Below are 115,343 nucleotides of genomic sequence, written 5' to 3' on the forward strand. Positions count from 1 at the left end.
AACCGGCTTCACGCGCATCAAATTCACTATTTACAACGTGAGCAAGCGCTGGAGGATATATGTCAGGGCGGCGGCTGGATTTGCCAGGTCGGGGATGATTATGCAGGTTATGGATTGGGGATCTATGCGCCCGAACCGCTAATTGGCGGACTGTTTGTTAAACCTGAATATCAAAAACAGGGCATCGGGACGCACCTGCTGAACGCGATCGTCCAGTGGTTTAGCGATCGGGGCGCAGAGATGATTATGCTGACCACCGATCCCGGCTCGAACGCGGAGGGGTTTTATCAGGCAAATGGCTGGGTCGCAGAAGGCAGTGATGCGTTTGGGCAGCGGGTGATGCGTAAGCGCTTACCGCGTGGCTGATATGACGCAATCCGCCGCCAACGAAACAGCAGCGTTCCCGCCGCGTTGGGGAGAATGCGCACAGGATGCCCTGCTCATCCTGTGCGCGGTCAGCGTTGAAGCCAGAATTAGTGCGACTGTGGTTTAAACAGCTGCTGCACAAACTCCACATACGCAGGTCGCCAGACGTCCATCTCATGTCCCAGCCCCGGATACTGGGTGTAATGGAACTTCACGCCCTGCTTTTCCAGCTCGGTTTTCAGTCCGGCAATGTCTTTGCCTGTCACGATATCTTTATCGCCCACCACCAGCGTAAAGTTTTTCAGCTGTTTATTCACGGTCTGCGGCTGGCTCAGCTGACGCGTCACGACCTCATTAGGCACTGTACTGGTGGTCACGCCGCTAAAACTGGCCAGCCAGGCAAAGTCGTTAAGGTGCGTCATGCCGGACACCAGCGCCTGATAGCCGCCCTGGGATAGCCCGGCTATCGCCCTGTCAGCCGGTTTGCGACTCACGGTAAAGCGTTTTTCCACCAGCGGGATAATGTCCTGCATTAACTCTTTATCCGCAGCAGCGGCATTGAGGGGATAAAAGTCCTTGCGGCGATCGGCTGGCGGGAAGTTTTCGGGAATAGCCTGCACGATGTCGGTTTCGGTATCGGGCACCACCACCAGCATCGGCTTGATTTTCCCCTCTGCCAGCAGGTTATCCATGATCTGCGGCAGGCGGAGCTGAGAGATGGCCGACAGCCCGGTATCGCCAAAGCCATGGTAGAAGTAGAGCACCGGTAGCGGCTTGCTATCGGCCTTGTAACCCGGCGGTGCCCAGACAAACACCTGACGTTCAGACTTCAGGGCGGTGGAGTGATAGGTCAGGGTCAGTACATCGCCGTGCGGCACGTTGCGCTCATCCAGAATACTGCCCGGCACCAGAATCATACTGGTGTTCACCTGGCGCTGCGGTTTCGGGAAACGGCTGCCGGTATCCGGCGTGCGGAAACCGTCTACGTCAAAATAGTACTCATACAGGTTGGGCTTCATCGGCTCGCTGGTCCATGACCAGATCCCCGTGTTGTCCTTTTTCATGTCATGCGAATGCTGGCTCAGCGGCGTGGCGCCGGTTACGACGGCAACCTGCTTCGCGGCAGGGGCAAAAAGACGAAAGGTAATGGAGTGATCCGGATTCAGCGCCGTAATGTAGCGGCTTACCGGGATGCTCGTGTCTGGCGTTAACGGCAAAGGGGCGGCAATCAGTGCTGGTGCATATCCCGTGAGCAGGCTGCCTGCCAGGAATGAAAAACAGGCTAAAGTTTTTTTCATCGTGGGTTCCGGTTGTATGTATGGCGAGGTAGTTATTGCATCTTTACGTTCAGGAAGAGAGCAAAGGGATACGCAAAAAACGCAGGGTGTGATGGGGTTCAAAAAATTCAGGCCCTCTCTGGCATGAAAAGTCCGTCGCTTTTTCTGCAACAGTCGCGCAACGACTCGCATTTTTTTATCCGCCCGCCTCGCATTCGCGTTATCGTCGCAGCATGAACACTTTTCCCCCTTGATAAGGACTGAGTATTGATGCGTAAACTTCCCTTTCTGCTGGTCACGCTGGGCCTTTTGATGTCGGTTACCTCTCAGGCGCAGGCTGAAGGCTGCCTGAAAGGCGCGCTGGTGGGCGGCGTAGCGGGTCATCTTAAACATCATGCGGTTGCCGGTGCCGTGGCGGGTTGCGCAGCAGGCCATTACCTGGCGAAGAAGCATAAAGAAGAAGACAGCAAACAGAGTCACTAAACAATCAGGGCTGCCCGGTGAGAACGTGGCCAGCCCTTTATGCCAGCCGCCGCAGAGTGGTCGCGCTCAACTCAAACGGCGTCGGCGTACAGACCGCCAGACTCAGGCCGCCCACCTGCAGCGCGCTGACCGACAACGCAGACGGGGCCGTACTGTCAATGCTGGCCATCTGCCAGGCACTCTCACCGCGCTGCTTGATTATCGCCTCTTTTATCGTCCAGATGCGCCAAAAGACCGCTAACTGCTGCACCCCCGGTTGTGCGGCGATCAGGGCCTGTTCACCCGGACTGAACAGCTTTTCTGCCAGGCGCGGCCAGTTTGGTCGCGGTCGCAGGACTTCAATATCACAGCCCACGTCCCTTTCGTCACTGAACAGCAGGGCAATGTCATCCCCGCTGTGGCTCAGACTAAAGCCGCGTTGCACCTCGGGGGGAAACGCGGGCTTGCCATTTACCCCGTACTGCATCGCGGGCACCGGCGCGATAGCAGCAGAGAGCATGACGCGCCCGGCAAGCCAACTGGCACGCCGCGCGCCCGAAGGTGCCCGATCTTTCAACTCGGGTGCTAACGCGCCAGCACTGAGTCGGGAAATCTTTCCCAGAAAGATCTGATACATATCAGTGCCAGCGTTTGATGATGATGGAGGTGTTAATGCCGCCAAACGCGAAGTTATTGCTCTGCAAAAACTCACAATCGATAGGGCGTGCCTGGCCCATGATGTAGTCCAGTTCGCCGCAGTTGGCGTCCGGTTGCGTCAGATTCAGCGTAGGAGCGAACCAGCCCTCGCGCATCATTTGCAGGCTCATCCAGGCTTCCAGCGCGCCGCAGGCCCCTAATGTGTGGCCGAAATAGCTTTTCAGGGACGAAATGGGCACCTGATTGCCGTAAATCGCCGCCGTCGCCTGGCTTTCCGCCAGATCGCCGCGATCGGTGGCGGTGCCGTGCGCCGAAATATAGCCGATGTCCTGCGGGCTTAATCCCGCCATCGTCAATGCCTTCTCCATGCAAATCTGCATCGTTTCCCGCTGCGGCTGAGTGATATGGGCAGCGTCACAGTTGGTGTTGAAGCCGACGATCTCGCCATAGATTGTCGCGCCGCGCGCTTTCGCGTGTTCCAGCTCTTCCAGAATCAGCGTGCCTGCGCCCTCGCCAATCACCAGACCGTCCCGTTTTTCATCAAAGGGCGAAGGCGTGGTGGTCGGCGCATCGTTGCGCTGGCTGGTGGCGAAAAGCGTGTCAAACACCGCCGCTTCCGAGGGACACAGCTCTTCTGCGCCACCGGCCACCATCACCGTCTGATAACCGTGGCGGATCGCCTCCCACGCGTAGCCAATCGCCTGGCTACCCGAGGTACAGGCGCTGGAGGTGGGGATAACCCGACCGCGCAGGCCGAAAAACAGCCCGGTATTCACGGCGGTGGTGTGCGGCATCATCTGTACATAGGTGGTGCCGGTAATATTATTGGTGTGCTTTTCCGTCAGCATGGTCGCGAATTCGCTTACCGGTCCGGTGCTGCCGGTCGAGGAGCCGTAAGCAATGCCGGTTTCACCATTGGTGAGCACAGGATCGCCGATCAATCCCGCGTCGACCAGCGCCAGTTCGCTGGCGCGGGTCGACATTAATGAAACGCGCCCCATGGCGCGAATACGTTTGCGGGTGTAGTGTTCCGGCAAACTGAAATTATCAATCGGGGCGCCCAGTAAGGTATGCAGCCCGTCGTAAACCTGCCACTCCGGCATTCTGCGAACGGCATTTTCATACGCCAGCAGCCTGGCTGAAACGTCCTGCCAGTTTTCGCCAAACGCGGTGACGCCGCCCATACCGGTAATGACCACGCGCCGTGTCATAACATGCCTCCGTTGATGGAAATCACCTGGCGCGTCACATAACCTGCGATATCCGACATCAGGTAACGGGCAAGCCCGGCCACTTCCTCGGTTTGCCCCATGCGTTTCATGGGGATCAGAGACATCGCCTCTTTCAGCGCCGTCTCTTCCATCTCGATCATTCCTGTATCGATCAGCCCTGGCGCAATACAGTTAACGGTAATTTTGCGTTTGGCCAGCTCAATCGCCAGCGCTTTGGTGGCGCCAATAATGCCTGCTTTCGCGGCACTGTAGTTCACCTGACCGCGATTGCCCATCAGGCCAGACACCGAGGAGAGCGTAATAATGCGTCCGCCCTGGCGGGCGCTGATCATTGGCATAATGCAGGGCTGAATCACGTTGTAAAAACTGTCCAGATTGGTATGAATCACCTTATCCCAGTCGTCGTCGCTCAACGCAGGAAAGGCCGCATCGCGGGCAATGCCGGCATTGCTGACCACGCCGTACCAGGCTCCGTGTGCGTCGATATCCTGCTCCAGCACCTCGCGGCACTGCTGACGGTTCGCCACATCAAACTGCAGCAGGCGGCCCGTGCCACCTGCCGCCAGAATGGCATCCAGGGTTTGCTGCGCCCCGGCAGCATCATGGTGATAATGCACGCCAAGGGTGAAGCCGTCTGCCGCCAGCTGGCAGGCGATGGCGCGACCAATGCCTTTGCTGGCACCGGTAACCAATACTGAACGGCTCATGAGGGCGCTCCTTGTTGAAATAATGAATGAAGTTCTTCGGCGGTGGGCTGAAAGGTATTTACCCGGCCGGTTGCCAGCATAGCGCTCCCCGCCTCGATGGCGCACTCAAAGCTGCCAAAGCGTTCATCCTGCATCAGCAGTTTGACCTTGACGATCAGCGTGGCATCCGCCGGTAGAATCCCTGCGCTACACACTAATTCGCGCGCGCCCAGCACCATGCCTAACGAGATACTGGCCTGTCCCTGCTGATGCCGATGCCAGCCCGACCAGACGCCGACCGTCTGCGCCATTAACTCCAGGACATACCAGCCCGGCAGGTTGCCATCGGAATCGAGAAACGGGGCCAGCACGCCCTGCGGCGATACCGTGACGCAGCAGGTCGCGCTGTCGGCCGTCACGTCGCTGACCTTTTCCAGTAACAGCATCGGCGCATCGTGCGGCAGATAGTCCGTGGGGGATAAATAGTGGCTCATAAGATCTTCCCAAGCAGAATACTGGCGTTGTTACCGCCGAAGGCAAACGAGTTTGACAGAATCACCGGGCGCGCCAGCGGCTGAGGCCGGTCAATGATGCCACAGGGCGGCAAATCCGCATCGCGCGGCGACAGGCTAAAATCCTGCGGCGGCAGCGGCAGGTTGCGTTGCAGGATCAGCATGCTGAGCGCCGCTTCGGTAATGCCCGCCGCGCCCAACGTGTGCCCGGTCAGGTGTTTCGTTGAACTGCAGGGCACCTGCTCGCCAAACAGGGCGTTTACCACGCTGGATTCAATCTGATCGTTGAGCGTGGTTGCGGTGCCATGCAGGTTGATATAGCCCACCGCCTCAGGCGCAATACCGGCTTCGTTCAGGGCCTGATGGATGGCGCGAATCGCCCCTTCCCCCTCTGGATGCGGGGCTGAGATATGGTAGGCATCGCTGGATTCGCCCACGCCCAGCAGCGCAATCGGCTGCGGCTCACGGGTTAACAACATCAGCGCGGCACCTTCACCGATGGTAATGCCGCTGCGATCGCGGGCGAACGGCTGACACAGGGTGGGAGAAAGCGACTCCAGGCTGTGAAAGCCGTTGACCGGCATCCGGCTGAGCGTGTCTGCTCCACCAACGATCGCTACATCCGCCAGCCCCGCCTCAATCAGGCGACGTCCGCTTATCATCGCACGGGCGCTGGAGGAGCAGGCGGTGGACAGCGTAAACGCCGGACCGTCAAGTGCCAGCCAGTGGCTGAGAAAGCGCGAGGGATCGCCCAACTCCTGCTGCGGATAGCGCCATGCCGTGCTTGATTGCTGATTCAGCGACAGGCGGACGTGCATATCCCCTTCGTCCAGCCCGGATGTGCTGGTACCCAGCACGATGGCGACACGATCGCGGCCATACTGCGCAATCGCCTGATCCACGTCGGGCTGAATCTGGGCCAGCGCGGCCAGCAGCAGTTGATTATTGCGCGAACGATGCGCGCTGAAGGCGTCAGGGATCGCCGGCAGCGCCCCTTCCACGCCGGCCAGCACGGCGTGCGGATGCGCCTGCAACCAGCCGCTGCGGGCGCGCATACCAGGGGCCACGCCACGCACCAGGTTGAGAGCGACCTCATCGTTATCCTTGCCCAGCGCGTTAATCATGCCAACGGCAGAAACGTAGATCATCTCAGTCATCCAGATATTGAATGGTGATGTGGTATTTAAACGCGTGCTGCTCAATGCTGATGGGTTCGCGCTTACCCTGGCGGTTCAGATAAGTGATTTCCGTCACCAGCTTGCCGCTGGCATTACGCAGCTCGCGCTTATCCCCACGGTCTTTCAGCGTCCAGCCCTCTGGCAACTGGGGCAGCCAGGCGCTGATGGGCCAGTGGCTGAGCATCACGTCGGCCAGCACCTGACTGGCCGGTGGCAGCTGCGGCAGCACAATCGACTGTTCGGTGTGCAATCCCTGGCGATCGTAGGTCACCAGGAACAGACGAATACCCACCGACGACAGCCCTGCCAGAGAGATTTTTTTATCATCTGCGTTGAGCATCACCAGCAGCGACTGGGTCTTGCCGTGAAAACGGCCGGTCAGAAGCTGCTGGGAACGGATTGACGGCGCAATGCCCGGCGCAGGCAGCGTCACGCGTGCGCCCGGTGCCAGCCAGGCCTGCGGACGCTGCTGCGGGCTGTGCGTGGAATGACTGCACCCGGCCAGCATCAGCGTGGCGGCAATAATCAAACAGCCTCCAGCGGACACGCGGCGACCGCGTAGCGGCACCGATCTGGCACGCCATCGCGCCAGGCAATATTTCAGCATGCGTAAAGTCTGGTTGATCATCGTGTTTTTTTCTCTCTTTTCGTCGGCATCGCCAGCGGTGCCAGCAGCCAGGCGGTGAAAATACCGCTGATCAGTACGATACCAAAGCTGCTAATGGCCTGGGTGGTGCTGAAAACCAGCATGCCCAGCGTCAGCAGCGTTGTCATCATTGCCAGTGTGATGGCCAGCATGGAGGTGAGCGGCGTACCGCGTGGATTACTGAAAAACAGCGTGTAGTTGATGCCGATACCGAGCACCAGTACCAGCGCCAGCAGGGAAAACAGGTTGACCGCATGGCCGGTAAAGGCCAGCACCGCCAGGCCGCAGCCCAGAGACAGCACAGATGGCACCAGGCTGAGCGCGCCTTTGCGCCAGCCAAGCCGCATGACGGCACCGCAGGCAATCACGGCCAGAGCAACAAGCAGCAGGCCGGTCAGGATATGGCGATACAAGGCAAACAGCCCGTCAAACGTGGTTTTGCGATCCACCCAGGCGACGCCGGGATAGCCTTTACTTAGCGCATCAAGCGCGGCGCTGTGTGTTACGCCGTCTACCGGCACCAGCACGCCGCTCTCACCGCTCTTCAGCGTCAGCCACAGCAGGCGCCAGCCTTCGCTGGCCGGGCTGGCAAGCCAGGCCGCAACGCTGACCGGCATAGGATTGAGATCCGGCTTCAATGTCGTTACGCCCGCCTCGCTGAGCGCGCGCGTGACGGCAGGCGCGGCATTTTTCAACAGCGCCACATCCTGTGCCTGACGCGCCAGCGAGTTCAGGGGAAGCGTTCGATAACCGCCGATCAGCCCTTGCGCTTTGGCCCGTTCCAGCGCGGGCGTGAAGGCTTCCAGCCGCGTCAGCGTCTGCTGCGCACTGTTGCCGTATACTACAAACCATTTCTGATCGACGCTCTGCCCGGTCAGCGCAGTAATGGCTTTTTCCTGCGCCAGAAGGTGCTGCGGCAGCGCCTGAAGCTGTGAGATATCATCGTCTACGCGCAAGGTGGCGAGGCCCGCCAGCGAGAACAGCGCCAGCGCCACCGGCAGCCCCACCGACAGGGCTTTGTTACGCCGCCATGCGGCAAGCCAGCGCAGCATCAGCACCATGGCGGGGACCGGACGCACAGGCAAGCCGCGGCACAGCCACGGATGCCAGAACACGACCGTCAGGCAGGCGGCGCTCAGGCCCACCGCCGCAAAGAGCGCCATCTGGCGAATGCCCGGAAACGGTGCCAGCATCATGATCAGATAGGCGGCCACCGTGGTCAGCAGGGCCAGCAGCAGCGCATTGCGGACTTTCGCCAGGCTCTGCCAGGGCGAGGTATCGGCGCCATGCACCATGCGCTCGGTGAGGTAATAGAGCGTGTAATCGGCGGAGATGCCGATGATGCTCATGCTCATCACCAGCGTCATCAGGTGCAGCTCGCCAAACACCAGCAACGTCACAACGGTGCCCGCCAGCGCGCCAATGGCAATCGAGAGCAGGCATAACAGGATTGGCCGTACCGAACGGAACACCACCAGAATCAGCAGTAGCACGCCCAGCACGGTTGCCAGCCCCAGCGTGGACACATCATGCTTCGCCTGCTGGCTGGCGTAATCGCTGTAAAACACCGTGCCGCGCGAGAGCAGCCGGACCTGCGGGTACTGCGCCTTGAACGTTTTTTCCAGCGCGCCCAGCGTGGTGACCAGTTTGTGCGTCTGCTGCATATCAAACGACGATCCGGCCAGTTCGCCGTGCAGCAAATACCAGTAATTCCCCTGGCTGTCCTGCGTCACCAGCCAGCCGTCCATCAGGCGCAGCCGCTGACCGTTTTTCGCCATCGCCAGCTGCGATCCGCGCGTCAGCATCAGCGGATCGTTCTGTAATTCTTTGCCACTGACGCCGGAAAAGGCGGAATAGAGCTGAGAGAGGATCCACTGCGCCTGCGCCTCGCCGCCGTTTTGCAGCCGCTGCCGCGTTTCGCTGTCGATCATGCCGTTACGGTGCTGCCAGAAAAACGTGCCCCACGCCTGCTGGCTGCGGGCATCCATCGGCCCTTTTACCTCGGCCAGCGCCCCGGATCGCTGTAACCGTGTCAGCCAGTCGCGCGCCACCAGGGGATCGGCCTGCTTACCGGGGCTCACCAGCCAGACCAGTTGCCGATCGAGCCGCTGCATAAAGCCGTCGTTGAGGGCGGGGGGAATCGCGCCCAGCGCCTGCTTTGGCAGCATCGCCAGCACGCTGCTGTTCAGCCGGGCCTGCGGCAGCAGCGTATGCAGCACCACCAACATGAGCAGGCAGACCAGCCCCCACAGCAGCGCGGGCCGTTTACGGGGCGGCAAAGCGTTGGCGTTCGTCATTAGTCAGTTGTGCTGGCGTCAGTTGATGTTGCGAAAGGGTAATGTCCGTGCGATCGCCCTGCTTATCGTTGAGTTGGATCTGCTCCAGATAGGTTTTGCCCGCCAGATCGATGCTGGAGAAGATCTTATCCAGCGGCGTGGTGATCGGCGTCAGGCGCAGCGTCCAGCGGCCTTCGCCCTTGTCGGCAAAGTCGACGCGAAAATTCTGCTCCAGCACCTTGCGATCCGCCTGAAACAGCGCGCGCAGCAGGTGATTAAACTGGAACATCTGCGGATTGTTTTCGGCGGTAATGGTCTGCGGTGGCTGGCCGTTGATCACCTGCACCATGCGTTTATCATCCAGCAGCAGCTGCATCGGGAACGGACGGGTTTGATCCCACAGCAGGCCCTTGTCGCGGGCGATCAGCATCGTGCCCTGCGATTTTAGCGGCTGCGGCATATCCTTAATGGTGCGCACCTGATCGAAGTGCGCACGGATCACCGGCTGAGCGGTGAAGCGCTGCTGCAGATCGTCGAGCGTCAGCGCGCTGACAAACGGGCTGATCAACAGCGCCAGGAATAGCAGGCCTCTCATGGCGTCACTCCCATACGTTCAAACAGAATGTCCGGGCAGACAAAGCACATCTCGCGACTTTGCTCTTCCACCGCCACCTGAATGGTATAGCCCGTGGTGGTGCGCTGGCCGCTGTCGGCATCGAAAATTTCATACCCAATGCGCAGACGGTTTTCACACTCTTCAATGCGCGCCCGCACGCGAATGCGTTGCTCAAAGGTGAGCGGATGGCGGTACTTTACCCGCGTATCCACTACCGGCCAGACGTAGCCAGAGGCCTTCATCTGCCGGTAGCCATAGTCAAACTGGTTCAGTAACGCCTCGCGGGCGATTTCGAAATAGCGAAAATAGTTACCGTGCCAGACCACGCCCATCACATCGACATCATGAAAGGGAATGGTCAGGTCTACGTCGACCGTAAAACGGGGATCGTTAAGCACCCTTTACTCCTTGTCTTTGCTATCCGGCAGTTGCCAGAAATCGAAAAAGTTAAACCAGTCGAGCGGCGACTGGAGCGCATAGTGCTCAAGGCGTTCAGCATAGCGATCAATTGTCTGCTGCAGGGCTTGCTGACGCTCGGCACGCGGCAACAGCAGCGGATCGGCGAACGGCTCGCAATGAATGTGCAGTTTTCCCTGCTGGCGCAGCGCGAAGATCAGGTGAACCGGGCAGCGCAGGATCGACGCCAGAATAAACGGCCCCTGCGGAAAGGGAGCAGGCTGGCCCATAAAGCGGCTCCAGCAAATACGCCATTCCCCACCGCGCTGCGGATTAACGGCAATGCGATCGCCCACAATCGCGATCCACTCGCCGCGATCCAGCTTTTCTTTCAGCAACATGGCGGTGTCCGGACCGATATCCGTTACCGGCATCAGGTTTAGCCCGGCCTGCGGGGCCATCTCTTCCATAATCTGCTTAAAGCGCTGGGCGTTATCGCTAAACACCAGAGCATTAATGGTTTTACTGCCGCTGCGCTGCACCAGCGCCCGGCAGGCCTCCACATCGCCCAGGTGCGAGGCCAGCAGCAGCCTGCCCTGCGGATGACTGAGGTCCAGCATCGCCTCCGCGCCCGGTGCAAAGACCACGTCGCTGCCGAAATGCAGCTCACCGCGCCAGCTGGCGATTTTGTCCAGCATGACGTTGCCAAAGCGCAGAAAATGCCGGTAGCTGGTCAGGTTATTCGGCACCGGCTGCTGGCGTATCCGCAGCTGCTCACGCACGCGGGTTATCCAGTTCTGCGAGGCTTTTCGTGCCGTTGCGGCTGTCAGCCAGTACGCGCCGACCACCGGATACAGCAAAAGAGAAAAGGCTTTACGGCCCAGCAGGCGCCACACCAGCAGCATCAGGCGCATGCCCCACAGCCCTTTGACCTCTTTCTGCCGCGCCCAGTGCTGGGGCGAGCGGCGAAACAGTAAAGAAGGGATACGCGGCAACATGCCAAAAAACAGCCGCGTGTGCATCAGGGAGATGCGCACGTTGTCTTTGACCGCGTCGAAATGCGAGAGGCCGTCCTGCGGATAGGTTACCCGGGTCGGCACAAAGTAGCTGTTGTTACCCTGCCAGTAGAGCCGCACCATCACTTCGGTATCAAAGTCCATGCGCCTGCCGATGGTGGCACGCTGTGCCAGCTGTAAGGTTGGCGCGATGGGATAGACGCGAAAGCCGCACATGCTGTCTTTCAGCTGCAATGACAGGGTTTCGATCCACACCCAGACGTGGGTGATCCAGCGCCCGTAAAGCCGCGAGCGGGGAATGGAGTCGTCATAAATGGGCTGGCCGGAAATCAGCGCATCGGGATGCTGCTGCGCCAGCGCCAGCAGCGCGGGAATATCTTCAATAGCATGCTGGCCGTCGGCATCGACCTGCACCGCATGGGTAAAACCAGCCTGCGCCGCCACCTGCATACCGCGCAGCACCGCCGCACCTTTTCCGGCGTTTTGCGCCAGCCGCACCAGCGTCAGCGTGCTGTTTTCTGCTGCCAGCCGATCCAGTACCGCCTGGGTAGCGGCATCGCTGCCGTCATCAACGACAATGCACGGCAGACCAAACGGCATCAGGCGCGCCAGCACCGCTGCCATCATGGCACCGTGGTTATAACAGGGGATCAGCACGCAGGGGGAAAAGGCTAGTGACATAACCGAATCTTACCGCTGCTGGCGACATGACGTGCCTCACCGTCGTGGCGCTGGTAGCTAAAGCTCAGCATCTGGCGCGCTTCCTGCCAGTTCAGCGTTAACGTAACGGTAGTGTCCGGCAGCAGCGGAGCCTGAAACTTCACGTTCTGAATGCTGTGAAAACGCCAGCCGGGTGCCAGCAGCGTCGTCGCGTACTGCATCACCCAGTCAAGTTGCGCCACGCCGGGCAGCAGCGGTTGAACGGCAAAATGCCCTTTGAACCAGAACAGCGACGGATCAAGGTGTAAAACCATCTCAGCCTGATCGGGCTGCGACTGATGGCGCTCAATTTCATGGGGTTTCATGAAACCACTCCTGTAACTGCGCATAAACACGCTTGTTCATACTGTTAACCGGGATCGCATCGATCACCCGCCAGTAACGCGGCACGGCGACAGGTTCCAGCCACGGCAACAACGCACGTCGCCAGGCCAGCTCTTGCTGTTTACCGCCGTGTTCCTGCCAGCGTTGCCGTGCTGCATCGTCCAACACCAGCAGAACGCCAATGCTCTGTCGGCCGCGACGTAAAACCGGCACCGCCGCCACCTCGCTGATCCCGTCCAGCGCCAGCAGCCGCTGTTCGACTTCGCTTAACGAAATACGCTTCTCTTCAATTTTAACCACTCTGCCCCGACGGCCCACCAGCCGGAACTGGCCGTTTTCTTCGATATGCAGAATATCGTCGAGCAACAAACCCTCTCTGTCGGCGATCAGCGGTGAAAACACACGCAACGTATCGCTTTCCTGATGAAAACGGACGCCGTCAAAGGGTTGCCAGGTGATATCTTCTTCCTGACGATAGCGCCAGGCGAGGATACCGGTTTCCGTGCTGCCATAAATTTCATCTGGCCAGATATGCATCCAGTCCGCCGCCTGAGAAACATCCTGCCAGGGTAACATGCCGCCGGCGGAAAAGACCATCGCGACCGGCGGTGCGGTGAGCTGGCGATCGAGGCGTTTCAGAAACGCCGGGCTGCTGATAAAAACATACTGATAATCGTGGCTTAAGGCGGCGAGCTGTTCGGCATACCAGAGCATCGCCGCATGCAGCGGTAATCCCAGCGCCATCGGCAGAATAATACGAAAGGTCAGACCGTACTGGTGCTGCGGCACAACAGAGGCCACGACCCGACAACCGGCCAGCCGCCCGGCAAAGCGGTCGGCCAGCAGGGCCGCTTCATGATCCAGGGACTGAACGGCCTTCACCACCCGCTTCGGCTGACCGGTGGAGCCGGAGGTAAACAGTTCGATGCTGGCCTCGTCAGGTATGGCCGGAAAAGACGGAGCAAAGGCGGCGAGGGTCATCGCACTGCTGACCACCAGCAGCGGCCCCTGCCAGCTCAGCGTTTTTTCACTCAGCACGCCGTCAAACAGGGCGTGTTGTTCGTTGAGCAAGGAAACACGACAGTGACCGGGGACAACCGGTGTTTTGCCCGCGTGCAGCGTTGCCAGCAGGGCCACGGTAAACAGGTAGCTGTCCTCAAAGCACAAGGCCCAGCGTTGGCCTGCCTGCTGCTGCAGTAAGGCGATTAAGCAGGCCACATCCTGCCGCAGATGTCCCAGCGTCCAGGTGCGGTCGTCCAGCCAGGCCACAGGCACGTCAGCCGGTCGCGGTGCAGTGAGCCACTGGGTCAGTGTAAGCGTCTGCTTCATCATGAATCTCGTTGTTTTATTTTCCGGCGTACCAGCCACTCGCCCGCCATCAGCGTGCCCATCAGCAGATAGGCAATCATTCCATTCCAGGCGGTCCACAGCGCCATATCGCCATACAGCGCGGTAAAGAGCGCCATGCTGCCGTTGAGGATGAAAAAGACGCACCAGATTTGCGTCACCCGGCGGGTATAACGCACGCCCTTTTCAGGCAGATCCGGCTCACTGACTCTGGCCAGCCGTTCGACAATGGGCATGGCTGACCACAGGGAGCCACCAAACACCGCCAGCATGACGCCATTGACCACGACCGGGTAAAAAAGCAGGAGCTGGTGGGTTTTCAGCAGGTAGCTGGCCGCGCACAGGGCAATGCCGGCCACCGCCACCACCTGAGTGATGACACGCATCGGCCCCGTTTTGCGCCGGGTCTGGCGAAGACGGAGTAAAAGAACAAGCGCCATCAGTGGCAACAGCCAGTGCAGGCTGTTATGCGCCAGGCCGACGCTGATCAAAAAGGGCCACGCCACCAGCAGCAAGCCTGTCAGCAACGTAAGAACGGGCCGCGTGCGTTTGCCGGACATCGCGACTTACGCTTCTTTCAGCAGCCGTTCTACCGCATCGACAACGTCCTGCACGGTACGCACGGCTTTGAACTCTTCCGGCTTGATTTTCTTGCCGGTTTTCTTTTGCAGATGCACGATCATGTCGACCGCATCGATGCTGTCCAGCTCCAGATCCTCATACAGCCGCGCCTGTGGGGAGATATCCTGCGGGTCGATCTCAAACAGCTTAACCAACAGCGCGGTGACCTCTTCATAAATAGCGTTTTGTTCTGTCATGACGGACGCTCCTCAGGCACGTTGCGCGTGGATGAACGCTGCCAGCGTGGCAACGGAGAAAAAGTGCTGGCGCATCTCTTCGCTTTCCGACGAGAGAACCACACCGTAGGCATTTTTTACCGCCAGCCCCAGCTCAAGCGCGTCGATGGAGTCCAGTCCTAAGCCGTCGCCAAACAGCGGCGCATCGCTATCAATATCGTCGGCCGACAGTTCGTCGAGATTCAGCGTCGTTATAATGAGATTTTTGATTTCAAGGTAAAGCGCTTGCATCATTAATTCCTGAAAAAGGTGAAGAACCTGGTTGTAATTGAAGCAAAAGATGCCGGTTCAACTGTCTTGCCGCCAGTGCCGGTTCTTGTATGTCTGCATCGTAAAACTGATCGATAGATATCCGCTCCCGCACCTCAACGCTGAACAGCGGTTTGGCGGGCGGCACGTTATACCATTTGCTCTGCTTGTCCAGCAGATGCTCGCTACAGTGAATGATCACTACGCGTAAATCACTGCCACAGCGCACAGCAATATTGGCCGCACCGCGTTGTAGCGTCATGGGTTCACCGGGCCGGGTTCGGGTGCCTTCCGGAAAAATCAAAATCGTGTCGCCCTGTGCCAGCCGCTGTCGGCAGGCAGGCAGAAGTGCATCGGCCTGGCTGTTAATCAGATAATCGGCTGCCCGGATAACGCCGCTGACGAACGGGTTTTTCAGGAGCGCCCCCTTTACCAGACAGTCGCTTTCCGGCATCACAGAGGCCAACAGCACATAATCGATGAGCGTCGGATGATTGGCGACCACCAGACAGCCGCGATCCTGACGCAGGTGCTCAAGCCCGCGCATCCGGTAATCCAGTACGCCAACGCCTTTTGCCACCCTTAAGAAGAAGCGGAAACTGGCGGCGATACTGCGCCTGGCGATGCGGCGGCGGCGGCCTTTATCCCATACCGCGAGTAACAACAGGTTAAACCACACCATAGATAACAGCAGTCCGCCGATACCGAACAGGGCAAAACAAAAGCCGGTCATCGCGCATCGCCATGCCCGGTTGAGGCGCGAAACTATCCTGCTCATCCGCGGCTCCAGTGCCATTCCACTCTTTCCCCACTTAAGACAAAGGTGGCAGCATCTTGCAGGTAGTGCTGCAAAAAAAGTAGGCTTTGCGGCAGCGCGGGCGCTTTCGCGGTGTGCTGCGACCGGGTTTCACACTGCAAGGCATCACCGGCTTCAATCACCAGCGCGACCGCGAACGGCCACATCGGGGTTTCTGATGTGAGATGCGAGTGATAAAACGCCGGCATCGCCCCGTCAAAATCGACCATTAACACGCGCTGATAGCCCGCCTGGAGCAGACACAACACCTCACACAGCCCCTGCTGAAAGGTGTCTTTACCGGCAGAAAGCGACGAGGAGACGATCGGCTTCTTCGCGGCTATCGTCAGGCTGCCAACGGCGGAGTTGTGCACTGACAGGGCAAAATCGGTTGGTGAAAGCGCCTGGTCTGTCGCCAGCGCCTGCAGAATGCGGAAATTGCGTTCCAGCTCCCCGTGACGGCTGGTGTAAAGCACGGCATCGATTTCATGCTGACGCAGCATCGCCAGCCCGCACTCCACGGCCAGCTTACTGCCGGCGCTGAGGCGGCGCGCGGTCATCATCGGCAGTTCGGTCAGCTTTGCCTGCGGTGCCGCAGGATCGATGGCGTGCGACAGCCGAGCCCATTCCAGCCACTGTGCCGTTTCGCTTAATCCTGGGGCCCTGGCCTGCCAGTCAACAATGTTTAATGCAAATTTCATCAACGCGCGTCCGCGATATTCAGGTGATACTCAGGGCGCTTATCGCCGTGTTGTTATGGTTTCTTCTGGCACTGCAATAATGTATGCCCAACGCCCGGGCCGTCGTGGCGCTCATCGCTCTGGAACCCTGCCTTGTCCAGATAGTGATAAAACGTCTCTATGCTGTAGAAACGGCTGTTGCCGTTGGCCATACAGGTAAAATAAAGCGAAGACGCATTGAGACTAAATGAGGCCGCTTCAATGTTCTGTGCATCCCAGAACGGTTCCATGATGAACAGCTTCGCGCCGGGTTTTATCACGTCGGCAACAGGGTCCAGCATCGTGACGACTTGTTCAGACGAAAAGCCGTCTTGAAACTGACTCATCCAACCGACATCGGCTTCTGCGGGTAAAGGCAGGTCGCCAAGCATATCGACTTCATGGCAGGCGATGCGATGAGAAAAGCCTGCATTTTCGATATTTTCCCGCGTCAGCGCAATCCGGGGCGGCAAATCTGACAGGCCACCGCCATTGCGTGGTCATACTGGCAGCAGCGTATGGCACATTTTCCGGTGTGATGGCTGAGAAAACCGGCTAAGTCATAAGCGGTTTATCGGGCCATCACTGGCCCGACTTTAGGCATAATTACAATTTTGTGCCTGCCGAGAGATTGGCCTGAATATCTTTATCCAGGTTTTCTACCCAGCGGTTGTAGGTTTTATGAATCTGCCCGCCCGATGCCAGCAGATTGGTGCTGTGGTCGTAGACGATATCGTAGCCTGTCGACGAGTAGTTGATTCGCACTTCAGCCATGTGATCACGAACCTGCTGACGCGCTTTAATCTCGCCCGGAGCCACCTGCGTCATCATCCACTGACGCTGAACACCGGCTCTTAAAATGGCATTTTTAACCTGATCCTGGGTATAACCCGCCGCGACGATAGTATGAATTTTCTCAAGCGGGGCGGTACGCGCACAACCTGCCAACGCCCCAACGACCGCAAGGGCGGCAAACCATTTCATAGACTTTTTCATTCAACATACCTGTCTGTGTGAAGTAAATAAGGACAACAATAATTAGCGTGAAAATGATTATTGAGATCATCATGCAGGGCTTATTTGCGTTAATTTAAACGCGGTGCCTCGTCTGTGATGCCATGATAAACGGCCGCAATGTTGTTATATTTTCTCTTTTAGTTCAACAGAATTTAATTAAAACGATTTATTGGCGGGAAGAGGAAAAACGATAATTACGCGCCGGGCAAAGAGGTTAACCCGAATAGAAAGAACGATGACAGACGGAGAAAACGCCCCCGTCTGGATGAATCATTTTCTTTAAGGGCAATCGATGCGCCGATAATCCTGAACCGGCGTTATCCCCCCTGCTCTGCCGATTACCGCGTTAAACCCTTTCGTACTGGTACATCTCACGTCAGCCCTCTTTAACAGAAGGTAAACCCTGTCAGCGATAACCGTCAGCGTGGGCTGCCATTTGGTACAACCCTGGCTGGCCGCCAGGGTTGGGCTTGTTAGCTTGCCTGCAGCGGCTTACGCACAAACAGGCCGTAGCTCAGCGCGCCCAGCATCAGGAGCGCTGCACCAAGCAAAAACACATTGGTGAATTTACCGGTGGTATCCAGAATAATGCCGGTAACGATCGGTGCCATTGCCGCCCCCAGGAAACCGCCAAAGTTCTGAATGGCGCCCAGCGAGGCCACCTGCGACTTCGGTGCGATGTCACTGGCCAGCGTCCAGAGCGCCCCCTGCGGCATCTGCGAGAAGAAATAGCCCAGCGCCAGCAGGCCAATGGCCAGCGGGGTGCTGTTTACAAACGGAATCGGCGCCACGAAGCAGGCCGCCAGGGCCGCACCCGATACGATTGGCACCTTACGCGCGGTGATGGCCCTGACGCCCCGGCGCACCAGGTTGTCTGAAAGCATACCGCCCACCAGTACGCCCAGAATACCGGCCAGAAACGGAATGGAGGCAATCCAGCCGGTGGCTTTGAGGCTAAAGCCCAGCGATTTTTCCAGATAGCCCGGCAGCCAGGTCAGATAGACCCAGATCGTGAACATAATGGAGAAGTTGCCGATCACCATAAACCAGGTGGTGCTGTGTCGGAACAGCGCACGCCAGCGCACCTCGCCCTTCTCTTGCGGCACTGCGACGCTGGGTTGTCCGGCATGCAGCAGCGCATCTTCCCGGGCATTGGGATCGCGATAAAACTTCCACCACGCCAGCAGCAGGGGAAGCCCCATTACGCCGATCGCCACAAACATGCCGCGCCAGCCTAAGGTCAGCAACAGCACGGTCAGAATGGGCGGCGCAATGGCGTTGGCAATTTGCGAACCGGTATTAATAATCGCAGTGGGTAAACCGCGTTCACTGTCGCCAAACCAGCGATGGGTGATTTTAATTCCCGAGGTAAAGAACGGGGATTCGGACACGCCCAGCAGCATACGCAGACCGTAGAAATAGCTGTAGCTGTTGGCAAACGCCGTCAGCACGGTAAAGCCCGACCACAGCCCCAGCGCCCAGGAGAACATCTTTTTGGGGCCTAACTTGTCCACCAGCCAGCCTGCGGGCAGGTTAGCCAGCGCATAGGGCCAGAGAAACGCCGACAACAGCAACCCCATTTCGGTTTGCGAAAAGCCAAATTCCGCCGCAATGGTGGTGTTGGCAATACTCAGGTTGGCGCGGTCCAGGTAATTCACTATCGCCGCCAGCAACAGCAGCGTGACAATGCCCCAGCGCAGCTTCCCTTTCAGCGTGCCCTGCCCGCTCAACGTTGTTTCTGACATCGCCGCAGATGGTTTCATGATGCCTCCCGCCCGGCAAACAGATCGAGATGGATTTTAATCACCGCTTTACGGATAGTCTGCGCCACCGGCGACGCACAGCCAGGGCGATGAATATCGTGAGGGAAAAACAGCGCAAACTGCCCCGGCGTCAGCGCGATGCTGTACTCATCCGTGATGTCCTGATAAAACACCACGTCATTTTCCTCCCGCCGGTCTTCCGCTATCACATGCTGCGGATGGGCACGCGTCACGCCGATCGTTTCGCGTCCGGCCAGCAGGTACTGAATATCGACATAGCGAAAATGGGATTCGGCCCGGCGGGCGCTGGCGGGCTCGGTCTCCATTTCCTGAAGCAGGCAGAACATCTGGTTGTCGGGCATTAAATCGTATTTCCCCGTTTCCATCTGGCTGAAATCGCTGGCCGCTATCCAGCGAATCGCCTGGTCAACGATGGGATGAAACGCGTGACGCTCACGCGCCCAGTCAAGTTGATCGCATACAATCATGGTGTTTTCCCTTGTAGTAAAACGGTGCAGGAACAGACGGTGTCCGGTTTTTTTATGAAAGACGGTGTTGCCACAGCGCACTGCCATCACGAATCTGGTCAAGCAACACGCCAAGCCCCCAGAACTTCTCCAGCACGTTGTCCCGGTTAACGCGGCAGTGCTCGCTGGCGAAGGTGCCGAGGCGCTGGTGATAAATTTTGGCGTTTTTGGGATAGCCAAGGGTTTCGGTGACGGCGCTCAGCGACAGGAACAGCGACAGCTCATGGGCTTTCTCAGGCTGCTGGGCGCCCTGGTGATAAAGCCAGACGTAGAGGTTCGGATGAAAGTTCGTGAACACGCCGCTGAAGCCGCGCGAGCCCGCCTGAATGGCCGGCCACGCAATGGCCGCATTGGCGTTAATCACCGCCAGCGGCGTGCCTTCCGCCAGCCTGACGCGGCGTTGCACCGTGGGCAGATCGCAGCTCACGTCTTTCAGCACCACAAAGCGGCCGCTGTTGGCACAGAAGCTGAACTCGTCGTCGCTCAGCAGACGACGATACGGCGCCGGGCACTCGTAGAGCCCCAACGGCAGCCCGGCAGGTAGCGCGTCCAGAATGTGATTAAGGTGAGCATAAAAAGTCTCGCTTCCCTGATTGTGCGGATCGAGGTGATTGGTCACCAGCACCAGCGCATCGATGCCCGTTCCGGCCATCGCCTGCAATTCCTGAGTCTGCTCGCTTAACTCATCGCTGATGTGGCCGGAGGCAATCACCGGCACCCGGCCCTGCACCTTCTCCACCACAAAACGCGCCAGCGCAACGCGCTCGTCCAGGCTTAGAGACTGCATTTCGCTGGACTGGCACACGGCGAACAGCGCATCCACGCCCTGCGCCAGATACCAGTCGATCAGGCGTGACAGGCCGGGGTAATCGATCTGATTCTCTGCGGTGAATGGGGTCAGCATGACCGGGACAATACCTTCAATCTTTTTCATGGTTTCTCCTGCCAGCGCCAGCGCGCGGCTGTTGCGTTACGTCGGATTATCGTTGGTTAAGTCGGGTGATGACCTGATGCCGCTTGGGCATATTGCTTGCGCCTTCCCGCTCTACGGCCAGGGACGCAAAGGCCGATGCCCATGTGGCGGCCTGCAGTAACGGCTGCCCCTGCGCCAGCGCGGCGGCCAGCGCGCCGTTAAAGGCATCGCCCGCGCCGGTGGTGTCCACACTGAGCGCAGGAAAGGCGGGAATGACGTGACAATGCGGCGCGTCGAACAGCAGCGCGCCGCGCGCGCCCATGGTGATGATCACTCGCTGCGCCCCCTGCGCCACAATCGCCTGCGCCGCCTTACGCGCACTCGCCATGTCACAGATTTCAATGCCCGAGAGCCGCGAGGCCTCGGTTTCGTTGGGCGTCAGCACATCGATCATCGGCAGAACGTTCACGACCTCAGACGAGAACGGCGCCGGGTTCATGATGATGCGGACGCCCAGTGCATGTGCCAGCCGGATAGCGCTGCGCGTGGCCTCGACGTTGTTTTCCAGCTGCAGTAACAACACATCCGCATCGGTGAGTTCATGGGTCAGCTCGGCAATTTCGGCATCCGTCAGGGTTTTATTGGCACCGGGGTAGATGGCAATCATGTTCTCGCCGTTTTCCTGCGAGACATAAATGATGGCGCTGCCTGTGGGTTCGGTATCCGTCTGGTATAAACGGAAAGAGTGAATGTCCGATGACGAAAGGTGATCAAACGCAAACTGGCTGAACCGATCGGTTCCGACCTTGGCAACAAAATGGACGCGCGCTCCGGCCCGGCTGGCGGCCATGGCCTGATTGGCCCCCTTGCCGCCGGGCCCGAGTGTGCTGCCTTGCGCCATCAGCGATTCACCACTTTGCGGAAAACGCGCCACCCTGGCGACGATATCAACATTGAATGCGCCAAGGATGCAGACTTTTCCCTGCCTGCTGGTGGTCTTTACGGTGGTTTTACGCGCCTGCAACCGCTTGAGTAAAACATCAAAATGGCCACTTTCGCTGATGAGCTTTTCCTGTAGATTACGACGTTGCACTATGGCACCGCCGTAGCAGCGCTGAACCAGCCCCTGCTCTGCCAGCGCACGCAGATCGGTGCGAATCGTCTCCCGAGTAACACGCAACTGGCTCGCCAGCCCGTTAACGGTGACGCGTTCATGTTCGTCCAGCCATTGCAAAATTTGATTGCGTCGTTCTTCCAGAAACATCATCCCCCCTCCTGCCTGGCCGTTAAGCGTAAGGGAGCGCACGCAGCGTGAAAGTGATGCAGATCTCAGCACCTGGGGAAAAACGGAAGTAAACGGAAGTGAAGGGTTGTGTCGCTAAAGCGTTATCAAAGCGGGCATTGTGATGGCTGAAAAGCAGAAAATGTGAGTCGTGAAGGGCGCGAAACAAAGGGTCTGTGGACGGTAAACGCGTGTTGAATGCGGATGATCATCTTCAGGAAAGGCCTGGCTTATCGCGCTGAGCATCTGTCGTGCGTCCCCGCCAGGCACCTGAGCGCGGGCTAACGTTTTCGCTTACGGTATCCCCACGAGGCCAGGACAGCCAGCACGAGAGACAGTACGAACTTCACCACGATGAACGTAAACGAATAGCTGTTCATCGCCTCTTCGCCATCGCCTTCAATAGTGATATGGCTCATGAATAACGTGTTGATCCAGCTATCCGGGATCAGCACAAAAGCCGCCAGCAACACAATAATAAATATCGCAATTTTCATCTCACACCACACCGACTAAAATCTGGAATGCCGCGCACATCAAGGCGGCCATAAGCCATCAGATCTTTCCCGCCGGGCACTTTTATCTTAGGTATCCGCAGCAAAGCATCTCTGAGGGTTTGAAAATCCGATGAACTGTACAGCGTTACGCAGCCCCACGAAACCCCGGTGCCGTCGCTGTTCAATGGGTGAAGCCGAAAGCTGCCCCGACGTGTGCCATTGACGTAAGCATGATCACTCATGGTTTCTGCGTTATATAAACCAAACCATTCGGAATGATGATTTCTGTACAAATGATACGCATCAATCACTTCTGCACGCAGTTGATTTAGCACGCTTCCTTTCGGGCGGTCGACTATCCAGTATGTGCCCGGCGGGATCGCGGCCTTTTCTCTATCTGAACAGTCTGGGTTATTGAGATAACGGTCAATTCCTGACAAAACATCAAATGAGCCGATGCCGTAACAGTCAAGCTTGACCCTTTTTCCGTCTGGCGAGAGACGAGCATAGTCCATCGTACAGATTTGCATCTCACATCCTTTGCGGGTGGCACAGGGTGAAAATAATACTGAATCCCTGTTCAACATCAAACGACGACCTTTTAAGATTCCTCTTATAAAGTTGCAACGTCTTACTTCACTCTCGTATTTCCATGAACGATTAACATCGCCATCATTTCTTTTTTTTTAGCAGGAATAAACGCTCCGCACCGGCAGCGTAAACGAACAAAAGAGAAAAGCGTCTGAGTAAAAAATATTTATAAAAGCGCGATCTTATTTACGTTAAAAACGACGGGCTGCCTTATTGACCATCAGGCATCCAACCCGCTGTGGTGATTAACATCACGTCTGAATCAGTCGAAATAAAAATCGCACCTCGCCTCTCAACCTGCAAGGGACATGCCCTTATGCACGCCAGCAAGTGGCTTCAGGCATAAAGATTTGGCTGCAACGTCTTAGTGTTAACCTGATTCCAGGCCATCTTGCCGCTATTTAATCTTTTTACCTGTGTGGGTTACGTTGATCACATTATTTACCAAAAGTGATTTTCACGGCATTAAACAATGCGCCTCATCACACCACGCAATTCCGTGTTTATTGCAAAATCGCTTACCTAATAATAACAAGGTGCAATCACGAGATTTACTAACACTCAATTAATTAACCTGCCTCTAATTTAAAAATCATGTCACCTGTTTAGCAAAGTCATAAGGAAAAGGTAACAATGAGGGAGCAATCATGAAAACAATCAAACATTACCGATGGCACATGATATTACTGGTGTGCTTTATTACGATTATTAATTACCTCGATCGCACTGCGTTGGGCGTTGCCGCCCCGACAATTATGAAGGAGCTGGATATTACCAAGGAGCAATATTCCTGGATCGTCAGCGCCTTTCAGCTGGCTTATACCATCGGCCAGCCCGTGATGGGTTATTTCATTGATACCATTGGCCTGAAGCTGGGCTTTTTTATCTGCGCCATCGTCTGGGGGCTGGCCACCTTAGCGCACTCACTAACGGGTTCCTGGCAGGGCCTGGCGTTTATGCGCGCCATCATGGGCTTTAGTGAAGCCTCGGCGATTCCGGCCGGGGTGAAAACCGCTGCCACCTGGTTTCCGGCGAAGGAGCGCGGCATTGCCACTGGCGTCTTTAATATGGGCACCTCTTTTGGTGCCATGCTGGCACCGCCGCTGATCGCCTGGTGCATACTGTTTCACAGCTGGCAGTTTGCATTTCTGGTTGCCGGTGGACTGGCTATTGTGGCGGCCTTTATCTGGCTCATCTTTTATAAAGATCCCAAAGAGGCCAAACGGCTGTCGGCGGACGAGCGCGCCTATATTGAGGGCGGTCAGGAAAAACACCTTCATACCGAGCAGAAAGAGAAGACCTCTAAATTAGCCATCCTCAAACAGCGTAATTTCTGGGGCATTGGCCTCTCACGTTTTCTGGCCGATCCGGCCTGGGGCACCATCAATTTCTGGGTGCCGATCTTCTTTGTGGAAACCCTGCACTTCAGCCTGAAAGAGATTGCGATGTTTGTCTGGCTGCCGTTCCTGATGGCCGATCTGGGCTGCTTGGCCAGCGGCTTTGTGGCGAAGTTCCTGAACGATCGCGGCATCGGCCTGATCAATTCGCGCCGTATTACCTTTACGCTCGGGGCGGTGCTGATGACCACCATCGGCCTGGTCAGCATTGTTCAAAACCCCTATGTCGCCGTGTTGCTGATCAGCATTGGTGGCTTCTCGCACCAGTTGCTTTCTACCGTAGCTGCCACGCTGGGCGCAGACCTGTTCAGGAAGGATGAGGTCGCGACTGCCGTCGGCATGGCTGGCGCCTGTGCCTGGTCCGGTCAGTTGATCTTTAACCTGTTTATCGGCGCGTTTGTCAGCATCATCGGCTTTGGTCCGTTCTTTGTTGCGCTGGCGGTGTTTGACCTTATCGGTGCGGCGGCACTGTGGATTCTGATCAAAGAACCAAAGGAACCTGGAGAACCGGATGCCGGGTTAGCGGTATCGCAGTAGTGTTGTCGCGGAATGTGTCCCGGGGCACGTGAAGGGACGTGCCTCCTTTTTCAGCTTCAGGCGACCAGTACGACGCGGGAACATTCTCATCGTCGAAAGTGCGGGATTCAGTGCTGAACAGCGTTAATCACGTGGGGTCGAGCATTGCTGTGCACGTCCATCCAATACAAGCCGTTATGTATGTTTTTTAAAATTATGTTAATACATGCTTATGCTTTCTGTCGGGGTTGGATAGATGTGGGATATGTCTTCATTCTTTGCAGCATTACTGGTTTACAGCATAGGGACGGCATCGCCTGGCCCGGGCAATCTTTCCATTGCCAATGCGGCGATGAACTATGGTCGTAAAGCTGGTCTGGTGCTGGCCACCGGTGTGATTTCAGGTTCGATTTGTTGGGGCCTGTTGACCGCCTTTGGCGTGTCCGCGATTTTGGTTTCTTCCAACGGTTTTATCGTCTGGTTAAAACTGCTCGGCGCGGCTTATCTGCTCTGGCTGGCCTCGAAAGCGCTGCGCAGTGCCTTTCGCCCTGGAGAACTTTCGGCACGACCAGCCCAGGCTCACGCGCGTTTACGCGGCTACTATCTGCAAGGGCTGGGATTGCACCTGACCAATCCCAAAGCCGCGTTAACCTGGTTCACCGTGACCAGCGTGGGCCTGACGAACTCTGCGCCACAGTGGCAGATCTATGTTCTGGTTGCTACCTGCGCACTGACCGGCGTGATGATATTTAGCCTGTATGCGCTGATTTTTGCTTCGCAAATAGCGGAGACGTATCTCAATCGGGCACGGCGCAGTTTCGATCTGATCTGTGCGGGGTTTTATGCGTTGGTAGCGGTGGGGTTTTTGCTGTCGCTGAGATAAGTGCGCTCAGAGGACTCACTAATCCTGGCGGACACAGAATCCGCCACATAGCGATAGCAGAAACCGCAAAGTTAACACTGAAGCAAATGCGAGGCGATGCCCCATTTAAGCGCAGTACAGCGCCCATCAATCAACTCAAATATGGAGTAACTCGCGTTGGGTTGAGCATAGCGGGCAAAATTAACAAGGTTTCCCTCTTTAAGCATGGCAAGCGTTCCCTGAATGATGTGCCCATGTGAAACGAGGCAAACAGTCTGGTGTTTTTGCTCGTCCGCAAGACAATGCAAAAACCGCATCATTCTGTGCGTTGACTGCGCCAGCGATTCGCCACCTGGAGGGCAATAATCAGCATGTGATGAAAATAACGCCTCAGCTTTAGCAGGATAGTCAGATGCGAGTGAAGCTATGTTCATTTCCTCAAACATACCAAATGCCTGTTCCTTAAGTGCGGATTCCGCAATCACTGGACAGGCGAAGCGTTGAGCCAGGGTTTGAGCCATTTGCCATGCTCGCCCTAGTGGAGAGGCATAAACACACTCAACGACATGATCTTCTTTTGCCAGCGCGGCCACTAATGCAGCCGTTTCGCGTCTGCCACGTTCGCTCACTGCGCTGTCGCACTGCCCCTGAATAATGCCCTGTACATTCCACTCTGTTTCCGCGTGTCTGACCAGAATGACTTTCATCGTGAGAAGGCCTTGATTGTTGGTTTTGGTTTATCTTCGGTTACAACGAGCACTACATCCTTTTGGTTTCGTTGAATGCTCGTTTGTTTTTCCCTTGAAAAGCCCGGTAACGCATTAGCTCGGCCACGTTGGCACCATGATCAGCCTTTACTCATGCACCATCCTGATCTGCTCGCCGACGCAAAGTCGTGGATGACGCGCCTTTGCCTGGCAGCATTGGCAACGCAAGGCACGTTGGTCCAGTTGCTGGTGGGTTGCCGTTTTCCCTTACAGCGCGTCTATGCGGTTTTTATCGACTGTCTGTGTAAGTGGATGAAGGTGCATTGTTTGTGGCTATCAAGATTCAAATGCTTAAAATCGTCGTGTAATCAAACCAACTATCACCAACGTCACCAGCGGAAGACCGTGAAAGATGATAATAACCAGCGCAGGATCAAGCCATGCATAAAAAGGAGCAACAATTAGCATGCCCACACCAAAGCCCGTCATCTGAAACAAGGTCATCAGGCTAAAGACCGGCAGTCTCAGCATGTCCGGTTCGCGCTGAATACGTGAAATCAGACACACATCCGCAATACCATCGCCGATGCCCGCAAAAATGATGAACACGAGCGCCATGTGCACAGCAGTCTGCTGAAAGGTGGCAATAAAGCCTAAAGACATCAACGCCACACCGATAAAGAACAGCCTCTCGATACCGGGCCCTAGGTTATTACGTAATAAATAGCTGGCAAGGCGCGCACCTAAAAATTTACCGCTTGCCCACACAGCCAGCAGAAGTCCCATTGTCTTGCCCGCAGAATCTGGCGTCATCAGCTTCGACAGAATGGGAAAACCAACATTATGCGCCGCGCTGCCTAAGGTGTCGGTCAGCGTGACGATCAACATTCCAGCCAGTAAGGGTGCTGTTCGTAAACCCGTAATCAGGTTATGCCACTCCTTACGCGGCGCAGCGGTTGGGGTAATAACCGGTGTTTCTAAATAGCGTAAAAACACAATGCACAACCCTGCGACAAGATAAGTCACGATATTCAGGATAAAAACCTGTTGGTAGCCACTCGCGGCAAGCAGAATCCCGGAAATCAAACTCCCCGCAACCGCGCCAACTGATGAAACGGAGGTAAGCCAGGCATTGGTAGAGACACGATGCGATGCCATTACCCACGACGGTAACTGGCTATTCAGGCCAATGGAAAACATGGAATTTCCAAGACCAATGCCAAAAGCGATGGCTGGCAACAGGTAAATCTGCGTATTTACCGGCAATATTAAAAGTAATACGAGCAGTGCTGCACGCAGCACATCGAAAATAATCAGTGAAAAATAGCCGTGAAAACGACGAAAAAAAGGAATGCCTATCACGCTCGCAATGATGCCACCGGCGACACGACTCGCCAGAAAAACGCTTACATGCGCCACACTTTGCGTGATCACATAAACATAGGTCGATAAGACGACCATATTCAGGAATGCGCCAAAGTCAGAGATAAAACGCGCTGCAATAATAAAGCCGGCATTTCTTGATGAAAGAACAGAAGCCTGGGGGGTTATTGGCTCAACGTGCATGGGATAACCTTATGCTGGAATAAATCGACACGACAGGTCATGGAAGCCTGTCATGTTCTGTTGGACCGGCTAACCTGACACGAAAGCCCGGGGCCAGCATTCACTCCCAACTATGTGGCTTTACGTCACTATTTTTCTCTTCTTTTATAAACACGTTAACCAGCCACTTCAATGTGTCAGTAATTTAAAGAAGGAATGGTTATTCTTAACTGGTTAAACTGTCAGCTCTGTTCATTCCCGTTGCCCAGATATACATGTCTGAACGATTTACTCGATTTCGTTATTCACTTGCCCTCTCTTCTTCCATAAAACACTGCTCCAGCGCCGTAATCACCGCCCTGATGCGCGCGACCTTTGCAAATCCGGATGGAGCACCAGCCAGATATCAACCGGGTCGCGTTTGTCGGGAAAGATCGGGATTAATTGAGGATCGCGTTCAGCCAAAAACGTCGAAAGCAAACCAATGCCAATCCCGCGTTTAATGGCCGCTTCCATGAGCAGTTGCGTATTGCATTCCAGCACCACCTGTTGGCTGTTTACGGCAAATCCACACAGGTTTTGTCGATGACGCGGCACAAGCTCTGCCGGAAACATCACCAGTTGATGGTCGATTAATCCGCTATCCTCATTCGGTTCACTGAGTCTGTCGAAATAACGCTGGCTGGCGTAAAGCCCCATCTGAATGGTCGCCAGGCGTTTGACGATCAACTCCTCAGAATCTGGCCGCGCCCCACGAATGGCGATATCTGCGCTGCGGTAGGAGATATCGGCGAATTCCAGTCCGGTCAGCAAGGTTACAGTGATATCCGGATAGTGTTCACGCAGGCGTTCAATGGCAGGCATGACAAACGCCGAGGCGAGCGTGTCGGTGGTGGCAATGCGCACGTTACCTGCAGGGAGGTTCTCGCCGCAGGCCGCTTTGCGACGCATTACCTGCATGGCGCTTTCCATGGCACTGGCTTCTGCCATCACCTGTTCGCCAAACTCACTTAGCGTAAAGGCTCGTGGCGTGCGGATAAATAACCGTGAACCGAGCGCGCTTTCAAACGCAGCGATACGTCGTCCTACCGTCGCCTGATCGACATTTAACGATTTCGACGCTCCGCGCAACGTTTTATGCCTTGCCAGTGCAAGGAAAAAACGGACATCGTCCCAGTTCATCTTATCTTCCTTAACCCGAACGCTTTCTTACTGTGGCAAGTGTCAACGTTACCGAATTGAATATCAATTATTTAACGTCAGAATAGCCTGCTGCGCAGTGAGCATGGCTGTCCAGCCGCCGTCAGGCAGCACATGCGTAACGGGGATTTGCTCTGCAACTTATGCATACTTCGTCCAGCGCAACAAGCTGCATTAGTGAAGCCCTGTGATGCAGTAATGTCGATGTACCTGTACTCTGCCAGACCCTATGATGCCCGCATCTCATTACGATTAAACAGCCTTATGGCGCAGGCCTGCTCGTGAAGCACGTGCTCAGGATAATAACCATGTCAGAAATTAACCTTACGGCAGAAAGCGTAAATCACGCTACGGCAAAGACGCGCGTCTTATGCTTTATTGCACTGGCGCTGGTCGCCGCCTTATTAAACAGCAGTGCGCCAACGCCGCTTTATCCTCTCTATCAACAGCAGTTGGGCTTAACCGCCGTCAGCCTGACGGTTATCTATGGCACCTATGCGGCAGGTGTTTTGATTGCGTTATTTAGCGTGGGAAATCTTTCCGGGAAGGTCGCCGATCTGCGCAGCCTGATGTTGCCCGCACTGCTGGCTGTCTTTGCCGGTGCCCTGCTGTTTTCACTCGCCGATTCGTTTGCCTGTCTGTTTATGGCACGCCTGCTGGCGGGTGTGGGAACGGGGGCATTAACCGGCGCAGCCAATATTGCCCTGGTGCGGTTTGGTCCCAAAGATGGCGGTAAAGTTGCGGCCCTGCTCGCTACGCTCTCTTTCACCACCGGTCTGGCGCTGGGCCCGGTTTTCAGTGGCGTGGCGATTCAGACAGGTTTCCACAGTCAGACGTTACCGTTTCTGCTGATCATGCTGACGGCCGCAATCGCCCTTATCGGGTTACGTTTCAGTTGGCCAGTTGGTCGTCACGACCAACTGGCGGTCGCCACCTCTTCACCTGCCACCTCAGTGGACGCGACACTGAAAGCCGGGCTGAAAGCCACAGGTGTACGGTTTTTTCTCTGCGCCGGCGCGCTGTTTATGAGCTGGGCGTTTGCCGCCAGTATCTTGTCGATTGGTCCGGCGGTGTCCGAGCATCTGCTTGGCATTCATAGCCAGGGCATTTATGGCTGTGTGATTGCGGTTTATTTAGTGGTGGCTGGTATCAGTCAGATTCTGAGCCGCCGGATTCGCGCCCGCACGTCTCTTGCTGCTGGCTGCCTTACGCAGGCCATTTCCATCGTGCTTTTTACCTTGGCAATTGGCCACCACTCTCTGGTCTGGGCATGTACAGGATTGATCGTCGCCGGCTATTCCTATGGCGCGATCTTTGTAGGAAGTGCGACCCTGGTGAATATGATCTCCCCTGCCGCCAGTCACGCAAAACTGATTTCATTGTTTTATGTGATTGCCTATATCGCTAACTGGGTGCCCGTGCTGTTAGGCGCGGTGGTGGATCATGCCAGCCTGAACCTGGCCGTTAATTTGCTGTTCGGCGTTAGTGCGGTTGTTTGTTTGCTACTGAGTATTGCGGTGTTTGGGATAAAGATGGAAAAAGCACGACGAAACGACGTGACGTGATGAGGTTTACTGACTGGTTCTGACCGCGCTTAGGAAACACTTATCCATGCCCAGTGTGACACATGGCTTCAGATGTCACGATTGTCATCTCGCGAATTTTTGCTGCGTAGCTTCACCAGAACCTGGTGAAGCTGTCCAACAGACAGATCTTTAACAACAGAATGCGGTTTCCCCCGCAGCCATTCAAAAAAGTAGCCAATGCCCAATAAATCGAGTCCTTCACTGCTGAACAGATATTCGTTCTCTTTCAAATCAAACAGTGTACGAAAATCGTCATCTTCGGTATCGAAGCTGACGGCAAAAAACGTTTCGGCTGCCGCTAAAAAATCGACGCCATCCATACCGGCAAGATGAAGGTCTCGTTCCAACAATGTCTTTTCATTGACGACTTTAGACTTCCATCCCGCATAGTCACGAACAAATGCAATGACTTCCCCCAGTTCAGGACTCATTTCAGCACCGGCCTCCAAAGGTTTATATACGCCAGATTGTCATTTTTTCTACTTCAGCCTCGGGATTGGCTACCCGAACGGCTGAAAGAAAACCGGCAAAATCCTGATTGAATAGCGAGTAGTTATTCAGAATACTGACTGTTTTTTCTGTCCGCGAGGCCCCCATGAGGTAACGAACCTGCCAGACGCAGCGATTGCCGATCTTCGTTCCGGTCGATCTGACCTGAATGATTTGGCCCAGCGCGATTTTATTAAGCATGTCTTCCTTACGCTTTTGGTAGAGAAAATCTGCGTCGTAGTAGTAATCCTCCGTGTTCATCCCAAGACGGTTAAGCAGCGGTGTATCAATAGAAATTTTCTTCAACTCGCCCTTAGCAGCAAAGAAATCGTCTCGTTTGAACATCGGCAGAAAAAAATACTTTATCAGCAAAATGATAGGCGCCAGCGGTAAGACAAGTGATAGAAAAGTATGCATCTGGTTTTCTGTGCCTTAGCAGTTTGAATAGTGGCTCACGCTGCACGTTAGGGTGATGATTAGGGTTTCTGAGCCACTTAAAGCCTGATTATTTCGCTAAATGGAAAATCGACGAAATTGCCCGGCCCTTCGCGAAATCCATGAAAAGGTATAACGGCCTCACACGTTCACGCCCTTACTTCATGGCAGTGCTATTTCACGCGCCAGCGCCGTTTTTTTGACTTGAACGTAGCTTTTTGTTCGCGGGCACGTGCTTTGAGGATAGCGCTCAAATGACCTCCCCCCTGAAAAAAGTACCAGAATAAACTGAAGTCTCCGGTCTTTCTTCCATCTCAAAAAGGGGCACATCGCCATGAAAAAGACCCGTTATACCGAAGAACAGATTGCCTTTGCCCTGAAGCAGGCCGAACCGGCTAAGTCCGTGCCGGATGTCTGCCGCAGGCTGGGTATTTTCGATTCTACCTTTTACGCCTGGCGTAAGAAATTACGGTTGAGTCCTTCGACGGCAGTTTGCGGCAGGAATGACTGAACGAGTACGGGTTCATGTCTCTGAAGGATGCGCGGAGCAAAATCAAGGCCTGGCGTGTACACGATCATCCGCGTCCCCCATTCTGCACTGAGCTGGATGACGCCTTCCGAATTTGCTGAAAAATCTGCCGGTTGTCAGAATATGCAGCCAGAACGAAGCCGGTTATTCCTGATCATGAATAGATCACATACGGAGAGCAGGTCACTAAAACAATTCACGCGCTATTTTTTATTAGGCTTAATTTAATCTCGGCGCTCTCAGCTCATAATCTGAAAAGCAGAAGCCCACCCTATTCGTTATTATATTGAACGGCTGCCACATTGACGTTTATTACTGCGCGATGAGATTCTTATTTTTACGATTTTTTACGAGGCGTCAGATCACTGTCTGCGCCGGACGTACAGTGTTGAGACTCAATGTCATCCCCTGATTCTGATTCGAACAAAATTCAGGAGGCGATGGACTTTTCCATCACCCTCTGCAATGCATCCAGTACGGCTAATCAATTAATTAGAGCTGAGCAAGTATCGCCTCTACGCTCGCTTTTGCATCACCAAACAGCATGGCGGTGTTTTCTTTGAAGAACAGCGGGTTCTGTACCCCTGCGTAACCCGTATTCATCGAACGTTTGAATACCACCACCTGCTGTGCTTTCCATACCTCCAGTACCGGCATACCCGCGATGGGGCTGCCGGGATCTTCCTGCGCCGCCGGGTTGACGGTGTCGTTGGCGCCGATGACAAGCACCACGTCGGTATCACTGAAGTCGTCATTAATCTCTTCCATCTCCAGCACGATATCGTAGGAGACTTTTGCTTCCGCCAGCAGCACGTTCATATGTCCCGGTAAACGCCCGGCTACTGGATGGATACCGAATCGTACCTGTACGCCTAGCGCAATCAGCCGGCTGGTCAATTCCTGTACCGGATACTGCGCCTGGGCTACCGCCAGGCCGTAGCCGGGAGTAATAATGACTGAACGGGCGTATTTCAGCGCTTCCGCTACCTCCGCAGCGCTGCATTCGCGATGTTCGCCCTGCGGGGCGCTAGCGTCAGATGCCGTACCCTCGCTGCCAAAGCCGCCGGCGATGACGCTGATAAACGCGCGATTCATGGCCTTACACATAATATAAGAAAGGATGGCCCCGGAAGAGCCAACCAGCGCGCCGGTCACGATTAGCAGGTCGTTACTGAGCATAAAACCTGCCGCCGCCGCTGCCCAGCCGGAATAGGAGTTGAGCATTGAGACCACCACCGGCATATCTGCACCGCCGATTGAAGCAACAAGATGCCAGCCAAACGCCAGCGCAATTAGCGTCATCACACTTAATGCCAGACTCTGCCACAACAGGCTATCGCTGCGCACGAATACTATCATTAAGGCCAAAGAAGCCAGCAGAGCCGCAAGGTTCATAACGTGGCGGCCAGGCAACATCAGCGGTTTTGATGCGAAAATTCCGCGTAGCTTACCGAACGCCACCAATGAACCGGTAAAGGTGATGGCTCCGATGAAGATCCCCAGAAAGACCTCTACAAGGTGAATAGCCGTCATGGCCGTATCTTCGAGCGGCGCGTGGCCAAGGTAGCTATTGATCCCAACCAGTACCGCCGCCAGGCCGACAAAGCTGTGCAGAATCGCCACCAGCTCCGGCATTTCGGTCATTTCAACCCGCTGCGCGAGAAAGATACCGATGCCGCCGCCAGCCATCATCGCGACCAGTATCCATGCAAGATTGGCCGCCTGGGGGCCGAGGATGGTCGCCGCCAGCGCAATCGTCATCCCGGCGATGCCGAAAACGATCCCTGCTCGCGACGTTTCGTGCTTCGATAAGCCAGCCAGGCTAAAAATAAACAACAGCGCGGCAATAATGTAAGCCGCAGTAACAAGACCTTCAGACATAACGACTCCTTAGTTTCTGCGGAACATTTTCAGCATGCGGCGGGTGACGTAAAAACCGCCGAAAATATTAATACTGGCGATAAAAACGGCGACGATCGCCAGGGCAAAGATCCAGCCTCCCTGGCTGATTTGCAGGACCGCACCGACAATGATGATCCCTGAAACCGCATTGGTGACCGACATCAACGGCGTGTGCAGGGCGTGATTGACGTTCCACACCACGTAATAGCCCACCACGCAGGAGAGAGCGAAGACGGTAAAATGGGCAAGAAAGTCCGCCGGTGCGCAATGCGCAAGCCAGCCAAAGAGCACAATAACCAGCGCCAGAAAAAGGTATGGACGCCACGGTGAAGCGGGCGCGCTTTTCACCTGCTCGGTTGGTACGGGCTTAGGCTGCTGCGGCTGGGCCGAAACCTGAATCGGCGGCGCGGGCCAGGTGATTTCACCCTCGCGAACCACAGTAACGCCACGGATAACGACATCATCAAAATCGATGACGATATTGCCGTCTTTTTCTTTACACAAAAGCTTCAGCAGATTGACCAGATTGGTGCCGTAAAGCTGGGATGACTGGGCCGCCAGCCGGGCTGGCAGGTCGGTATAGCCGATGATCTTTACGCCATCATCGCTGGTGATGCATTTGCCCTGTACCGTCAGCTCACAGTTGCCGCCGGTCTGGGCCGCCAGGTCGACGATAACGCTGCCGGGTTTCATGCTGGCGACCATCTCGCGGGTAATGAGCCGCGGCGCAGGCTTCCCGGGAATGAGCGCGGTAGTGATAATAATATCGACTTCTCTGGCCTGAGCGGCGAACAGCGCCATTTCCGCCTCAATAAACTCGGCAGACATCTGGCGGGCATAGCCATCTCCGCTGCCGCTCTGTTCATCAAAATTGAGTTCCAGAAACTCCGCGCCCATGCTTTGGATCTGCTCTTTGACTTCCGGGCGGGTGTCGAAGGCGCGCACGATGGCGCCGAGGCTGCTGGCAGCGCCAATTGCCGCCAGCCCGGCAACGCCTGCGCCAATCACCAGCACTTTCGCCGGGGGAACTTTACCGGCCGCGGTGATCTGTCCGGTAAAGAAACGACCAAAATGGTGGGCGGCTTCCACCACCGCCCTGTATCCGGCGATATTAGCCATTGAGCTTAAGGCGTCCAGCGACTGGGCGCGAGAAATGCGCGGCACAGCATCCATTGCCATGACCGTCACGCCGCGGGCGGCGAGTTTCGTCATTAGCTCGGGGTTCTGTGCAGGCCAGATGAAGCTGATTAACGTGCTGCCCGGCTGCAAAAGAGGAATTTCATCCTCAAGAGGCGCATTCACTTTCAGGATAATATCGCTCTGCCAGACCTCATCCTGCGAACACAGCGTTGCACCTGCGGTCTGCCATGCGTCATCAGTAATATTTGCCGCTGCACCCGCGCCGTGGGCGATGGAGACCGTAAAGCCCAGCTTCAGCAGCTGTTCAACGGTAGCGGGCGTGGCGGCGACCCGCGTCTCCCCCGCCAGCTGTTCCTGGGGAATCGAAATGTTCATATAAGGGTTCTCGTTCAGATAGAGATCGAAAGCGATCGCCTGCACATCAAGAGAGGCGATCGGCCTTTAGTAAGCAGGATCGCAATCAGGCGCTAACCGGCTGCTGGCGTATCAGGCCAAGCATGGCGCGGGTTTCATCCGGCGTGGCGATGGTTTTATCCACTTCTGCAGCCAGCCGCTTAACGCGCTCAACGAACCAGGTATTGGACTGCGCCAGTTCACCTTTGCGATAGAGAATGTTGTCTTCCATGCCAACCCGAACGTTGCCCCCCAGCGCCAGCGCGGCGAGAACAACCGGCAGATGACCGCGACCAATGCCCAGAGCCGACCAGGTGAAATTATCGCCCAGATGCTGTTTGCAGGTATCGAGCAAGAACATCAGGTTACGCACTTCCGCCGTCATTCCACCCGGCGCACCGAGGACAAACTGAAAGTGTGGATTCCCCTCGATCAGTCCTTTCTTCATGTAGTACAGGACGTTGTAAATCATCCCGGCGTCGAAGATTTCAAACTCCGGCTTCACCTGGCACTCGTTCATGCTGACGGCGAGTTTCTCCAGAAAGCGCGGGCTATTTTCGAATATGGTTGAGTGGGCCCAGTTCATGGTTCCGGCATCGAAAGAGGCCATTTCGGGCCGCAATAACTGGAATGGCTTCATGCGAATGTCGTCACTTAGTCCAAGTCCGCCGGAGGTCGTCAGATTAATGACGATATCGCAGCGCGCCCTTACCAGGCGCACGGTCTCGGCGAATTGATCGAAATCCATCGACGCCTGACTTTCCTCATCACGCACATGAATGTGGGCAATGGAGGCTCCAGCCTCGCAGCAGCGGACAATTTCATCAGCCTGGTCCTTCGGGGTAAGCGGAATATACGGGGTATCGCTTTTCTGCGGCCAGGCCCCGGTACAGGCGACGGTCAGGATAACGCGGTTTTCTACGGACATAATTAACTCCTTGATCCTTATTCTTTTTCAACCACCATGGCTAATCCCATGCCGCCGCCAATGCACAGCGTAGCGAGACCGTAACGAGCGTGGCGACGCTGCATTTCATGAACCAGCGAGACCAGAATGCGTGCGCCGGAAGCGCCGATCGGGTGACCGAGGGCAATTGCGCCGCCGTTGACGTTGGTTTTTTGTGGGTCCAACCCCAGCCCTTTCATGACGCTCAGGCACTGGGAGGCGAAAGCCTCGTTGGCCTCGATGACGTCGAGGTCACTCACCTGTAAACCCGCGCGGGATAGGGCCCTGCGCGTTGCGGGTACTGGACCGTAGCCCATAATGTTGGGATCGACGCCGCCGCTGCCCCAGGCGCGGATCGTTGCCAGCGGCTGAAGCTGGAGGGCGGCGGCTTTTTCACGGCTCATCAGTACTAGCGCGGCGGCGCCGTCATTAATGCCAGAAGCGTTCCCTGCTGTGACCACACCGTCAGGCCGGAAAGCGGGACGTAGCCGGGCGAGGGTTTCACGCGTGGTGCCGTGGCGGGGGAATTCATCGGCTTTGACGTAACGCTCTTCTTTACGCGTGACGATTTTTATCGGCACAATTTCATTGTCGAAACGACCGTTTTTCTGCGCCCATTCAGTGCGCTGCTGGCTTTCCGCCGCATAGGCGTCCAGCGCTTCCCGGGTGAGCTGGTATTTTTGTGCCAGGTTTTCAGCGGTGATCCCCATATGCTCGCCGGAGAAAGCGTCGGTCAGACCGTCGCTAATCAGGCTGTCAATCAGCGCGCTGTCGCCCATGCGCTTTCCCCAGCGGGCAGCGGCGGATAAGTACATGGCGTTGCTCATGCTTTCCGTCCCGCCGGCCACCACGATGTCCGCATCGCCCAGCGCGATGGCCTGCGCACCGAGAATGGTCGCCTTGAGCCCGGAACCGCATACTTTGCTGACGTTAAAGGCGCTTTTTTCTACCGGGATCCCGGCGGCGATAGCGACCTGACGAGCGACGTTCTGACCCAGCCCGGCCCCCAGTACGTTGCCCATGATGACTTCGTCAACATCGTCCGGTTTGATAGCGGCACGGGCGATAGCGGCGGTGATTGCATATTCACCAAGCTGGATAGCTGAGAGATCCTTGAGCGCGCCGCCAAAGCAGCCGATGGGCGTACGGGCGGCGCTGACAATGACAACATCTTTTGTACTCATGTGGTTGCTCCTCCGATGCAGAGCGGCATTGATATTTAATAATGTAAAAATATCGCTATAAGATTATTATGGCGTAAAAGTGTTATGCGCCCGGAATGAATTAAACTATTATTTCGGGCACAGATTACCTTTCGCTAAATAGCAAATGAGTCAGCTACGTTACTTATTAAAAATTAATTCAGGGGGAATTTTATTAAATGCAACCTCCGTAGCTATAGGTTCTTTCCGGCACATTATTCATATCATCTTCATCAATTTCCGCCACGCAGCGCACCATCGAGCCATCGCCTAAATACCAGCGCAGCGGGAAACAGAAGAAACGAAAACGCTTGCCGGAAACTTTATCCAGATTGCCGCCGAGGTTTTCAACGCCGACAATACCGTGGCCGAGCATCTGCTTATGGCAGGGTTCCCAGGTGCCCCAGCAGCCAATAGCCTCCAGATCGCCGAACTTTTCATCATAGGCGGCCTGGCCGTGAAGTTTGATATACAGCTCTTTATCAAATTCGGCATAGGCTTCTTCACCGAACTGTTGAATATATTCTTCGGTCAGTGGGCGTCCGGATGCGCCGAGTAAATTCATACGTGTGGCACCGTTATTCCCCATCGCAGTATGTAGCGGGTGATCTAATGCCTGCATATCCATGGCGACGCATTTAACTTTATTTTTGACAAACCATTTTCCGGCTTCCACGCCAGTCCCGCAGGAGTAGTGATAATACTCTTTTGAGTCATCAAATTTACGGTGCATCCCGGTATTCAGGCATACCACCATTCCGGCTAACGCTTCCGGTTTGATATTCGCACGGAGACAGGCATCTTCCAGATGATGTGGCTGAATTAATTCCCAGCGTCCGACGTTAATTTCCAGGCATATCGCCTCGCCGGTATAAGCATCGACCGGCATTTCATGCGTATAGCGCGCTCTTTTACCGTCGAACTCTGTTTCCATCACATGACGCGGGGCATCGCAGTGGGTGCCGGTGTGCATGGTGCAGGAAATACGCTGGGTTAACACGCCGCCTTTTGCCATGGTATGCGCGCTGTCGATCAGCGGCTTATCGAAGTAGGGCCAGCGCGGAGTGTCGGCGCTAAATGGATGCGTTAAATCGACAAAAACTTTCTTACCCATAGTGTTACTCCTCAGATTGCTGAGTGACGCGCTGCAGATAGTTCAGGAGGCGCTCACGGCTTTCGTTAATTGATGCGTCGTTCCAGGTCTGAAATCCGCTACCGGATTTGAAGCCCAGCTTGCCTTCGCTCACCAGCTGGCGCAGCAGCGGCGAGGGAGTTGTCGCGTTATTCAGATGCGGGAAAATATATTCATGAATCGCCAGGGTCAGGTCCGTCCCCACCATATCGGCGTTTTCCAGCGGGCCGAGGGTCGGCAGCCGGATACCAAAGCCGTAGCGGATGCCTTCGTCCACGGTGCGCGCGTCAGCGATGCCCTGCTCCACAAGGTAAATCGCTTCGCGCCACAGGGCGTGCTGGAGGCGGTTTACCAGGAAACCTGGCACATCTTTGTTGACCCGTACCGGGCGTTTCCCAACCCAGGCGAGGATGTCGAATGTGCGTTCGAATAGCACATCGTCGGTCCAGCGCGTGCGAATGACCTCCACCAGCGGGATCAGAAAGGCCGGATTCCAGAAATGGGTGCCCAGTACGCGCTGTTTGTGGGTCACATCGCGGGCGATCTCGCTGATGCTGATGACCGACGTATTGGAGGCGAGAATAGTTTCTGGTGGACAAAGCGCGTCCAGCTCGCAAAACAGCCGCTGCTTAAGGGCCAGCTGTTCAGGTACGCATTCAAAGACGATTTGCGCCCCCTTAACGCTCTCCGCCAGCCGGTCGCAAAAAACGACGCGGCTGACAACTTCTTCGATGGTGGCCTCGTCCGCCTGCATACGCTGCAGATTGATGCGAATGGTGTCCGGTGCGGTCCAGGCACCCGCGTCGATATCATAAATCGTGACTTCCACACCGCGGGCGGCAAAGATCTGCGCGATACCGCTGCCCATCAGGCCGCCGCCGAGAACCGTGATGCGTGTGACCGGATTGTTCATCACCCTCTCCTTAGCCCGCCGTACAGCCGCCGTCGATGTAAATGACCTGGCCGGTGATAAAATTTGCGGCAGGTGAGCAGAGGTATACGACAGTGCCGACCATATCTTCCACAACGGCAGCCCGGCCCATCGGGATGCGATCGAGGAAGATCTTTTTCAGCTTTTCGTCTTCCAGTACTTCCTGGGTCAGCGGCGTCCAGAAAATGGTCGGTGCGACGGCGTTAACGTTGATGCTGTATTTCGCCCATTCGGTAGCCAGCTGTTTGGTTAACAGATTGATTGCCCCTTTTGATGTGCCGTAAGCCGCGTAGCCGCCGGGGTGTCCGGCAAAGGCGCGCACCGATGAGGTATTGACGATTTTCCCGAATCCCTGCTGGATAAACAGTTGGCCAAATACTTTGCAGGGAATAAAGGTACCAGTGATGTTGACGTCCATTACTTTGCGGAAATCATTAACGTCAAAGGCCTCCGCTGGATGCCGGATAGCAATGCCGGCAATATTGATCAGAAAGTCGACTTTTCCCCAGACTGCGACCACTTGATCGGCCAGGGCTTTAACCGCCACTTCGTCGGTCATGTCGCCAGCGATAGCGAGGGCCTCGCCGCCCGCTTCCTGCACCTGCTGAACGGTTTTTTCCAGGGTGGCGATGGTACGGCCGGTTACCGCGACTTTAACGCCGTAGTTCGCCAGGCCGCGGGCGACACCTTCACCGAGCGCGCCTGCACCGCCGGTGATAACCGCAACTTTGCCTTCAAGGTTGAACAGCGCTTTGACTTTGTTATCCCATGTTGTGTCCATAATGATCCCTTACAGGTTACGTATTGCTGGCGATGACCAGCATACTGGTCGGATAATTGGTGTGGTTAACCACTTCACGCCCCTCAAACGGCGCGAGGAAAACGGCTTCCCCTTTGCTGACAACACGCGTTTCTTCTTTGGTACGGATGGTGATGGCTCCCTCCAGCACGACGTAGAGCTTCTCCGTGGGCGAGTCGTCATAGGCCCACTCGGCACCGCCGCCGGGTAAGAAGTGTGAAAGTCCACACCAGAATTGTTTTGCCTCACAGAGCGCAGCGTCGCACAACTTCAGCGCCACCATGGCGTGATGCATTGGTGGGTTGTAAGGGCTGGCTTCACTAATCGGTATCACTTTCATTGATGGTGTCCTTTTAGGAAAACTGGATTAATGTTTCAGAGATGCGTAGCGGTGCGGCGGTTTGCGCAACCACTTCCTCCACGCTGGTATCGGCAGCGATTTCGCGCAAAACCAGGCCGTTATTGACTTCAATGACCGCTTTTTCCGTCACGATCAGATTGACCTGGCCGACGGCGGTCAGCGGAAGCTGGCAGCGAGGCAAAATTTTTGACTGGCCTCTTTTATCGCAATGTTCCATGGCGATGATGACGCGGCGGGCACCGTTCACCAGGTCCATAGCGCCCCCCATTCCGGGAACCATTTTGCCGGGGATGATCCAGTTGGCGAGATTGCCCTCCTGATCTACCTCCAGCGCCCCCAGAACGGTCACATCGACGTGGCCACCGCGTATAATGGCGAACGACAGGGCGCTGTCGAAGAACGCAGCACCGGGTACGGCGGTGACCGGTTGACCGCCAGCGTTAGTTAAATCGGCGTCGATACTGTCGCTATCCGGCATGGGGCCGAGCCCCACCAGGCCATTTTCAGACTGGAAGATGACGCCAAGATCGTCGGCGACGTAGTTGGCGACCTGCGTCGGCAGGCCAATCCCCAGATTCACCAGGTCCCCTTTGTGAAGCTCTTTTGCAACCCGGCGCGCAATGCGTTCTCTCATGGCGTTTTTATCCACGGTGATCTTCCCCCTTAACCAGGTAGTCGATAAAAATGCCGGGCGTGTTGTAACGGTCGGCGGCGGTACAGTTCATCGGCACAATGGATTCGCACTCGGCAATCACCAGACGTGCGGCGGTGGCCATCACCGGGTTAAAGTTTTTGGTGGTTTTATTGAACATTGCGTTACCGGCCGTATCGGCAACGGAGCAGTGGATCAGGGCTATGTCAGCCTGCAGCGGCCGTTCCAGCAGCCAGGGCAGGCCGTCAATGATGACCTGCTGCTTGCCATCCTCCACCACCGTGCCCAGCCCGGTGCGGGTCAGTACGCCGCCCAATCCGGCTCCGCCTGCGCGAATACGCTCAACCAGCGTGCCCTGGGGGACCAGTTCCGCTTCCAGCTCGCCGCTGGACATCTGGCGTCCGGTTTCCGGGTTCAGGCCAATATGGGAAGCGATGATCTTGCGAACCTGCTTATTGACGATCAGCTTGCCGATCCCCCGATCGATAAACCCGGTGTCATTCGCGATAATCGTTAAATTACCCACGCCTTTTTCCACCAGCGCATCAATAATTTTTTCTGGCGTCCCAACCGCCATAAATCCGCCAATCATGATAGTCATGCCCTCTTCCACCATGTCGGCTGCGCGTTGCGGCGAAATATTTTCTTTTTTTAGCATGGTATGACTTCCTGAATAAGTGACGTTACTGTTTGCAAACCGATAGTTAACGAAAACAGTTTTCCCTGGTGAGGAACTGTAAAATTGTTATCCGGCGACGACGGAATCTGTTTTGCCTTTGCATTTGTCGTTAATCATGAAAATTAATACGGCGGCAATAATATCCAGCACGATAAATGAAATATAAGCTGCGTCGTAATCGCCGGTATATTTCAGGCTAATAGCCGCCACAGCAAAACAACTGACCCGGAATAAACACGCAATGGTTGAAACCAGACGGTTAGCGGCGGAGAAGTCATAGCGGCCATAAACGGTGCCGACCATCGATGTGCAGAGCTCTTTGATACCGGCGATACTGGCCCCCACCATTAATAGCGTGAAATAGGTAAAGTAATCGCTACCGCGAACCAGCAGGCAGGCGTGAGTGACAGCAAAGAAAAAGGCGTAAGCGATGCTGGCTTTTCGGGTACCGACTTTGACATCCACCCATCCCCAGAAGTAGCTGAACACGGCGCAAATCAACGCGGCGGAGGTAAACATCCAGACGGCGGTTTCTTTCGCATAACCCACTGAAATCAGCCGGGGGATCAGCTGACTGACAACGCCGATATCCACCAACCACAGCAGGCCGAAACCGACGGAAATCAACCACATTTCCCGGTCGCGGAACAGCACGCGGTAGGTAAAGGGGCTTTGGTAATCGGTCTGCGCCGCCAGATTAGCAGCCTGCTGCTCGCGAGAAATCGGCTCGTTATCGGGGTACAAACCCAGCTCTTCCGGCGTATTGCGGATCCAGAATATCGAGATGATACCGAGGGTAATTAACGTTCCTCCGACGACGGCATAAGCACCGGGGACGCCGAAACGATCAAAGAGGAAGAACATGATAGGAATAAGCGTTGCGGTACAGAATGACATCCCCATGGTTGCCCAACCCAGCGCCAGGCCTTTTTTCTTTGGAAACCAGCTATTCAGCAGGGTGGCGGGAACGTTGAAACAGCAGCCGGTGGCCAACAAATTCATCAGCGCCAGACCAATAGCATATTGGGTGTAAGAGGTGACGCGGCCAAACCAGATCATCGTTAATCCCAACGCCAGCAGGCCAAAAATGGCGACGATTTTTGCCCCTCTGCGCTTGATCATTTCGGCGATGACCAGCGCACCGATAACGCCAATCCAGCCCGCGGGCGTTGAGAAAGAGAGAAGCGTGGCGAAATCCCAGCCGTGAAGATCGACAAAGCTCTGGACGATAACGTTCAGGCCGTCTGCGGTCCAGGCGGCGAAGTTGTAATACATCAGCATACTGAAGCCGACCATGCTCCAGCCCCAGCCGCCGAAGTTACTTCGGGTGCTGGAATGGTTTGCCGTTTTGTCGGCAATGTTATTTGTATTTTTCATAATTCTCACCCAGTTAATAAATTTAACCCTCCCCTTAACAACTGGCTCTGAATAATAAGGGGCGATGCGGCGCAAAACATTTGCGAGGGGCAATGTTATTATCGAGAAAACCAACTTACTAAGATCAGATTAACAACAGGTTTTTTGGGTTTGAAGACTATAAATAAAAAGTGCATTTGCAAATATGAAAAGAGGCACCGGCGATTTTTCAGGATTTCTTCTCGCGCATTTTCTGAAAGGTATCGGTGTGTTGTTCAATCAAAAAATGTTTAAAAGAAGATACGCATTCGGTTATTTGGCTGCGGGCCGGATAATAGAGGTTTAATAACCACTTCGATGTTTGCATCTCCTTAAAAAGGCAGGTGAGTTTTTCACTGCGAATATCACGCTGGACAACATACTCCGGCAGGTAGGCAATGCCGGCCCCTGAAAGCACCGATTTTCGTAACAGCGTGCTGTCACAGACCTCAAGCGATTTGGGAATTTTGAAAAAGTGACGTTCGTTATTGATCTCGTAAGCCCAGTCGTTGCTGCCGGTCAGCGAGCTGGCGAACAGACAGCGATGATGCACCAGCTCCGACGGATGCTGCGGCGTGCCGTTCATCAGTAAGTATTGCGGTGAGGCGACGGTCACGAACGGCTCGGCGATCAGATTACGCTTCACCAGCGGAAGCTCCTGATCCTGGGGATGGCTAAAGGCGTTGACGGCGCCGATGATGATATCGTGATCTTTCCAGTTCTGAATACCGAAGGCTGAGACATGAACGGCGATATTCACCTGACGGTTACCGGCCAGATAGTTAGCGACGATGGGCATCAGATATTGTTCGGCATAGACCGGCGTACAGCAGATACGAATCGTTCCCCGACGCTGGGTGGAAAAATGCGTTAGCTCATTTTTGAGCTGACTGACTTTCTCACCGATTAAACAGAAATTGCGATACAGATAATCACCGGCATCGGTCAGCGGCATGGCTTTGTTGTTGCGCCGATAAAGCGGGCAGCCAATTTCTTTTTCCAGATCGGACAGCCAGCGCGATCCAGAGGAAATGGAGATTCCCATTCGCTCTGCCGCCGATGAAATGGAACCGGTAGTAACCAGATTCACGAAGAACATCATTCTGGTCATGATATGCGGATCTGAAAGGGTGACATCCTGCGGCAGGACGGGGGCGGACGCCTCGCTACGATAGTCTTCACTGTACATAGTCGGTTTCTCGCTTCAGATTGGCCTGGATTTATCCTGGCAGCTAACCTGATGAGCAAATGGCAAGCATTCACATTTGCCGCGCGCCACGGTTCACAATTTACACAATCTCTCGGTTGGCAACCTGCCGCAGCCCATCCAGATCCAGCACTTCGATATTGCCGTAGTGAAGCGCCACCATCTGGCGCTGCGCGAAATGTCTGAGTGTTTTGGCAACAAAAGGACGTGACAGGCGCAGGCATTCGGCCATGAACTGCATCGTGAAAGGAATGTGGCGTTCGCGACAGGGGCCGCTTTGTCCCTCTTCACAATCCACCAGAAAAGCCGCCACACAGGCTTCCCTGGAGGCCACTTTATGTGTGTACAGCACCCGATCCAGATCGTGAAGTCGCTCGGTAAGTGAATCAACCACCTGCATTTTGAATTCATCAAACTGGGCCAGCAGCTGCGTGGCGCAGGCGCGCGGAAGAAGCAGTAATTCCACATCGGTCATGGCGATGAAGTTACGATCTAACGGCGTGTGCTTCCAGACGAAGTCAAACAGGATCATGCGGCCGACCGGAACGTGGGTGAGCAGCGTCTGGTTGCCGTTAGCGTGGTGAACATTCGCGAACAGATGGCCTTTTAACGTCCAGGCTATCGCCTCAACGTCGGCGCCCTGATGAAACACGATGCTGCCGGCTTTTTCGCTACGAATACGCGACTGGCGCAGTAAAGCCTGCTGAAGCGCCTGAGGAAAGGCGTTCCAGCCGGGGATCATCATTATGGCTTCTTCGGCGAGCATAAACGCTCCTGTCTGAGGGGGAGAGGAACAATTGTCAGCAAACGGAACGGGGTTTTTAAGCCGGGAATAGACAAGATGTGATAGCTATCAAAGAGAGCCGTCAGGAGCAGGAAGCACTTTTTCTTTCTGCTCCTGACGCGCTGAGGTATCACGCCGGGTGATGACGTGAGGGAGTAACCCCGGCTACAGCGGCATCGACATCCCGATATGGAAAAAGGTCATTCCGGCATCGTTTTCGCTATGCAAATTAAACAACAGTCGGCTGGTAACAGTTACGCCGCTAAAGTCATAACTTATCATTGGACCGGCTTTGATGTGCTCGACGCGCTTACCGGTGGAGTAGATCCCCTCCACGGCCTGTACCGTTCTGCCGTTTACCTTGTCGTCAGTCACCTGCTTCGTCCAGTTGCCGATAAGCCCCGCCGTGAGGTTGTTGCTGATGCGATGGGTGGCGGTAACGTCCATGTACCAGGTACTGCCGGAGCGGTAGTCGGTTTCGCTGTTTCTCGTGTTGAAGTCAAAAATATTATTGAGCGTAATGCCCCAGTCATCGGTCAGATAGCTGATGGCGATATTGGGTTCAAACGACCAGTAATCCCAGGCGACATTATCGCCGGAGGTCTCTTTTTGACCGGTTACCGCATTGCGGGTATAGGCCGTTTTGCCATCCGGTAAATAGATGGCTAACCCGGCGCCGATGTGGAAATTGTTATGGAGATCCCAGGAGAGCGCGAGGGGCGTAATGCTGGTTCCCATCAGGCCATTGGTGTGGTCAGTGGTGTGCTGGCCTGTATTTTTCACCTGAATAAATTTATAGGGCTGTACCACCATCGCCGCATAGCGCGCGCCGAAAAGTTCCCAGCCAGGAACCCATGTGGCAGACATTACCAGCCCGACGTTGGAGAGCTTATTTTTCCCTCCGGCGATTTTCGCCGTATCACCGCTGCCGTTTCGCACAACGCCGGTTTCATAGGTGGATGTCATTGACAGATACAGCCCGTCGGGCGGAAGCGCGCCTGTATGGGTACCGGTGGTGGCGCCGGGCTGTAACGGCGTTAATCCTTCGGCAGCAAAGAGTGGGCAAGGAACAACCAGAGAAGCGGTAAGGGCCAGGGTAAGAGGTAGCGTTCTGATTTTCATTTTAATCGTCCATTTTATGACCAGTGCCGGAACGATTAAAAGCAAAAATCACGCGACCTGGAATAGCATAAATAAGAACGTCTTTTCGGAATTTGCAAAAGCAGTTGGAAATGTTAATCCGTGCTGCTTTTAAGCCTTGATGCCTGCAACGCTGCTGCAAAACCTGTAGGGGCCACGACTGTTTTCACCGCAGGATGTGAGAGGATTTTGGGGGCGAGGTTTGGTGACGCGGAGAAAGTCCCGGAGGCGCTTTAGACTAGGGCAACAGCACAACGGATTAACGCTGAGGACGCGTGAAATGGTCGGATATTTCCCCCTTCTTTTCGCCATTATCAGAATTTAGATCTGCGACGAAAACTGATGGATTCCGTTGAGATTTGCATCGAATTTCTGCGTACGCTTTCGCAGTTTGCTTTTTTCACTCTCGCTGCGTTTTTGCCTGCCTGATTAAATGTTCCGGTCATTTAGCGCGATACGAATGTGTTGCCCCACATCCGCATCGCTGATCACAATCACTATTTACGGAGAATAGTCATCATGACTGCCATCAATTCTATTTCAGGTCAGATTGAAGCTAAAGATCAAACCTATACCCAGCGCTATGCAACCGTGGGTTATGTGACCCGCACTCCAGATTACCGCCGCATTCCGGCGATTACCCTGAAAGGCTGTTGGTTGAAAACAGCGGGTTTTTCCATTGGGGTGCAACTGGATGTGAAAGTGACCTGGGGGCGGATCATCATCAGCGTTAAGCCCCGGGACGTGATCAACGGGACGCGGGTGAGAACGATTGAGGAACTGGCGTCACTGCCTGTGCATATTAGAAAGCGGGTGATGAAGGCGATTGGCTTGACTGACTGGTAGGGGTTGATGGGGCTTGCTCCTGCGGAGGTGGGGGCAGGCTGGGTCTTTAACGTTAAGAGTAAATGCAGAGTTACTATGACCGACGCCGATATAGCGAAAATGGGTAGTGCCCGCGTAAAACGACTTGCGGATGAAGATGGTAAGCCCTGTGCCATTGAGAAAGAGCCGGTAAGTGAGGTGGAATATGCTTTCTATCACAATGCCGCTCCCCTTCTGGCCCAGCTTGGCATTCTGACGCCCGTGGTGAAATCAGCCTGCTACGAACAACGAAAGCTCGTACTCGAATATATTCCTGAACCCATCCAACAAGACGCTGTTATGAGCGATGCGTTCCTGTCCGTGCTTGCGCGATTACACTTAATCGAGCCTGATTCCTCATGGACGTTCAGCACACATCAGTGGGATGAGGCAGCACTTGAAGGCTGCCTCGCTCTGCTTCGCCTGCCTGCTCAGGCGGAACGGCAGTTTCGGGCAATGCAGAAGCACAGCAATGTTCTTTTTGAACCGCATTGCGTGTTCTCCGGTGATACCAATGCAGGTAACTGGGGAAAGAGAGAGAATGGCGAACTGGTGCTGTTCGACTGGGAACGCTTTGGCCTGGGTAACCCAGCGATAGATTTAGCGCCTTTGGTCAAAGGGATGGGCGGAGAAGAAGACTTTCGAGTGTTAGCAAGACGCTATTGTCAGTTGAATAGCAGGTTTAATGCGGATGTGCTGGCGAAAGAGATCGCCCTTGCTAAAACGTGGATTGTGAATGAAGTGGTGCTGATATTGAATGCGCGGAGGAAGCCGGAACTGGCGCAGTATTTGGGATGGTACTGGGAGGTGCTGCCTGAGTGGGTTAAAAATATGTGTTTTATCATTAAGCAATGACTTTATTTTTTGAAATCAAATAAATGAGAGTCCATCCATCTAATAAATGCAACTCTCAAAATAAGAATAATCCTTAGATAAAAATTAGACAATAACTCATTATCAAACCCAAGAGTAAAATGAATAATAATTTTCAAATTAATTTTTAAAAATCATATCCTTGATCTCCTCTGGTGTAAATGGTGGATTTTTACGGTGTAGCATTGCATGACAGTTTGGACAAACGGGAATAAGGTCTTTAATGGGATCAGGAGAATGCTCTTTTTTTATTTTAGAAAGCGGTTTGAGATGATGAACATGGATAAATTCTTTAGCAATATCACCATAGATCTTTGACAAATCAATTTGGCATACTTTGCATTGATGACCATGATAAGCAACGGCGGCGCTGCGGGCTTTTGGATCGCGTTCATATCGATTGACCATTACTTGCATTACAGCACCCTCAACATATTGAGATTCATTGGGTACTTCATCTGGAAAAAGAAAATCCTGAACAGGTAAAACATAATTTTTATCTTGAATGATTTTAAATCCTTGCTTTATCAATAACCTTACGCATTTTGAGTTAATACCACCCGAGAAATCTTGAGGCGTAAAACTCTTGCCGGTCATTAGTGATGCAGCTATTCCAGCAATGGCTTTTGAAGGATAACGACGTCCCTCAAACTCAAGTTCATAAAGTCGAGCTTCTTTGAAGCGATGTAAAAACCCTTCATCATAAGCCTTAATAGCTTTAATAATAAATTCGTATGGTAGATCATCAGGGAATTCGTTCATTTAAAAACATCCTTATAGTCATAGAACAAGCCATCATTTGATGAACGTTAATAATATTGTTCACGATAACATCCTCACCTAATGCTGTTCAGTTAAGTAAGACTGTTTAAAAAGTCTTCATCTACTATTTAATAAAGCAGTCTACTTTAAAATTCATAATTGCAAGGAACCATATAACCTCATAATCTAATCGCGCAAAACACATAAGTTATCATTTAAAAAAAATAACAAAATCAATATCATGGGCAAAAAGAATAGTTATAAATACTACAACAGATAATGCAATATAATTTCACACACACCTAGAAACACTACACCCCCCTCAGAACAACAGGCACATAAAGAAATTTCAATAAGTTATGAGCGCCGTTCTGAAACTGACAGAACGGCAACAGATACAATAATAATAAAAAACATGCCCTACATTTACTCCAGTAAACGTTGCTCCAAATTGGAATAAATGATCTTAATTTCATTTTTTAAAGCATCACCGACATATACCATTGATGTGTCGTAACGTTTGAAGTTCTTATCACGAGATGCACTGAACCAGTTGAATGAACCGACACACAAGAGCTCTTCATCACCAATGACCACTTTACTGTGTATGCGGTCAACAAGTCTGGTTGATATACCGAGTTCTTCTAGCTTTCCAAGAGCTTCATCAAGGCGCTGCCGTTTTTCTATCCGCTGTTCATAACTGGAAGCCTGGGTATTGAAACTCTTGTCCGTCACGACTGTGATATCAATTCCGCGAGAAAGAGCATGTTTCATTGATGCCAGAAATCCGGTTTCTTCCAGCTTATGCCAGATTAACCAAGGAGAAACAATCGTGATGCTCTTCCCAATTGAGTCAAACGTCTGGTTGAGAAAGGCATCATGCTCTTCTGCCCCGTGTAGGGTAGATATCTGTGTTTGAGCAGTGCTCAAATCTGGGCGTTTTTTGAACTCAAACTGCAGCGCATTATTTGCGGACGCAAACAGGTATTTCGCCAGTAATCCTCTGGGCGAAGAGCCCGGCTGGATCTCGAAGAGGTCCATATCCCCGAAGACCAGGAAACTGTCCTTAGCACGGGAAACGGCAACGTTCAACATGCTGCTTTCCTTATCGATAAATTCGCCATCTTCGTGCTTGGAATACACCGGTGAAAAAAGCACGATGGGTCGCTCCGCCCCCTGTAAGGCGTGCACAGTTCCAACCGTCAGGGAATTTTCATCACCACTACAATTAATATCGAGGTCACGTAATGATGACTTTATAGCATTAACCTGTGCAGAAAATGGCGTCACTACACCTACCACTTTATGTAACGGTTTTCCGTAATGCGCCTCGATTTCCACTTTGTGAGCCGAAAGCCAGGCCGCTATCGTTTCAGCCTCAAAGGCGTTATAGCGACTTCCGCCATTTCCCTTTACACCTTTGCCATCGATGTGGAGATAACCCATCGCAGGAAAAATCGTTTCTTCTTCCTCGCCTCGTTTTGGCTGTAACTTACCGTGATAACAAAGAGCGTTACAGTAACCAATAATATTGTTGAAGCAACGGCGATGCTCATACAGGTACATTCCGCGGGCAAAGTCAGGATCGTACTTATAGCGTGAGTTAAACTGAGCCACTTTCATAACACTGCCTGATGCAGCACTTTTTCCTGACTCACTCATCAAGATATAGGCTTCAGTAATCTCCTCTTGCGTACTGCCGTGAAGGATATTCTCCTCCATCATGTTACCTATATCGATGCCTGGTAGGCTGTTCCAGATAGGCGCGATTTGTTCAGTATCACCAATTACCAAGGCTTTTTTCGCCAGTGCGAAAGACGCTGCGGCAACCTCAGGGAGGACCTGCCCCGCTTCATCGACAATCAGCAAATCGGCAAAATTGTATAAATAGTTGTCGTCAAATTTCTTGTTGCCGCCTACAAATTCACTGGTCTTCATATGGCACGGCAACATGTAGCAAGTCATCACTACACAAGGCGTAAGTTTCATTCTACGCTGCCAGCGCGCCTTAACACTTTTTGCCCCAGAACGTTTTTTTTCTTTTTGAAGATTATCAATCCCGTCCATATCCATTAGCCAGCGGCCTTCCCAGTAATGGGTTGCCAGTAAGAACGCAGGGAAACGGATCCCTGTATCCGCTAGCTCATCCGCTTTGGACAAGGTCACTTCATTTGCATCTGAGTGCCCTAATGAATATGTCAGCTCACGCCAGCGCTGAGATGCTTCGCTTTCGCGTCTGGAGATGTCTTGGGCTAGTTCAATCTCCTTTTGGTAACCCGCCTGTTCTTTAGACGCTTGTGAAATTAAACCTTCTATAAATGCATCAATATCTTCAGGCAGTGCTCCCTCAAATGCCATCATCTTTGCGCCAAACGCCTCTTCTAAAAAGAGGTTCATTTGATAGTGACGTTTAGTGCGAACGACAGGCAGCCATGAGAAAAGCGCATATACCACGGACTCATTCGCACGATATTGCTGCCACTGCTTTTTACCTTGGTTCAAAAGCATGATTTCATTCGTGATGTTAAGCAGTAAAGCATTTTTATCTTGAATGTACTGGTCGAGATCTTCGCTGATGGCATCCCGCTCACGGCGAACTGCATTCAGCCTGTTCCATGCCGGCTCGATTTGCTTAAGCTGATGAGACATCTCAGCTAAACGATTATGTAAAAGCTCTATAACCAGCTCTGGAGAGCTACAGTCTTCGTTCGGAAACGCCGCTTTTGCCTTCTCCAGATAAAAAACTCGTGCGTCTTCAACATATTCGAGAGATTCAATACGATTAAAAAAATCTTCCGTCTGGTATTTTTTTACAGCGTCGGCTTTTTGAGTGGAAGACGGATAAAACGCGCCAAAGCTGGCCACGTCGGGTAACCAACGCCCCGTCATTGCCCCGGTACCAGAACAAAAATCTTTACCGAACGCTTCAATGATGTTGGTTACAGCCTGGTTATTGGTTGACGTAGCAATAACTACAGGCGGTTCACTTTTATTAAGCGCAGCCCTGGCCCATTCAGTAGCAATAATGGAAAGCACCAGCGTAGTCTTACCTGTTCCCGGGGGGCCATTCACAGCAAGCATATCGCCCGGTTGCTGAGTCAGGTAATGACTCAAAGCATCACGTTGTGCCACAGCCAGCGGAAATGTATCGCCAGAATGCCCAAGACGCTCGCTAAACATGGCGTTGTCAGGCAGAAGTGATTCTAATGGGGGCATTGCATTAGAGGCAAAGCGCGATAACAACGGCACTTCTTTTTTGCTCAGCAGTAGATGGTCATACATAGGCAGTATATGTATGCTTGCCCCGCCAACCCGGTTAGCTTTGATTACATAGCCATATTCAGCTAGTTCATATTGCTCGTGGGATTCAATCCATTCTTTAGCTACATTTTCAAGAAGTTCTTCTGACTCTTTACGATATTTTTCCCATAGGTTCTTGTATCGTTCATATCGCTTTTCACGCTGCTCATCCGTTTCTGCTTGGTGATCGTGCTTGTCATACCCGCCAAAGGTGGTTGAGTCATGTGTTGTTCTGTATTTGTCATATTGCGCCATCTCACCGATTGAAAATGTACCTTTGGGAAGTGGCTCAAGCAGGTCTCGCGGAATGGTAGTCGGCGCGTTGGGAAACAAAAAACCTTCTCGGTTCAGGAGAGCAGAAGTGACCAGTGGAGTAATAAACTCTGGTGCGCCTGCAGTCCGCTCTTTGCCGTGCTTTAACAAACGGATAAATACCTGAGGACGTAACAGCACCTCTACGATTTTAACGTCTTCAGCTTCATCCTCAAAAAACGCGCGGACTGTCTCATCCTTTAACCTTGCTGAATCAATGTTCGTCCATCTGGTGAATGGCTCTACATCCTTATTCGCAAAAGCACCTTTGCCCGACTCTGCATCAGCCAGAGAGTTACGCCAGTATGAAGTGAATCCTTTGGTGTTACTGTCCATCCCGCATCCCGCAACTTAAGTCAAATTATTGATTTGATAGATATAAACGCACCTTATGATTAAGCATTTTCCACGAAGTGAGCCCGAGTGCAATGATTTGTTTGTGCGACCAACTCCCCATTGTTTTAGACAGACAGTTATTAACTATTATTGCTAAAAGATTCACGAGCTGACTTGTATCCGCTTTGAGCGAACAGCAGGAATTTATGACTAATTACTAACTATTTTCATCATTATAAACAGCCCCTTTGCTGCATCGTAGTAGAGTGCCGCAGTGCTGATTCGTCTCTTATCGGCCAAAATCCGTGTTTTCATTGGTCAAAAAATCGCCAAAATCTAGAATGATAATTTCTTATCGACCAAGTAGCGATGCGCGCGAATAAACAGAAAGGTTTCCTGCCTTCATCTCGAGGCCAACGGCTAGAAGCATCACTTTTATCCTGAGATATTTGATACATGTTTAGTTAAAAAAATTAAAGTTAAGCAGTACTATGCCGTAAGTATTACCATGGGCAACCTCACACAGATTATGGGATTGAAAATGTCAGAAATAGAATTCTACAGAAACGGTAATGTTAGCATTAGTAATTCTCGTTTTATCGTTGGCACAACAACCTATGCCATGAACGGCGTAACTTCTGTTAAAAGGGGGCAAAATGAGCCTCCGAAAGCGGCTCCAATCGTTTTAGGTTTGATTGGGCTTATGATGGTTTTTGTTGCTTCGACCCTATTATTCAAAGGGATTGGGGTGCTTATCGTATTGGGTTGTATAGCTTGGCTTAAATCCTTAAAGACGGAATACCTCGTTTTTCTGAACAGTTCTTCCGGTGAATCTCAGGCTCTAGCTAGCACAGATAAAGAATACATTGACCAGGTTATTCACAATCTTAATGAAGCGATTATTCACCGTGGATAGCTATGTGGCCGGATGTGAACTGCCCCCACGCCTATAGAAAGTCTGTCCTCACGACAAGGCCTGTTTGAAGGCCTTCTGACTGACGCAGCCGGGATGACTCTGGCGACGGGCCCGCTTGTAGAACACTTCAATTTAATCGAAGATATCCGCCCGGGCCATATCCAGGGTTTTATATATGCGTTTCCCGATTCGTTCTTTTTTCAGCGAACTAAACAATGATTCGGCCACTGCATAGTCATGACCTGCGATAAAAGTCAAGGCTAATTTTTTGACAGGTCAAAACTAAGAGGTATAGAGAAGTAGGGAAACGGTCGTTTGTAGGCAGAGATCATCATCTTCCGCATAAAGTGATGGTAATCGCTACTGAAATTAGGGTAATTTTTCTTCACAAGCGAGTTTCAGAAAACTAACATTCATATAGTTACCTGGGGTTACTATAAATGATGCAACGTATTGAGTTTATCAAAGACTACGGAATTTTCAGGAATTATACAAAAATCGATGCAAAGGATTTCGGAAGGCTAAATCTTATATATGGTTGGAATGGTAGTGGAAAATCAACACTAACATCTTTATTTGAACAAATTGAAAACCATCAATTCATCAGATATCCTGAGTCAACATTTTCCATTAAAACAATTGACGGCTCAGTAATAAATAAAGAAAACATAGCTACAAACAACATAAACATTAAGGTGTTCAATCAAAGCTTTGTTAACAAAAACATTGACTGGAATAATTCAGTTAAAAGTATACTATTAATTGCTCAAGAAAAAATTGTTGAAAAGAAAAAACTAGAAGAACTAAAAAAATCCCTTGAAACTAAAAACAAAGAACATATAAAAAATCAAATAGATAATGAAAAACTCACATCTGACATTAAGAAATTTCTAACAGATGCAGCCAGAAGAACCAAGACCAGCCTTCAAGTAATTGACACTAGCGACTCTAGATTTTTGAGTTACAATAGAACAAAATTAGAAGCATTCATCAATTCAAATACAAATGAAATAAACAAAGACGGTGCAATACTTAATATTAATGAAGTTTCGAATTTAACTAAAGCAGCCAACCCTACACAGAAACCACAGATTGATATAATCGCTCCACATATAGAGCAAACATTACTTAAAAAAGCACAAGACAGGTTGAATGAACTTTTTAAGCAATCTATTACAAACAAGATCATTGAACACCTAAAAAACAACCAAACAACCCAGACTTGGGTTTTGCATGGCTTAGAAATAAATAAGGATAGTGAATATTGTGAATTTTGTGGCAGCAAAATATCTCAAGAAAGAATTGATGAACTTAATGCTCATTTCAATGACGAGTATAAGAAATTTTCAGAAACCCTAGATAGAGCTAAGTCATGGCTTCAAGATCAATTTATTGAAGTAATCAATGTTAATAATATAGATATCTATGATGAATATAAGGAAAAAATTAAAGATAGCGCATCCCTTTTAAAAAAAGAAGCTGAAAAAATAAATAATGAAATAAAAGAATGGAGTAAGCTTTTAGATGAGAAAATTAAAAACCCTTTTAATGTAAGCATGATCGCAATTGAGATAAAAGAAGACTTTTTTAAAGAGTTTAATAAGCAATCAGAAGAAATTAATACCTCAATAAAATTACACAATAAAAAAACTAGTGACTTTAAAAAAGAAACAACCAAGGTTAAATCTCAGCTTGAATCACATTATGCAGCATCAGAAGTTAAATCCTTTGACTACTTTAGGAAAATATCTAATCGTGATGATGAAATTAAAAATCTTGATAAATCATCAGAAGAATTAAAAAAGATTCGGGAAGAAATTAGAGTAATTGAAAACTCATTATCGAATGAGACAATTGCAGCAGACATATTCAACAAGCATTTGCATGGTTTTCTAGGTCGCTCTGAACTTAGCCTACAGTTTAATAAATCAAAGAATGGGTATGAAATACTAAGAGATAATAAAATAGGTCATGCGCCTAATCTAAGTGAAGGCGAGAAAACTGCAATTGCTTTGATTTACTTTATAACAAAACTTACTGAAAATGATAACAAAATTTCAGACAGCATACTTGTATTCGATGATCCTGTATCAAGTTTTGACTCTAACCACCTATTTCATTCATATTCCTTCATCAAAACATACTGCCATGAAGCCAAGCAACTCTTTCTTTTAACTCATAACTTTACTTTCTTCAAACTCGCTAGAGACTGGTTTAATACAAATAATAGAAACAGAAAAAATAAAGAAAAACCAGCTAATGCCTTTTTCTACACGATAGAGCCGAGCGCAGTAACGCCCCGTTCATCCTCACTCTGTAATGCAGATGCAAGCCTTATAGATTATAACTCAGAATATCATTATATATTTGAAACACTCTACAAACACAAAGAACACCCTAGATTAACCCGTGAACAAGCATTCTTCACAGCCAACCTTTCACGTAAATTATTAGAATCATTTCTAAATTTCAAATATCCAAAACATAGATCAGATCTATCACAGTTGATGGATGTAGCAGCAAAAGGGTGTGTGGCATTTGATGGACATAAGAAAGAAAAAGTTTATAGATTCATTAACAAATACTCACACAGTGCGGTGATCGAAATTAATGAAGACATTGCCGAGAACTTAATCGGAGAAGGAACGAATGTAATAGGTGATATTTTCTCTTGGATTGAAGAAATTGATAAAGTCCACCATGATGAAATGGTGAGCATTTGCCGCCCACAGGTATAGATTTTAACTTACTTCCTCCACTCACCATTTAATGAGTGGAGGAAGTATTATTAAATTTAGATTTTTATCCTTTTATCAGAATTGCATTATTATTAGCAAAAAAACCATCTTCAGAGTTAAACTTACATATCTGAGGCAACTCAATACGTGACCTGAAGTATCTATAGAAAGGTTTCAATTTACTAATTATCAAGGTGATAGCCAATGGGACATCTTAGCCCGTACAGTAAAGCAGAATTACGTCTCCAGTCCGGTTGTGGGAAAGCAATGGACGGTTATATCACTGCCAAGTGTGGCGACATCCAACCTGATATGGAAAGGCACATGTGCAGCGAGTGCAATAAACGTTGGAATGAAGCTGTTAAAAAGATGCACGAGAAAGAATAGCAGGAACGAATCTGAGGGGCTGAAAAGCCCCAATGCAACCCGCTCACCTAATTATATTGATAGCCAGCTCATAGCCGCCTCGTAAAAATGAGCCTCGCGAGATCTGTAGATTAAAGGATTGACCACATGCAAAAGAAGGTACGCATACCTATACCCGCCGACTTATCAGTATCTATTCTGTTTGAGTCAGATAAAACGTGTTGCGTTTGTAGAGATCCCGGCAAACCCATTCAGATTCATCATATCGACGAAAACCCAAGCAACAATGCCCCGCATAATCTATCGGTGCTTTGCCTCATATGCCATAACGACACCCAAGTGCGGGGCGGCTTTGGCAAACAACTCACAGAGACAGTTGTAAGGCAATACCGTGATGACTGGCTAACTCGCGTTAAAGCGCGGCGAGATAGTGCAGACGAGTAGCAGTGAGCATGATGTCTGGCAACAATCATACTTACCGCACCACCAAGCATTACGAGGAACAAAGCTTACGGGTGCCATCAAACCGAGATGGATTATACGACTATATTGACTTGTTACCGCTGGTTAAAAAAGTACTGCTATCAAACTCTACAGAGGGGTGGGATATAGGTTCAACTGCCTCTATGGTTGAGGCAAACGAGGCGTACATAATTGGCCTACAAGGAATACTAATCGGGCTACTCGACTACTACCAAAATAAGTGCTTCGAGTCGCAAAGCCCACATGAGTTTTTAAGCGATGTAATATCAACTCGCTACCAATGGCACCGCCTAAGGCTAGAGCCTGAGGGGCCAAATACAGGGGGCACAATAGTCCAAACTATACAAGGCGCTGCTGTGGCTAACGATCTTGAGCACATGATTGTAGACCTGGTGATAGCGCTTATCGGTTACGATGATTCATATAATTACAACGACTGGCATGATGAGTGGCTAGGCCAGAACCGTCCGGTGTCGTCTGGCGCAACCAGGGCATAAGTATGGGTAGATTTTGTATAGCCTGTTTTTGGCGCATAGATATCATTAGCGCCGTGATGGGGTATTAACCGATCAGCGACGTAGGCGTCATCTATGTTCTGCTTTCACTCATTCTCTTATCAGGTAGCCGTTATAGTCCGGTGGCTGAAACCGTTGCAGAGCCAGATGCTTTCCCGATCTGGTTAGGATTCCCATCTATCGCCTGTTTATTCCCTGTGCTGTCTCACGACATGGCATTACGGAACACCGCGCTAAGTGTGGAACGAATGAAATTTTTGGGATGATTTAGAGACGTGGGCTAGGCGTCATAGCTTTCAAGTTGAAAACTGTACGTGTTTGAAGCTTGGAACTACACGCCGCTATGAGATAGTATTCCCTAAATCTGCCACTAATAACTACAGCGGCAATTTCTGGTTAAAGGTATATGTCATTTATTACATGCAAAAAAGGTGGAATTTTAACTCTAACTTATTGATAAGTAATAATTTATATGACTTTGTGCGAAGGCCGGACTCGAATTTCACACCCAATAGACTGATATCAATGTTGTTTATAAATAGGAATAAATAGTTATACCCGCACTTGTACCCACAAGTTAAAATCCGTACAAAAAATAAGCATTTCGAGTGGGTGTAAAGCCTTACCAGTAGAACACCGATATGGCTGTCAAAGCAAGATTCACGCAGGCAGGAAAGTTTTCCTCAGAGGTATCAATTCCCATCCACTCAGAACAAAGTCAGACATGGCCGCGAAATGAACGTTAACCCTTACTTTGCTATGCTAGTGCCCATGGCAAATCTCTGCGTCTATTTACTGGTTTTAGAGTACCCTCGTTTCTCAATTGTTGAGCGGCCCAACGAATGTCATATTGCCACGTATACAACATATCGCCGGAAGACCTAAGCTCAGCCTCGTAGCTGTCCCATACATACTTTGAAACTTCACGTGGCCAAGCACTACCACCCCGTTCCTGAAGACACTCGATGATCCATTTTTTCATGCTTTCCCTAGTTACCATCATATATCCTGATCTTCACTCGTTGATCGATACATCGCAATACTAGCATTCACAGCTTCTGGCACAAGGTGGGCAGAACCTAAGCGCTTTTAGTCTGCTATGAGCGAGGAGCGGACTTTAATTTGCAGATTACTTTGCCCCGGGAAACTGAAACCAAATTTTCACAGAAAATGTTATTAGTATGAATTTAATTTAGATAATTATCTGTATTAGAGATAGATGGAAGATATTGTTGAATAATAGGGTTAATTTGATACGATGCTCATACAGAACAAAACTATAATTTGGAATTCCTATGTTTAAAAAATGGATTGAAAAGGCTGTCGGAGCAGTTGTTATAGCTTTAACTAAGGTTGCGATAGATAAGGTTCCGGGTATGTACAAAGGATTAGTTGATTGGTGGAATGGTAAGAGCATTGCTATCATTGGACCAACAGCATCAGGAAAAAATAGCTTTTTCAATAAGTTAAGCGGAGACGTTGTTCCTGCAGAGCACATACAGACAAGAGGTGCTGAAAACGTAAAGACCTTCAACATTTCTTGGCCACTTCCTAATAAAAGCGAAGTGAAATTTAAATGTAAAAATTCGATTAATGTCGGTGGGGAGATTGATGAAAGAGAAAGATTCTGGTTGCAATCTTGCAAAGAGGCAGATGTGATTTTTTATTTAGTTGATTTTGATAAGTTAACTAACGACACTGAAAACACTATGCGCAGAATTAAATCTGATTTTAAATGGATTGCATCAAACATTCCAAAGTTTAAAAAAGAAAGCGCTTTATTTATTATTATAAATAAAATGGATCTAATATTTGATGGAAGCGTTGATCCTTCAACTATCGAGGAAAAATTGACTTCTGCATTAATTGTCCACCGTGAAAATCTCGATGAAGCAACTCAGAAAACCTTAGGTAGTTATACTAGTAGGATTTCTGGTCTAAGTCCTATGAGTATGACTGATTCTCATATATTTAGTATTTGTTTTACCTCTGCATTACAAATGATTTTTGATTCTGAGGGGAAAGTGAAATGAGATGCATATGGTTGCTGCCTGACAGAACACAGACAGGTTGTATCAGAGCCCTCGAAGGTGGGACAATACACAACTTACATGAACATATCGATCTTAGCGTACTACCACCTGAGTTAATACTTGGTATACCTGAAGAATTGTTTCGGACAAAGTTAGAATTGAATTTCTTATTTGGTCAATTTACAATTTTAAATTCAGGGGAAAGGATTTTTTGCATTTCAGCTCCAGCTGGTAGAGATATATCAGGTAGGATTGTATCAATATCCAATTTGCAGATTTTGGGTGAAAAAGAAGAACCAACCCTTAAATTTTCGGTACCATCAAATATTTCAAATGAAGATAGAGAAATAATCACAGAGAATTTTGCGAGTCAAAACGAGAATTATCTCAAGAAGCTTGACCCCATCAAAAAAATGCTTAATGCAGTTATGCTTGAAAAAAAAACACGTTCGTTTTCTAGTGAAACGTTAATTTCCGCTAGTAACAAGCCTGAGTGGATGCCTCAAAAAAAAAAGCCATATCAGGATGGAGTAATTAGTAAAAAAAATATAACTTTGCTTATATTTCTCATTGCTATAGCTGTCCTTTTTTACTTAAGATTCTGACTCCCTCCCCACAGGTAAGGTCAGAGAGGCTGCTTTGAGCGAGAAGCGGACATATGATGTTTAGAAACAGCGCGATTTGCAGTTAAGCAATCTAAGTTACTGAGATACCATAGTTGGAACTGCTGGTGGGTTTGTGTGAAACACAATCATTATCACTATAAGGAAATGAAAATTGAAATGAATACTAAACTTTTAGCCTATTTAAACAATGAGTTACATGGAGTGTGGATAGATAGTGAAAATCGCAATATCCACATAATACTTAAATCAAGCATTCCTATAATTAAATCCGTCTGGTCAGGAGCACCTATCCATCTTTTGGTAGGTTTATCTACTAAAAAAAATATACTAGTGATCGGGATGTTGATTGAAGATAATGTCGATAATCCATTTTTACTGGCCTATCCACCAAGAGAGGAAGATGAAATCAAAGGGCTGGATTTGTTATTGTCAGGTGATTATGATGGTATTCAATTAACATTTTTTGATTCGCATACAATGCGTGTTATGGATCTGAAAATAAAAGTTTCGGGAAATTTACCGGATAAATATTTAAAAAATTTTTGTGCTAATTCCTATTCTCTCAATTCAGGATTTAGGGAAGGCAATGAAGCAATGGATGAATTCTGCAACAATGCTTTGACTGGTAACGAGAAAATATTCAGTCTGCCACTAAGTGTAATCGATAAAAAATCTTACCTTGCAAGTGTTCATGAACCAAACGATACCGAATTAACATATGAATTTAGCGCCAGCAAAAACGGCTCTGAGGGATATGAGCAGGAAGCTCTTATAAATCATGCTTTGCGGCAAATTTTTTCACCTGAAGAAGTGTTTTTTTCTCCCTATGTTATTGAGGGTAATAAAAAAAGAGAACTAGTTGATATTTTTGTTGTAGAAAATGACCACGTATTATCTATACAGTCTAAAGCATCATCATTGATTGAAATGGGATTAAAATCTCATGAAAAGCTTTGTGGCATGTATAAGAAAAAAGCATTGCAAGGTATCGATCAGGTTAAAGGCGTTATCCCAATTCTAAATAATGATGTGGTTATTAGTCATGATGGGATGGAACATTTAATAAAGAGAAGAAGGGGTGTTTATCATTTGGTGATAATCTCAGATCTTGTTTTAGAGAAAGAAGATGCTGAAAAGATTTATGACGAAATTAGCAACCTTAAAGAGTCAAAAGGGGCGAGAGTTTTAGTTATGAGTCTTGATGGTCTTGTGAATTTTATAAAGCTATCAAGATTAAATAAAAGAATGTTTTGGGAAATGCTGGAGACTAAATACAAGTTCAGCATAAAAAACCGTACAATTTTAATTAGAGACATCGACTCTAGCCAAGAGAATAATCTACCATTACTTGCCACTGATCAATACCTATCACTTCTTCGAGGTAAGGGAAAATTAAAATAAATTTTATCAATGATACCGTTGCCACGTACCGAGGCTGGCTTATGAACTGCACAGAATGGTTTTCCAGCAGTTCTGCGACCGCAGCTGCACATCGATGCCGGATTGTGCCTGCAATTATGCAGCTGGCCGCGTACTCAGCTAAGAGAATCTGCTGGCACTGGACTGAATAACCCGAACGTCCAAAGAGCGCGCAGTTTCATGTCAAAAAATAAACAGCTTGTCTGCTTCTGGCACAGGGCTGCTGTTGCAGCCCTGACAACCTTAGACTTCAATCGATTCAGAGATCTCTAACGCATCATCGATTTCAATGCCCAGATAACGAACTGTGCTTTCCAGTTTCTTATGACCCAACAGAAGTTGGATCACCCGGAGATTGTTGGTTTTCTTGTAGATCAGGTAAGGTTTTGTTCTTCTCATGGAATGTGTGCTGTAAAGCGAATCTTAGAGACCAAGCTTTTCTACCCACCCATGAAAGATTCGGTTGTATTGCCGGGTTGAAATGTGCTGGTTAGTTCCGACCCGAGACCGAAACAAGAAGTCTTTACTGTGCAAATTGCTAAGCTTTATCAATGCAGCAACAGCTTCTCTTGCCCCTTTGGTTATCTCGAATTGCACAGGGCTGCCGGTTTTCTGACCTGCTCCCCATTGATTAATACACCGCGATGTTAGTAATGTCTTCATAAGCCACATGAGGACATCCCCATGAAGAAGCGATTTTCCGACGAACAGATCATCAGTATTCTCCGCGAGGCAGAAGCCGGGGTTTCGGCCCGGGAACTCTGCCGTAAGCATGCTATTTCAGACGCCACCTTTTACACCTGGCGCAGGAAGTTTGGCGGCATGGAAGTCCCCGAAGTGAAGCGGCTCAAGTCACTTGAAGAGGAGAACGCCCGCCTTAAGAAGCTGCTCGCTGAAGCCATGCTGGATAAGGAGGCGCTTCAGGTGGCTCTGGGCCGAAAGTTCTGACGACGGACCAGAAGCGGGAAGCCGTGGAAGCCATGTGTGAGACAACGGGCCTGTCGCAACGCCGTGCCTGCAGGCTGGCCGGTCTGTCACTTTCAACCTGCCGTTATTCGGCTCAGCGCCCGGCTGCTGACGCGCAGCTGTCTTTACGTATCACAGAGCTGGCACTTGAACGCCGCCGATTTGGTTACCGCCGCATCTGGCAGTTATTGCGTCGGGAGGGCTTTCACGTCAACCACAAGCGGGTTTACCGCATCTGTCACCTTAACGGTCTGGGTGTAAAACGCAGGCGGCGCCGTAAGGGGCTGGCGACTGAACGGCTTCCGCTTCTTCGCCCGGATGCGCCGAACCTGACATGGTCGATGGATTTTGTCATGGATTCACTTGCCAGCGGCCGCCGGATTAAGTGCCTGACCTGCGTAGATGATTTCACGAAGGAGTGCCTGACGATCACCACGGCATTCGGGATTACAGGCGTTCAGGTGACACGTATTCTGGACAGCATTGCGCAGTTTCGTGGCTATCCTGCAACGATAAGAACCGATCAGGGCACGGAATTTACCTGCCGCGCGCTCGATCAATGGGCCTTTGAACATGGCGTTGAGCTGCGCTTAATCCAGCCGGGCAAGCCAACGCAGAACGGATTTATTGAGAGTTTCAACGGTCGCTTTCGGGATGAATGCCTGAATGAACACTGGTTCAGCGATATTCTTCATGCCCGGAAAATCATTAATGACTGGCGGCAGGACTATAACGAGTCCAGACCTCATTCATCGCTGAATTACCAGACGCCGTGTGAATTTGCAGCATGCTGGCGAAACGGGAAACATGAAGAAAAACCAACCGGCATTACTAACTGAAGGTTGTATCAAATACTGGGGGCAGGTCAATGGCACTTGGCTGCAAACTCATGCTTGGTAAGATAGATCATAAAACAACTCATTGGCTACCTTGTAAGAAATGTGGCATCAAAGGAAAAACTACGATGGATCTTGTTGATAGTATTGAAGCAGGCAAGCTGACGATCAGTGAATTGATTGATGTCCTGGCGAAAGATAAAAATTACTCAGCTTCCAAGTGGGATCAGCGATACCGTGAATTTACGACCTTGCTACAACAAACCTCAACTTTTTCTGCGCCTGAAACGGATGATTTAGTCAAGAGGCTCTGGTATGAACGCGATAACGGTATTGCCAGTATTCGTCAGGGCGTTCCATCATTAGCAGAATATCAGCAAAGCCTCCCATTGCTTAGAGAACTCACCGAACGGATTCGTCAGCAACCGAATGAAGCAACCTACCAATACGTAGGCAATGCGCTACAGCAGGCTAAAGAGACCGGACAGCTTAAGCGCATGTATTGGAGTTTAAGAAATCGTGTCTTTGCCGCGTTCTCGCCAGATAACTTCACCAGTACTGTGGATGAGAATGCTTTTAATAAAGCAGCAGAATTCCTAAATCAACACTTCCATCTCGGTTTGGTACTGACCGGAAATTGGTTACAGAAAAACTATGATTTGAAACAAGCCATACACGCCAAATCTCCTAACAAAGATCCTTATTACGTGAATATGGCCATCTGGCATCTCTATGAATTGCTCCGTGAACGCGATAATGAACAAAAGCAGGAGAAAGTAGCTAGCACGACATCCATAACCAGCAGTGAGCCCGTCGAGAACAAGACCATTCCACATTCACCAACTAACGTGATCTTCTTTGGCCCCCCAGGCACTGGCAAGACCTTCACGTTGCAGCAAAAAATGAAAGAGTACACTTCTCATGCAGTTCCTGCTGATCGTGATGCCTGGCTGGATTCTCGCCTTGAATCGTTGAACTGGATGCAGGTTATAACGCTGGTGCTGCTCGATCTTGGGAAACGAGCCAAAGTTCGCCAAATTATTGAACATATGTGGTTTCAACGTAAGGCATTATTAAACGGTCGTAATGGCAACCTATCGAATACTGCCTGGGCGGCTTTGCAAGCCTATACAGTTCCCGAGTCGTTAACCGTTGATTATAAGAATCGGCGTGAGCCTGCCGTATTTAACAAAACAGATAACAGCGAGTGGTTGATAGTTGATTCACAGCTCGAGCAAGTGGAGGATTTGGTAGAACTCTACGCCGAACTTAAACGTGGTCCAAAATCTGCCGAAGCCATTCAACGATTTTCGGTTGTTACGTTCCACCAATCATACGGCTACGAAGAATTTATTGAGGGTATCCGCGCTCGCTCTGACGAAAGTGGCAACATCTCTTACCCTATTGAGCCGGGTATCTTTATGCGGCTGTGTCAGCGTGCCAATGCTGATCCAGCACATCGCTACGCCATTTTCATTGATGAGATCAATCGCGGAAACATATCCAAGATCTTTGGTGAACTAATCTCACTCATTGAAGTAGACAAGCGTACGGGTATGTCCAATGCAATGAGCCTGCAACTGTCTTATAGCGGTAATCACTTCAGCGTACCCGCCAATGTCGACATCATCGGAGCCATGAATACCGCAGACCGTTCTTTAGCTCTGATGGACACGGCTTTGCGCCGTCGCTTTGACTTTGTCGAGATGATGCCTGATCTCTCTCTACTGAGTGGAACCAAAGTGAAAGGCATAGAACTCGAGCCGTTGTTAGAGAAACTAAATAGCCGCATCGAAGCGCTTTACGATCGAGAACATTCGCTGGGGCATGCGTTCTTTATGCCGGTAAAAAATGCACTCGATGCCGGTGATGAAGAAACTGCGTTTAAACAATTGAAGATCGCATTCCAGAAAAAGATCATTCCGCTTTTACAGGAATACTTTTTCGACGACTGGAACAAGATCAGGTTGGTGCTGGCAGACAACCAGAAACAAGACGACAACCTGCAATTCGTGATTGAGAAAACCGACGATCTCGATACGCTTTTTGGTAACAACCATGGTTTACGACGCCATGATCAGCAATCGACAGCTTACGAGCTCGAAGCATTTGATCAAGAGATCTGGAATATGCCTCAGGCTTATCGTTCAATTTATCAACCCCAGCAGACCACTCCTGATGAGCAGGCCGTAAACCATGGGTGAAGTTATCTCAGTTTTTGAATATGACCTGTTGGGGAGTGGAAAAGCAGCTTCAGTTGGCGCAAAGCTGGTGCCTCAACAGGTCTTTGATTATTTAGAAGCACTTAGCCTAGCAAGTATTCAAGGGGGCCAATTTCTCAAACTCACCTCTCGCTCAGGTTTCAAATTGCTTCAGGTGCAAAACTACGCGGGGATGCTTTCTACACCTCACGGTTTCCAGCTTGAGATACTGCCCAAGGTTGGTAAAAACCTCACGACTGCGAGTGCGCGAGAAACATTATTGACGATGTTAAGCCATCTGCCTGGTTTTCGGCATATTCAAACCCAACAGGCAACTCTGCAGGCTCAGCGCATGCCTTTACTTGAGATTTTTATCAGTCAGTTTTTGCTTAGCGTCAGCCAATTGCTTAAACAAGGATTACGCTCCGACTATGTGAGCGAGCAAGGTAATCTGCCTTTTATGAAGGGCAAGCTGATGCTTTCTGCACAGCTGCGGCATAACGCGGTGAATCGCCATAATTTTTGTGTCGATTATGATGACTATATGCCTAATTGTGCAGCCAATCGGCTACTACACTCCGCACTGGATAAGTTACTTAGTCTGCAGCTATCATCAGAGAATCAACGCTGGCTTTACGAACTGCGCTTTGCGTTTGACGGTATCCCACTTAGCCGGGATATTGAAAGTGATATAAACAGCTTACGCCTCGAGCGTGGTATGGCTCATTACTACGAGCCAATGGCCTGGGCGCAGCTGATTCTGAGAGGAATGAGCCCGAGTGCCTTGCAGGGAAACACCAACGCAATATCACTCTTGTTCCCTATGGAAGCGGTATTTGAGTCTTTTGTTACACAAACCCTCCCCCACGAGCTTCCTCCTCACCTTAAAGTTAAATCACAGGCTGCCACTTATTCTTTGGTAAAGCATGGGCTTAACGATTGCTTTAAGCTTCGTCCTGATTTGTTGATTCAGTCACGCCAACCAGTTCAAACCAAAATGGTGATGGATACTAAATGGAAGCTGGTAGATAACAACTCACAAAAAAAATCACTATATGGATTAGCGCAATCCGACTTCTATCAAATGTTTGCCTACGGCCAAAAATACCTTGGTGGAACAGGCGAGATGTATCTGATTTACCCTGCGCACGATGACTTTAGCCAACCGATACAGCAGCACTTTGCTTTCTCGGACACTTTAAAATTATGGGTTGCGCCATACCGGATTACAGCAAAGCGTGGGGAGAAGATGATGTGGGCGAGTGATGTGTTCAGTATATCGCTTAGGAGCTAAGATGATGAGGAACCAGTCCTATGACAAAATGGGTTTTCTCTAAGTATAGTTTTAGGTGAAAATGAATACAATGTCTAATTACGACTTTCTTACATGGAGATGTTATGAAAATTGCAAAAATTGCAGTTGTTCCAGATTTTGATAAAATAATTAGCGACTACAAAAGTAACCACTCAGACCAAAATATAATGAAAAAAAATGTAAAACCTAAATATGGTGATGCAGCATTTCTAGCGTATTCCCAGAAAATAGTTAAGCATCCAAATTATGCTGGAATGCCAGACCCTTTTGGGGAAAAAGGTGAGATTCAATGGGAAGCCCCATCAAATAGGGCATCAGGAAAATTTAAGCACACTCATCAACGACGCTATGAATGGTGGAAAAATAAAGCAAAAAGCATCGGGATAAATCCCGATACTGAAAATGCTTGGATTAGTAAAACAGCTAAAATAATTCATCCATTTGGAGTTAAACCCTGCAAAAAATGCGGTAAAGAAATGGAATTGTCTTACTCTTATCCCAACGAACATTTCTTTTCTCGGGTTAAAAAACTTAATTATATCGATGAGACTTTTGAGCTATCTCAAAACGAACACATAATCGATCTTTTAACACGCTTGGATGATCGTTTTGGTGAAAAAATATACTCAGACTTATCATATTTATTTTCTACAAAATTTATCACAACGCCTGAACTACCAAACAATCTCGAAGCATGGATTGAGTATCTGAAAGAACAATACATACCTCAAGAATCTCGCATGCTAAGCCCTGGAGCTATGGCAAACCCTCCAGACCGTTTTGATGGATTCCATTCATTTAACCGCTGTTGTCGCTCTACTGCTGATAAAGGAAGAACTAAAGAAAATCTTAAATCCTATGTTACTGATCGAAGAGTTTTCGAATATTGGGTTGACGGTGATTGGGTTGCTGCTGATAGGCTAATGGGCCAAGTTAGAACAAATGATATTTTTATTGAAGAAGAATGCTTGAATACAGGGAATGGAGGGTTACACCCTATGCCTTGCCAAGCAGACCATATTGGCCCGATATCACTAGGATTTTCCCATCGTCCTCAATTTCAACTACTTTGTAAATCATGTAATAGTGCCAAAAATAATCGCATGTATTTAAGCGATATAACCTCTTTATTAGAAGCTGAGAATGAAGGGCATACAGTTATTTCATGGTTCGCAGAGGAGGTATGGAATCGTCTGAAACACTCTGTAGATGATACTGAAAAAGCCTTAAGACTAAGTAAAATACTACGTGATAACAGACATACGTACATGAACCTCCTTAAAAAAATACTTGATGAAGGGTATTATACTTTCCTTGCGAGTCTTTTACATCTTGAAGTAGCTAATTATACTCCAGAATTTGAAGGGTTATATATTTCAAAGCATGTGACTTACTTTAAAGCAATAAAAAGATTAAAACGTGAAACAAAATATACAATTGTGCAAAAAGCAAGAAGAATAAGAATAGCATTTACTTCATTGAATGATTATCATAGAAAAGAAAGTAGGAATGCATTTATAGTATCAAATGAATTGTCTGATAATTACTTTACTGAAGCCTTGAATAACCTACAATCATTAAGCACAGTTACAAACAGCTTAGATGAAAGAATAGCCGGAATAATGTCCGAGAATTCAAATTCAGAAAACGAGTTCAAAGACATCATTTTGGAGCTACAAGAAATAATTACAAAAAATCAACAAAAATTCAATATGATATTAAAAAAACTAATGTCAGGGATGAGTGAAATAGGAAAGGAATTAGAATTATCTTGGACAAGTGATCGTTATGTTCGCTCAAGCCCTGATGAGGTAATAGAATAAAAAAACAGCCCTCTTAAAAAGAGGGCTTTACATTCCTGTTATAATACTCTGAAGCAGTGATATAACCTCTCATGAACAGTTGATAGTCATTTTCAGGTTGATGGATATAGTATTTACCAATTCCATCTTCACCATGCTGTAAAGGAGGGAGGTCAGATAATGCATGTTTAACAGAAACCCAAGAATCCTTTTGCTCAGTTATTTTTTTTGGAGGTTCGATTGAAAATAAAGGATCGTTTGAACCTACTAATATAACTCTTTTTCGGCGTTGAGGAATTGCATAATGTTCAGAGTTTAATACCCACCCATTCATAGTTTTCATGGTTGATGATAGTTCTTCTTTAACCCTTTCAAACACCTTGCCTTTTTCCATATTCAACAGACCAGCAACATTTTCAAAAATAAAACCGTTTGGTTTTATCTGATCCAAGAGGGATTTATAATGCATGAAGAGTGAGTTTCTTGGATCATCCATTGTTCTTGCATTTCCTGCCGTAGAAAATCCTTGACATGGAGGCCCCCCCAGTATCCACAATTGTTTATCAGAATATGTTTTTTTGATTCCTGATAATTTATTTATTATTTTTGAGAAATTTTCATCATCAGAAATACTTCCGCAAATAACTTCTTCATGAACATTTCTTGAATATGTTTGTAGATATTTTTCCTCAATATCATTAGCTAATAATGGAGTCCATCCAGCCCATTTGAACCCTAACCCAAGCCCCCCTGCCCCAGAAAACAAATCGACATAGTAACCAGTATTACCTATGGCTCTCTCTATTTCTTTCGCAATCAAAAAAGCCAAAAATGGAGGTACGGCATTACCAATTTGGGTATTAACTGCTGTTTGCCCTCCACAGAAAATAAAATCATCTGGGAATGATTGCAATCTTGCTGCTTCTCTCTGGGATAGGACACGATTTTGCTCATAGTGGATATGACAACCATTTCCAGGCCGGTTAAAATAAGTATTAATAGTATATGCAGGCATATCTGGAAGTAATCTACCGTAGTAGGTTGAACGGCTTCCTTTTCCTTGTGCATAGCTTTCCCGAATTTGTTCTATTCTTTTAGATGGTACATCTAAAGGAATGTTTTTCCAGTTACCGCCTGGCGGTACCGAATTAACAATCATCATATCCAGTTCACTTAGCTTTGCAGCCTTATGATTGGGAATCATTAATGCTTCACTTTTAGCCATAATGTTGAAACATCCTCAGTAAATTTTCTTTTTCTGCTAACTCAATCTTATCAAATGAAGACAAAAGTTTATCAAATTCATTCAAATTCAATTTGTAAATTTTTTTGGCTATATAAGCCTCAATTTTCAGTTCAGCATCACAGCACCCATTCATGCAAGAGATTACCAGCTGTTTTAACTCAGTATGTTGCGATAATATTTTTTCAGACGGTATCGCAGTCTTTCTTAAAGCTGATAATGAAACATGGCCAGTGGCTAAAAAGCTTCTTAATTGAAATTCAAAACAAAGGGAGTTTATTATTCCCAATAAACTAAAAAGTGAATCCTGTGATCCATTTTGATAATAGACCACCCCCAGTGAATTCCCTGCTAATGAATCAGGAGGAATTACTGCTGCGATTACTCTTCTCTTTTGACTTGGACGAGAAATATCACGCCATGCAATTCTTTTAAAATTAGAACTGGATGGAACCTTATCAATTCTTTTAGTTATCTTTAAATTATAACTAATGTCAAAGTTGTATCTTCCGATCATTTTCCCTTTAACGAATAGGTATCCATCCCCATTTTTTTTTGTCCAATTGCTACTCCCCGTCTCATCGATTTCTCTTCCCGCCCATATTTCTCCATTTTTTTCTAAGCTATTCCAAGTTGAGTATTCCTCTTGCAGCTTCTTTAATAAATGGATTGCATGAACACCTTGAGATATTGGAATGCTAAGATGTTGAGTATCTATACTAGATAAATCAAAACACCCGAATGAATTAATATTTAATTTTTTATCATATACACTAAGCTGCATGTCCTTATTAAAAGAATCGCCTTTAATTAAAATAAAAGAACATGAAGACACATCAGCGCCATTGAATAACTTTGCTTCCGCTGGATAATAGTTTATGAAATCAAGCCTTCCAGTGTTAAAGAACTTTTGACGCAAAGTAAAAGACTGTTCATCAGCAAAAAAAGATGCAGGCATAACAATAGCTAATATACCATTTTTGTTACATATTTCTAAGCTAAGCTCTGCACCAACACGTGAAAGATTAGTCCCCCAACCAGCAAATTTGCGCTTCGGTTGTGAATATGGTAAAACTTTTGACAAATAATCATCAAACTCTCGAAGCGAGTCGATATATTTCGATTTAATAGATGGCTCAAATAGATTGAGTTCCCTGGAGTCTGGTTTTATATTCTCCCAAGGTGGGTTAGTAATAACACAATCAAAGTAATCGATATAGTTTTCAAACTCATAAAAAACATCAATATTTTTTACAGTAACTTTAATATTTGCACCAGCTAATTCAAGTTCAGCTAACTCACTTTGAGCATGAACAAGGCCAGCATGTTCTATATCAAATAGATAAACATTCCATTCCACATCAGGAAAGCCATTTAATATCCATTGTTTAATAAGCAATGTGATAAGTCGTCCGTCTCCTGAAAATGGATCCGCAATATTATAATTTTTTTTACCAGTTGCATTTATTAATGGCAATAATTTCTCTATCATCAAAAATGCAATTTTTTCATCAGTATAGTACTTGCCTGTCGCTTTCTCAGCGAACTTTTCAGCATTATTTAAAGACAGTGAATTAATTAAATGGATATGTTTCATGTTATATATTTCTTCCATCATCAGGATAAGATTGTATCATTTTGAGTGTGAATACTCAACAACAACTGTACATAAATACAGCTTTTTTTTGAGCAAACCTAGGTTGAACACACGTAGATAAAATAAAAGTCACGGAAATAACTTCCCTTGACTTTTATTTAGTTTTGAAAGGGTTTAACTTTCATTTAGTTAAGAACTAAAAAAGCATATACCCTAGATACTAATAATATATGTCTTAATATTGTTGCTACTTTCCAAATTCAAACGGACTTACAATCTTCTCCCGATTAGCATCCAGATAATCCGCCCACCACTGCACCATCAATCTACGCTCTCCCAAATGCTCAGCCTTATGAATGTAGGCCGCACGTACAGAGTTACGTTCCTGATGGCTCATCTGCCTCTCTACCGCATCCTTCGACCACAATCCCGATTCAATCAACGAACTACAAGCCATCGTCCTAAAACCATGCCCGCAGACTTCAACTTTCGTATCGTACCCCATAACCCGCAGTGCCTTGTTCACCGTGTTTTCACTCATCGGTTTACGTGGATCGTGATCGCCAACGAAAATCAGCTCTCGATTCCCGTTCATGCATTTGATCTTTTCCAGAATAGCTAAGGCCTGACGCGATAAGGGAACAAGATGTGGAGTCCGCATCTTCGAACCACGCTGAGAATGCTTAACGCCTTCAAGTGGTTCACGCTCACCAGGGATAGTCCACATCGCCGTTTCAAAATCTACTTCTGCCCAGCGAGCAAAACGCAGCTCGCTTGAACGGATGAAAACTAACAACGTGAGTTCAACCGCCAGTCGAGTTAACGGCCTACCAGAATAGTGATCAATGCGGTGAAGTAATTCAGGAATGCGGTTAAGCTCTAATGCAGCACGATGCTGTCTTTTCGCCGTAGCAACCGCACCAGCAATCTCCTGCGCGGGGTTGTAGTCGATTAAGCCGCTCTGTACGGCAAAGCGCATAATCGCGGTAGTCCGCTGCTGTAAACGGGCGGCGACTTCAAGACGTCCGGATGATTCCACAGCCTTAATGGGTACAAGCAAATCTCGTGTCTTCAGTTCCGCAATGTTCCGCTTACCGATAGCAGCAAAGAGATTATCTTCAAGGCTTTTCAAAACACGGGCACTGTGCGATGTAGACCACTTCTGATTGCTGGCATGCCAGTCTCTGGCAACCACTTCAAAAGTTATCGCCTCTTGCTCCTGCTCTACCTTAACGGCTTTCTTGTTCTCACTGGGATCAACGCCATTAGCTAACAGCTTACGGGCTTCATCCCGGCGAGCCCGGGCATCTGCCAGCGAGACTTCAGGGTATTTCCCCAGTGCCAGCATCTTCTCTTTGCCGCTGAAGCGATAACGAAGTCGCCAGTATTTAGAACCGTTAGGGTGAACCAGCAATACCATACCGTCACCATCAGTGAGCTTATAGGCTTTTGCTTCAGGCTTAGCCGAACGAACTTTCACATCACTCAGAGCCATGATGAGTATCCTTTCAAGGGTTCTGTGTGGGTACAAACATTATCGAACCGGGATATACCCGCAGATGTACCCGCATCAGTAAGTTGATGTAGATTGAATCAGGTTGACTTAGGTTGAGTGAAAAAGCGAGGAAAGCCTTGCGGATACTGGATTTCAGGCACAAAAAAAGACGTCCGTTGACGTCTATTGATGTTCCGATGGTGCCGAAGGCCGGACTCGAACCGGCACATCTTTCGATGGTTGATTTTGAATCAACTGCGTCTACCGATTTCGCCACTTCGGCACTGAAGAGGATGCGGAAAACGTTGGGGATTATACCGTTACGTGCCCAGCAAGCAACCCAATTCCGCTGTGATGTGCGCTAAGCGGCGAAAAAACACACGGAACCCGGTAAACCCGCGCTGTCCCGCTGCCAGAATCCTCCCAAACCGCCTTCTCCTTACGATCTCGTCGGAACTTTCTCATCCGCACCGCCTCTTAACAGCACGAAGCATAAAACCCAACCGAGGTCGAAATGAAAAAGCGCCATATCGCCTGCGCCCTGGCAGCCCTGCTGCTGGCGGGTAATGCGTCAGCTGCAAGCTGGCAGGATCAACTGAGCAGCGCCGCCAACCAGCTGAGTCAGCAAAACAACGGTGCAACAGGTCAGCAGAACGGCGGGCTGTCGATGTCCTCCATTACCAGCCTGCTGAACAGCAACGACAAAGCCATGAGCGCCAACAGCATGACCAATGCCGCCGGCGTAATGCAGTACTGTGTGGAGCACAACGTGGTGAAAAACAACGTGCAGTCGGTAAAAGATCAGGTGCTGAGCAAGCTGGGCCTGAATACCACGGCGGCACAGGAGCAGAAACCGGATTACACCCAGGGTGTGGCCGGGCTGCTGAACACCGGCAATGGCCAGCAGCTAAACCTGCAAAGCCTCAGCAACTCGCCGATGGGCGAGAAGCTGAAAACTAAAGCCTGTGACGTGGTGTTGAAACAGGGTAAAAACTTTATCTCCTGACAGCCGCCTGCCAGCCCCGCGCTGGCAGGTTTATCGCCTCTTCTTACCCGCTTTTTTACCGCCAGTCAGTCCCCCGCCCGCTGTCTGCATCACCTTGTATCGCAACACGTTAAGTCATAAGTTTTCCTTCCTAATGCGTTGGGCGCTATAGTGATGTTTTGGATTTGAACAGGACAGCACGCATGAAAGGTATCAACATCGCAATTTACTTCGATCCAGACCTGATCACAGCCTGCGTAAATGCGTCAGAAGGGAGCTATGTAAACAAAAAGTTCGAGTACGACGATGGGGTGATCGAAGAGATCTACCAGTGGCTCGAAGAGTACGATCCCAACCGCACGCATATCTGTCTGATTGAAAACGAAAGCGCCGAGCTGCTGGCCGACGAGCTGGTGGATAACGGTTATCACGTCCATCAGGTCACCATCCACCAGCTGCTGACCTGGTTCGCCGCCGAACCGCCCAAGTCCCCCGATGGCACGCCGATGCGCCTGATGCTGCGCTATATGGCAGAAGAGCATCCGCGCGAATATGAATCCCGCACGCCGCAGACCGAAGCGTTGATGGAGATGTTCGACGAGCTGGACGCGCTGGAGATGGTGGAAGATAACGAAGACGAAGATAACCTGCCCGCCGACCTGCTGCGCAGCATGAAGAAGCACAAAATCAGCGCCAGCGATGCGGCACAGCGCCTGATCCCGGACGTAAACGAACGTATCCGCGAGCACCTGATGCAGTACCCGGAGCTGATGACGCCGGAGATCCTGCAAGACTTCTTCCCGGAGCTGCTGGAAGCGCTGGAACGTCCTAAACACTAAGCGGGATAAGGCATGCTGGAGTTAATCAAAGCAATTGGGTTAGGGCTGGTGGTGATCCTGCCGCTCGCCAACCCGCTCACCACCGTGGCGCTGTTTTTGGGCCTGGCCGGTGAGATGAATTTTCAGGAGCGCAACCGCCAGGCGCTGCAGGCGAGCATCTATGTGTTCGCCATCATGATGGTGGCCTGGTACGCAGGCAGCGCGGTGCTGCACACTTTCGGTATCTCCATTCCGGGGCTGCGCATCGCGGGCGGGCTGATCGTGGCGTTTATTGGTTTTCGGATGCTGTTTCCGGCGAAGCCGGTGGGCCATTCGGTTGAAGCTAAGCACAAGCACGATGAGCTGGAAACCGCGCAGGAACCGGTGAACATCGCCTTTGTGCCGCTGGCGATGCCGAGCACGGCCGGGCCAGGGACGATCGCGATGATCATCTCCTCGGCCTCTACCGTGCGCAGCGGGGTGGATTTCCCTGCCTGGGTACTGAACGTCGCGCCGGTGCTGACGTTCCTGGTGGTGAGCGTGATTTTATGGATTTCCCTGCGCAGTTCAGGGGCGATCATGCGCCTGGTGGGCAAAGGCGGCATCGAGGCGATCTCCCGCCTGATGGGCTTTTTGCTGGTCTGCATGGGCGTCCAGTTCATTATTAACGGCGTGCTGGAAGTCATTCATAACTTCCACTGACGGCCTGAGCCGCCCGCATCATGGCGGCCTGTCACCTAAGACAAATCGGCTAAGACAAATCGGCTAAGACGAAACTGGCATAGCTCAGAACAAACCGGCATTTTGACCTGCTCTGGCGCGGGTTACAGTAGGGTTATCAATCATTAAGGATAACCGCTATGCGCAAACCGCTGCTCCTGCTTACCGCCCTTGCTCTCTCCTCTGCCGCCCACGCGGCAACGCCGAAAGATACGTTTGTGGTCGCCGTGCCGCTAGATGGCATTATCAGTTTCGATCCGGCGGAAAGCTTTGAAACCGTCAGCAACAGCAGCCTGCGTAATATCTATCAGACGTTACTAGAGCCGGACCATCAGGATCCGCAGAAGCTGGCCCCGCTGGCGGCCCTGCGCTGGCAGGCGGGCAAAACCCCGCACAGCCTGGTGTTTGACCTGAATCCGCAGGCGCGTTTTGCCAGCGGCAATCCGTTAACGGCGCAGGACGTGGTGTTCTCCTTTACCCGCGCGGTGAAGCTGAACAAAGCGCCCTCGTTTATCCTCGGGGAATTTGGCTGGACGCCGGAGAACATCGATCAGCAGTTCACCGTGATCAACGATCATCAGCTTGAGCTGCGCTGGCCGGCAGAGATCGGGCAGGATCTGGCCCTGCGCCTGTTGACCGCGCCGGTCTCCTCCATTGTTGACAGCAAGCTGGCGCAGTCGCATGCCGCCAATAACGACTTCGGCAATGGCTGGCTGAAAACCCACTCTGCGGGCAGCGCGGCCTACGCAATCAAGCAGTTCGTGCCCCTGCAGGCGCTGGTGCTGGAGGCCAATCCCAACAGCACCCAGAAAGCGCACCTGAAACGGGTGCTGCTGAAAGGCGTGGCCGATCCGGGCACCCGTCGGCTGCTGATCCAGCAGGGCGATGTGGATGCGGCGTACCAGTTGGGGCCGGATCAGCTTGCCTCGCTGAAAAGCGATCCCAACGTGCACATTGCCGCCTTTCCCTCCAGCCTGATCTACTACCTGGGCTTTAACACCAAAAGTACGCAGCAGCCTGCGCTGGGCAATCCGGCCTTATGGCAGGCGGCGCGCTGGCTGGTGGACTACGACAGCCTGGCGAATCAGCTGCTGAAGGGGCAATATCGCGTACACCAGAGCTTCCTGCCCCAGGGCTTTGACGGCGCGCTGGAAACCAAACCGTTCCACTACGATGTCGAGAAGGCCAAAGCGATATTAGCCAAAGGCGGCATTAAGCCCGGCGCGCATATCGCGCTGTCGGTGGTGAATCAGCCGCCTTATATCGATATTGCCCAGGCGCTGCAGTCGAGCTTTGCGAAGGCGGATGTAAATCTGGATATCCAGCCGGTGGCGGAATCCGAGCTGTGGAGCAAGATGCGCAGCCGCAACTTTGAATCCATCTTTACCTACTGGGGCGCGGACTACATCGATCCCAACACCAACGCCAGCACCTTCGCCTATAACGTGCCGAACGGCAGCAAAACCCTGGCCTGGCGCGTAGGTTGGGATATTCCGGAGCTGAGCGCCCTGACGCGCAAAGCCGCCGGAGAAAGCGATGCTGCGAAGCGCCGGGCCGATTACGTCTCGCTGCAACAGCAGCTTCAGCAGAACTCGCCTTACGTGGTGATGCTGCAGGGCGAGGTGCAGGTGGCGCTGCGCAAGAACGTGACGCACGCGCAACAGGGGATTGGCGTCACGCTGCTGAATTTTGAAGAGGTGGAGAAGTAAATTTCAGGGCGGCAGCACGTAATCTTTACTGACGGCTGCCGCCCCGCTGGCTATGCTTGACGCATGACTGACTATTTGTGAGTACTGCGCTATGACCGCTCCCCTGCTTATCGCCCAAACCCCTGACGTTCAACTGCACCTGCTGCCGCAGATGGCAAACCGCCACGGCCTGATCACCGGTGCCACCGGCACGGGCAAAACCGTGACGCTGCAAAAGCTGGCGGAATCCTTCTCTGCCATCGGCGTGCCGGTGTTTATGGCGGATGTGAAAGGCGATTTAACCGGCGTGGCGATGGCAGGCCAGAGCAGCGAAAAGCTGCAGGCGCGGCTGGCCAACATCGGTGTGACCGACTGGCAGCCGACCAGCAGCCCGGTGGTGCTGTGGGATATTTTCGGTGAGAAAGGCCATCCGGTGCGCGCGACGGTGTCGGATCTGGGGCCGCTGATGCTGGCGCGGCTGCTGAACCTGAACGAGGTGCAGAGCGGCGTACTGCAGATCATCTTCCGTATCGCTGACGATCAGGGCCTGCTGCTGCTGGATTTTAAAGATCTGCGCGCCATGACACAGTACATCGGCGATAACGCGAAAAGCTTTCAGACGCAGTACGGCAACATTAACAGCGCCTCAGTGGGCGCGATCCAGCGCGGGCTGCTGGCGCTGGAGGAGCAAGGTGCAGAGCACTTCTTTGGCGAGCCGATGCTGGAGATTAGCGACTGGATGCGCGTTGACAGCAACGGCAAAGGCGTTATTAACATCCTGTCGGCCGAGAAGCTGTATCAGATGCCCAAACTTTACGCGACCAGCCTGCTGTGGATGCTGTCAGAGCTGTATGAACACCTGCCGGAAGCGGGCGATCTGGATAAACCGAAGCTGGTGTTCTTCTTTGATGAGGCGCACCTGCTGTTTAACGAGGCGCCGCCGGTGCTGCTGGAGAAGATTGAGCAGGTGATCCGCCTGATCCGCTCCAAAGGCGTAGGGATCTGGTTTGTGACGCAGAATCCGGCGGACATTCCCGACAGCGTGCTGGGCCAGCTAGGCAACCGGGTGCAGCATGCGCTGCGCGCCTTTACCCCGCGCGATCAAAAAGCGGTGAAAACCGCCGCCGAAACCCTGCGCGCCAATCCGGCCTTTACAACCGTGGAGGCGATACAGGCGCTGGGCACCGGCGAAGCGCTGATCTCCTTTCTGGATGCCAAAGGCAGCCCGTCGGTGGTGGAGCGGGCGATGGTGATCGCACCCGGCTCGCGCATGGGGCCGGTGAACACGGACGAGCGCAACGGGCTGATCAACCATTCTCCGCTGTCGGGCAAGTACGACACAGAAGTCGATCGGGAATCGGCTTACGAACGTCTGCAACAGGGCGTTCAGGCCGCCAGTGACAAGGCCAATGCGCCCGAAGCCAAAGGCAATGCGGTGGCGGTCGATGACGGCATTCTGGGGGGATTAAAAGACATTCTGTTTGGCAGCACCGGTCCGCGCGGCGGCAAGCGGGACGGCGTGGTGCAAACCATGGCAAAAAGCGCGGGGCGTCAGATTACTAACCAGATCGTTCGCGGCGTGCTGGGCAGCCTGTTTGGCGGACGTCGTCGGTAAAATACGGTGGCAGCCGGGCTGCCACCTCAACGCTACTTGTGCTTCCAGCTGGTAGACACCGGATTGGTGACGGTGTTCTTTTCCTGGGTGTAAGTGCCGTTCTGCTGGGCAATCGCCTCGCCGGTATCAACAATCGCGTTCTGAATAAACACGTTCTGCTTGTCGCCGCGCACAAAGGTCAGCTGATGGAAGGCGGTTTTGTTGCCCCAGTCGGTGGAAGGCAGCGAGATAAAGCGCACCGTGAAGGTCTCATCATCAAACTTACCCTGCATCACGTAAACGCCGTAGTGGTTTTCGCCCTGCGAGATGATTTTATAGGTGCCGTTGTCGTAGTAATAAATTTCGGCATCGGGGAAGGGTTTTTTGTCGTACATTTTACGGTAATGCAGCACCTGCTTAATGGTGGGCTGGCCGAAGCTGACGGTCAGGTTTTTACCATCCTGCGAGGTGGTCAGCCCTTCCGCCTGCGCGGATACGCCACTCATTAACATCAACAGACTTGCGGTTGCCGTTGCGATTGCTTTCACGTGAATTCTCCTGGTCTGGTTCCATGGATAGGGTGCGTCAACAAATTGAGATACCGCACAGTGCATTGCGGTTGAGCCCAGAGTAAATTGAACAATTAATGCAAATAAGCCACTCAAGAACATCCACTTTCTTAACAAATTTTCCACGACATGCGCCAGTCGTGCGCTAAATCTGAGTGACAAGCGCCGGATAAAGCGTGCTATGGGTGCGCTGCTGCGAGGATAACCAATAGCAATTTTGCAGGGCGTTAACGATCAGAAATGTCGCATACTTTCACCATGTCTGACATGCATCCCCGTGGCTATCGCCATCATGAAACGGTAATGGCCAGGCTATCCACTGCCACGCTCGCTTTTTCCCCCTGCGCTCCGCATTGATAATGAGCTTAACGATATACGCTGAACTGACATTTCTATGACAGTTCTGCGCTTTTACGTACAGAAATCAGGTTGGGGTGATGTTCTCGCTACCCGCTCAGAGGCATAAATTATGCGAATTCGCGTTGAAAGGGTCAAAACGAAGATTGATTGTACAACTTAAAAAAAGGGACTATATTCCCATCATTGAACCAAAATTGGGAATTTAGTCCCGGATGATAGGTTGATGGCAAAACGAGATTTGCACAATGTGTTGTTTCCCAGGCAACGCAAAATCCTCATGCACTTTGGTGAGGATTTGCTATTGGCGATGAAACGCCGTGGCTTCACTAAAAAATTGCTATGCGAGCGAACCGGTTTTGATCATAAGACGATAAACAAGGCCTTCGCAGGCGATCCGGGCGTTGCCATTGGCACCTATTTAAAAATCATGGCCGTGCTGGGAATGGAAAACAATTTTGCAGAAATGGCGGCTCACGATGAGGTCGGTATTAAGCTGCAAAACATTAAACTGCTGGAAGGTTCAAAATGAGTCGTGAAAGCATTGAGGTCTATGCAGACTGGCAACCCATAGAGAAACCTTTATTGCTGGGCCACCTTTCTTACAGTGATTCCAGTCGTGGCGGTGTATTCAGCTTTTAATATGACAACGCATTTTTAACCTCTCCCCACCGTTTGCAAATCGATCCTATGCTGACGCTTCACTCAGGGGAACTCTACAACGACGAAGCAAATAAAAACTTCCGCGCTTTTCTCGATTCGTCACCCGATCGCTGGGGGCGTATTTTGATGCAGCGTCGCGCAGCGATTGAAGCGCGTAAGGGCATGCGGGCGAATAGTCGACTGACTGAGCTGGATTATCTTCTGGGCGTACATGATGCTTATCGAATGGGCGGTATTCGATTCAGGAAATCAGGATGCGATGATTTTCTGGATAACAACAGTGATTTTGCCGCCCCGCCAATCGCGGCGCTGCGAGAATTAGAGCATGCCGCCCTACAAATTGAAAAAGATGAAAATATTGATAGTGATGAATATTACGCCTGGTTGAAAATGCTGATTTCACCAGGGTCATCATTAGGCGGTGCAAGGCCAAAGGCCTGTGTGACCGATGAGAATAACCAGCTGTGGATCGCCAAGTTTCCCAACACCACAGACACCTGTGACATCGGTGCATGGGAGATGGTGTGCCATCAGTTGGCCATCGCGGCTGGCGTTAATATGTCTCCTGCCGAAATCAGGCGGTTTTCATCAACACACCATACCTTTTTAACTCGCCGCTTCGATCGCGAGGGTGAAAAGCGGATTCATTTTTCATCGGCAATGACACAGCTTCACTACTATGATGGTGAGCAGTCGCAGGGGGCCAGTTATTTAGAAATCGCCGAATTTCTCTCCACTCAGGGCGCGCAAACAAAAGCCGATTTAGCCCAGCTATGGCGCAGAATCGTGTTGAATATTGCCGTATCGAATACTGACGACCATCTGCGCAATCACGGTTTCTTGCTCACACGGCAGGGCTGGACGTTATCACCGGCTTATGACGTAAACCCGATTGTCGGCAAGCAAGGGCTTCATCTCAATATTAATGATTCAGACAACTCGCTCGATTACCGACTCGCTTTTGAGGTAAAAGATTTCTTCAGGCTGTCACAGAGTGACGCAACGAAAATCTACGATGAGGTGCTGAGCGCGGTGAAGTCGTGGCGACATGTTGCTAAGGGCTTAGGCATTGGCCGGGCCGAGCAAGCCCTACAGGAATCGGCATTCAACGTCTGACATCATAATGGGAATTTATTCCTATTAGGTAGCGATAAATGGGATTATAGTCCTTTTTTTTGTCGACAATGTACCTCACTTCCCAGCGTCAGTGCGCTGCTGGAGACCTGATTCGTTTCGGCTGCCCGCCGCCGGTTAACCCGTGATTTAACCCTGATCCGTTTCGTGCATTGAATCCTGTTTCTAATGCCGGGCACCTGATTCACGAAAGCCGTTATCCTGGGGATAAACTTTGGTGTGATTCATCTCACTACTCATCTACTTTGTCGCAAATTTACTGCGTTAAACAAGCCCCATTCTGATCGGGGTAACACGGGCGCAAACCGGCATTTTATACTTAATCATCAGGCAAGCTGCTAAGATCAGGACATGGATAAACAACGTGAACTAAAACGGACCAAACGTCTGGCGCTGTCGCTGCTGCTGCTGGCTGCCGCTACCTTTGTGGTTACCCTGTTTCTGCCGCCCAACTTTTACGTCAGCGGCATCAAAGCCATCGCCGAAGCCGCGATGGTCGGCGCGCTGGCTGACTGGTTTGCGGTGGTGGCGCTGTTTCGCCGCGTACCGGTGCCGTTTATTGCCCGTCATACGGCGATCATCCCGCGCAATAAAGATCGCATCGGGGAGAATCTGGGCCGCTTTGTGCAGGAAAAGTTTCTGGATACCGATTCGATGCTGAATCTGATCCGCCGTCACGATCCCTCGCAAATGCTGGCCACCTGGCTGAGCGCGCCCGGCAATGCCGATCGGATCGGTCGCCACCTGCTGCAGGTCATGCGCGGCTTTCTCGATCTGACCGATGACGCGCGCATCCAGCACTTTATGCGCCGCGCGGTGCATAAGGCGATCGACAAGGTGGATCTCAGCCAGAGCGGCGCGCTGATGCTGGAAAGCCTGACCAAAAATAACCGGCATCAGGAACTGCTGGATGCGGCGGTCGAGCAGTTGCTGCGGCTGCTGCATAAGCCCAGCACCCGGGAATTTATCGCCAGCCAGCTGGTGCGCTGGCTGAAGCGCGAGCACCCCATCAAGGCCAAAATGTTGCCGACCGAATGGCTGGGGGAGCACAGCGCAGAGCTGGTGGCCAACGCGGTGGATTCCCTGCTGGATGACGTGGCGCTGGATCAGGGCCACGAGCTGCGGCTGGGCTTTAATCGCGCGGTAGATCGCCTGATCGAAAAACTGAAAAACGATCCCGAGATGGCCGAGCGCGCCGAGGTAATCAAAGGCTGGCTGAAAGACGATCCCACGCTTAACCGCTATATTGGCGAGCTGTGGGGCGATCTGCGCGACTGGTTGAAAACGGATCTCAACAGCGAGGCGTCAAAAGTGCAGGACAAGGTCCGTCAGGCGGCCCTGTGGCTGGGCGAAACCCTGGCCGCCGATGAAGGGCTGCGCAGCTCAATGAATCAGCATCTGGAAGACGCTGCCCGCAGCGTCGCGCCAGAATTCGCGGCGTTCCTGACGCGCCATATCAGCGACACGGTGAAAAGCTGGGATGCGCGCGATATGTCGCAGCAGATCGAGCTGAATATCGGTAAGGACCTGCAGTTTATCCGCATCAACGGCACGCTGGTGGGCGGCACCATCGGGCTGATTCTCTACCTGCTGTCGCAGATTCCGGCGGTGCTGCCGGTGGTGAAAGGCTGGCTGGCCTGACGTAACCGCTCTGCTTTTTCGAACCCTGTGATTAAAGGGAGGTGAATATCACCTCCCTTAGGTGCGGCCTGAACGTGATTTACCTGAAGGACTTCACGATAATTTCAAGCAGTTGCAGTAGTGCAACCATGAGCTTCAGAAATACGCGAGCGATTTCTATCCATCTCATACGCTGGCTCCTGTGGTCAGGAGCACTTACAGCCTGCGACCCTTTCCGCTGCCTGTAACAGGCTGATTAGGTTGATAATGCATGATGTTCACCGCACGTAACCGTGCTGACGTAAACAAAAAACCTCGTCTCACCCGCGGGGTTTTTTGTTGCCTGTGGCTGACGCTAAACAGCGGCTAGGCCTTATCCAGCGCCGCCTGCGCCACGGCCATAAAGTGTTTAACCCTTTCCAGATCCACATCGTTCCACCAGACGCCGTCCACCTTGAGCGCGCTGGCGACAATCACGCCCTGGGTGCGGCCCAGGATCTGGCAGACATTGGCAGGCGTGACGCCCGACCCCACCAGCAGCGGTAAGGCGGTGGCGGCGCGGATCTCGTCGATTTCGCCCAGGGTGGCACTGTCGCCGGTGCGCTGGCCGGTGGCGATCACGGCGTCCGCGTCAAAGAAGTCCACGTCGCGTGTCAGTTCCTGAATGGAGCGGTCGGCCACTATCGCATGGCTGCCGTGTTTAACATGGCTGTCGGCAAACACCCGAATATGTTCGGCACGCAGCTGGCTGCGGTAGCGCAACGCTTTGGCGGCGGCCCCTTCAATAAAGCCTTCATTGGCGATGTAAGCATTCGCCCACTGGTTGACGCGGATAAAATCCGCCCCGCCCGCCAGCGCGGTGGCAAAGGCCGGCAGCGCCGCGTTCGCCAGCACGTTAATGCCCAGCGGCACGCCAAACCGTTCGCGCACTTTTTCCGTGATAACCGCCATCAGGGCTGAGGTTTCCGGGCCAATATCCTCGGGTTTTGAAAACGGAATATCGCCGTGGTTTTCAATAATCAGGCCATGAACGCCGCCGCAAATATAATTTTCCGCATCGCGCAGTGCACGCTCTGTTATCGCCTTAACTGATTTCCCCCGGTATTTAGGCGAGCCGGGAAACGGGTCACAGTGAATCACGCCAATGACCGCTTTGGGGCGGGAAAATATCGCTTGTATTGCATCATTTTTTTCTGCTGATATAGCAACCATCTTGTCTTTATCCTGTTCAGGGAAACACTATGCGTGTTTATGTGGCCGGAAATATCACTGTCGATGAAACCTGGAGCATTGCCGATATTCCGTTAAAAGGCGCATCGGTTCATGGAAATAAAGTTTCGCAGGATATCGGCGGTAAAGGCGCGAATCAGGCGATTCTGTTATCCCGCTGCGGCATAGAAACCCATTTAATTGCCGCAACGGGCAAAGACAACAATGGAATAACTCTTCGCCAGCAGCTCACTCAGGAGCCGCTTTATTTTATGCCCGCTGAACCGGTTCATCCCTTTAGCGATACCTCGCTTATTCTCAACAGCGCCGACGGCGACAACGCCATCATTACCAGCACCGGGGCAGCCGATGCGTTGAGCATTGATATCATCAGTGCACATCTGGCCGCGGCACGCGCTGGCGATGTCCTGGTGCAGCAGGGCAACTTCTCGCCGGAGAAAACCCATGCGCTGTTCCAGCTGGCGAAGTCGCGTGGCCTGATCACCGTCTTTAACCCTTCGCCGGTCCATGCCGGGTTCAGTGCCTGCTGGCCGCTGGTGGATATTGCCGTGGTGAATCAGCACGAAGCCCGGCAGTTGCATCCTGAAGCGGTTAAAACGTTAGTGGTTACTCACGGTAGCGCGGGTGCCTGGCTGATTCAGGGCGACCGCCGCGAGTTTTGCCCTGCCACGCCCGTCGAGGCGCTGGATACCACCGGAGCGGGCGATACCTTTCTTGCCGTCATGCTGGCGTCGGCACTCAGGCGCCAGGTTCAAATTGATAAGTTAGCACTTACTCATGCCAGTCAGGCGGCCGCCATCACGGTGAGCCGTCGCGGCACGCTGAGTGCCTTCCCCTCCGTCAACGAACTCGCCGCACTGCTGAGTGCAGGCGGCGAGTCAGGCGTTACTTAAACATCGCGCGGTAGCTGTCCACGTTGGCTTTGGTGACGACCGTCGCCGGTACCAGAATGGTTTTCGACACGGTTTTGCCGGACGTCACCGCGTTCAAAGCTTTGACCGCCTCTTCACCCATTTTTTTCGGGTCCTGCTGCAGAACGGCAGTGACATAACCGTTATCGATACCGGTGATCGCCTTTGACGTCAGATCCCAACCGAGCACCTTGATGTCTTTCTGCCGCCCCTGGTTCTCTACGGCCGCAATCGCGCCCAGTAACGCCGGTTCACCAGTGGCATAGATGGCCGTCAGGTCCGGGTTGCCGGTGATCAGGTTCTCTGCTGCCGTCATCGCGGTGTCCTGCACGTTCTGGCCATCCACCACGTCCGCGACGGTAATGCCAGGATTGCTCTTAATGGTTTCTTCAAAGCCTTTCTGACGCTGGTTTTGCACGGCTGAGTTCAGCGCGCCCACAATGCCCAGCCGCGCTTTGCCGCCCATATTTTTCGCCACGTAATCGACAAAATATTTGCCGATAATCTTACCGCCTTCCAGATTATCCACGCCCACCTGCGCCGCCTGTGGGCCAGCCGGTAATACCGCATCAATCGCAATCACTGGTATTTTAGCGGCGGCCGCTTCTTTAATCGCAGGCATAATGCCGTTGACGTCAATCGCGTCCACCATAATGCCCTTCACGCCCTGCTGAATATAATTTTCGATCGCGTCGTTTTGCGACACGGGATTATCGTTGGCGTTGAAGATCACTAAATTTTTACCGCTGGCTTTCGCTGCCTCCTGTGCGCCCTGATTCATCTGATTAAAGAACAAGGCCTGCTGGTTGATCTGTACCAGCGCATAAGTCGGTGCTGCATGAGCCAAAGTAAAAAACGAACCCGCTGCCAGTAAGCCCGTTGCCAGCGCAACAGAACGCAGTTTTCTGGTGTTAAATGCCATCATCTTAAAATTCCTCGTCGGGAATGTGCGATAACCAGTCGATCTCCGCATCGAAATGCAGAGGGATTATTGTTGGCGGGCAAATATCGTGTGAATGGCTTATTCAGCCTGAACCTGAATAACCGCGTTTCTGCTCACTGTCCATTATGGTGAACACCTGAAACGGGCTAAGCCGGTGTGGGAGTGACTCCCGGGTAATGCGGTAAACTGTCTCTACCATTCTCTTCCGCTCAGATTTTGTCAAGCGATTATTTTATCGCCAGGGGCGGCGCAAAAATACTGTATCCGGCGCGCGTAACTGTGTTACAGATAGCCGATTCTGGGCAAGATGGCTGTGGATATGATTAAAAAACGGGTGCTGTTATCCGACGTAGCGACGCTGGCCGGGCTGTCAAAAGCGACCGTATCCCGCTATATGAATCAAAGCATTATGCTGCCGCAGGACACCATCGACCGCATTGAAGCCGCCATTCGCCAGCTGGATTATCGCGGCAACAGCCTGGCGCGCCGCCTGAGCAAAGGCGGCAGTGAAACCTTAGGGCTGGTCCTGCCCGATATTACTAACCCTTTCTTCGCCGAACTGGCGGACGCGGCGGAAGAAGCCGCTTCGGCCTGTGGCTACAGCCTTGTGCTCTGCATCACCCGCAACCATCCCGGCAAAGAAAGCCAGTTTATCCGCTGGCTGGATACCTGCCAGGTGGATGGCCTGCTGTTTACCACCAACCACCCGGATAACGGGCTGCTGCGTAAGGAAATTAACCGTCACCAGCGTATTGTGCTGCTGGATGAAGATATTCCCGGCAGCAGAGTGCCAAAGGTGTTCGCCGATAACGTGCAGGGCGGGCGCATTGCTACCGAAAAGCTGATCGCCGCCGGTCATCGTCATATCGCGTTTGTTGGCGGGCCGGATGAGCTGATGAGCGTGCGCGAACGCTATCAGGGCTTCTGCACCGCCATGGCGCAGGCGGGCCTGACCGTGCCGCCTGAATGGGTAATGTACGGCGAATACCAGCGTGAGTTTGGCGAACAGGCGCTTCAACACCTGTTCAGCCGGCCGCAACGCCCAACCGCCGTGTTTGCCGCCAGTGACTATCTGGTGCTGGGCTTGCTGGATGGTCTGCGCGCACGCGGGTTGCAGGCTCCCGAGGCGCTGTCTCTGGTGGGATTTGACGACGCCACCTATGCCGATTTTACCCAACCCCGCATTTCCACCATCCGCCAGCCAGCCCGGGAACTGGGCCGCACGGCGGTTCACATTATGCTGCGCATCCTGAATGACGAGCCCGATATTCCCCCTGAAACCCGTCTTGCGGTGGAATGGGTGGCGCGCGATTCGATACGAATGTGTTAACAGCGTCCCAAAATGGCGCAAAAGTGCACAACTTTAGCGCAAATAACGCGCTTTTTAATTTCTTCGCGTTATAGTTAGTAAACCGGTTTACCAAAAATTAACATTTAAACGTGTTTAAAAACAACGTGTTAAACCGGATGTGTACTGCCTGTGTTGCAGGCTGGCACGGATGCTGCAATGACGTATCTGGCAAGCAAATATCGTTACAGCGGTTGTTCAGAGATTATGTATGAGGGCTTTATCTGGCAGGTAAACCGGTTTACAAGGGCGTAAACCGTGCACGATAAAGTTTTTTTATCTCTGTTCAGCTTTTCCCGTTAGTGGTGATGGGAGTTATCGAATGCAGCAATCACAAACTGCCCCGGCACGGGTAGAGATGGTGAATATAACCAAAACCTACGGCGCGATACGTTCCCTGCGCGGCGTGAACTTACAGCTGGCGCCCGGCGAAGTGCTGGGCCTGGTGGGCGATAACGGCGCGGGCAAGTCCACGCTGACCAAAGTGCTGTCTGGCGCGGTGGTGCCCACCAGCGGCACGATCCGCATTGACGGTGAAGAGCAGCAGTTCAACAATCCGGCGGATTCTCGCCGCTGCCATATCGAAATGGTTTATCAGGACCTGTCGCTGTGCGACACCGTGGATGTGGCGGGCAACCTGTTTATGGGGCGCGAGCCGATGAAATCGATCCTCGGCATTCCGTTTCTTGATGAAGAGAAAATGCACGCTGATGCGCGCGAAATGCTGAAAGGCCTGGGCATTTCCATTCCTGATACGCGTTTGCTGGTGCGCAATCTGTCCGGTGGACAGCGTCAGGCGATTGCCATTGCACGCGCGGCCGCCTTCGATCCCAAAGTGCTGATCATGGATGAGCCCACCGCCGCGCTGGCCGTGGCCGAGGTGGAAGCGGTGCTGGAGCTGATTCGTCGGGTATCGGCGCGCGGCGTCAGCGTGATCCTGATTACCCATCGCCTGCAGGATCTGTTCCTGGTCTGCGATCGCATCATGGTGATGTACGAAGGCACCAACGTGGCAGACCGCCGGGTGGCGGACACCGATCTGGGCGAAATTGTGAATTTGATCGTGGGCGAAAAATTTGTCGCCCGCTCTGCGGCGACGCACTGAGCGAGGTAACAGGATGACTATTATGAATCTGAGCGGTTCCCGTATGGCCCAACACTCGTTGCCGCGTCGCCTGCTGCACAATCACTCTGGCGTGGTCAGCATCGCGCTGTTCTTTGTGTTCTGTTGCGTGGTGTTTTCGTTGATCACCGGCAACTTTCTCAGCAGTGCTAACTGGCTCAATATCATTCGCCAGAGCGCGCCTCTGCTGATCGTCGCCACGGCGATGACCCTGGTGATCACCACGGGCGGGATCGATCTTTCGGTGGGATCGACGCTGGCGCTGGTCGGTGCGCTGTCGGCTATTGCGCTGAACAACTGGGGACTGCCCTGGCCGGTGGTGTTGCTGGGCGGCCTGCTGCTGGGCGCGCTGGTGGGCGCTATCAACGGCTTCTTTATCGCCTATGAGGGCATTCCGGCCTTTATCGTCACGCTTGCCACCTTAGCCGTGGTGCGCGGGGTCGCGCTGCTGATTACCCAGGGCTATTCCATTCCCATTCCTGCCGACAGCCTGTTTGCCTTTATGGGGCGCGCGAAAGTGCTGGGCGTGCCGATGCCGGCGCTGATCGGCATTGTGGTGCTGATTGTCGGCCATATCGTGCTTAATCATATGCGTTTTGGTCGCTATGTCACCGCGATTGGCGCGAATGCCGAAGGCGCGCGCCGCAGCGGGATTAACACCAAAGCCGTGACCATGAAGGTCTATATCCTCAGCGGCATGGCTGCCGCGCTGGCGGGCATGATTATCACCGCCCGTCTGGGCAGCGGCTCCTCTAACCAGGGCGAAGGCTTTGAGTTACAGGTGATTGCGGCGGTGGTGCTGGGCAGTACCAGCCTGTTTGGCGGCTTCGGCACCATCATCGGTACATTGCTGGGCGCGCTGTCGATTGCCATTATTCAGAACGGCCTGATTTTGTCGCACATCTCTCCTTTTTACACGCAGATCGCGACCGGTACGATTATTTTGCTGGCGATCTGGCTGAATACCCGCATTCTCAACCCGACCCGCGCGGCGGCAAAAGGATAGCCAATGAAACACTCTATTTTTCGGCATCCGGATCCCCTACCGCTCGGCATCAACAGCGGCTATGTCATGACGGTGCTGGGGCCGCTGCCGGTCAGTGAGATGGGCGTGACGCTGATGCATGAACACATTCTGCTGGATGCGTCCGGCAAGTGGGTGCCGCCCTGCTGCTGTGGCGATCGCCATTTAGCGGAAATGCCGGTGAGTATGGAAAACCTGGGCGAACTGTCGCTTAACCCGTTAATCAGCCGCGATAATTGTCAGCTGTTCGATGTGGATCTGGCGATTGAGGAGCTGATGAAGTTCCGTGCTCTCGGCGGTGACACGGTTGTCGATCCTACCAATATCGGCATCGGTCGGGATCCCAAGGCATTGCAGCGCATCGCCCGCCTGACCGGGCTGAACATCATCATGAGCACCGGCCTGTACCTGGAGCCTTCGCATCCGGAATGGGTGAAAACGATTAGCGTCGAGGCGTTAGCTGACAAGCTGATTTACGACCTTGGCGGCCGGGAAGAAAAACCCGAAGTACTCGCCGGGTTGATCGGTGAGATCGGCGTGTCCAGCCGCTTTACCGCCAGCGAGGAAAAATCCCTGCGGGCGGCGGGCCGGGCCAGTGCAGCAACCCGGGTGCCGATTGAGGTGCATCTGCCCGGCTGGGAGCGGCTGGGGCACAAGGTGCTGGATATTCTTGAACACGAAGGGGCCGATCTGCGCCACGTGGTGCTGTGCCACATGAATCCCAGCTTTGCCGACAAGCGCTATCAGCGTGAGCTGGCCCAGCGCGGTGCGTTTCTGGAATACGACATGATCGGCATGAGCTATTACTACGCCGACGAGTCCGCGCAGTCACCGTCCGACGAAGAGAACGCCCGCGCCATCCGTGAACTGATCGATGACGGCTTTATTGAGCAGATTTTGCTGTCCCAGGACGTGTTCCTGAAAACCATGCTGACCCGCTACGGCGGCCACGGCTATGGCTACATCCTTAAACATTTTGTTCCGCGCCTGAAACGCCACGGCGTGAGCGGCGAACAACTTGAAACCTTACTGATTGCTAACCCACAGCGCGTTTTTGGTGGGTAAGGGAGAACCGTAATGCAGAAGAAAATTTTACTGGTCGGGGAATCCTGGACCAGCACGTCCGTTCACGTTAAAGGCTTCGATCAGTTTGCCACCGCCACCTGGCACAATGGTGCAACCGACTTTATGGCGGCGCTGGCCGACAGCGACTATGCCATCACCTATATGCCCGCGCACGCGGCGGCGACCGAATTTCCGCTGACGCTGGCCGGGCTGCAAGCGTGGGACGCGATCATTCTGTCGGATATCGGCGCGAACACGTTGCTGCTGCATCCGGATACCTGGCTGAAGAGCCAGCGCACGGCGAACCGTCTGACGCTGATCCACGACTATGTGGCGGCGGGCGGTGCCTTGATGATGATCGGCGGCTACTTCAGTTTTCAGGGCATCAACGGCGGCGCGCGCTATCGCAACACGGCGGTCGAGAAAGTGCTGCCGGTACGCTGCCTGGCCTGGGACGACCGCATCGAAACGCCCGAAGGCTCTTATCCGAGCGTCACCGAATCCCATGCGCTGTTTACCGACATGCCCGACGAATGGCCGTGGTTACTGGGCTATAACGAAGTGGAAATGCACCCTGAAGGCAAACTGCTGGCAACCATTGCCGGCACCGCGCATCCGTTGCTGGCGGTGCGCGAATATCAGCAGGGCCGCTCGCTGGTGTGGACCAGCGATATGTCTGCCCACTGGTTGCCGCAGGAATTTGCCCAGTGGCAGGGTTATCGCCAGCTGTGGATCAACTGTCTTGACTGGTTAACGGTTCGCCACTGATGGCCCTTACCCGCACGGCGGATCTGGCGTTACAGCTGATCCGCTTTGATACCCTCAATCCACCGGGTAACGAAGCCGCCTGCATGATGTTTTTTGCCGGCTGGCTGGAGGAAAACGGCTTCGAGGTCACGCTGTCATCCTTCGGCGAAGGACGCCATAACCTGATAGCCCGCCTGCGCGGCGAGCAGGCCGGACCTGCGCTGGCCTTTACCGGCCATCTGGATACGGTGCCGCTCGGTAACGCCGACTGGCAACACGATCCCTTTGGCGAGATCGTGGACGATCGGCTCTATGGCCGGGGATCGAGCGATATGAAAGCGGCCGTTGCCGCCTTTGCCGTGGCCTGCGTCACGCACCAGCAGGCCATTCGCCAAGGGCCGGGCGTGGTGCTGCTGATTACCGGCGGTGAGGAAACCGGCTGCGACGGCGCGCGGGCGCTGATCGATACCGCTGACCTGCCCGAGGTGGGCGCGCTGATCGTTGGCGAACCCACCGCGAACTATCCGGTTATCGGCCACAAAGGCGCACTGTGGCTGCGCTGTGAAACACGCGGTAAAACCGCGCACGGCGCGATGCCGGAGCTGGGCATCAATGCGATCTACCTGGCCGCCGATGCGCTGGGTAAAATTCAGCATTTCTCCCCCGGCGCGCCGCATCCGCTGATGAAACAGCCCACGATCAACGTCGGGCGCATCACAGGCGGCCTGAACATTAACTCCGTGCCTGACCGCACGCAGTTTGACGTGGATATTCGTAGCGCGCCCAATCTTCAGCACGCCACCATCCGTCAGCAGCTCAGCACCTTACTGGGCGAAGGTGTGACGATATCTACGCTGGTGGACCTGCCCGCGGTACTCAGTGAAGGCGATCACGCATGGATTCAGGCGGTTTATCAACGATGCCAGCCATTACATGATGCCCCCCTGGTGCCGCGCATTGTGCCCTACTTTACCGATGCTTCACTGCTGTTGCCCGCGCTGGGCAATCCGCCCTGCATAATTCTGGGCCCCGGCGAGCCGTCGATGGCGCACCAGACCGATGAATATTGCCTGCTGAGCAGGTTAGCCGAGGCGGAGACGCTGTATGGTGCGTTGATTTGTGACGGAGTGCGATGACCTGTGAAGCGGTATTCTCCTGAAGCACGGCCGGGTGAAGGCGATCTGCCCTACAAGGTCGGCAACAATGCGGGGATGGTGTCGGTGATGTAGACGCGCTGCTGGCACGCCGCCCGGTAAACCCGATTTAGCTGTCTGTTAAAGCTGTTCGTAAGATGGCAGGAGAAAAAATCATGAGAGCACAGGCCGTGGTCACCGATGAATACAGGTCGGCATTCCCCGATCCGATTACGATTAAGGCCGACGAGATAGCCGTGGTGAGCCACTGCGATCTTGAATGGCGAGGATGGATATGGATTACGCTGCCCGATGGCAAAGCGGGCTGGGCGCCAGAGCAATACTTTTTGCCACTGAGCCCAAATGAGATTGTCTGTCTGGAAGACTATAGGGCACAGGAGTTAACCGTCCATCCCGGTGAGGCCCTGATAGTGACGCAGGCGCTTAACGGCTGGTACTGGGCTGAGAAGCCTTCTGGGGAAAATGGATGGGTTCCTCAGGAATGCCTTACCTTACTAGATCGATAATCCAGTCTGTAAAACATCAGGGCAACCGGATGCACCTTTACTGGCACGTGACGATCGCCACCGCATCAGGCGGTGAAATTCAGGCGTTCGATTCGTCACCGACACCAGCCATAAAAAAAGGCCGCATCGCGCGGCCTTTCTGACTGTCAGCGTTTATCGCCGTTTTATCAGCATAAACAGACTGATGGCAAAGAAGGCAAAGCTGGGCAGTATTGCGCCGAAAATCGGCGGCAGACCATAAACCAGGCTGAGCGGGCCAAAAATCTGATCCAGTACGTAGAACAGGAAGCCGAAGCTGATCCCGGTGACCACGCGCACGCCCATGGATACGCTACGCAGCGGACCAAAGATAAACGACAGCGCCATCAGCATCATGACCGCTACGGACAGCGGCTGGAAGATTTTGCTCCACATGTTCAGCCGGTAACGGCCAGACTCCTGACCACTCTGCTTCAGGTATTTGCTGTAATCGTAGAGGCCGGTAATCGACAACGCATCCGGATCCAGCGCCACAACGCCCAGTTTGTCTGGGGTCAGGCTGGTTTTCCACTCGCCAGTCAGGCTTTGTGAGCCGGTGATTTGTTTCGGATCGGTCAGATTCGATTCGTCCACCTGAGACAGCACCCACAACTTCTTGTCTTTATTCCATTTCGCCGTTGCAGCATAGCGGACGCTCTGTAAACGGCGATCGTCAGTGAAGTTGTAAATGCTGACGCCGTCAATTTCATCGTCGCCTTTAACACGTTCAATGTAGATAAAGTTGTTGCCGTCTTTGGCCCACAAACCGCTCTGCGTCGACACCAGCGCGCCACCATAAAGCTGCTGCGCACGGAAGTTACGCGCCATCTGCTCGCCCTGAGGGGCGACAAACTCGCCGATAGCCATGGTCAGCAGCACCAGCGGAATCGCCGTTTTCATCACCGACAGGGCCACCTGCATGCGGGTAAAGCCCGCCGCCTGCATGACCACCAGTTCACTACGCTGCGCCAGCGTTCCCAGCCCCAGCAATGCACCTAACAGGGCCGCCATTGGGAAGAAGATTTCGATGTCTTTTGGCACACTCAGCAAGGTGTAATAACCTGCATCCAGCGCGCTGTAGGCACCCTGTCCGGTTTTACGCAGCTGATCGACGAACTTGATAATGCCGGACAGCGAGACCAGCATAAACAGCGTCATCAGGATGGTATTAAATATCGTTTTACCGATATAACGATCGAGAACGCGAAACATCAGACCGATCCTCCGCGTGTAAAGCGCGCACGAATTCGACGCATCGGCACGGTATCCCACAGGTTAAGCACGATCGCTAACGCCAGATAACTAATATTCACCACCCACATCCAGATAGCCGGATCGAGGCGGCCTTTCGCCCCGCTTGAGCGCAGCGAACTCTGCAGCAGGAAGAAAATCAGGTACAGCAGCATCGCGGGCAGCATCGAGAGCACGCGTCCCTGACGCGGGTTGACCACGCTGAGCGGCACCACCATCAAGGCCATGACCAGCACGGCAAAGACCAGCGTAATACGCCAGTGAAGCTCAGCCCTGAATTCAGGCGTTTTGTTCGATAACAGCGTAGCAAACGTGGCCTGGTCTACATCGTTAGGATCCAGCGTAGCCTGCTTATAACCTACGTAAGCCTGGTAGTTAGTGAAGTCGGTGATGCGGAAATCACGCAGCAACGCCGTTCCCTCAAATCGGGTCCCTTTATCCAGGGTCACAATCTGTGAGCCGTCTTTCTTCTGTTCCATGTGCCCGCTGTCGGCCAGCACCACGGAAGGCCGCGCATTCCCTTTTGGCCGCAGCTGGGCCAGGAAGACGTGACCAAACTGATTGCCTTTGACGTTCTCAAGGAACAGCACGGCGCTACCGTCGCTGGAGGTCTGGAACTGTCCCGCAGCAAGAGCAGCCGCACCGGGGTTCGCTTTGGCGTTTTGGGTAACCTGTTCCTGATAGCGCGACGACCAGGGACCAAGCCAGATGACGTTAACCGCCGCCACCACCGAGGTGAACAGCATCAGCACCATCGCCGCTTTGACCAGCACCGCTTTACTCAGGCCGCAGGCATGCATAACGGTAATTTCACTTTCCGTATACAGCCGCCCGAGCGTCATTAAAATCGCCAGAAACAGGCTTAGGGGCAAAATAAGTTGTGCCATTTCAGGCACGCCGAGTCCTAACAGCGTCAGAACAAGGTTTGTCGGCACTTCGCCATCCACCGCAGCCCCTAAAATCCTCACCAACTTCTGACAGAAGAAGATCAACAGCAGGATAAACAGGATAGCCAGCTGGCTTTTGAGCGTTTCCCGAACCAGATATCTAATAATGATCACGCTTAATACGCCTGTGAAAACTTGTCTTTTTGCAGGAAAATCGCTAATTTCAACGCTTATTAGCCATTTTTCTTCATAAATGGCCGTCGTCGACGCTAGAAATGTATGGTAATCGCGTTTGGGTGATGAAAAAACAACATCTTGTCACCCTGATCCATTATGACCTCCAGCAGCATGTGTCTTAATGCTTCGCTTAATAAATGGGTCACGAATGCGCTACATTCTAGCGGCAGCAGCGGCCGTTGTCTTTAAGATTCAGGAGAGTGCATGGAGTTCAGTGTAAAAAGCGGTAGTCCGGAAAAACAGCGCAGTGCATGCATTGTAGTTGGTGTTTTCGAACCGCGTCGTCTGTCACCGATTGCCGAGCAACTGGATAAGATCAGCGACGGCTATATCAGCGCCCTGCTGCGCCGCGGTGAACTGGAAGGCAAAGTGGGCCAGACGCTGCTGCTGCATCATGTGCCGAATATCCTGTCAGAGCGTATTCTGCTGATTGGCTGCGGTAAAGAGCGTGAGCTGGACGAGCGCCAGTACAAGCAAGTGATCCAGAAAACCATCAACACGCTGAATGACACTGGCTCGATGGAGGCCGTGTGCTTCCTGACCGAGCTGCACGTCAAAGGGCGTAATACCTACTGGAAAGTGCGTCAGGCCGTCGAAACCTCGAAAGAGGCGCTGTATAACTTCGACCAGTTGAAGAGCAACAAAGCGGAGCCACGTCGTCCCCTGCGTAAGCTGGTGTTTAACGTGCCGACGCGCCGTGAACTCACCAGCGGTGAGCGCGCCATTCAGCACGGGCTGGCGGTGGCCGCCGGTGTGAAAGCAGCAAAAGATTTGGGCAACATGCCGCCTAACATTTGTAATCCTGCGTACCTGGCATCTCAGGCGCGCCAGCTGGCGGATGCCTACAGCAAAAACATCACGACCCGCGTGATTGGCGAGCAGCAGATGAAAGAGCTGGGCATGAACGCCTACCTCGCGGTGGGCGCGGGATCGCATAATGAATCCCTGATGTCGGTCATTGAGTACAAAGGCAACCCGGATACCGACGCGCGCCCGATTGTGCTGGTTGGTAAAGGGCTGACGTTTGACTCCGGCGGTATCTCCATCAAGCCTGCGGACAGCATGGATGAGATGAAGTACGACATGTGCGGCGCGGCCTCGGTTTATGGCGTGATGCGCATGGTCGCCGAACTGAATCTGCCGCTGAACGTGGTGGGCGTGCTGGTCGGCTGCGAGAACATGCCGGACGGCAAATCCATGCGTCCGGGCGACGTGCTGACCACCATGTCCGGTCAGACAGTTGAAGTGTTAAATACCGATGCTGAAGGCCGCCTGGTGCTGTGTGATGCGCTGACCTACGTGGAGCGGTTCGATCCGGAAGTGGTGATTGACGTTGCCACACTGACCGGCGCCTGCGTCATTGCCCTAGGTCATCACATCAGCGGACTCTTGTCGAACCACAATCCGCTGGCGCATGAACTGATTGGTGCCTCGGAGCAGTCTGGCGACCGCGCCTGGCGTTTACCGATGGCCGATGAGTATCAGGAACAGCTGGAATCCAATTTCGCCGATATGGCAAACATTGGCGGCCGTCCGGGTGGGGCGATTACCGCCGCTTGCTTCCTGGCCCGTTTTGCGCGCAAATATAACTGGGCGCATCTGGACATCGCCGGTACCGCCTGGCGTTCAGGCAAGGCCAAAGGCGCCACCGGTCGTCCGGTGCCGATGCTGTCGCAGTTCCTGTTGAATCGTGCTGGCCTGAACGGCGACGATTGATCGTACGGACAACCGAACCCATCGGGGCGGAGCTTACTCCGCCCTTCTTTTCTTTAAACAGGCAATTCGATGAAAAACGCAACCTTCTACGTGTTGGAAACCGATGCATCCAGCGATGGCTTAAGCGCCGTTGAAGCGCTGGTGTGCGATCTGGCGGAAACACGCTGGCGGGCCGGTAAGCGGGTGCTCATCGCCTGTGAAGATGAGCAGCAAGCCATTCGGCTTGATGAGGCGCTGTGGCAGCGCCCCGCCAACGCCTTTGTGCCGCACAATCTCGCCGGGGAAGGTCCGCGCTACGGCGCACCGGTTGAGCTGGCATGGCCGCAGCGTCGGGGCAATTCGCCACGCGACCTGCTGATCAGCCTGCTGCCGCAGTTCGCAGATTTTGCTACTGCTTTCCATGAAGTGATAGACTTCGTTCCTTACGAAGACGCTCTCAAACAGCTGGCGCGCGATCGCTACAAAGCGTATCGCAGCGTTGGCTTCCAATTGAATACGGCAACGCCGCCACAGCCGCAAACGACATAGCAGAAATGGATAAGACATATAACCCGCAAGATATCGAGCAGCCGCTTTACGAGCATTGGGAAAAGCAGGGCTACTTCAAACCGAATGGCGACACCAGCCAGGAAAGCTTTTGCATCATGATCCCGCCGCCGAACGTCACCGGTAGCTTGCACATGGGTCACGCCTTCCAGCAAACCATCATGGACACCATGATCCGCTACCAGCGCATGCAGGGCAAAAATACCCTGTGGCAGGCCGGTACCGATCACGCAGGCATCGCCACCCAGATGGTGGTTGAGCGCAAGATCGCCGCAGAAGAAGGCAAAACCCGTCAGGATTACGGTCGCGATGCGTTCATCGACAAAATCTGGCAGTGGAAAGCTGAATCGGGCGGCACCATTACCCGCCAGATGCGCCGCCTGGGCAACTCGGTTGACTGGGAGCGCGAGCGTTTCACCATGGACGATGGCCTGTCTAATGCGGTGAAAGAAGTGTTTGTGCGCCTGTACAAAGAAAACCTGATTTACCGTGGCAAGCGCCTGGTGAACTGGGATCCGAAGCTGCGTACGGCAATCTCTGACCTGGAAGTGGAAAACCGCGAGAGCAAAGGCTCGATGTGGCACATCCGTTATCCGCTGGCCGATGGCGCGAAAACCGCCGACGGTAAAGATTATCTGGTCGTCGCGACCACCCGTCCGGAAACCCTGTTGGGTGATACCGGCGTGGCGGTAAACCCGGAAGATCCGCGTTACAAAGATCTGATCGGTAAATTTATCATGCTGCCGCTGGTTAACCGCCTGATTCCTGTGGTGGGCGATGAGCACGCCGACATGGAAAAAGGCACCGGCTGCGTGAAAATCACCCCGGCGCATGACTTTAACGACTACGAAGTGGGCCGTCGTCATAAGCTGCCGATGATTAACATCCTGACCTTCGACGGCGATATCCGTGAAAGCGCCCAGGTTTATGACACCAACGGCGAAGCCAGCACCGCTTACAGCGACGCGATTCCTGCTGCTTTCCAGAAGATGGAGCGTTTTGCCGCCCGTAAGGCCATCGTGGCTGCGGTAGACGCGCTGGGCCTGCTGGAAGAGATCAAACCGCATGATCTCACCGTGCCTTACGGCGACCGTGGCGGCGTGGTCATTGAGCCGATGCTGACCGATCAGTGGTACGTGCGTACGGCACCGCTGGCAAAAGTCGCGGTTGAAGCGGTTGAGAATGGCGATATTCAGTTTGTACCGAAGCAGTACGAGAACATGTACTTCTCCTGGATGCGTGATATTCAGGACTGGTGTATTTCCCGTCAGCTGTGGTGGGGACACCGTATTCCGGCCTGGTATGACAACGACGGCAACGTTTATGTGGGTCGTACCGAAGACGAGGTTCGCGCCGAGAACAACCTGGCCGCCGATGTGGCGCTGCGTCAGGACGATGACGTGCTGGACACCTGGTTCTCATCAGGCCTGTGGACCTTCTCGACGCTGGGCTGGCCGGAAAATACCGAAGCCCTGCGCACCTTCCACCCCACCAGCGTGCTGGTGAGTGGCTTCGACATCATCTTCTTCTGGATTGCCCGCATGATCATGCTGACCATGCACTTCATCAAAGATGAAAACGGCAAGCCGCAGGTGCCGTTTAAAACCGTCTACATGACCGGTTTGATCCGCGACGAAGAAGGCCAGAAGATGTCGAAATCCAAGGGTAACGTGATTGACCCGCTGGATATGGTTGACGGCATTTCGCTGGAAGATCTGCTGGAAAAACGCACCGGCAACATGATGCAGCCGCAGCTGGCGGAAAAAATCCGCAAGCGTACCGAGAAGCAGTTCCCGAACGGCATTGAGCCATCAGGTACCGATGCCCTGCGCTTTACGCTGGCGGCGCTGGCCTCAACCGGCCGTGATATCAACTGGGACATGAAGCGCCTGGAAGGTTATCGCAACTTCTGTAACAAGCTGTGGAACGCCAGCCGCTTTGTGCTGATGAACACCGAAGACCAGGACTGCGGTCAGAACGGCGGCGAGATGACGCTGTCGCTGGCGGATCGCTGGATTCTGACCGAGTTCAACCACACGGTAAAAGCCTACCGTGAGGCGCTGGACAGCTATCGTTTCGATATCGCTGCCAACATCCTGTATGACTTCACCTGGAACCAGTTCTGCGACTGGTACCTGGAGCTGACTAAGCCGGTCATGAACAGCGGCAGTGAATCCGAGCTGCGCGGCACGCGCCATACGCTGGTTCACGTACTGGAAGCGCTGCTGCGCCTGGCGCACCCGATCATTCCGTTTATCACGGAAACTATCTGGCAGCGCGTGAAAGGCCTGAAAAACATCAGCGATGACACCATCATGCTGCAGCCGTTCCCGCAGTTTGATGCAGCGAAAGAAGATGCCGAAGCCAAAGCCGACATCGAGTGGATGAAGCAGGCGATCATCGCGGTCCGTAATATCCGTGCGGAGATGAACATCGCGCCCAGCAAGCTGCTGGATGTGCTGCTACGCGACTGCTCCCCGGCGGCCCAGCGCCGCGTTGAGGCCAACCGTAACTTCCTGTCACGCCTGGCGCGACTGGAAAGCCTGACCATTCTGCCTGCGGGCGAGAAAGGCCCGGTGTCGGTGACCAAAATCGTGGAAGGCGCCGAGCTGCTGATCCCGATGGCGGATCTGGTGGATAAAACCGCCGAGCTGGAGCGCCTGGCCAAAGAGCTGCTGAAGCTGGATGTGGAAATCGAGAAGATCCAGACCAAGCTGGCTAACGAAGGCTTTGTGTCCCGTGCCCCGGAAGCGGTCGTTGCCAAAGAGCGCGAGCGCGTCGCCGAGATGGAACAGTCAAAAGCAAAACTGATTGAACAGCAGGCGGTGATTGCCGCGCTGTAATCGTTCTGGTTTGCTTTCGCTAAAGCCCACGCGCCGACGTGGGCTTTTTTATGGCTTCATTTGCGGCGCATTGGGGAGTAGCGCGTTCAAGACCGCCGCCGTCGTCACCTTATCGCCCTTAATCAAGAGACAGTTCTGGCTCATGCCAACCAGGTCCGCTTTGGCTTTCTCATCTGCCTGCCATAGGAAGGCATTCCTTTTCAGCGCCCTTTGCCTGAGCGCCTTTAAACGTGCCGGGCAGATCAGGTGGGTTTCGCCGTTGGTAAATGCCTCGATGCCTGTAATCAAACGTGCATCGCCCGTCGCTTTACTGGGCCCCCAGACAGAAGTGGGGAAGTAATAGGCCGGGAAGTCTTTCGACGGCACGGAAAACACCTTTTCGTGCCAGGACGCCATGCCGACGATTTCAATCGCACGCTGATTAATCTGCACCAGCTGAACAGAAAACAGCGTAAACACGCCGAGGACCAGCCCAGGTGAAAACGCCAAAATGGGTTTGAAGCCATGATGCGCTTTTATTTTATTAGTCAACAGTGAGAACAGCGCCGGCATAAAGAGCAGCAGATATAAACCGGTAATAATAAAATACTGCGGCAGGGTATTTTTCGCTGAGAAATAGATATCACCTGGCAATAGAAACAACAGCGGTAGAAAAGAGACCAGGGATACAAACACGGCGTAAATAACGTAACGAAGATTGATGACAACCACGTTCAAGCTTATTTCCGCCAGACAAAATTTTCTTTTAAGGCGGGTGCTTAAGTCGTTATTCGCCGACCGCATGCGCTTCAGCCTGGCAAGCAACTGGCGGTGATGTTGCTGCCGAAGCCGATTAACTCGGTGATTAACCAAACTGTGTACGCCTGTGGCCACGGCACCTGCCGCGGATAATATCAGCCAGGCATCTGAACTTTCTCCAAAATAGATCGCTGTAAAGGCTGTAAGAAAGGCGCTAAAGGCGGTTATTGCGCAGCAGCCTTCGTTATAGCGCCGCGTCGGGCGAGCTTTTTTGCCCTTTTGCAAGGCGGATAATGAACAGAGCCCGGAGGGAATAAGTAACGTGACCGAAAATACGCTGAAAAACAGTATCGAGGTGATAAGGACAGCAATAACGCCAGCCACATTATTTATTATCAGCGGAAAAACATCCGGCCTGCCAATCCATTGAAAATATGCCCAGACGTTGATAAAGCCGACAATAATAAAGAAAGGGAAAAGGTCTTTAATGGTTTTAAAACTGAAACGGGAAAACACGTTATACGCCTCCATGCACGGTGAACAATATTGCTTTTACCCGACGATAATGCTATTTCTGACGCATGTCTAACCTGATTCCGTCACGCTGCCCCGTTATGATCCCTGATACTCAGCCGCAACCCTTGCTGCGTCCTATCGTCGCCGACGACAATCCTCATATCGCCCGGGTGATCCGCGACGTTTCTGCGGAATTTGGCCTGACGGCGGACAAAGGCTATACCGTGGCCGATCCCAATCTGGACCAGCTTTATGAACTTTACAGCGCCGGGCACAGCGCCTACTGGATTGTGGAACATCAGGGAAAAGTGATGGGCGGCGGCGGCATTGCCCCCCTAGCCTGCAGCGCGCCGGATATCTGTGAGCTGCAAAAGATGTATTTCCTGCCGGGCATCCGTGGCCTCGGCGTGGCGCGTGAACTGGCGCTGCTTGCCATGGAACACGCACGCCAGCGCGGCTTTCGTCGCTGCTATCTGGAAACCACCGGCAGCTTAACCCGCGCCATTAAGCTCTATGAATCGCTGGGTTTTGCCCGCATCGACCATGCGCTGGGCTGTACCGGACATGGTGACTGCGAGTTCAGGATGCTGAAAACGCTGTAATGCGCTTAAAACGCCGGAACACCGCTGTGAAAGCGCAGCTCCGTGTCCGGTTCACTGATTAGCCTGGCCTCCGCTTCCCCAATCGCCCGCACGCGCGCCGAAATGTCTTTCGGTGAGATCTGCGCGGCCAGCGCCAGGTAATCCTGGTAATGCCGGGCTTCTGAACGCAGTAGCGAGATATAAAACTTCTCTAATTCGCTATCCAGATAAGGCGCCAGGCTGGCAAAGCGTTCGCAGGAACGCGCCTCAATATAGGCACCGCAAATCAGCTTATCCACCAGCGTATCGGGTTCGTGGGTGGTCACTTCACGCAGCAGGCCTTTGGCGTAACGGCTTGAGGTGATTTTCTGATAGACCAGCCCGCGCGCCTGCATAATTTCCCACACCTGATAAAAGTGATGCAGCTCTTCTTTGATCAGCAGCACCATTTTCTCAACCAGATCGTCCGCCCAGGGAAGCTCGTTACGCACAATAATGGCTTTGGTCAGATTTTTATGGGCGTTGATAAAATCGCTGTCGCCGTCCTCGCGGAAGATAAAATTCTCGTAAGGCTTCAGCCACGCCAGAATCCGGTCACCGCTGGGTTTGTCGGCAACGTATTTGCGGATCAGCCACACGGCGGTCTGGGCCGCTTTCAGTTCGCATACCAGATGGTCGGTGAGCAGCAGGGTCAGGTTTTCCGGTTTACGCGCCTCAAGGATCCAGGCCTGAGGCGTGCGGCAGAGCAAAAATTGATGTATCGGTTCAAGTAAAGGTGCGTAATTCATGGATGTCAGACAGGGCCGGAGAACAGGAAAGGCGGAGCAGGCTCCGCCGGTGTTGATTAGTGGCGAATGCCGTTGTCGTCTTCGTCGATAGCCTCGCCGTCGTCTTCGTCGTCATCCTGGGCGTTCGGGTCTTCGAAGTAGGTACCCCAGCCGTCATAGTCGACGTTGTATTTGGCTACCAGGTTCACCAACTGCTCCACCTGGGCATCAATCAGCTCCGCTTTCAGCGCGCCTTCGCTGAGGATGTCCACACACATCACGGTAGTGCCGTCTTCCAGCTCCAGCTCTTCTGGCTCGGTGACTTCATAGCCCAGTTTAAAGGCGTCCACCGCCGCTTTTTCCAGCGAGTCGAAGTTGTTACAGGAGAGATGGTGCTCAATGGTATAGAGCGCATCGGGATCGCTGCCATCCTCTAACAGTTCTTCGATGATCAGCCGCGTCTCTTCACGCTGCTCTTCCAACAATGCTTCAAATGCCATGGCGATATCCTCTCTGAGTTCGGCAATAAGTGATTATTTTCCCATACTGCCTGTCGCGCCACTACACAAAACAGAAAAGATTATTCTCGCCAGGGTTGAAAATGCATATTCATACGGTTAAATTGAATTTTAATTCATTATAAACCCCGTACCGGAGTGCTGTATGAGTCAGTTGTATCAACGTCATTTCCTCAGGCTGCTGGATTTTACCCCGGCTGAGATTGACTACTTGCTTACCCTGTCCGCCGAATTAAAACGCGCAAAAAAAACCGCCAGTGAAACCCAGTACCTGAAAGGCAAAAACATCGCGCTCATCTTCGAAAAAGACTCGACCCGTACCCGATGCTCTTTCGAAGTTGCCGCTTACGATCAGGGGGCAAACGTCACTTACCTCGGCCCAAGCGGCAGCCAGATCGGCCATAAAGAGTCGATGAAAGACACCGCGCGCGTGTTAGGCCGCATGTATGACGGTATTCAGTATCGGGGTTACGGTCAGGCACTGGTCGAAACCCTGGCGGAACATGCTGGCGTGCCGGTGTGGAACGGCCTGACCACCGAGTTCCACCCAACGCAGCTGCTGGCCGATCTGCTGACCATGCAGGAGCATCTGCCAGGCAAGCCGCTCAGTGAGATGACCCTGGTGTACGTGGGCGATGCTCGCAACAATATGGGTAACAGCATGCTGGAAGCGGCGGCACAGGTTGGCTTAGATCTGCGTATGGTCGCACCGCAAAGCTGCTGGCCGGAAGCCGACCTGGTGGCCCAGTGCCGTCAGGTTGCCGAACAGAACGGCGGCAAAATCACCCTGACGGCAGATATTGCCGAGGGTGTGAAAGGCGCCGATTTCATCTATACCGACGTCTGGGTTTCCATGGGTGAAGCCAAAGCAGTGTGGGAAGAACGTATTGCCCTGCTGCGCGACTATCAGGTCAATCACGCGATGCTCGCGCTGACCGGCAATCCGCAGGTGAAATTCCTGCACTGCTTACCGGCCTTCCATGACGATCAGACCACGCTGGGCCGTCAGATGGCGGAACAGTACGGCCTGCAGGATGGCATGGAGGTCAGCAATGACGTCTTTGAGTCGGCGCACAGCATCGTATTCGATCAGGCGGAAAACCGGATGCACACCATTAAAGCGGTGATGGTGGCCACGCTGGGACAGCGCTAATCGGGCTGCCGCAAACGTTTACCTGTGGCGCGATTTTTCCTTGATGCGCATGCCTGATGGCGTATAATGCGCCACAATTTGCCGGAGGAAACATGCAACAGCATCGTGCACAATGTGACGCGCTACCTCGCCTCAACGCAGGCGGCACCGCTGTTTCTTTCCGTCATCGAACCGATCTTAAAAAAGCCCCTTTCTAAGGGGCTTTTTTTTGTCCGCAATCCGGCCGCGCCGCAGAGGAGAGAGCTATGGCTAACCCGCTATATCGCAAGCACATCATTTCAATTAACGATCTCAGCCGCGACGAGCTGGAGCTGGTCCTGCACACCGCTGCGCAGCTTAAAGCACATCCCCAGCCGGAACTGCTGAAACATAACGTGATCGCCAGCTGCTTCTTTGAGGCCTCGACCCGCACCCGGCTGTCGTTTGAAACCGCCATCCATCGCCTGGGCGCCTCTGCGGTGGGCTTCGCCGATGGCAGCAATACGTCACTGGGTAAAAAAGGGGAAACCCTGGCCGATACCATTTCAGTTATCAGCACCTACGTGGATGCCATCGTGATGCGTCATCCGCAGGAGGGCGCCGCGCGGCTGGCCACCGAGTTTTCCAACGGCATCCCGATTCTGAATGCCGGAGACGGCGCAAATCAGCACCCAACGCAAACGCTGCTGGACCTGTTCACCATTCGTGAAACCCAGGGGCGCCTCAGCAACCTGAACGTGGCGATGGTGGGTGACCTGAAATATGGGCGCACCGTGCACTCTCTGACCCAGGCGCTGGCGAAGTTTGACGGCAACCGCTTCTTCTTTATCGCCCCGGACGCGCTGGCGATGCCGGCATATATTACCGATATGCTGGACGAGCAAAATATCACCTGGTCACGTCACGACAGCTTTGAAGAGGTGATGCCGGATCTGGATATTCTCTACATGACCCGGGTGCAAAAAGAGCGGCTTGACCCTTCAGAATATGCCAACGTCAAAGCGCAGTTTATTTTACGCGCCGCAGACCTGAACGGTGCGCGCGACAACATGAAGGTGCTGCACCCGCTGCCGCGCATCGATGAAATCACCACCGACGTGGACAGCACGCCGTACGCCTGGTACTTCCAGCAGGCCGGTAACGGCATCTACGCACGCCAGGCTTTACTGGCACTGGTTTTAAACAGCGACACCGCCCTGTAAGGAGTGACAGTATGAGCCAGGATAACAAACTGCAGGTCGAAGCCATCAAAAACGGCACGGTTATCGATCACATCCCTGCGCAGGTAGGCTTTAAGCTCCTGTCGCTGTTTCGCCTGACCGAAACCGACCAGCGCATCACCATCGGCCTGAATCTGCCGTCGGGGGAAATGGGCCGCAAAGATTTGATTAAGATCGAGAACACCTATCTCACGGAAGATCAGATCAATCAGCTGGCGTTTTATGCGCCGCACGCCACCGTCAACCGCATTGATGACTATGAAGTGGTGGCCAAGATCGCCCCTGCGCTACCGGATCGCATCGATCGGGTGCTGACCTGCCCGAACAGCAACTGCATCAGCCGCAGCGAACCGGTGTTCTCCAGCTTCGCCGTGAAGCACCGCGCCGATGAGGTACACCTCAAGTGTAAATACTGTGAGAAAGAGTTCGCCCGTCATGTGGTATTGGGTCACTTTTAATCGGCCCTGCCGCGCTTATAATGAACCGCGTTTTATGGCGGGCAGCGCCTTTGCTGCCCCGGCCTTACTCTAAGGAGAAATGATGTCTCGTGAAATCAGTACGGAAAAAGCCCCAGCGGCTATCGGCCCCTACGTGCAGGGCGTTGATCTCGGCAGCATGATCATCACCTCGGGTCAGATTCCGGTGAACCCGGCCACGGGCGACGTTGCTGAAGACGTATCGGCACAGGCGCGCCAGTCGCTGGAAAACGTGAAGGCGATCGTCGAAGCGGCGGGCCTGAAGGTTGCCGATATCGTGAAAACCACGGTATTCGTGAAAGATTTGAATGACTTTGCGACCGTAAACGCCACCTACGAAGCCTTCTTTACCGAGCACAATGCGCCCTTCCCGGCGCGCTCCTGCGTGGAAGTGGCCCGTCTGCCCAAAGATGTGAAGATTGAGATTGAAGCGATCGCGCTGCGTCGCTGATAAAAAAGCGTGCGCACTGCGTGCGCACGCGGCTTTCAGTCTGGCGTAACTGACCGCCGACCTTTCGTTATATTTTCAAACTGTCCGCTTAAAAACGCTGCCAGTTATCCTGCCCACTTGTCGCCAGTGCCAGCACCGGTTTAGGTGCCCTGACGGCTGCAGGGTTGCGCTGTGGCGTCTCCCCTGAGGCCGACGGACCGGCAAGCGTAAACTTCCGCACCAGCGCAGCAAGCGTATCGGCCTGTTCCTGTAGAGAGAGCGACGCGGCTGAGGCTTCTTCGACCAGGGCCGCATTCTGCTGAGTCACATCGTCCATCTGATTGACCGCCTGATGGACCTGCGAAATTCCCTGACTCTGCTCGGTGGCCGCCGCAGCGATTTCGTTAACCAGATCGGTGACCTGACTGACCGCACCGCGCATCGTCTCCATATTGTGGTTCACGTTATCCGCCTGGGAGGTTCCCGATTCGATCAACGCGTTCGACGACTGAATCAGCCCTTTGATTTCACGGGCAGCGGTGGTGGAACGCTGCGACAGGTTGCGCACTTCGCCTGCTACGACGGCAAAGCCGCGCCCATGTTCGCCGGCACGTGCCGCTTCAACCGCCGCATTGAGCGCCAGAATGTTGGTCTGAAACGCAATGCCTTCAATCAGGGTGATGATGTCGCCCACCTTGCCCGAACTGTCGCGAATCAAGGCCATGGTATTCAGCATGGTATTGAGTGCCGCAGAACTGGTGTCAGAGAGATTGCGCGTGTTTTCTGCAAGGTGACTTGCCTGGCGCGTGTTGTCTGCGGTCTGCCTGACAGTTTCGCTGATCTGGGTCATGCTGGCCGCGGTTTGCTCCAGCGAGGCCGCCTGCTCTTCCGTGCGGGCCGACAAATCTTCATTGCCTGCCGCAATCTGTGCCGATGCACTGCTGACCGACTGTGAGGCGCTGCTGACCGCGTGCAGGGCAGAAGAGATGCTTTCCATCAGGCGATTATACGACCGCGCCATGATGCCGACTTCATCGCGGCGACTGTCATCCGCCTTTAGGGAGAGATCAAGACGGGTGCTGGCGCGCTCCATCACATCACCGATGGCCTTCAGGCTGCGGCGGACGCGCAGGATGGTGAAGATCGTCAGCATGCCCAGCCCGATAATCGTCAGGGCAATACCGGCGGCCATGCCCCATTTGGTCTGCAGGTAGATATGTTGGTTTTGCAGGCGCAACGCTTCGCCAATTTTGCTGTTAAAGTCAAACTGATTGCGATAACTGCTTTTGAGTTGGGTGATGGCGCCGCCGATGCCTTCATCATCACTTAACAGCGCCAGGCTGAGTGCGTTCTGATGCGACCGGGAGGCGTTAAGAAACGCCGGAAGGTTTTGTTTCACCGCCGCGATCAGCTGGAGTGACTTATCCGTCATCGCCCGATCCTCGTCATTAGTAATATCATTATCGACATAATATTTTGTTAATGTCGAAATATCCTCAATGCGTTTTTGGATCACAGCTTCAAGGCTGTCCAGTTTACCGATCTCGTCTTCGGTCTGATGGCGATATAACGCCACCGAGAGGCGATTACTTTCGTCCACCAACCGGTTCAGCACCTTAAGCGAATCAATCGTGTTGACCTGCACATATTCAAATCGCGCCTGAAAACCCGCGAGAAGTGAGATAGTTACGATCCCTAGAATAATTAACGAACCTGCTAAAAGCGAAAAAGCCAGAGAGAGTCTTTGCGTCATATTCATTAAACCGAGCTCCTTTCTTTCCTCCGAGCTAATTCCCGAAGGAAGCCAGAAATTAATCGGCAATATTAAATAAATATTTATTTCAAATTTTTTAACGTTGAATTCGATTTCAAGTTTAAATTAATTATGCATCGTAAAAAATTATCGTGAATAAAATAAAATAAAATAAAATAACAAACAAAAACAATCACCAAACAAACTATATTATTTTGAATATACTGCATCGGTAATTAAAGGATTGTGACAGAGGGAGAGACGTTGATTTCGAGGCAGGAAGGAAAAGCCAAACGGCGGGGCCAGCGCGCCCCGCCGTGGTGACATCAAGGGCGGGAGGACGGCCGCCACAGCCACAGCACGGCAATCGCCAGTGCAAACAGTGCGCCGAAGCCCATGCCGGTCGCCACCGCGGGCGCGCCAGCCCGAATGGCTAAGGTATACAGCCCAAGCATCACCAGCATGGCGGTGTTTTCAACGAGGTTCTGTACCGCGATGGCATTACCGGATCCCACGCTCTGTTTGCCCCGCTCCTGCAGCAGCGCGTTAAGCGGAACCACGAAGAAACCGCCGAGTACGCCAATCACTAACAGCAGCAGGTAAGCATTCAGCAGCGTATGTTGCAGCGAGAAAATTACCACCACGATCCCAATCAGCACACCGGCAGGCATACAGCGGCGCACAGTCTCCAGCGTAACCAGCCTGGCCGCCAGCGCCGCGCCCACGACGATACCGACCGCCACCATGGCATTCAGCGTGGTCGGGGTTTTGTTATCCTGGATCCCCAACGCTACCGGCACCCACAACACCAGCAGAAAACGCAGCGTGACGCCTGCACCCCAGAACATGCTGGTCCCGAGCAGGGAGAAACGCGTTTCAGCGTTGTTCCACAGTACGCGCGTTGCGGCAATAAAGCTGCGCAGCATGGCCGCGAAGTTCCAGCTCTGGCCGGGACGCGCGGCGTGCAGTTTGGGGATAAACAGGTTCGCCGTTACCGCCACGGCATAGGTCAAGGCACAGACCGCCAGCGCGGCAACCAGGTTCCAGTCAGCCAGGATGCCGCCCGCCACCGAGCCCAGTAAGATCGCCGCAATGGTGGAAGCTTCCATCAGCCCGTTGGCTTTGACCAGCTTCTCGTCATGGGCGATTTCCACAAGAATGCCGTATTTGGCGGGCGAATACGCCGCCGCGCCGATCCCCACCAGGGTGTAACCCAGGAAGGGATTGAAGCCAAAGCAGATGATCATCGCACCCAGTAGCTTCAGGCTGTTGGCGAACATCATGACCCGCCCTTTGGCAAAGCTGTCCGCCATCTGCCCCACAAACGGGGCCAGCAGGATATAGGTTGCCACAAACAGCACCTGCAGGATCGGCTGGCTCCAGTCGGGATAGAACTGGTTTTTTAATAATGCCAGGGTGGCAAACAGCAGGGCATTATCGCCGAACGCGGAGAAAAACTGCGCCACCATTACCGCTATCATGCCGCGCGACAATAACGGCGCATCACGTTCTACGATCATGCCTGTTCCTCTTCCGCCATGTTTTTCAGCGTGACATAGTCAGGTTTACCACTGCCCAGAAGGGGCAACGTTTTTACCACGCGAATGTCGCGTGGTACGGCCAGCTCGGCAGCCCCCAGCTCACGCGCGGCTTTTTGCAGGCTCTCGCGTGCCAGTTCGCTGTCGGTAGTAAACAGCACCAATGCTTCACCTCGATTACCGTCAGGGCGCAGCGAGGCCGCATGCTGTTTATCCGAAGAGGCCTTCAGGGCAATCTGCTCGACCACCTCCAGTGACACCATCTCACCGGCTATTTTGGCAAAGCGTTTGGCTCGCCCCTGAATCTGGCAGAAGCCGCCCTCATCAAAGCTGACGATATCGCCGGTATCGTACCAGCCCGCTTCACTCTGGCCTTCGCCGTTATCAGCGGCCGGGGTTTCCAGCACGCCGGGGTTCTCGACCCGCAGATAGCCCTTCATGATGTTAGGGCCACGCAGCTGTAGCTGCCCGCCGTTTTCGATGCCCGGCACCGACATCAGGCGAGAATCCATTCCCGGCAGGATACGGCCCACGGTATGCGCTTTCGCGGCCATCGGCACGTTGATCGCCACCACCGGCGCGCATTCGGTGACGCCATAGCCTTCCAGAATACGAATGCCGTACTTGTCCATATACAGCTGGCGCGTGGTTTCCTGCAACTTCTCTGCCCCGGCCACCACGTAGCGCAGTCGCGCAAAGTCATAGGGCTGGGCAAAGCGGGCATAGTTGCCCAGGAAGGTGGAGGTCCCAAACAGAACGGTGCAGTTACGGTCGTAAACCAGCTCCGGCACGATCCGGTAGTGCAGCGGGCTGGGATAGAGAAAGACCTGCGCCCCGGTCATCAGCGGTGTAAACAGCCCCACGGTCAGGCCAAAAGCATGAAACAGCGGCAGGGCCGACATAAAACGGTCGCGCGGCGTAAAGTCTGCCACGGTACGGATCTGTTCAACGTTGGCCAGCAGGCTTTTGTGCGAGTGCACAACGCCTTTGGGATGGCCTTCCGATCCCGACGTAAACAGCACCATCGCGGCCTCTTCCGGCTGCTGCGCCACCTGGGCCTGGCGCGGCGCGATCAGATGCGCCAGTATCCAGAGCTTGTCTTTGAGCGTGACGGTATCCTTCAGATCTTCCAGGTAGATCCACTGTACCTCTGTCAGGCCCTGCGGCAGGTGCCACAGGTTGCCCTTGTCCAGAAACTGGCGGGACGTAAACACGGTTTTCACTTTTGATGCGGTCAGCGCCGCGCGCATGCCGCTTACGCCAGCGGTATAGTTCAGCATCGCAGGCACGCGCCCACGCAGGGAAGCGCCCAGGATAGCCGCCGCGGTGACCGTGGCGTTAGGCAGCAGCAGCCCTACGTACTCGTTGGGCTGACTGTAACGCTCCAGAATCCGTCCGACGCCCAACGCTTTTTTCAGTAAACCGGTATAGCTGTCCGGTTTGAAATTCACATCTTCAATGCAGCGTTTAAACGCGCCGTAGCGCTGGCGGGCATTGAGGAAAGCCTCAAACAGGGTTTCCCGTGGGCGCACGGCCATGCGTGCTTCCATCATAATGTGATGCAGGTGTTCACCGGCCAGCACGCGACGATCACGGGCGCGTTTCGCTTCAGGCATCGGAATATGGGTGCCGGGTAAAATGCTGAGTGTGATGCGCGGAAACAAACGACGCTTAAAGACGCCCGCCAGGCGACCAAACGGCGTAAACTCGGCGCCTTCAATGCGCATCGGCACCACGGTGGCACCAGATTTTGCGGCGACAAATCCGGCCCCGCTGTAAATTTTCATCAGCGATCCGGTGACGGTAATCCGGCCTTCCGGGAAAATGACCACCGGACGCCCGCTGTCGATCAGCCGCACCAGCTGCTTCAGCCCCAAAGGTTTAGTGGGATCGAGCGGAACAAAATCCACGTACGGCTTGATGAGACGTAAAAACCAGTGCTCGCTGATCGACGAGTAAATCGCAAAAACCGGTTTGATGGGCAAAAACAGCGCCAGCAGCGCCCCATCCAGAAACGAGGTGTGATTCGGGGTAATCAGCACCTTCTGCTTATGCAGTTCAGCGAGATCGCCCCGGAGTTCAACCCGCCACAGCAGGCGGAATACCAGGCGGAAAAAGGTGAATAACATGCCGGCTCCTTAGCATCTTAAAAATAGCCACTCACGATGCAGGATTTAGCCGTAATCGACAACTGATTATTGGCAGATTTCAGCGCTATGCCGCCTTCATGGTGCGGTATGCCAGCCGCCGCCCAGCGCCGCGATCAGCGCCACGCTACTGACCCACTGGGTGCTTTTCAGCGTCAGTAAACTTTGTTGCGCGCTCAGGCTGCTGTTTTCGGTTGTCGCCACATCCAGATAGTCAATCATCCCGGCCTCATACTGATTGCGTGTGACCTGCGCCGAAGTCTGCGCGGCGGCGGTGGCGCGCTGCTGTGCGGCGATTTCGCCCTGCAGCGTGTTCAGTTCCACCAAGCGGTCTTCGACATCCTGCATCGCCGTCAGCACCGTCTGTCGATAGTTCGCCACGCTGGCATCGTAGGCAGCGCGGGCCTGATCCACACTGGCCGAGGTGGCGCCAAAGTCCAGCAGCGAGCCGCTCAGCTCGGGTCCCAGCGACCAGACACGGTTAGGTAACGCGAACAGGTTATGCAGCGCAGAGGCGCTCACGCCGCCGCTGGCGCTGAGGGTGAGATCGGGATAGTACCCGGCGGTGGCAACCCCGATCGCCGCGTTGGCTGCCGCCATTTTACGCTCGGCCATGGCGATATCGGGACGGCGCTGCAGCAGTTCGGCCGGTAAGCCGCCGGGAATCGCCGGTAAGGTTGCCGTCAGGGTTGCGGCAGGCAGGCTGAAATCCGCAGGCGCTTTGCCCACCAGCAGGGCGATCGCATGTTCCATCTGGGCGCGTTGCCACTGATAATCCTGGGCCGAGGCGCTGGCGCTCTCCAGCTGTTGCTGCGCCTGAGCCACCGTGGCGCGGGATTCCGTTCCCGCCTGATACTGGTTCTGTATCACGCTCAGATAGCGCTGATAGGCGGCGATGCTCTGCTGATACAAACCAATTTTTTCGTCCATGATGCGCAACTGGAAGTAGTCTTCCGCCAGCTCGGTCTGGGCGCTCAGGGTGATATTGGCGAGTTCCGCTGCGCTTGCCTGCGCGCTGGCCTGATCCTCTTCCCTTGTCCGACGCAGTTTGCCCCATAAATCCAGCTCCCAACTGGCATTCAGCGCCGCCTGATGGCTGCTGCTGGTGGTGCGCGTGCTGTCAGTGTGGCTGCCGCTCCGCGTCGTACTGGCGTCATAATCCAGGGTGGGAAACAGAGCCGCCCGGGACTGCGCCACCAGCGCCTGCGCCTGGCGGTACTGCGCCGCGTATTCAGCCACATTCTGGTTAGAGAGGCTGACCTGACTGAGCAGGCTGTTTAGCGTGGCATCCTGGTACACCGACCACCATTCGCCCTTGTGCCGATCGTCCTGGGGCGCTGCCTGCTGCCAGCCTCTGGCCTCTTTGTAGTGAACCGGCATCGCCATCAAAGGGCGTTGGTAATCGGGGCCAACAGTACAGCCGCTCAACAGCAGCACCAGCACGGCCGGAAGACGTGATTTCATGATTCAGGATCCCGCATGGCGCAGACGACGCCATTGACGTTGGGTGGCACGGCTCAGGCGATCGAGCCACAGATAAATAACCGGTGTGGTAAACAGCGTCAGCAGCTGGCTCAGCGCTAACCCCCCGGCGATGGCAATGCCGAGCGGGCTGCGTAAGTCGGCATCACCGCCGCTGCCCAACGCCAGCGGCAGCGCCCCGAAGAACGCGGCCAGCGTGGTCATCATAATGGGGCGAAAACGCATCAGGCAGGCCTGGGTAATCGCCTGCTGCGGTGAAAGGCCAAGCCGCCGCTCGGCATCAATGGCAAAGTCGATCATCATAATCGCGTTCTTTTTTACGATACCAATCAACAGGATAATGCCGATCAGCGCGATCACCGTGAGCTGCGTATTGGTCAGTAACAGCAGCAGCAGCGCGCCCACGCCCGCCGAGGGCAATGTCGACAGAATCGTCAGCGGATGTATATAGCTCTCATACAGCACGCCAAGAACGATATAGACCGCCACCAGCGCCGCC

Annotated in this window: 100 protein-coding genes, 1 tRNA gene and 6 pseudogenes (2 of these 107 only partly in view); 41 read left to right on the top strand and 66 right to left on the bottom strand. The window is 52.6% G+C overall.

Translation table 11 applies throughout. From position 1 onward, the window contains the following. Positions 1-366, top strand: the 3' portion of a protein-coding gene (locus AAIE03_RS15110) for a GNAT family N-acetyltransferase (RefSeq protein ID WP_498563071.1). It extends 114 nt beyond the left edge of the window; 366 of the gene's 480 nt are visible here — the last part of the coding sequence; its start codon lies beyond the left edge, outside the window; it ends in the stop codon at positions 364-366. 107 nt (positions 367-473) lie between these two features. On the opposite strand, the gene AAIE03_RS15115 is transcribed toward AAIE03_RS15110, so the two are convergent. Then, entirely contained in the window at positions 474-1,664 is a 1,191-nt protein-coding gene (locus tag AAIE03_RS15115) for an alpha/beta hydrolase-fold protein (protein ID WP_498563072.1), read from the bottom strand. 249 nt (positions 1,665-1,913) lie between these two features. On the opposite strand from AAIE03_RS15115, the gene AAIE03_RS15120 reads away from it, so the two are divergent. Beyond that, positions 1,914-2,126 carry a hypothetical protein gene (locus AAIE03_RS15120; protein ID WP_014606673.1) on the top strand — a complete coding sequence of 71 codons (213 nt, stop codon included), beginning with the start codon at positions 1,914-1,916 and terminating at the stop codon, positions 2,124-2,126. A 37-nt stretch (positions 2,127-2,163) separates the two neighbouring features. Here the strand turns inward: AAIE03_RS15120 and acpT are convergent, their stop codons facing one another. The 25 genes and pseudogenes from acpT to AAIE03_RS15245 all read right to left on the bottom strand — a co-directional run bounded on the left by acpT (position 2,164) and on the right by AAIE03_RS15245 (position 22,861). Then, positions 2,164-2,742, bottom strand: a complete 579-nt coding sequence (gene acpT / locus AAIE03_RS15125; protein ID WP_014595240.1) for a 4'-phosphopantetheinyl transferase AcpT — start codon at positions 2,740-2,742, stop codon at positions 2,164-2,166. 1 nt (position 2,743) lies between these two features. Further along, positions 2,744-3,973 carry a beta-ketoacyl-ACP synthase gene (locus tag AAIE03_RS15130; protein ID WP_042677852.1) on the bottom strand — a complete coding sequence of 410 codons (1,230 nt, stop codon included), beginning with the start codon at positions 3,971-3,973 and terminating at the stop codon, positions 2,744-2,746. After that, positions 3,970-4,701, bottom strand: coding sequence for a 3-ketoacyl-ACP reductase FabG2 (locus tag AAIE03_RS15135; protein WP_013024458.1), 732 nt, complete (start codon positions 4,699-4,701; stop codon positions 3,970-3,972). Before AAIE03_RS15135 ends, AAIE03_RS15130 begins: the two co-directional genes overlap by 4 nt. Next, positions 4,698-5,174, bottom strand: coding sequence for a hotdog family protein (locus AAIE03_RS15140; RefSeq protein WP_498563073.1), 477 nt, complete (start codon positions 5,172-5,174; stop codon positions 4,698-4,700). The genes AAIE03_RS15135 and AAIE03_RS15140 overlap by 4 nt, the downstream gene beginning before the upstream one ends. Beyond that, positions 5,171-6,340: a beta-ketoacyl-[acyl-carrier-protein] synthase family protein gene (locus AAIE03_RS15145; RefSeq protein WP_019105044.1), complete on the bottom strand. Its 1,170-nt coding sequence runs from the start codon at positions 6,338-6,340 to the stop codon at positions 5,171-5,173. The genes AAIE03_RS15140 and AAIE03_RS15145 overlap by 4 nt, the downstream gene beginning before the upstream one ends. 1 nt (position 6,341) lies before the next feature. Beyond that, a complete protein-coding gene (locus AAIE03_RS15150; RefSeq protein WP_042677869.1) occupies positions 6,342-6,878 on the bottom strand; it encodes a DUF3261 domain-containing protein in 537 nt (178 codons plus the stop codon). 116 nt (positions 6,879-6,994) lie between these two features. Further along, positions 6,995-9,313, bottom strand: coding sequence for an MMPL family transporter (locus AAIE03_RS15155; RefSeq protein ID WP_498563074.1), 2,319 nt, complete (start codon positions 9,311-9,313; stop codon positions 6,995-6,997). Beyond that, positions 9,282-9,887 (bottom strand): LolA family protein, encoded by a 606-nt coding sequence (locus AAIE03_RS15160; RefSeq protein WP_022622297.1) that lies wholly within the window; start codon positions 9,885-9,887, stop codon positions 9,282-9,284. Before AAIE03_RS15160 ends, AAIE03_RS15155 begins: the two co-directional genes overlap by 32 nt. Further along, positions 9,884-10,306: an acyl-CoA thioesterase gene (locus AAIE03_RS15165; RefSeq protein WP_013024452.1), complete on the bottom strand. Its 423-nt coding sequence runs from the start codon at positions 10,304-10,306 to the stop codon at positions 9,884-9,886. The genes AAIE03_RS15160 and AAIE03_RS15165 overlap by 4 nt, the downstream gene beginning before the upstream one ends. A gap of 3 nt (positions 10,307-10,309) precedes the next feature. Further along, the gene (locus AAIE03_RS15170; protein ID WP_013024451.1) at positions 10,310-12,001 is read right to left on the bottom strand and encodes a glycosyltransferase family 2 protein; all 1,692 of its coding nucleotides are present in this window, start codon (positions 11,999-12,001) and stop codon (positions 10,310-10,312) included. Next, entirely contained in the window at positions 11,992-12,345 is a 354-nt protein-coding gene (locus AAIE03_RS15175) for an ApeI family dehydratase (protein ID WP_022622298.1), read from the bottom strand. Before AAIE03_RS15175 ends, AAIE03_RS15170 begins: the two co-directional genes overlap by 10 nt. After that, positions 12,332-13,693, bottom strand: coding sequence for an AMP-binding protein (locus AAIE03_RS15180; protein WP_031283435.1), 1,362 nt, complete (start codon positions 13,691-13,693; stop codon positions 12,332-12,334). Before AAIE03_RS15180 ends, AAIE03_RS15175 begins: the two co-directional genes overlap by 14 nt. Next, positions 13,693-14,271, bottom strand: a complete 579-nt coding sequence (locus tag AAIE03_RS15185; protein WP_014595234.1) for a COG4648 family protein — start codon at positions 14,269-14,271, stop codon at positions 13,693-13,695. Before AAIE03_RS15185 ends, AAIE03_RS15180 begins: the two co-directional genes overlap by 1 nt. Positions 14,272-14,277: 6 nt before the next feature. Next, the gene (locus tag AAIE03_RS15190) at positions 14,278-14,529 is read right to left on the bottom strand and encodes an acyl carrier protein (RefSeq protein ID WP_019105037.1); all 252 of its coding nucleotides are present in this window, start codon (positions 14,527-14,529) and stop codon (positions 14,278-14,280) included. A gap of 12 nt (positions 14,530-14,541) precedes the next feature. Continuing rightward, positions 14,542-14,799 carry a phosphopantetheine-binding protein gene (locus tag AAIE03_RS15195; protein ID WP_019105036.1) on the bottom strand — a complete coding sequence of 86 codons (258 nt, stop codon included), beginning with the start codon at positions 14,797-14,799 and terminating at the stop codon, positions 14,542-14,544. Then, positions 14,780-15,613: a lysophospholipid acyltransferase family protein gene (locus tag AAIE03_RS15200; protein ID WP_031283437.1), complete on the bottom strand. Its 834-nt coding sequence runs from the start codon at positions 15,611-15,613 to the stop codon at positions 14,780-14,782. Before AAIE03_RS15200 ends, AAIE03_RS15195 begins: the two co-directional genes overlap by 20 nt. After that, the gene (locus AAIE03_RS15205; RefSeq protein ID WP_014595231.1) at positions 15,592-16,314 is read right to left on the bottom strand and encodes a beta-ketoacyl synthase chain length factor; all 723 of its coding nucleotides are present in this window, start codon (positions 16,312-16,314) and stop codon (positions 15,592-15,594) included. Before AAIE03_RS15205 ends, AAIE03_RS15200 begins: the two co-directional genes overlap by 22 nt. A gap of 53 nt (positions 16,315-16,367) precedes the next feature. Further along, a pseudogene (locus AAIE03_RS15210) lies at positions 16,368-16,903 on the bottom strand (methyltransferase); the annotation flags it as partial. A gap of 35 nt (positions 16,904-16,938) precedes the next feature. Further along, positions 16,939-17,328 (bottom strand): hypothetical protein, encoded by a 390-nt coding sequence (locus AAIE03_RS15215; protein WP_013024442.1) that lies wholly within the window; start codon positions 17,326-17,328, stop codon positions 16,939-16,941. 494 nt (positions 17,329-17,822) lie between these two features. Then, positions 17,823-19,112 carry an MFS transporter gene (locus tag AAIE03_RS15220; RefSeq protein ID WP_105080473.1) on the bottom strand — a complete coding sequence of 430 codons (1,290 nt, stop codon included), beginning with the start codon at positions 19,110-19,112 and terminating at the stop codon, positions 17,823-17,825. Then, positions 19,109-19,600 carry a NanQ anomerase/TabA/YiaL family protein gene (locus AAIE03_RS15225; RefSeq protein ID WP_029570956.1) on the bottom strand — a complete coding sequence of 164 codons (492 nt, stop codon included), beginning with the start codon at positions 19,598-19,600 and terminating at the stop codon, positions 19,109-19,111. Before AAIE03_RS15225 ends, AAIE03_RS15220 begins: the two co-directional genes overlap by 4 nt. Before the next feature lie 52 nt (positions 19,601-19,652). Continuing rightward, positions 19,653-20,573 (bottom strand): dihydrodipicolinate synthase family protein, encoded by a 921-nt coding sequence (locus AAIE03_RS15230; protein ID WP_019105032.1) that lies wholly within the window; start codon positions 20,571-20,573, stop codon positions 19,653-19,655. A gap of 46 nt (positions 20,574-20,619) precedes the next feature. Next, positions 20,620-21,816, bottom strand: coding sequence for a ribokinase (rbsK, locus tag AAIE03_RS15235; protein WP_031283442.1), 1,197 nt, complete (start codon positions 21,814-21,816; stop codon positions 20,620-20,622). Between the two features lie 299 nt (positions 21,817-22,115). Beyond that, on the bottom strand, positions 22,116-22,331 hold the full coding sequence (locus AAIE03_RS15240) for a hypothetical protein (protein ID WP_014606679.1): 216 nt from the start codon (positions 22,329-22,331) through the stop codon (positions 22,116-22,118). Further along, positions 22,328-22,861 (bottom strand): DUF2778 domain-containing protein, encoded by a 534-nt coding sequence (locus tag AAIE03_RS15245; protein WP_263751447.1) that lies wholly within the window; start codon positions 22,859-22,861, stop codon positions 22,328-22,330. The genes AAIE03_RS15240 and AAIE03_RS15245 overlap by 4 nt, the downstream gene beginning before the upstream one ends. 708 nt (positions 22,862-23,569) lie before the next feature. Between AAIE03_RS15245 and AAIE03_RS15250 the strand changes: the two genes are divergently transcribed. Both AAIE03_RS15250 and AAIE03_RS15255 read left to right on the top strand, forming a co-directional pair. After that, positions 23,570-24,856, top strand: a complete 1,287-nt coding sequence (locus tag AAIE03_RS15250) for an MFS transporter (protein WP_498563075.1) — start codon at positions 23,570-23,572, stop codon at positions 24,854-24,856. A gap of 235 nt (positions 24,857-25,091) precedes the next feature. Beyond that, on the top strand, positions 25,092-25,718 hold the full coding sequence (locus AAIE03_RS15255; RefSeq protein ID WP_024472338.1) for a LysE family translocator: 627 nt from the start codon (positions 25,092-25,094) through the stop codon (positions 25,716-25,718). A 71-nt stretch (positions 25,719-25,789) separates the two neighbouring features. Here the strand turns inward: AAIE03_RS15255 and AAIE03_RS15260 are convergent, their stop codons facing one another. The 3 genes and pseudogenes from AAIE03_RS15260 to AAIE03_RS15270 form a co-directional block, all read right to left on the bottom strand. After that, positions 25,790-26,404, bottom strand: coding sequence for a histidine phosphatase family protein (locus AAIE03_RS15260; protein WP_024472339.1), 615 nt, complete (start codon positions 26,402-26,404; stop codon positions 25,790-25,792). Positions 26,405-26,755: 351 nt separating this feature from the next. Beyond that, positions 26,756-27,970: an MFS transporter gene (locus tag AAIE03_RS15265; protein ID WP_498563076.1), complete on the bottom strand. Its 1,215-nt coding sequence runs from the start codon at positions 27,968-27,970 to the stop codon at positions 26,756-26,758. Between the two features lie 280 nt (positions 27,971-28,250). Further along, positions 28,251-29,131, bottom strand: a pseudogene (locus tag AAIE03_RS15270) (LysR family transcriptional regulator). A 326-nt stretch (positions 29,132-29,457) separates the two neighbouring features. Here AAIE03_RS15270 and AAIE03_RS15275 point away from each other — a divergent pair. Further along, positions 29,458-30,714, top strand: coding sequence for an MFS transporter (locus tag AAIE03_RS15275; protein WP_105088359.1), 1,257 nt, complete (start codon positions 29,458-29,460; stop codon positions 30,712-30,714). A 68-nt stretch (positions 30,715-30,782) separates the two neighbouring features. Here AAIE03_RS15275 and AAIE03_RS15280 read toward each other — a convergent pair whose 3' ends face one another. Further along, positions 30,783-31,166, bottom strand: coding sequence for a hypothetical protein (locus AAIE03_RS15280; protein WP_022622319.1), 384 nt, complete (start codon positions 31,164-31,166; stop codon positions 30,783-30,785). 22 nt (positions 31,167-31,188) lie between these two features. Next, on the bottom strand, positions 31,189-31,641 hold the full coding sequence (locus AAIE03_RS15285) for a hypothetical protein (protein ID WP_105088360.1): 453 nt from the start codon (positions 31,639-31,641) through the stop codon (positions 31,189-31,191). 352 nt (positions 31,642-31,993) lie between these two features. On the opposite strand from AAIE03_RS15285, the pseudogene AAIE03_RS15290 reads away from it, so the two are divergent. Beyond that, positions 31,994-32,125: pseudogene (locus AAIE03_RS15290) on the top strand (transposase); the annotation flags it as partial. A gap of 555 nt (positions 32,126-32,680) precedes the next feature. Here AAIE03_RS15290 and pntB read toward each other — a convergent pair. The 14 genes from pntB to AAIE03_RS15360 form a co-directional block, all read right to left on the bottom strand. Further along, entirely contained in the window at positions 32,681-34,069 is a 1,389-nt protein-coding gene (gene pntB / locus AAIE03_RS15295) for a Re/Si-specific NAD(P)(+) transhydrogenase subunit beta (protein ID WP_498563077.1), read from the bottom strand. 9 nt (positions 34,070-34,078) lie between these two features. Further along, positions 34,079-35,605, bottom strand: a complete 1,527-nt coding sequence (gene pntA, locus AAIE03_RS15300; protein ID WP_210509979.1) for a Re/Si-specific NAD(P)(+) transhydrogenase subunit alpha — start codon at positions 35,603-35,605, stop codon at positions 34,079-34,081. Between the two features lie 85 nt (positions 35,606-35,690). After that, positions 35,691-36,551 carry a beta-keto acid cleavage family enzyme gene (locus tag AAIE03_RS15305; RefSeq protein ID WP_174261189.1) on the bottom strand — a complete coding sequence of 287 codons (861 nt, stop codon included), beginning with the start codon at positions 36,549-36,551 and terminating at the stop codon, positions 35,691-35,693. 17 nt (positions 36,552-36,568) lie between these two features. Continuing rightward, positions 36,569-37,753, bottom strand: a complete 1,185-nt coding sequence (locus AAIE03_RS15310; RefSeq protein ID WP_024472343.1) for an acetyl-CoA C-acetyltransferase — start codon at positions 37,751-37,753, stop codon at positions 36,569-36,571. 193 nt (positions 37,754-37,946) lie between these two features. Further along, complete coding sequence (locus tag AAIE03_RS15315; protein ID WP_024472344.1) at positions 37,947-38,885, bottom strand: cyclase family protein; 939 nt, start codon at positions 38,883-38,885, stop codon at positions 37,947-37,949. Between the two features lie 4 nt (positions 38,886-38,889). Beyond that, positions 38,890-39,816 carry a 3-hydroxyacyl-CoA dehydrogenase NAD-binding domain-containing protein gene (locus tag AAIE03_RS15320; RefSeq protein ID WP_024472345.1) on the bottom strand — a complete coding sequence of 309 codons (927 nt, stop codon included), beginning with the start codon at positions 39,814-39,816 and terminating at the stop codon, positions 38,890-38,892. 10 nt (positions 39,817-39,826) lie between these two features. Next, positions 39,827-40,615: an SDR family NAD(P)-dependent oxidoreductase gene (locus tag AAIE03_RS15325; protein WP_024472346.1), complete on the bottom strand. Its 789-nt coding sequence runs from the start codon at positions 40,613-40,615 to the stop codon at positions 39,827-39,829. A 16-nt stretch (positions 40,616-40,631) separates the two neighbouring features. Further along, positions 40,632-40,973: a cupin domain-containing protein gene (locus tag AAIE03_RS15330; protein WP_024472347.1), complete on the bottom strand. Its 342-nt coding sequence runs from the start codon at positions 40,971-40,973 to the stop codon at positions 40,632-40,634. Positions 40,974-40,986: 13 nt separating this feature from the next. After that, positions 40,987-41,628 carry a 3-oxoacid CoA-transferase subunit B gene (locus tag AAIE03_RS15335; RefSeq protein ID WP_181416437.1) on the bottom strand — a complete coding sequence of 214 codons (642 nt, stop codon included), beginning with the start codon at positions 41,626-41,628 and terminating at the stop codon, positions 40,987-40,989. A gap of 7 nt (positions 41,629-41,635) precedes the next feature. Further along, positions 41,636-42,304: a 3-oxoacid CoA-transferase subunit A gene (locus tag AAIE03_RS15340; protein WP_024472349.1), complete on the bottom strand. Its 669-nt coding sequence runs from the start codon at positions 42,302-42,304 to the stop codon at positions 41,636-41,638. 87 nt (positions 42,305-42,391) lie between these two features. Next, positions 42,392-43,702, bottom strand: coding sequence for an MFS transporter (locus tag AAIE03_RS15345; protein ID WP_024472350.1), 1,311 nt, complete (start codon positions 43,700-43,702; stop codon positions 42,392-42,394). A 208-nt stretch (positions 43,703-43,910) separates the two neighbouring features. Continuing rightward, a complete protein-coding gene (locus AAIE03_RS15350) occupies positions 43,911-44,909 on the bottom strand; it encodes a LysR family transcriptional regulator (protein ID WP_064373134.1) in 999 nt (332 codons plus the stop codon). A gap of 100 nt (positions 44,910-45,009) precedes the next feature. Beyond that, positions 45,010-45,693 carry a Crp/Fnr family transcriptional regulator gene (locus AAIE03_RS15355; protein ID WP_105078965.1) on the bottom strand — a complete coding sequence of 228 codons (684 nt, stop codon included), beginning with the start codon at positions 45,691-45,693 and terminating at the stop codon, positions 45,010-45,012. Positions 45,694-45,876: 183 nt separating this feature from the next. Beyond that, complete coding sequence (locus AAIE03_RS15360) at positions 45,877-46,833, bottom strand: SphA family protein (RefSeq protein WP_024472353.1); 957 nt, start codon at positions 46,831-46,833, stop codon at positions 45,877-45,879. 537 nt (positions 46,834-47,370) lie between these two features. Between AAIE03_RS15360 and AAIE03_RS15365 the strand changes: the two genes are divergently transcribed. After that, positions 47,371-47,697, top strand: a complete 327-nt coding sequence (locus tag AAIE03_RS15365; RefSeq protein ID WP_240678527.1) for a SymE family type I addiction module toxin — start codon at positions 47,371-47,373, stop codon at positions 47,695-47,697. A gap of 75 nt (positions 47,698-47,772) precedes the next feature. Continuing rightward, entirely contained in the window at positions 47,773-48,570 is a 798-nt protein-coding gene (locus AAIE03_RS15370) for a phosphotransferase family protein (protein ID WP_164886576.1), read from the top strand. Between the two features lie 138 nt (positions 48,571-48,708). Here the strand turns inward: AAIE03_RS15370 and AAIE03_RS15375 are convergent, their stop codons facing one another. After that, complete coding sequence (locus AAIE03_RS15375; RefSeq protein WP_105078962.1) at positions 48,709-49,350, bottom strand: HNH endonuclease; 642 nt, start codon at positions 49,348-49,350, stop codon at positions 48,709-48,711. A 426-nt stretch (positions 49,351-49,776) separates the two neighbouring features. Beyond that, entirely contained in the window at positions 49,777-53,298 is a 3,522-nt protein-coding gene (locus AAIE03_RS15380) for an AAA domain-containing protein (RefSeq protein ID WP_128392346.1), read from the bottom strand. Positions 53,299-53,839: 541 nt separating this feature from the next. On the opposite strand from AAIE03_RS15380, the gene AAIE03_RS15385 reads away from it, so the two are divergent. Continuing rightward, positions 53,840-54,214 (top strand): DUF6232 family protein, encoded by a 375-nt coding sequence (locus AAIE03_RS15385; protein WP_029570941.1) that lies wholly within the window; start codon positions 53,840-53,842, stop codon positions 54,212-54,214. A gap of 48 nt (positions 54,215-54,262) precedes the next feature. On the opposite strand, the pseudogene AAIE03_RS15390 reads toward AAIE03_RS15385, so the two are convergent. Then, positions 54,263-54,451, bottom strand: a pseudogene (locus AAIE03_RS15390) (IS3 family transposase); the annotation flags it as partial. 203 nt (positions 54,452-54,654) lie between these two features. Here AAIE03_RS15390 and AAIE03_RS15395 point away from each other — a divergent pair. From AAIE03_RS15395 to AAIE03_RS15410, 4 genes are all read left to right on the top strand, one after another. Continuing rightward, positions 54,655-56,952, top strand: a complete 2,298-nt coding sequence (locus AAIE03_RS15395; RefSeq protein WP_029570940.1) for an AAA family ATPase — start codon at positions 54,655-54,657, stop codon at positions 56,950-56,952. 2,659 nt (positions 56,953-59,611) lie between these two features. Beyond that, on the top strand, positions 59,612-60,349 hold the full coding sequence (locus tag AAIE03_RS15400) for a Rab family GTPase (protein WP_105079018.1): 738 nt from the start codon (positions 59,612-59,614) through the stop codon (positions 60,347-60,349). Then, on the top strand, positions 60,346-60,954 hold the full coding sequence (locus AAIE03_RS15405) for a hypothetical protein (RefSeq protein ID WP_105079019.1): 609 nt from the start codon (positions 60,346-60,348) through the stop codon (positions 60,952-60,954). Before AAIE03_RS15400 ends, AAIE03_RS15405 begins: the two co-directional genes overlap by 4 nt. Positions 60,955-61,131: 177 nt before the next feature. Continuing rightward, positions 61,132-62,376 (top strand): hypothetical protein, encoded by a 1,245-nt coding sequence (locus tag AAIE03_RS15410; protein WP_105079066.1) that lies wholly within the window; start codon positions 61,132-61,134, stop codon positions 62,374-62,376. A gap of 261 nt (positions 62,377-62,637) precedes the next feature. Here AAIE03_RS15410 and AAIE03_RS15415 read toward each other — a convergent pair. Further along, positions 62,638-63,009: pseudogene (locus AAIE03_RS15415) on the bottom strand (tyrosine-type recombinase/integrase); the annotation flags it as partial. Between the two features lie 69 nt (positions 63,010-63,078). Between AAIE03_RS15415 and AAIE03_RS15420 the strand changes: the two are divergent. From AAIE03_RS15420 to AAIE03_RS15435, 4 genes are all read left to right on the top strand, one after another. Next, positions 63,079-64,199 (top strand): IS3 family transposase gene (locus tag AAIE03_RS15420; protein WP_105079020.1). Its coding sequence is split into 2 segments (ribosomal slippage): positions 63,079-63,337 and positions 63,337-64,199, totalling 1,122 coding nucleotides; the frame shifts between segments, so codons are not numbered across the junction. A 125-nt stretch (positions 64,200-64,324) separates the two neighbouring features. Continuing rightward, on the top strand, positions 64,325-66,400 hold the full coding sequence (locus AAIE03_RS15425; protein ID WP_105079021.1) for an McrB family protein: 2,076 nt from the start codon (positions 64,325-64,327) through the stop codon (positions 66,398-66,400). After that, positions 66,393-67,691, top strand: a complete 1,299-nt coding sequence (locus AAIE03_RS15430; RefSeq protein WP_105079022.1) for an McrC family protein — start codon at positions 66,393-66,395, stop codon at positions 67,689-67,691. Before AAIE03_RS15425 ends, AAIE03_RS15430 begins: the two co-directional genes overlap by 8 nt. 104 nt (positions 67,692-67,795) lie before the next feature. Further along, positions 67,796-69,535: an Alw26I/Eco31I/Esp3I family type II restriction endonuclease gene (locus tag AAIE03_RS15435; RefSeq protein ID WP_263751439.1), complete on the top strand. Its 1,740-nt coding sequence runs from the start codon at positions 67,796-67,798 to the stop codon at positions 69,533-69,535. A gap of 13 nt (positions 69,536-69,548) precedes the next feature. Here the strand turns inward: AAIE03_RS15435 and AAIE03_RS15440 are convergent, their stop codons facing one another. The 4 genes from AAIE03_RS15440 to AAIE03_RS15455 all read right to left on the bottom strand — a co-directional run bounded on the left by AAIE03_RS15440 (position 69,549) and on the right by AAIE03_RS15455 (position 74,132). After that, the gene (locus AAIE03_RS15440) at positions 69,549-70,739 is read right to left on the bottom strand and encodes a DNA cytosine methyltransferase (protein ID WP_105079024.1); all 1,191 of its coding nucleotides are present in this window, start codon (positions 70,737-70,739) and stop codon (positions 69,549-69,551) included. Further along, positions 70,732-72,354, bottom strand: a complete 1,623-nt coding sequence (locus AAIE03_RS15445; protein ID WP_498563078.1) for an Alw26I/Eco31I/Esp3I family type II restriction adenine-specific DNA-methyltransferase — start codon at positions 72,352-72,354, stop codon at positions 70,732-70,734. Before AAIE03_RS15445 ends, AAIE03_RS15440 begins: the two co-directional genes overlap by 8 nt. A gap of 247 nt (positions 72,355-72,601) precedes the next feature. Beyond that, complete coding sequence (locus AAIE03_RS15450; RefSeq protein WP_105079025.1) at positions 72,602-73,849, bottom strand: tyrosine-type recombinase/integrase; 1,248 nt, start codon at positions 73,847-73,849, stop codon at positions 72,602-72,604. Between the two features lie 198 nt (positions 73,850-74,047). Continuing rightward, positions 74,048-74,132, bottom strand: a tRNA-Leu gene (locus AAIE03_RS15455). A 231-nt stretch (positions 74,133-74,363) separates the two neighbouring features. Here AAIE03_RS15455 and AAIE03_RS15460 point away from each other — a divergent pair. From AAIE03_RS15460 to AAIE03_RS15480, 5 genes are all read left to right on the top strand, one after another. Beyond that, positions 74,364-74,855 (top strand): YjjA family protein, encoded by a 492-nt coding sequence (locus AAIE03_RS15460; protein ID WP_019106731.1) that lies wholly within the window; start codon positions 74,364-74,366, stop codon positions 74,853-74,855. Between the two features lie 182 nt (positions 74,856-75,037). Beyond that, positions 75,038-75,673: a hypothetical protein gene (locus tag AAIE03_RS15465; RefSeq protein WP_006121820.1), complete on the top strand. Its 636-nt coding sequence runs from the start codon at positions 75,038-75,040 to the stop codon at positions 75,671-75,673. Positions 75,674-75,685: 12 nt separating this feature from the next. Continuing rightward, the gene (locus AAIE03_RS15470) at positions 75,686-76,354 is read left to right on the top strand and encodes a MarC family NAAT transporter (RefSeq protein WP_013024411.1); all 669 of its coding nucleotides are present in this window, start codon (positions 75,686-75,688) and stop codon (positions 76,352-76,354) included. 158 nt (positions 76,355-76,512) lie between these two features. After that, positions 76,513-78,081: an ABC transporter substrate-binding protein gene (locus AAIE03_RS15475; RefSeq protein WP_161611365.1), complete on the top strand. Its 1,569-nt coding sequence runs from the start codon at positions 76,513-76,515 to the stop codon at positions 78,079-78,081. 91 nt (positions 78,082-78,172) lie between these two features. After that, a complete protein-coding gene (locus tag AAIE03_RS15480) occupies positions 78,173-79,675 on the top strand; it encodes a helicase HerA-like C-terminal domain-containing protein (protein WP_013024409.1) in 1,503 nt (500 codons plus the stop codon). A gap of 32 nt (positions 79,676-79,707) precedes the next feature. On the opposite strand, the gene AAIE03_RS15485 is transcribed toward AAIE03_RS15480, so the two are convergent. Then, a complete protein-coding gene (locus tag AAIE03_RS15485; RefSeq protein WP_014606710.1) occupies positions 79,708-80,202 on the bottom strand; it encodes a hypothetical protein in 495 nt (164 codons plus the stop codon). Positions 80,203-80,806: 604 nt separating this feature from the next. Between AAIE03_RS15485 and AAIE03_RS15490 the strand changes: the two genes are divergently transcribed. From AAIE03_RS15490 to AAIE03_RS15500, 3 genes and pseudogenes are all read left to right on the top strand, one after another. After that, positions 80,807-81,112, top strand: coding sequence for a helix-turn-helix domain-containing protein (locus AAIE03_RS15490; protein WP_014606711.1), 306 nt, complete (start codon positions 80,807-80,809; stop codon positions 81,110-81,112). After that, positions 81,109-82,359 (top strand): annotated as a pseudogene (locus AAIE03_RS15495) (type II toxin-antitoxin system HipA family toxin). Before AAIE03_RS15490 ends, AAIE03_RS15495 begins: the two are co-directional and overlap by 4 nt. 369 nt (positions 82,360-82,728) lie before the next feature. Next, entirely contained in the window at positions 82,729-84,018 is a 1,290-nt protein-coding gene (locus AAIE03_RS15500) for a DUF445 domain-containing protein (RefSeq protein WP_442829011.1), read from the top strand. Between the two features lie 345 nt (positions 84,019-84,363). Here AAIE03_RS15500 and AAIE03_RS15505 read toward each other — a convergent pair whose 3' ends face one another. Beyond that, on the bottom strand, positions 84,364-85,209 hold the full coding sequence (locus AAIE03_RS15505) for a BtpA/SgcQ family protein (protein ID WP_022622340.1): 846 nt from the start codon (positions 85,207-85,209) through the stop codon (positions 84,364-84,366). A 29-nt stretch (positions 85,210-85,238) separates the two neighbouring features. Between AAIE03_RS15505 and AAIE03_RS15510 the strand changes: the two genes are divergently transcribed. Further along, complete coding sequence (locus AAIE03_RS15510; RefSeq protein WP_210487485.1) at positions 85,239-86,120, top strand: ribokinase; 882 nt, start codon at positions 85,239-85,241, stop codon at positions 86,118-86,120. On the opposite strand, the gene AAIE03_RS15515 is transcribed toward AAIE03_RS15510, so the two are convergent. Then, positions 86,113-87,063: an ABC transporter substrate-binding protein gene (locus tag AAIE03_RS15515; protein ID WP_498563079.1), complete on the bottom strand. Its 951-nt coding sequence runs from the start codon at positions 87,061-87,063 to the stop codon at positions 86,113-86,115. The two genes, AAIE03_RS15510 and AAIE03_RS15515, sit on opposite strands and share 8 nt — an antisense overlap. 325 nt (positions 87,064-87,388) lie before the next feature. On the opposite strand from AAIE03_RS15515, the gene AAIE03_RS15520 reads away from it, so the two are divergent. From AAIE03_RS15520 to AAIE03_RS15550, 7 genes are all read left to right on the top strand, one after another. Next, positions 87,389-88,411 (top strand): LacI family DNA-binding transcriptional regulator, encoded by a 1,023-nt coding sequence (locus tag AAIE03_RS15520; protein ID WP_013024403.1) that lies wholly within the window; start codon positions 87,389-87,391, stop codon positions 88,409-88,411. A 376-nt stretch (positions 88,412-88,787) separates the two neighbouring features. Continuing rightward, positions 88,788-89,534, top strand: a complete 747-nt coding sequence (locus AAIE03_RS15525) for an ATP-binding cassette domain-containing protein (RefSeq protein ID WP_028715983.1) — start codon at positions 88,788-88,790, stop codon at positions 89,532-89,534. 22 nt (positions 89,535-89,556) lie between these two features. Then, positions 89,557-90,558, top strand: coding sequence for an ABC transporter permease (locus tag AAIE03_RS15530; protein WP_174261298.1), 1,002 nt, complete (start codon positions 89,557-89,559; stop codon positions 90,556-90,558). A 3-nt stretch (positions 90,559-90,561) separates the two neighbouring features. Further along, entirely contained in the window at positions 90,562-91,641 is a 1,080-nt protein-coding gene (locus AAIE03_RS15535; protein ID WP_013024400.1) for a phosphotriesterase family protein, read from the top strand. A 12-nt stretch (positions 91,642-91,653) separates the two neighbouring features. Further along, complete coding sequence (locus tag AAIE03_RS15540; protein ID WP_014595188.1) at positions 91,654-92,409, top strand: glutamine amidotransferase; 756 nt, start codon at positions 91,654-91,656, stop codon at positions 92,407-92,409. Next, the gene (locus AAIE03_RS15545) at positions 92,409-93,524 is read left to right on the top strand and encodes a M20 family metallopeptidase (protein WP_019106721.1); all 1,116 of its coding nucleotides are present in this window, start codon (positions 92,409-92,411) and stop codon (positions 93,522-93,524) included. The genes AAIE03_RS15540 and AAIE03_RS15545 overlap by 1 nt, the downstream gene beginning before the upstream one ends. A gap of 173 nt (positions 93,525-93,697) precedes the next feature. Then, a complete protein-coding gene (locus tag AAIE03_RS15550; protein WP_105077072.1) occupies positions 93,698-94,048 on the top strand; it encodes an SH3 domain-containing protein in 351 nt (116 codons plus the stop codon). A gap of 153 nt (positions 94,049-94,201) precedes the next feature. Here AAIE03_RS15550 and lptG read toward each other — a convergent pair whose 3' ends face one another. Together lptG and lptF are read right to left on the bottom strand one after the other, a co-directional pair. Beyond that, positions 94,202-95,278 (bottom strand): LPS export ABC transporter permease LptG, encoded by a 1,077-nt coding sequence (lptG, locus tag AAIE03_RS15555; protein WP_014595186.1) that lies wholly within the window; start codon positions 95,276-95,278, stop codon positions 94,202-94,204. Continuing rightward, entirely contained in the window at positions 95,278-96,378 is a 1,101-nt protein-coding gene (gene lptF / locus AAIE03_RS15560) for an LPS export ABC transporter permease LptF (RefSeq protein ID WP_013024393.1), read from the bottom strand. The genes lptG and lptF overlap by 1 nt, the downstream gene beginning before the upstream one ends. A gap of 267 nt (positions 96,379-96,645) precedes the next feature. Here lptF and pepA point away from each other — a divergent pair, with 267 nt between their 5' ends. The 3 genes from pepA to AAIE03_RS15575 all read left to right on the top strand — a co-directional run bounded on the left by pepA (position 96,646) and on the right by AAIE03_RS15575 (position 101,546). Next, positions 96,646-98,157: a leucyl aminopeptidase gene (gene pepA, locus AAIE03_RS15565; RefSeq protein WP_088900620.1), complete on the top strand. Its 1,512-nt coding sequence runs from the start codon at positions 96,646-96,648 to the stop codon at positions 98,155-98,157. A gap of 69 nt (positions 98,158-98,226) precedes the next feature. After that, the gene (locus tag AAIE03_RS15570) at positions 98,227-98,685 is read left to right on the top strand and encodes a DNA polymerase III subunit chi (protein WP_013024391.1); all 459 of its coding nucleotides are present in this window, start codon (positions 98,227-98,229) and stop codon (positions 98,683-98,685) included. A gap of 5 nt (positions 98,686-98,690) precedes the next feature. Next, positions 98,691-101,546 (top strand): valine--tRNA ligase, encoded by a 2,856-nt coding sequence (locus AAIE03_RS15575; protein WP_013024389.1) that lies wholly within the window; start codon positions 98,691-98,693, stop codon positions 101,544-101,546. Positions 101,547-101,594: 48 nt separating this feature from the next. Here the strand turns inward: AAIE03_RS15575 and AAIE03_RS15580 are convergent, their stop codons facing one another. Then, positions 101,595-102,815: a hypothetical protein gene (locus AAIE03_RS15580; RefSeq protein WP_024472189.1), complete on the bottom strand. Its 1,221-nt coding sequence runs from the start codon at positions 102,813-102,815 to the stop codon at positions 101,595-101,597. A gap of 50 nt (positions 102,816-102,865) precedes the next feature. Here AAIE03_RS15580 and AAIE03_RS15585 point away from each other — a divergent pair, with 50 nt between their 5' ends. Next, complete coding sequence (locus AAIE03_RS15585) at positions 102,866-103,402, top strand: GNAT family N-acetyltransferase (RefSeq protein WP_024472190.1); 537 nt, start codon at positions 102,866-102,868, stop codon at positions 103,400-103,402. A 5-nt stretch (positions 103,403-103,407) separates the two neighbouring features. Here AAIE03_RS15585 and miaE read toward each other — a convergent pair whose 3' ends face one another. Together miaE and rraB are read right to left on the bottom strand one after the other, a co-directional pair. After that, positions 103,408-104,169, bottom strand: a complete 762-nt coding sequence (miaE, locus tag AAIE03_RS15590) for a tRNA isopentenyl-2-thiomethyl-A-37 hydroxylase MiaE (RefSeq protein WP_015701078.1) — start codon at positions 104,167-104,169, stop codon at positions 103,408-103,410. A gap of 56 nt (positions 104,170-104,225) precedes the next feature. Next, positions 104,226-104,648 carry a ribonuclease E inhibitor RraB gene (gene rraB, locus AAIE03_RS15595; protein ID WP_013024385.1) on the bottom strand — a complete coding sequence of 141 codons (423 nt, stop codon included), beginning with the start codon at positions 104,646-104,648 and terminating at the stop codon, positions 104,226-104,228. Positions 104,649-104,811: 163 nt separating this feature from the next. On the opposite strand from rraB, the gene argF reads away from it, so the two are divergent. The 4 genes from argF to ridA all read left to right on the top strand — a co-directional run bounded on the left by argF (position 104,812) and on the right by ridA (position 107,945). Beyond that, entirely contained in the window at positions 104,812-105,819 is a 1,008-nt protein-coding gene (gene argF / locus AAIE03_RS15600; protein ID WP_014595181.1) for an ornithine carbamoyltransferase, read from the top strand. Positions 105,820-106,064: 245 nt separating this feature from the next. Further along, positions 106,065-107,000, top strand: coding sequence for an aspartate carbamoyltransferase (gene pyrB / locus AAIE03_RS15605; protein WP_013024383.1), 936 nt, complete (start codon positions 106,065-106,067; stop codon positions 106,998-107,000). A gap of 11 nt (positions 107,001-107,011) precedes the next feature. Further along, on the top strand, positions 107,012-107,476 hold the full coding sequence (gene pyrI, locus AAIE03_RS15610) for an aspartate carbamoyltransferase regulatory subunit (RefSeq protein WP_013024382.1): 465 nt from the start codon (positions 107,012-107,014) through the stop codon (positions 107,474-107,476). Between the two features lie 82 nt (positions 107,477-107,558). Beyond that, positions 107,559-107,945 (top strand): 2-iminobutanoate/2-iminopropanoate deaminase, encoded by a 387-nt coding sequence (gene ridA / locus AAIE03_RS15615; protein WP_014606727.1) that lies wholly within the window; start codon positions 107,559-107,561, stop codon positions 107,943-107,945. A gap of 88 nt (positions 107,946-108,033) precedes the next feature. On the opposite strand, the gene AAIE03_RS15620 is transcribed toward ridA, so the two are convergent. The 5 genes from AAIE03_RS15620 to AAIE03_RS15640 form a co-directional block, all read right to left on the bottom strand. Then, positions 108,034-109,683 carry a methyl-accepting chemotaxis protein gene (locus AAIE03_RS15620; protein ID WP_145031406.1) on the bottom strand — a complete coding sequence of 550 codons (1,650 nt, stop codon included), beginning with the start codon at positions 109,681-109,683 and terminating at the stop codon, positions 108,034-108,036. Between the two features lie 320 nt (positions 109,684-110,003). Beyond that, on the bottom strand, positions 110,004-111,197 hold the full coding sequence (gene lplT, locus AAIE03_RS15625) for a lysophospholipid transporter LplT (RefSeq protein WP_498563080.1): 1,194 nt from the start codon (positions 111,195-111,197) through the stop codon (positions 110,004-110,006). Then, a complete protein-coding gene (gene aas / locus AAIE03_RS15630) occupies positions 111,194-113,344 on the bottom strand; it encodes a bifunctional acyl-ACP--phospholipid O-acyltransferase/long-chain-fatty-acid--ACP ligase (RefSeq protein WP_028715975.1) in 2,151 nt (716 codons plus the stop codon). The genes lplT and aas overlap by 4 nt, the downstream gene beginning before the upstream one ends. Before the next feature lie 96 nt (positions 113,345-113,440). After that, entirely contained in the window at positions 113,441-114,826 is a 1,386-nt protein-coding gene (locus AAIE03_RS15635) for an efflux transporter outer membrane subunit (RefSeq protein ID WP_014595177.1), read from the bottom strand. A gap of 3 nt (positions 114,827-114,829) precedes the next feature. After that, on the bottom strand, positions 114,830-115,343 hold the end of the coding sequence (locus AAIE03_RS15640) for an efflux RND transporter permease subunit (RefSeq protein WP_498563081.1). It continues 2,588 nt past the right edge of the window; 514 of the gene's 3,102 nt are visible here — the last part of the coding sequence; its start codon lies off the right edge, out of view — the gene reads right to left on this strand; its stop codon occupies positions 114,830-114,832.

It is taken from the genome of Pantoea sp. Ae19-2 (genome assembly GCF_059801205.1).

Bases quoted from the DNA above. Each gene is read 5' to 3' on its own strand.
- AAIE03_RS15535 (WP_013024400.1), top strand. From the start codon at position 90,562: ATGAAACACTCTATTTTTCGGCATCCGGATCCCCTACCGCTCGGCATC.
- AAIE03_RS15240 (WP_014606679.1), bottom strand. From the start codon at position 22,331: ATGAAAATTGCGATATTTATTATTGTGTTGCTGGCGGCTTTTGTGCTG.
- AAIE03_RS15260 (WP_024472339.1), bottom strand. From the start codon at position 26,404: ATGAAAGTCATTCTGGTCAGACACGCGGAAACAGAGTGGAATGTACAG.
- AAIE03_RS15550 (WP_105077072.1), top strand. From the start codon at position 93,698: ATGAGAGCACAGGCCGTGGTCACCGATGAATACAGGTCGGCATTCCCC.
- AAIE03_RS15335 (WP_181416437.1), bottom strand. From the start codon at position 41,628: ATGAGAGAACGCATTGCGCGCCGGGTTGCAAAAGAGCTTCACAAAGGG.
- AAIE03_RS15370 (WP_164886576.1), top strand. From the start codon at position 47,773: ATGACCGACGCCGATATAGCGAAAATGGGTAGTGCCCGCGTAAAACGA.
- AAIE03_RS15575 (WP_013024389.1), top strand. From the start codon at position 98,691: ATGGATAAGACATATAACCCGCAAGATATCGAGCAGCCGCTTTACGAG.
- AAIE03_RS15250 (WP_498563075.1), top strand. From the start codon at position 23,570: ATGAAAACAATCAAACATTACCGATGGCACATGATATTACTGGTGTGC.
- AAIE03_RS15465 (WP_006121820.1), top strand. From the start codon at position 75,038: ATGAAAGGTATCAACATCGCAATTTACTTCGATCCAGACCTGATCACA.
- AAIE03_RS15245 (WP_263751447.1), bottom strand. From the start codon at position 22,861: ATGCAAATCTGTACGATGGACTATGCTCGTCTCTCGCCAGACGGAAAA.
- AAIE03_RS15185 (WP_014595234.1), bottom strand. From the start codon at position 14,271: ATGTCCGGCAAACGCACGCGGCCCGTTCTTACGTTGCTGACAGGCTTG.
- AAIE03_RS15115 (WP_498563072.1), bottom strand. From the start codon at position 1,664: ATGAAAAAAACTTTAGCCTGTTTTTCATTCCTGGCAGGCAGCCTGCTC.
- AAIE03_RS15155 (WP_498563074.1), bottom strand. From the start codon at position 9,313: ATGACGAACGCCAACGCTTTGCCGCCCCGTAAACGGCCCGCGCTGCTG.
- rbsK (WP_031283442.1), bottom strand. From the start codon at position 21,816: ATGTTTCTGGAAGAACGACGCAATCAAATTTTGCAATGGCTGGACGAA.
- AAIE03_RS15410 (WP_105079066.1), top strand. From the start codon at position 61,132: ATGAATACTAAACTTTTAGCCTATTTAAACAATGAGTTACATGGAGTG.
- AAIE03_RS15540 (WP_014595188.1), top strand. From the start codon at position 91,654: ATGCAGAAGAAAATTTTACTGGTCGGGGAATCCTGGACCAGCACGTCC.
- AAIE03_RS15490 (WP_014606711.1), top strand. From the start codon at position 80,807: ATGGCAAAACGAGATTTGCACAATGTGTTGTTTCCCAGGCAACGCAAA.
- AAIE03_RS15580 (WP_024472189.1), bottom strand. From the start codon at position 102,815: ATGGAGGCGTATAACGTGTTTTCCCGTTTCAGTTTTAAAACCATTAAA.
- AAIE03_RS15345 (WP_024472350.1), bottom strand. From the start codon at position 43,702: ATGAAAAATACAAATAACATTGCCGACAAAACGGCAAACCATTCCAGC.
- AAIE03_RS15205 (WP_014595231.1), bottom strand. From the start codon at position 16,314: ATGAAATTTGCATTAAACATTGTTGACTGGCAGGCCAGGGCCCCAGGA.
- lplT (WP_498563080.1), bottom strand. From the start codon at position 111,197: ATGATCGTAGAACGTGATGCGCCGTTATTGTCGCGCGGCATGATAGCG.
- AAIE03_RS15265 (WP_498563076.1), bottom strand. From the start codon at position 27,970: ATGCACGTTGAGCCAATAACCCCCCAGGCTTCTGTTCTTTCATCAAGA.
- AAIE03_RS15470 (WP_013024411.1), top strand. From the start codon at position 75,686: ATGCTGGAGTTAATCAAAGCAATTGGGTTAGGGCTGGTGGTGATCCTG.
- AAIE03_RS15480 (WP_013024409.1), top strand. From the start codon at position 78,173: ATGACCGCTCCCCTGCTTATCGCCCAAACCCCTGACGTTCAACTGCAC.
- AAIE03_RS15375 (WP_105078962.1), bottom strand. From the start codon at position 49,350: ATGAACGAATTCCCTGATGATCTACCATACGAATTTATTATTAAAGCT.
- AAIE03_RS15425 (WP_105079021.1), top strand. From the start codon at position 64,325: ATGGATCTTGTTGATAGTATTGAAGCAGGCAAGCTGACGATCAGTGAA.
- AAIE03_RS15190 (WP_019105037.1), bottom strand. From the start codon at position 14,529: ATGACAGAACAAAACGCTATTTATGAAGAGGTCACCGCGCTGTTGGTT.
- AAIE03_RS15175 (WP_022622298.1), bottom strand. From the start codon at position 12,345: ATGAAACCCCATGAAATTGAGCGCCATCAGTCGCAGCCCGATCAGGCT.
- AAIE03_RS15160 (WP_022622297.1), bottom strand. From the start codon at position 9,887: ATGAGAGGCCTGCTATTCCTGGCGCTGTTGATCAGCCCGTTTGTCAGC.
- AAIE03_RS15255 (WP_024472338.1), top strand. From the start codon at position 25,092: ATGTGGGATATGTCTTCATTCTTTGCAGCATTACTGGTTTACAGCATA.
- AAIE03_RS15180 (WP_031283435.1), bottom strand. From the start codon at position 13,693: ATGAAGCAGACGCTTACACTGACCCAGTGGCTCACTGCACCGCGACCG.
- rraB (WP_013024385.1), bottom strand. From the start codon at position 104,648: ATGGCATTTGAAGCATTGTTGGAAGAGCAGCGTGAAGAGACGCGGCTG.
- AAIE03_RS15275 (WP_105088359.1), top strand. From the start codon at position 29,458: ATGTCAGAAATTAACCTTACGGCAGAAAGCGTAAATCACGCTACGGCA.
- AAIE03_RS15380 (WP_128392346.1), bottom strand. From the start codon at position 53,298: ATGGACAGTAACACCAAAGGATTCACTTCATACTGGCGTAACTCTCTG.
- AAIE03_RS15225 (WP_029570956.1), bottom strand. From the start codon at position 19,600: ATGATTGTATGCGATCAACTTGACTGGGCGCGTGAGCGTCACGCGTTT.
- AAIE03_RS15140 (WP_498563073.1), bottom strand. From the start codon at position 5,174: ATGAGCCACTATTTATCCCCCACGGACTATCTGCCGCACGATGCGCCG.
- AAIE03_RS15230 (WP_019105032.1), bottom strand. From the start codon at position 20,573: ATGAAAAAGATTGAAGGTATTGTCCCGGTCATGCTGACCCCATTCACC.
- AAIE03_RS15405 (WP_105079019.1), top strand. From the start codon at position 60,346: ATGAGATGCATATGGTTGCTGCCTGACAGAACACAGACAGGTTGTATC.
- AAIE03_RS15585 (WP_024472190.1), top strand. From the start codon at position 102,866: ATGTCTAACCTGATTCCGTCACGCTGCCCCGTTATGATCCCTGATACT.
- AAIE03_RS15520 (WP_013024403.1), top strand. From the start codon at position 87,389: ATGGCTGTGGATATGATTAAAAAACGGGTGCTGTTATCCGACGTAGCG.
- AAIE03_RS15120 (WP_014606673.1), top strand. From the start codon at position 1,914: ATGCGTAAACTTCCCTTTCTGCTGGTCACGCTGGGCCTTTTGATGTCG.
- AAIE03_RS15440 (WP_105079024.1), bottom strand. From the start codon at position 70,739: ATGGCTAAAAGTGAAGCATTAATGATTCCCAATCATAAGGCTGCAAAG.
- ridA (WP_014606727.1), top strand. From the start codon at position 107,559: ATGTCTCGTGAAATCAGTACGGAAAAAGCCCCAGCGGCTATCGGCCCC.
- AAIE03_RS15445 (WP_498563078.1), bottom strand. From the start codon at position 72,354: ATGAAACATATCCATTTAATTAATTCACTGTCTTTAAATAATGCTGAA.
- AAIE03_RS15450 (WP_105079025.1), bottom strand. From the start codon at position 73,849: ATGGCTCTGAGTGATGTGAAAGTTCGTTCGGCTAAGCCTGAAGCAAAA.
- AAIE03_RS15435 (WP_263751439.1), top strand. From the start codon at position 67,796: ATGAAAATTGCAAAAATTGCAGTTGTTCCAGATTTTGATAAAATAATT.
- AAIE03_RS15320 (WP_024472345.1), bottom strand. From the start codon at position 39,816: ATGAACAATCCGGTCACACGCATCACGGTTCTCGGCGGCGGCCTGATG.
- AAIE03_RS15330 (WP_024472347.1), bottom strand. From the start codon at position 40,973: ATGAAAGTGATACCGATTAGTGAAGCCAGCCCTTACAACCCACCAATG.
- AAIE03_RS15570 (WP_013024391.1), top strand. From the start codon at position 98,227: ATGAAAAACGCAACCTTCTACGTGTTGGAAACCGATGCATCCAGCGAT.
- pyrI (WP_013024382.1), top strand. From the start codon at position 107,012: ATGAGCCAGGATAACAAACTGCAGGTCGAAGCCATCAAAAACGGCACG.
- AAIE03_RS15365 (WP_240678527.1), top strand. From the start codon at position 47,371: ATGACTGCCATCAATTCTATTTCAGGTCAGATTGAAGCTAAAGATCAA.
- AAIE03_RS15355 (WP_105078965.1), bottom strand. From the start codon at position 45,693: ATGCTCGCCGAAGAAGCCATAATGATGATCCCCGGCTGGAACGCCTTT.
- AAIE03_RS15150 (WP_042677869.1), bottom strand. From the start codon at position 6,878: ATGCTGGCCGGGTGCAGTCATTCCACGCACAGCCCGCAGCAGCGTCCG.
- AAIE03_RS15360 (WP_024472353.1), bottom strand. From the start codon at position 46,833: ATGAAAATCAGAACGCTACCTCTTACCCTGGCCCTTACCGCTTCTCTG.
- AAIE03_RS15530 (WP_174261298.1), top strand. From the start codon at position 89,557: ATGAATCTGAGCGGTTCCCGTATGGCCCAACACTCGTTGCCGCGTCGC.
- AAIE03_RS15515 (WP_498563079.1), bottom strand. From the start codon at position 87,063: ATGATGGCATTTAACACCAGAAAACTGCGTTCTGTTGCGCTGGCAACG.
- AAIE03_RS15130 (WP_042677852.1), bottom strand. From the start codon at position 3,973: ATGACACGGCGCGTGGTCATTACCGGTATGGGCGGCGTCACCGCGTTT.
- AAIE03_RS15525 (WP_028715983.1), top strand. From the start codon at position 88,788: ATGGTGAATATAACCAAAACCTACGGCGCGATACGTTCCCTGCGCGGC.
- AAIE03_RS15280 (WP_022622319.1), bottom strand. From the start codon at position 31,166: ATGAGTCCTGAACTGGGGGAAGTCATTGCATTTGTTCGTGACTATGCG.
- AAIE03_RS15315 (WP_024472344.1), bottom strand. From the start codon at position 38,885: ATGGGTAAGAAAGTTTTTGTCGATTTAACGCATCCATTTAGCGCCGAC.
- pyrB (WP_013024383.1), top strand. From the start codon at position 106,065: ATGGCTAACCCGCTATATCGCAAGCACATCATTTCAATTAACGATCTC.
- argF (WP_014595181.1), top strand. From the start codon at position 104,812: ATGAGTCAGTTGTATCAACGTCATTTCCTCAGGCTGCTGGATTTTACC.
- AAIE03_RS15460 (WP_019106731.1), top strand. From the start codon at position 74,364: ATGAAAAAGCGCCATATCGCCTGCGCCCTGGCAGCCCTGCTGCTGGCG.
- lptG (WP_014595186.1), bottom strand. From the start codon at position 95,278: ATGTTTCGCGTTCTCGATCGTTATATCGGTAAAACGATATTTAATACC.
- AAIE03_RS15215 (WP_013024442.1), bottom strand. From the start codon at position 17,328: ATGAAAAAGTCTATGAAATGGTTTGCCGCCCTTGCGGTCGTTGGGGCG.
- aas (WP_028715975.1), bottom strand. From the start codon at position 113,344: ATGTTATTCACCTTTTTCCGCCTGGTATTCCGCCTGCTGTGGCGGGTT.
- AAIE03_RS15395 (WP_029570940.1), top strand. From the start codon at position 54,655: ATGATGCAACGTATTGAGTTTATCAAAGACTACGGAATTTTCAGGAAT.
- AAIE03_RS15195 (WP_019105036.1), bottom strand. From the start codon at position 14,799: ATGCAAGCGCTTTACCTTGAAATCAAAAATCTCATTATAACGACGCTG.
- AAIE03_RS15545 (WP_019106721.1), top strand. From the start codon at position 92,409: ATGGCCCTTACCCGCACGGCGGATCTGGCGTTACAGCTGATCCGCTTT.
- AAIE03_RS15310 (WP_024472343.1), bottom strand. From the start codon at position 37,753: ATGAGTACAAAAGATGTTGTCATTGTCAGCGCCGCCCGTACGCCCATC.
- AAIE03_RS15500 (WP_442829011.1), top strand. From the start codon at position 82,729: ATGGATAAACAACGTGAACTAAAACGGACCAAACGTCTGGCGCTGTCG.
- AAIE03_RS15325 (WP_024472346.1), bottom strand. From the start codon at position 40,615: ATGGACACAACATGGGATAACAAAGTCAAAGCGCTGTTCAACCTTGAA.
- AAIE03_RS15200 (WP_031283437.1), bottom strand. From the start codon at position 15,613: ATGGCACTGGAGCCGCGGATGAGCAGGATAGTTTCGCGCCTCAACCGG.
- AAIE03_RS15350 (WP_064373134.1), bottom strand. From the start codon at position 44,909: ATGTACAGTGAAGACTATCGTAGCGAGGCGTCCGCCCCCGTCCTGCCG.
- AAIE03_RS15145 (WP_019105044.1), bottom strand. From the start codon at position 6,340: ATGATCTACGTTTCTGCCGTTGGCATGATTAACGCGCTGGGCAAGGAT.
- AAIE03_RS15475 (WP_161611365.1), top strand. From the start codon at position 76,513: ATGCGCAAACCGCTGCTCCTGCTTACCGCCCTTGCTCTCTCCTCTGCC.
- pepA (WP_088900620.1), top strand. From the start codon at position 96,646: ATGGAGTTCAGTGTAAAAAGCGGTAGTCCGGAAAAACAGCGCAGTGCA.
- AAIE03_RS15305 (WP_174261189.1), bottom strand. From the start codon at position 36,551: ATGTCCGTAGAAAACCGCGTTATCCTGACCGTCGCCTGTACCGGGGCC.
- AAIE03_RS15220 (WP_105080473.1), bottom strand. From the start codon at position 19,112: ATGAAACCATCTGCGGCGATGTCAGAAACAACGTTGAGCGGGCAGGGC.
- AAIE03_RS15170 (WP_013024451.1), bottom strand. From the start codon at position 12,001: ATGTCACTAGCCTTTTCCCCCTGCGTGCTGATCCCCTGTTATAACCAC.
- AAIE03_RS15505 (WP_022622340.1), bottom strand. From the start codon at position 85,209: ATGGTTGCTATATCAGCAGAAAAAAATGATGCAATACAAGCGATATTT.
- AAIE03_RS15430 (WP_105079022.1), top strand. From the start codon at position 66,393: ATGGGTGAAGTTATCTCAGTTTTTGAATATGACCTGTTGGGGAGTGGA.
- AAIE03_RS15285 (WP_105088360.1), bottom strand. From the start codon at position 31,641: ATGCATACTTTTCTATCACTTGTCTTACCGCTGGCGCCTATCATTTTG.
- AAIE03_RS15620 (WP_145031406.1), bottom strand. From the start codon at position 109,683: ATGAATATGACGCAAAGACTCTCTCTGGCTTTTTCGCTTTTAGCAGGT.
- miaE (WP_015701078.1), bottom strand. From the start codon at position 104,169: ATGAATTACGCACCTTTACTTGAACCGATACATCAATTTTTGCTCTGC.
- AAIE03_RS15400 (WP_105079018.1), top strand. From the start codon at position 59,612: ATGTTTAAAAAATGGATTGAAAAGGCTGTCGGAGCAGTTGTTATAGCT.
- pntA (WP_210509979.1), bottom strand. From the start codon at position 35,605: ATGAACATTTCGATTCCCCAGGAACAGCTGGCGGGGGAGACGCGGGTC.
- AAIE03_RS15135 (WP_013024458.1), bottom strand. From the start codon at position 4,701: ATGAGCCGTTCAGTATTGGTTACCGGTGCCAGCAAAGGCATTGGTCGC.
- AAIE03_RS15635 (WP_014595177.1), bottom strand. From the start codon at position 114,826: ATGAAATCACGTCTTCCGGCCGTGCTGGTGCTGCTGTTGAGCGGCTGT.
- pntB (WP_498563077.1), bottom strand. From the start codon at position 34,069: ATGTCTGAAGGTCTTGTTACTGCGGCTTACATTATTGCCGCGCTGTTG.
- AAIE03_RS15340 (WP_024472349.1), bottom strand. From the start codon at position 42,304: ATGCTAAAAAAAGAAAATATTTCGCCGCAACGCGCAGCCGACATGGTG.
- acpT (WP_014595240.1), bottom strand. From the start codon at position 2,742: ATGTATCAGATCTTTCTGGGAAAGATTTCCCGACTCAGTGCTGGCGCG.
- AAIE03_RS15510 (WP_210487485.1), top strand. From the start codon at position 85,239: ATGCGTGTTTATGTGGCCGGAAATATCACTGTCGATGAAACCTGGAGC.
- AAIE03_RS15385 (WP_029570941.1), top strand. From the start codon at position 53,840: ATGTCAGAAATAGAATTCTACAGAAACGGTAATGTTAGCATTAGTAAT.